Source organism: Variovorax sp. GW821-FHT06D12, assembly GCF_059419205.1.
Genome location: NZ_JBWKRI010000001.1, coordinates 280017 through 392222 on the forward strand (window position 1 = coordinate 280017; position 112206 = coordinate 392222).

Genomic DNA, 112206 nt, shown 5'->3' on the forward strand with positions numbered 1-112206 from the left:
GGCCGCGCAGCGACTGGTTGAAGTACATCAGCAGCGTCTGCGAAGGGCCGTCGGGCTCCTTCATGGCGGCGCTTTCGTCCTGCGCCAGCGCGAAGGCCGTGTTCTCCTTGGCCAGCGGGCCCATGGCGTCGTCGGGCGCCTGGAAGGCGATGCCGCCGAGCAGGATGGTGGCCAGCGACTGCGTGCGCAGCGTGAAGCCGCTGGCGCTGAGCTGCGCGTCGATGCCGCTGGCCTGCCAGAAGCGCGTGTTCATGCCGACGAACTTGTCGTACGGCGCGTTCACGAACACCCGCAGCGTGACGCCGCGGCCGTCGCCGTCGAGCTCGTAGGCCGCGACCTGCCCGACCTTGATGCGCCGGAAGTACACGGGCGAACCCACGTCGAGCGAGCCCACGTCGCGCGCGCGCAGCAAGAACTGCTGGCCCGAGTCGCCGCGTGTGACGATGGGCGGGGCTTCGAGGCCGGTGAACTCGCCCGCGGTTTCCTTCTCGACGCCCGCGTCGGCGCCGATGTAGGCGCCCGACAGCAGCGTGCCCAGGCCCGAGATGCCCGAGGTGTCCAACCGCGGCCGCACCACCCAGAAGCGCGAGTCGGCCGAGGTGAAGCCCTCGGCGTCCTTGTTGAGCTGCACCAGCACGCGCACGTGCGAGCGGTCGCGCGCCAGCCGCAGGCTCTGCACCAGGCCGATCTGCACGTCCTTGTATTTCACGGCGGTCTTGCCGGCTTCGAGGCCCTCGGCCGTCTTGAAGGTGAGCACGATCTCGGGGCCGCGCTCCATGAGGATGCGGGCCACCAGCGTCACGCCGACCAGCGCGGCGACGATGGGAATCAGCCAGATCAGCGAGGGCAGCCATTCGCGGCGGCGCGCCACTTTCGGCTTCGGCAGCGCGGGCGGGGCCGACGCTGCCGGACGGTCTTGCGGTTGCGTGTCTTCTTCACTCATGCGATTTTTTCTTCCCTGCTTTCAATGTGTCGTTCGTCCGTGTCTGCTTGCGGCACCGGGCCGTCCCACGTCAGGCGCGGGTCGAAGCTCAGCGAGGCCAGCATGGTCAGCACCACCACCGCGCCGAAGGCCGCAATGCCCACGCCGGCGGTGATGACCGCGAAGCCCTGGATCTGCACCAGCCCGGTCAGCAGCGACACCACGAACACGTCGAGCATCGACCAGCGGCCGATGATCTCGATGATGTGATACAGCTTGGCCCGCTCGCGCCGGCGCCAGTTGCTGCGCCGCTGCGCCAGCACCACAAGCAAGAGCAGTACCGCCAGCTTGAACAGCGGCACCAGGAAGCTCGCGATGAACACGATGGCCGCCAGCCCCCAGGCGCCCGACACCCAGAAGTAGATGACGCCGCTCAGGATGGTGTCGTACTGCGCGCCGAACAGCGTGCGCGTGATCATCACCGGCAGCAGGTTGGCCGGGATGTACATGATGCAGGCCGCGATCAGGAAGGCCCAGGTGCGGTTCAGGCTCTGCGGCTTGCGCGTGTGCAGGTGCGTGCCGCAGCGGGCACAGGCGTCGCCATCTTCGGCATCGCGCCAGACGGCCGTGCAGTGCGTGCAGACGTGCAGACCGAGCGCGGCGGCCGTCGGCACCGGGTTCTCGTGGTCGTGCTCGTCGTCGGCCTGCGCCTCCCAGGGGCGTGCCGAGGCCAGGCGGGCGGGCAGCCCGCGCATGTTCATGCGCGCACCTCCGGCGCTTCTGCATCAGCTTGTGCGTCTTCTTCATCGGCCTGACGGAAGGTCATTTCCCAGAACGCGCCGGGGTTGAACGACAACACGGCCGTGAGCGTCACGGTGAGCGCCACGAAGGCCCACAGCGCGGGGCCCGGCACCACCGTCGCCATGCTCGACAGCTTGACGATCGCCACCAGCACGCCGAGCAGGAACACCTCGATCATTCCCCAGGGCCGCAGCGACTGCATCATGCGCACCAGCACCGCGAAGCCCCAGGGCCGGTGCGCGCGGGCGAGCGGCACCAGCAGGTAGGCCAGGATGCACAGCTGCAGCAGCGGAAACAGGATGGTCGTGGCCAGCACCAGCAGCGCCACCGGCGACATGCCCTCGGCGCTCAGCACCACCACCGCGCCGGCCAGCGTGGTCTGGCTGCGCAGGCCCTGCAGCTCGATCTCGACGATGGGAAACAGGTTGGCGATGGCGAACATGATCAGGCTCGCGACCGTCAGCGGCAGGATGCGCCGCTGCTGCGCGCCCGGGTGCCGGTCGAGCTCGGTGCCGCAACGCGGGCACTCGGCCACGTCGCGCGGCGCCAGCGGCGTGCGGGCGTAGACCGCGTCGCAGCCCGGGCAGACCACGGTGTCAGGTACTTCCTTCATGAGGCCGTACCCTACCTTATTCAGGCATGCGGACTTGTCGTCTTCAGCCGCAGACTGCTGAAAACCGCCGCCACCGCCGCGCAACCCGCCGCCAGCACCAGCGCCACCACGGGGCCGTGCCCGCCATGCGGGCTCCAGACACTGAACACTGCCGCCAGCACCACGGCCCCGAGCGTCTGCCCGGTGAGCCGCGCCGTGCCCAGCATGCCGCTGGCCGCACCACTTCGGTGCGCGGGTGGCGAGCTCACGATGGTGTGGTTGTTCGGCGACTGGAACAGGCCGAAGCCCAGGCCGCACAGCGCCATGCGCCAGGCGATGTCGGCATTGCCCGGATGCGCCGGCAGCGCCGCGAGCAGCGCCAGTCCCGTGGCCAGCAGGCCCAGGCCGATGCCGCCCAGCAGCCCGTCGGGGTAGCGCCCGATCAGCCGCCCGGCGATGGGCGCCATCACCACGATGGCCAGCGGCCAGGCCGTGATCAGCAGGCCGGCCTCGATGTGGCTGCGGCCGTACACGTCGAGCAGCAGGAACGGCAGCGCGATGTAGGCCAGCATCTGCGCGCAGAACGCCGCCACCGAGGTGCCCATCGACAGCGCGAACACCGGAATGCGCAGCAGGTCGATGGGAAAGAGCGGCACCGCCTGCGTGCGCTGGCGCCGCAGGTAGACGAAGCCCACCGCCAGCCCGGCCGCCAGCGTGGCCCAGGCCGACCACGGCGTGCCCGTGGCCTGCACCCCGCCCTCGCGCACGCCCAGCTGGTCCACGCCGAGGAAGACCAGCGAGAACATCAGCACGTTGAGCGTCACGTCGATGGGCGAGAAGCGCGCGCCCGCGGCCGGCGCCGCGCGGTTGAACGGCAGCGCGCGCATGCCGAGTGCGAAGGTCACGATGCCCAGCGGCACGTTGATGGCAAAGAGCCACGGCCACGACGCCACCGACAAAATCGCCGCCGCCACCGAAGGCCCGGCCACCGACGAGGTGGCGACCACCAGCGAATTGATGGCCATGCCCCGCCCCAGCTGCGCCGAGGGGAACGTGAGCCGCACCAGCGCCGCGTTGACGCTCATGATCCCTGCCGCGCCCAGCCCCTGCAGCGCACGCGACGCGATCAGCGTGGCGAGCGAGTTGGCGAAGGTCGCGGCCAGCGACGACACGGTGAACACCGCCATGCCCACCAGGTACACGCGCCGGTAGCCCACGAGGTCGCCCAGCGAGGCCAGCGGCAGCAGCATCACCAGCGTGGCGATCTGGTAGGCGTTGACCACCCAGATGGCCTGCGCCGGCGTGGCCTGCAGTTCACGCGCGATGCCGGGCAGCGCCAGGTTGACGATGGTGCCGTCGAGCACCGACACCGTGAGCCCGAGGATGATGACCAGCATCGCCCAGCCGCGCGCGGGCGCGGCCAGGCCGTCGAGCTGGGCCTGCGGGCCGTTGCCTGTCATGGCGACCGTCATGTCAGGCCTCCTGCGCCCTGCCCCCGGTCGGCTCCGAGCGCACGCCGCCGAGCGTGAGCCAGGTCAGCACCAGCGCGATGAGCGCGCCGGCGGCCATGCCCGCCACCATCGGCAGCGGCCGGCCGTTGGAGAACAGGCCCACCACCGCCATCGCGAGCGCGCCGGTCAGCATCTGCAGCGTGCCCAGCAGCGCCGAGGCCGTGCCGGCGATGGCGCCGTGCATCTCGAGCGCCAGCACGCCGGTGGTCGGGATCACGAGGCCCATGAAGCCCGAGGCGATGAAGTACAGGACGATCAGCACCCACAGGTTGTCGCCGCCCATCGCGAAGTACACGAACATGGCGACCATCGCCACGCCGCAGCAGGCCACGCCGAACTTGACGAGGTTGACCAGCCCGTAGCGCTCGCCCAGCGAGCCCGTGAACTGCGAGGCCGCGATGAAGGCCGCCGCGTTCACGCCGAAGGCCACGCTGTACATCGCGGGCGACAGGCCGTAGTGGTCGATCATCACGAACGACGAGTTGGCCAGGTAGGTGAAGAAGCCCGCCATGGCGAAGCTGCCGATGAACACCAGCCCGAGGTAGTGCCAGTCGCGCAGCAGCAGCCAGTAGGCCGACAGCGCGCTGCCCAGGCTGCTTTCGACGCGCTCCGAGGCCGGGCGTGTTTCGTCGAGCAGCTTGACCATCATGGCCAGGCCCGCCACCGCGGCGATGGTGACGGCCCAGAACACGCCGCGCCAGCCGGTGAAGGCGATGACCAGGCTGCCCGCGAGCGGCGCGAGGATCGGCGACACGCTGAACACCAGCATCAGCAGCGACATCAGCCGCGCGGCATCGGTGCCCGTGTGCAGGTCGCGCACCACGGCGCGCGGAATCGCCATGCCGGCGGCCGCGCCCAGGCCCTGCACGAAGCGCAGCGCGATCAGGGTCTGGATGTCGGTCGCCAGCGCGCAGCCCACGCTGGCCAGCGCGAACAGCACCAGCCCGGCATACAGCGGCGGCTTGCGCCCCACCATGTCGGAGATCGGACCGTAGAGCAGCTGGCCCGCGCCGAGCGACAGGAAGAAGGCGGTGAGGCTCATCTGCACCGCGCCGATGTCCGCATGCAGGCTCTGCCCGATGGCGGGCAAAGCCGGGAGGTACATGTCGATCGCGAAAGGCCCGATGGCGGAGAGCAGGCCCAGCAACAGGGCCATCTTGAAGAACGGAGAAGAACGCATTGGGTCGATTGTGGCGAAGGCTCGCAATCGGTGCAGGCGTGGGGTCGGCGGCTTTCGCCGCTAGTGCATTCGTTCTACCGGGCGGTACGCCGCGCCCCTTCAGTACAGCGTGGCCTGCTGGCGCGCGGGCAGTTCGCGGTCGTAGGTGACGCCGTCGAAGGCCGCATCGGTCAGCGCCGAAAGGATGCCACCTGGCGTCGGCACGGTGCGCGGCGCGTTCGGCGGCACCGGCGCCCAGAGCTTGGAACGCTGGATGGCGCGGGCGCACTGGAAGAACACGGTCTCGACGGCGACCTCGATCACGCACTGCGGCGCACGCCCTTCCACCGCGAAGCGCGCCAGCAACTCAGGCGCCACGCTGATGCGTGCGCGCCCGTTCACGCGCAGCGTCTCGCCCACGCCCGGAATCAGGAACAGCAAGGCCACGCGCGGGTCGGCCACGATGTTGCGCAGGCTGTCGATGCGGTTGTTGCCGCGCCGCTCGGGGAGCAGCAAGGTCTTGTCGTCCTGCACCGCGACGAAGCCCGGGGCGTCGCCGCGCGGTGAGGCGTCGAGCCCGCCGGGCCCGGTGGTCGCGAGCACCGCGAACGGCGATGCGGCGATCAACGCCTGGTAGCTCGGGTGCAGGTACGGCACCTCTTTCTTGAGCGAGGCCTCGCCCGGCTGGCCGAACAGGGCTTCGAGTTGCGCAACGGTGTCGATGGTGGTCATGGGGCGATGTTCTCCTGGATTGGGGTGGGTGGCGATGCGCGTCGGACACAGGCCAGCGCCGCCACCGCCAGCAACAGCGCGGCACTGCCGTAGATCCACGGCGGCGAAGCAATGGGCAGCAGCACGCCGGCCAGCAAGGGCCCGGCGCCCGCGCCGATGTCGCGCCAGACCGCACGGGCCGCCAGCGCCCGCACGCGCTCCGGTCCGGGCGTGCGACGCGCCACGATGGGCGGCAGGAGCGGCAGCTGCAGCGCGCGCAGCACCACGATCAGCGCCGCGCAGCTCCACAGCCAGCCCAGGCCGAAGCCCACGAGCGCGAGCGACGTCACCAGAGACAGGCTCACGAGCAGGCGCTCGGCGCCGAAATGCTCCGCCATGCGCCCGCCCACCGGTCCGAGGAAGATTTCCGCGAGGTAGCGCAGCGCCATCAGCACACTGGCCACGATCACCGCACCGCCGGGCAGCAGGTCCTTGCCGAGGTACGACAGGCCCACGATGAACAGGCCGTCGAGCGCCAGCCCTTCCATGAAGGACCAGCCGTCCAGCGCGTTCGGCCGCGAGAAGCGCCGTGTCGGCGCTGCGCTGTGGTGCGGCTTCGACGGCAGCCGCCGGGTGACGAACAGCGCGAGCAATGACACCACCGCCAGCACGCCGAAGATCGCGCGCGGACCGACCGTGTACGCCAGCAGCGCACCGAGCGGCAGCGCGAGCACCGGCCCGGTCGCGATGAAGGCGCGCGACCGCCCGCTGCGCCGCGCGGCACCGAGCGGGTCGGCCGTGGCCAGGGCCTGCGTCGACAGGTTGAGTGCCGCGAAGCACAGGCCCCAGGTCAGCCGCAGCGGCAGCAGCGCCCAGAAACCCGAGAGCGTGGCGTAGCCCAGCCCGCAGCAGGCGGCGGCCACCACGGCCAGCGTGCAGCTCGCCCGGTCGCCGTGGCGCGCATAGAAACGCGCCACCCAGCCGTAGCCCGCGATGCGCACCAGCCGGTTGGCCGCCAGCAACAGGCCGACCTCGGCCAGCGAGACGCCGAACTGCGACGCGTACATGGGCAACAGCAGGTACAGCACCACGTCGGCCGGCAGCGACAGGCCGAGCGCCATGGCGGCGTGGCGGGAATCCAGGTCGGTGGAACGGACGGGAACGGCGGGAGAAAGCGGTGGTGCAGCGGACATCGAGCCCGTATCGTGCCCGCTCGCGACGCCCACCGACAAACGACATTCCCGCGCGGCATGCGTGAGAAAATCGCACGCATGCCGCTTCGCGAACCGCCCCTCCATGCCGTGCGTGCCTTCGTGGCGGCGGCCCGCCACCTGAGCTTCACGCGTGCCTCGGTCGAACTGCACGTGACGCACAGCGCGGTGAGCCGACAGATCAAGAGCCTCGAAGCCTGCCTGGGCGTGGCGCTGTTCGAGCGCCGCATCCGGCAGGTCACGCTGACGCCCGAGGGCCAGCAGTTCTTCGCGGAAACCGAACCCGCGCTCGCGCAGATCCACGCGGCGGCCCGCGCGCTGCAGCTGCAGGGCCCGGCGCGCGCGGTGCGCATCAACGTGCGGCCCTCGTTCGCGGTGCGCTGGCTGATTCCCCGGCTGCCGTCGTTCGTGGAACGCCATCCCGATATCGAGCCGCAGGTCGTCACCAGCACCGTCATGCCCGAGCAGGCCACGGACAGCTTCGACATCGCCGTGCGCCGAGGCCTCGAAGGCTGGCCGTCGTCGATCCAGGTGCGGCCTTTCCTCGAAGACGAAGTGCTGGTGGTCGGCGCGCCCGCGCTGTTCAAGGCGCAGCCGCTGCCCGACCTGCGCGCCCTCGCCTCGCATGTGCTGCTGTCGGCCCGCACGCGCAAGGACGACTGGGACGACTGGAAGAAGCAGGTCGGCGCACCGCGCGCGCGGCCGGCCGGGCGGCTGCAGTTCGATCACCTGCACTTCGTGCTGCAGGCCGCGGTCGACGGGTTGGGCATCGCGCTGGCGCCGACCTCGCTGGTGGCGCACGACCTGGCGTCGGGCCGGCTGCAATCGCCGCTGCCTGGGTTGCGGATGACGCTGGAGCGCTACTACTACGGCCTCGCCCCCGACGCGGTGCCCGAAGCGGTGTGCGTGGCCGAGTGGTTCGAGCAGATGAACGCGGGCTGAGGCTTCCACGTCCGTAAACGGCCAGCGGCAGACGGGCGCGGCCCCGAGGATGCGGTCTTTCTTTTCGTGTGCCGCCCCATGCCCTCGCCTCTTCCCCGTTCCTTCTCCCACCTTGCCTGGGCCAATCTGGCGGCGCAGTCCGCCGAACAACTGAGCCTCGCGGCCGTGCCGCTGGTGGCCGTGCTCGCGCTCGGCGCCGGGCCGGGTGAGATCGGCTTCCTGGCGGCGGTGCAGACGCTGCCCTTCCTGCTGGTCTCACTGCCGATGGGCCTGCTCGCGGACCGCATGTCGCGCCGTCGCCTGATGGTGTGGGCCGAGGGTCTGCGTGCGGTGTCGCTGCTGGCCTTGCTCGGCATGGTGCTGTCGTCGACGCTGGGCATCGGCGGGCTGGCTGTGCTCGGGTTCCTTGGCGCGGTCGGCACCGTGGGCTTCAGCGTCGCGGCGCCAGCACTGGTGCCTGCCCTCGTGCCGCGTGACACGCTGGCGCGCGCCAACGGGCGGCTGGAGCTGGCGCGCAGCGCCGCCTTCACGGCCGGGCCTGCGCTCGCTGGCGCGCTGGTCGCGTGGGCCGGCGCGTCGTCGGCCTTCGTGCTGGCGGCGGTGCTGTCGGTGGCGGCCGTGGGCCTGTTGCTGCGTTTGAACGAAGCGCCCCGCCCTGCAGCCCCGTCGCGCCATCCGCTGCGCGACGTGCACGACGGCGCGCGCTTCGTCTGGCAACACGCGTTCCTGCGGCCGATGCTGATGACCGGTGCGGTCTTCAACATCTCGTGGTTTGTGCTGCAGGCGGGCTATGTGCCCTATGCCGTGCGCGTGCTGGGCCTCGGCGCGCAGGCCGTGGGCTTCACGCTCGCGATGTACGGTGCGGGCATGGTGGTCGGTGCGCTGCTGACCTCGCGCGTGACGGCGCGCCTGCCGTTCGGCCGTGCGATCCAGGTCGGGCCGGCGGTGGCGGTGGCTGCCGCCGCGACGATGGCGGCCACCCTCGTCGTGCCGACCGCCTCGCTGGCCGCGCTCTCGTTCTTCCTGTTCGGCGCGGGGCCGATGGTCTGGGTCATCACCTCGACCACGCTGCGCCAGAGCGTGACGGCCTCGGCGATGCTGGGTCGGGTGTCGGCGGTGTTCCTCACGGTGAATGCGGGTGCGCGCCCCGTGGGCGCGGCGCTCGGCGGCCTGGTCGGCGCCTTGTGGGGCGAACCGGCCTGCCTGCTGCTGGCGCTCGCGGGCTTCGTGCTGCAGGCCGCGATCATCTTCGGTTCGCGCATCGCAGGACTGCAACAACTGCCCGTGCCGGCGGCCTGACCGTTCAAGCTCAGAACAGCGAGCGCGTCCCGTTCGGCGTGGCGCCTTCGATGTCGAGCATGCGCAGCTTGGTCAACGCGCCGCCGCCCGCGGAGAAACCACCCGGCTTGTTGCCCGCGGCCAGCACGCGGTGGCAGGGTACGACCGGGGCGAAGGGGTTGTGGCCCATGGCCTGCCCGACCGCGCGCGACAGGCCCTTGTCGCCGAGTTCTTCGGCCACCTCGCCGTAGGTGCGCGTCTGCCCCGGCGGAATGCGCCGCGCGATCGCATAGACGCGTTGGTGGAACTCGGACACGCCGCGCATGTCGAGGTCGATGTCGCACAAGTCGTCGGTCGCGCCTTCGAGCAGCGCCTGCACGCCCGCGATGGCGTGCTGCGCGCGCGGCGACGGCGAGGCTTCCTCCAGATCAGGAAAGCGCCGATGCATGCGCGCACGCGTCGCGGCTTCGCCCCGCTCTTCGGGCAGCTGCACACCGACCAGCCCCTGCGGCCCCCAGGCCAGCGCGCACACGCCGATGGCGGTCGGGAACAAGGCAAAGCCGGATTCGGAAGGGGATGCGGCAGTCATCGGAGCATTGTGATTCAAGGTTGAGGAACGACGCGCGGACATGGGCGCGAAGACCTCTTCCGCAGAAGAGAAAAAGTACCAACCAAACACCCCGAAATACCAGACTTTCACTCGGCGCTTCGAGGAATTTCCGCTCATCCTTTCGAACGCACCGAACGTCGGCGAGCCGTTGTCGGACATGTGCATCGCCCCCTAGTCTCGCGCCCAGAAGTTGTCGGCTGAAATTCCAAAACAACAGGGAGACACATGCACATGAGGCCACGCGATTCTTCGCGGCCGGCGCGGCTGCGCGACCAGCGCGGACTGACGGCCATCGAGCTGATGGTCACGCTGGCGATCCTCGCGATCCTGATCGGCATCGCGGCGCCTTCGATGACGCGCTTCATCGTGCAGTGGCGGCTGTCCAACGCCGTCAACGCCGTGACCGGTTCGTTGCGCACCGCACGCACCGAAGCCATCGCCCGCGCAAGACCCGTCGTCGTCTGCCAATTGCGCGCAGGCACCGCGGTCGAGTGCGAAACCGGCTCGGGCGGCAACGATTTCGCGGCCGGCTGGATCGTCTTCGCCAAGAACGACCGCGACGGCGACTTCGCCTATTCCGTGTCGACAGACGAGGTGCTGTTGCGGCAGGACGCACTGCCCGGCATCGCGAAGATCGCTCTTGGCAAAGCCGGCCGTTTTGTCTTCCTGCCCAATGGTCTGGTGAGCTCGGGGAGCAACAGCATCACCGTCGATGCCCCCGGATTCGAAACGGCCAGCACCACCCCATGGGCACGCAAGACGCTGTGCATCAGCAAGCCCGGGCGCATCCGCTACGCCGCGGATGGCGAAGACTGTTCGGGCAACGACGAATGAAGCGCTCTACACAACGCGGTGCCACCCTCATCGAGGTGCTGGTCGCAATCGTCATCCTGGCCATCGGCCTGTTCGGCATGGCGGGGCTCACGTCGGCGGCCCTCAAGTACAACCAGTTCTCGCGCATGCGCGCCACCGGCCTGAGCCTGGTGAACGACTACGCGGAACGTGCTCGCGCCAACCTCGCGGGCTTTGCCGGCTACACCCACGCCAAGGCCTACAACGCCAGCACGCGCGAGACAGCCTCCACGGACCCCACGCCGCCGCCCGCCGCGTGCGAGGTCGACACCTCCGTTCCCGACAGGCCGGTCAACACCTGTGGCGCGGCCATTGCCGCCTACGACCTCGCGCAGTGGCTCACGAATGTCGGGAACCGGCTGCCCGGCGGCACGGCCTACGTCACGACGGAACTGGTCGACGCGGCCTCCGGCGTGAACGGCCTGCCGGCCACGCGCGTGCTGAACATCTGGCTGATCTGGCGCGCCATCGCGGAGGACGTGGGCTTCGGGCTGCACCAGGCCTGCCCCATCGCCGGCGCCAACATCGCGGCCCCGGCAGAGGTGAACTGCATGTATTTCCGGATCACGCTGTGAGCACCGTCTTCGCTGTTCCCCCGCGCAGGCGCAATCCGGTCCGTGGCTTCACGCTGATCGAACTGATGATCTCGCTGACGATCGGGCTGGTGATCCTGGCAGCCGCCTTGTCCACGTTCTCGACCTCCAGCCGCAGCAGCCAGTTGTCGCAGGCCGAGACGCAGTTGAACGAGGACGGCATCCTCGCGCTCAACCTGATCCAGCAGCAACTCAAGCAGGCCGGCTACTCGCAGCAGCTCATCCCGAGCAACGGCGCCACGGTGATGGGCAACTACGCCGGCCCCGCCGTGCGCGGATGCACTGGTGGATTCACCGACGCCGCAGCCGCCTTCGACAAGCTGTCGTGCACGGGCAAAGGCAGCGACGCCATCGCCATCCGCTACGAAGCCACCACCGACAACACCATGCCCACGGGCACCGACGCCAAGCTGGCGACGAACTGCCTGGGCAACGGCATCAACGCCCTCACGCCGTCGCAGGTGAGCCCGTCGCCCACGCCGCCCCCCGGCGCGCCCCCACCCGCCAACTACGCACTGGCCGACAACCGCTATCTGGTGACAGACGCGAGCACGGCGCCGATGCTGTCGTGCCGCGGGATGGAAAAGCGCGACGCCGTCAACGCCATCGGCCCCTCGCAGCCGCTGCTGGCCAACGTCGAGAGCATGCGCATTCTTTATGGCGTGGCCAGCCGTCCCAGCATCGAGCTGGCGGCCACCTACGACCCGTTGCGGCACCAGATCGTCAAGTACCTCGATGCCGCGGGTGTCGATGCCCTGCCCGGCAGCGGCGTTCTTGCCGATCTCGCCGAAGACCGCTGGAGCCGCGTGCTGAGCGTGCGCGTGTGCCTGCAGATGCGCAGCGACCGGCCGGTGCGCGACGTCCCCGACGGTGGCCTTGCCTACAAGCGATGCGACAACACCGACCGCACCGGCACCGACGGCTACCTGCGCAGGACCTTCACCACCACGGTGCTGCTGCGCAACCGCCTGATCACCCCATGAACACGAAGCCATCCCCTCTTCCGCGCCGCATCGCCGGCCGTGCGCACGAACGCGGCGTCGTGCTGATCGTCACGCTGATCCTGGTCGTGATCCTGTCGCTGGTCGGCACCTTCGCGATCCGCAATGCCACGCAGAGCGAGCGCAGCGTGAACGGCATTCGTTCGACCGAGGTCGCGCGCGAAGCCGCCGAAACCGCGCTGCGCTTTTGCGAACAGGTGGCCATCTTCGATGGCGACGACAAGGACTACACCGAGTACGCCTCCGTCGGCATGCGCGCCCGGATCATCACGACCCCCATCGGCTCGGAGTTCGACGAAACCGCGGCATGGCGCAAGAAGGCCAGCTGGGTGGGCAACAGCGCGATCGTCGTTCCGAAGGCCTACGTCAACAAGAAGCCCACCGGCACCACGGTCGACGTGACGCCCCTGGAGATCGAGCCGCGCTGCCTCATCCAGAAGATCGCCACCACCTCGACGCCCAGTCTGACCGGCTACCTGATCACCGCCCGGGGCTTTGCCAACAACGCCAGGTTCGAGACGTCGACCGGCATCGCCACCCAGGGCGCCGAAGCGTGGCTGCAGTCCGTGCTGACGCGCGACAAATGACTTCATGACCTCCATCGCCATGACACACCTGCCTTCCGCTTCCTCGCGCTCCCGCCGCGGCTTCACGCTGATCGAAGTCATGGTCGTCGTCGCGATCGTCGCCATCCTGGCCGCCATCGCGCTGCCGAACTACCAGGAGCACGTGCGCCGCTCCAAGCGCGCCGAAGCCCAGGGCATCCTGATGGAGGCCGCGCAGTTCATGCAGCGCTACTACTCGGCGAACGATCGCTACACCGCTGCCGCGGGTGATGCCGGCGAAGAGACCGAGCAGAAGAAAGGCGCAGAGAGCCTGCTACCCAGAGCCTTGCAGCAGTCGCCGAAGTCCGGCGCCGCCAACTACACCATCGCCGTCTTCGCCCGGGACACCCCACCCAGCTACATCCTCAAGGCCACCCGCACCGGCAGCATGACCGGCGACCGGTGCGGCACGCTGACCTTGAGCGGCCTGGGTGTGAAGGACATGGATGACGAGGTCGCGGGACTGCTGACGAAGGAGTGCTGGAGATGAATCTCGCACGCCTTATCAGCGCCCCACTTTCAACCGCAGGGAAAACCGCATGACCGCCACGCGCCCGTTTCTTGTTCCGGCACCCGCCAAGGCCGCACGCACGCTGCGAACCTTCGTCAGTCTCGCTGTCGCGTGGAGCGCAGCGCTTCTTCCCGTCGGCGACGCGCTGGCTGCCACGACGCCGAGCCAGACCCCGCTGTACAACGCCGTGCCGGGCGCCAAGCCCAACCTGATGTTCGTGCTGGACAACTCCGGGTCGATGGACGACGAGATGCAGGACGGGTATGCGGTCAACGACCAGTGCAAGGGAGAAGAGAAGGATTGCAGGGGCAAGTACGGGTGGTATTCGATGCGGTCCAGCAACATCAACACCCAGTACTACAACCCGGCGATCACCTATAGCGCCAGAGTCGATGCAACCGGCAAGGAAAAGCCCAACCCGGTTGCTTTCGTGGACAACCAATCGTCCACCGACAGAAGGCCTTTGCACGAAGCAGGGACGACGACAAGCACCAAGAAGTTCACCTACGTTCTGTGCAAGAACAACGACTGTTCCACCGAGGCCAATCGAACAGTTAGCGTCATCGGGGCGCTCGATGTCGGCGATGTCCCCTTGCCACCCGGACACAGGCGGACCGACTGCGGGAGCGCCAACGAATGCCCCGCGGCGCTGGAGCGCAAGAACATCGCGAACTGGTACACGTGGTACCGCAACCGCGCACTCGCTGTCAGCACCGCGCTGGGCCTGGCGATGCAGAGCTACGACAACAAGTTCAGGGTCGGGTACGTTCAATACAACCAAAGCGTGGCGGAAGTAGATCCGAGAAACCCGGCCAAACCCGCCGAGCACATCGTCAGCGGCGTCAACTACTTCAAGGACGAGTCCACCGCTTCGGGGCAGAAATGGAAGTCCAGGTTCTATAGCTGGATCTACGACATCGTCCCCAACGGAGGAACGCCGAGCCACAACGCCCTGAGACTCGCCGCCGACTATTACGCCGGCAAGGAGACCGCGACCTATGCGACCTCCTCGCTGACCAGCCCCTGGAAGAACGATCCCAACGACGCGACAAGTGGCGAATTGAGCTGCAGGCGCGCCTACGCCATCGTGCTGTCCGATGGCGCCTGGAACGCCGGCACCGCGCAAGCCATCGAGACGAGCTCCACGGCCACGACCGCCAGCACCAACTACGACGGCAAGCCGTCCGGCAGTGCCGCGAAGTTCAAATACGACCCCAAGGGCGCTTCCGCCCGCGACAGCCTGGACCTGCCCCAAAGGTTGAGCGCCAGAAACCTCTACATCCCCTACAGCGATGGCGGCACCAGCAGCAACGGTTTCGCCGACCTCACGGCCCGCTACTTCTGGCACACGGATTTCTCCAGCACGCTGTCCAACGATGTGCCACCCGTGGAGGGCCAGCACAACCCCACCTTCTGGCAGAACATGACCACGTACACCATCGGCTGGGGCCTCACGCCCTCGGGCGACTCACCCCTCAAGAAAGGGCTGACGTGGGCGCAGATCGAGAAATACAACAGCGACTGGCTCGCCGGCAATCCGGCCACGCCACCGCAGTGGGCGACCGGAGACCTGAACCGCGACAGTTCGGACGCGGGCGACGCCCGGCGCGTCGACGACTTCATCCGTGCCGGCTTCACCGGCGGCGGCCGTGCCTACAGCGTGTACTCGGGCGAGGACGTGCGCCGCGCGCTCGACAACGCCTTGAGCAGCATGGTCGGCGCCGGCAACGACGCCGGCGTGGCCGTATCGGGCAACAGCAACGAGTTCCAGACACTGCAGGGCCAGTACAAGTACACGACCGAGTACCAGACGGCCGACAACAGCGGCGACATCAAGGCCTTCGCGCTGAATGCCGACGGCGCCAACGCTGTCTTCGACGATGCCGGAAAGCCGAAGCCGGCCTGGTCGGCCAATGCCAGGATGCCGGCCGTGGACAAGCGCACGATCCTGGCCTTGTCGAACTACGACCCCAACGCCCCCGGGAGCGCCCAGCGCACGGCGCTCACCTACGGCACCCGGCTGGGCGACCTGCCGAGCGATCTCCAGGCCCTGCTGAACGCCGACAAGCAGCAGGCCACCGACGAACGCTTTGTCCGCTACCTGCTGGGCGAGGACCCGCAGAAGGATGCCGGCGGCACGGTCTACCGGCTGCGCAGGCAGCCCATCGGCGCCTCGGTCAACTCGCCGCCGGTGTTCGTGGGGGGACGCTTCGACATGGGCTACGGCGCCTTCGGCTCGGTCGACGGCAAGGACACCTACCCCGACTACAAGGCCCTCAAGACCACGCGCCCTCCCACCATCTTCGCGGCCACCAACAACGGCAAGGTCCATGTGCTGAACGCCGGCAGGAACGACGCCGCAGGCAGCGAGCTGGCCGCATTCATGCCCAACGGCGCCATGGCCTCGCAGATCGACCTCGCCGGCGCGAACTTCCGCTTTCGCTACACGCTCGACGGCCCGCTGGTCGAGCAGGACGTGTACGACAGGAACGGCCAGACCCCGGCCGGCGAAAGGAACACCTGGCGCCAGTTGGTGCTGGGCACGGGCGGACGCGCGGGCCCTTTCATGTACGGACTGGAATCGCCGTTGAACAACGCCGACCGGACCCCGGGCAAGGAACACTTCCTCTGGGAAGTGAGCAACAAGCACAAGGACTATCCCCACCTGGGCCATGTGACCAACAACCCCGCCGCGGGCCAGCTGGACGACGGCACCTGGGTCATGCTGACCGGCAACGGCCACTACCCCGAAACGCAGAAGGTCGGGCTGTACGTGGTGGAGGCGCTCACCGGCAAGCTCAAGCAGTTCATTCAACTCCCCACGGGCTATGGCGGCGAGGTCAGCGGCGGCAACCGCGGCCTGGGCGGCGTGGTCGCGGTGCGGGACAGCACCCGCCGCATCGTGGCGGCCTACGCCGGCGACGCCAATGGCAACCTGTGGCGCTTCGACCTGCGAAGCGCGAAGCTCGCGGCCTCCGTTCCCAGGCGGCTGTTCACCACGCCACAGGGCAGAAAGCAGCCCATCTATGCCGCGCCGACCTGGCAGGTCCACCCGGGCGATGGAAGCACGTGCACCTACAGCGCCACCTCGCAGTGCGGCGCCATCGTGGTGATCGGCACGGGCATCCTGCTCGACGAGGACGACCTGGCCATGCCGGCCACGAAGCAGGCCCTCTACGGACTCTGGGACCAGACCCCGATCGGAGGCGACGACAAGGCCGGCGCCGTCGCGCTCAGCACCTCGAACCTCGTGACGCAAACCATCATTCCTGTGGCGAAGACCGGCGCCGGCATCGAGGAGGGAAAGGACTTCTACCAGCTCAGCACGAATGCCGTCGATTGGAAAACCAAGAAGGGATGGCAACTGAACCTCGGCACCATCACCCACCCCGGCGCGATGGCCAACGGCGAGCGCGTGGTCGGCGACCTCGCCAACCTGGGCAGCAGCGTGATCGTCTCGTCCTTCCTGCCGGAGGACAAGAAACAGGGCATCGAATCCTGCACGGCCACGGGCAGCCTGCCCAACATCATCTACGTGCTCGACGCACTCACCGGCAAGAACAAGAACTCCTTCGACGTGGATGGCAACGGCAGCTTCGACGCGTATTCGGTCGTCTCGATTCCCACCGGCGGCTTCACGCGCGGCAACGTGAACTCGCGGAACATGGTCGGCCAGCCCAACGAAGGCCAGCCGGACGGCAAGCCCAGGAGCAGCTGCACCAACGAAACCGGCTTTCTCACCGGCGTGGGCGGCACACAGAAAGCCGGTGACGGCTGTCCGGACTCCCGCACCTGGCGCCGCAGCTGGCGCCAGGTGGTCTCGCCACCCTTCTGAGTGCCGAAAGAGAAAGCCGCAGCCGCCTCAGAGCATCATGTGCCGCGCCAGCAGCACCGCCACATGCACCGCCTCGCGCTGCGCGCCGTCGCCGATCTGGTGCCTGCAGCTCGTGCCGTCCGCCACCACGATCGCATCGGGCTTGGCGCGGATGGCCGGCAGCAGGCTCGCCTCGGCCATCTGCATCGACACCTCGAAGTGGCTGGCCTCGTAGCCGAAGCTGCCGGCCATGCCGCAGCATGAGCTTTCGATGAGCTCAGGCTCAGCGCCCGGAATCAGCTTCAGCACCTCCATGATCGGGCTCACCGCGCCGAAGGCCTTCTGGTGGCAGTGGCCGTGCAGCAGGATCGGCGCGGTGGCCGGCTTCAGTGCGAGTTCGAAGCGGCCGGCCTTGCGTTCGCGGGCGATGAACTCCTCGAACAGCAGCGCCTGCTTCGCAACGGCCTGCGCCTTGTCGCCGAAGCCCATCACCAGTGTTTCGTCGCGCAGCGTGAGCAGGCACGAGGGCTCGAGCCCGACGATGGGAACACCCGCCTGCGCCAGCGGCAGCAGCGCGTCGATCAGCGCTCCGGCGCGCACCTTGGCCTCGTCGACCATGCCGCTGGCCAGGAAGGTCCGGCCGCAGCAGTGGTGCCCGCCGCCCTTCTCCACCGTGTGCAGCGCATAGCCCGCGGCGTGCAGCACGCGCGCCGCCGCGAAGACGTTCTCGCTTTCGAAGGTGCCGTTGAAGGTGTCGACGAACAGCACGGCGACCTTCTCGCCGCGCGCTGCCGCAGCCAGCACCGAGGCCCGATCGGAAAACAGGCCGGCCGCCACCGCGTCCTTCGCACGCCAGAAGGTGTCGGTGCGCCATTCGGGCAGTGAGCGCTTCGCCGAAAAGCCCAGCATCTTCTCGCCCAGCCATGCCGCGCCCGGCACGCGGTTGCGCAGGTTCAGCAGCCAGGGCATGCGGCTGGCGCGGTGTGCGTAGTCGGGCATGTAGGCGACCAGCTTGTCTTTCAGCGTGTGGCCGTGGCGCTTCTTGTAGTGGTCGAGAAACTCGACCTTCATCTTCGCCATGTCCACGCCGGTCGGGCAGTCGCGCTTGCAGCCCTTGCAGCCGACGCACAGGTCCATGGTCTCGTGCATGGCCTCGCTGGTGAAGGCGTCGGCGCCGAGCTGGCCCGACAGCGCCAGGCGCAGCGTGTTGGCGCGGCCGCGCGTCAGGTGCTGCTCGTCGCGCGTCACGCGGTAGCTGGGGCACATGGTGCCGGCGTCGAACTTGCGGCAGTGGCCGTTGTTGTTGCACATCTCCACGGCCTTGGCGAGGCCGCCGGTGCTGTCGCCGCCGGTGCCGGGCGCGGTGGTCACCTCGGTCACGGGGTCGGCGTTGACGTTCCAGCCCGACCAGTCGAGCACGGGCTTCAGTTCGATGCGACGGTACGGCTTGGGCGCCGTCGGCGGCGCGAAGCGGAACAGCGCGCCGTCGTCCATGCGCGGCGGGTCGATGATCTTGCCGGGGTTGAACAGACCGATCGGGTCGAGCTGCTGCTTGATCGCGCGAAAGGCCTCGTTGATCGCCGGCCCGAACTGCCATTCGATCCATTCGCCGCGGCACAGGCCGTCGCCGTGCTCGCCGCTGAACGCGCCCTTGTACTTGCGCACCAGCGCGCTGGCCTCTTCAGCGATGGCGCGCATCTTGGCGGCGCCGTCAGCCCGCATGTCGAGAATGGGCCGCACATGCAGCGTGCCGACCGAGGCATGCGCGTACCAGGTGCCGCGGCTGCCGTACTTCGCGAACACCTCGGTCAGCGCGTCGGTGTATTCGGCCAGGTGCTCGAGCGGCACGGCGCAGTCCTCGATGAAGCTCACGGGTTTGCCGTCGCCCTTGAGGCTCATCATGATGTTGAGGCCGGCCTTGCGCACTTCCCACAGGCTCTTCTGCCGACCGTCGTCGGGCATCTCGACCACGCTGCCGGGCAGGCCGAGGTCGCCCATCAGCTCGACCAGCTGCTTCAGCTGCGGCAGCAGCGCGGCCCTGTCGGCGCCCGAGAACTCGACCAGCAGGATGGCGGCGGGCTTGCCGATCAGCGCCGTTTCCACGGTCGGCTTGAACGCAGGGTTGGCCAGGCTCAGTTCGATCATCGTGCGATCGACCAGCTCCACCGCCGTCGGCCCGAGCTTCACGATGTGCTGCGCTGCGTCCATGGCCGCATGGAAGGTCGGGAAGTTCACGATGCCCAGCACCTTGGCGCGCGGCAACGGCGCCAGCTTGAGCTTCAGGCTGCGCGTGTAGGCCAGCGTGCCTTCGGCGCCGATCAGCAGGTGCGCCAGGTTCACGCTGCCGTCGGCCGTGTACGGCTTCTCGCTCTGGTTGTCGAAGATGTCGAGGTTGTAGCCCGCCACGCGGCGCATCACCTTGGGCCAGTGCTGGGCCATGGCCTCGCCATGCTGGCGCGCCAGCCCGTGCACGAACTGCGCAATGCCCGCCGCGCGCGCGCCCAGTTGGCCCAGCGGACCGAACTCGACCAGCTCGCCACTCGACAGCCACGCGCTCGCACCGAGCACGTTGTGCACCATGTTCCCGTAGGCGATGGAGCGCGAGCCGCAGGAGTTGTTGCCCGCCATGCCGCCCAGCGTGGCCTGCGCGCTGGTCGACACATCGACCGGGTACCACAGCCCATGCGGCTTGAGCTGTGCGTTCAGGTGGTCGAGCACCAGGCCCGGCTCGACCGTGGCGGTGCCCTCTTCCACGTTCACCTCGAGCACCTTGCGAAAGTGCTTGCTGTTGTCGATCACCAGCGCCGCGCCCGTGGTCTGCCCACACTGGCTGGTGCCGCCGCCGCGCGCCAGCACCGGCACCTTCAGGTCGCGGGCGATGTCGATGGCGGTGGCGATGTCGCGCTCGTTCGTGGGAACGAAGGCGCCGACCGGCGTGATCTGGTAGATCGACGCGTCGGTGGCGTAGCGCCCGCGCGAACCGTCGTCGAACAGCACCTCGCCCTGCGTGTCGGTGCGCAGCCGGCGCGCCAGCAGTTCGCAGGTGTCGTTGGGCGGAAGGACGGTTCCGGCTGGCTGCATGTGGCTGGCGGGGTCGATGCGCATGGTGGGATGTCAGCTCGCTTTGTTGGTTGTGCTCTTGGCTTGCGGGTAGATCTGCCCGGCGCGCAGCAGCTCCAGCACGGTGTCGCGCTTGCGCAGCACGTGCGCCGTGAGCACCTTGCGCATGGCCTGCGCGTCGCGCGCGGCCAGCGCCTGCACCATCTGCTCGTGCTCCTCGACCGCGTGCTTCCACTTGGTCTCGTCCTGGTTGGTGCGAAAGCGCAGCGACTGCACGCGGGCGTTGATCGAGCGGTAGGTGTTCGACAGCACCGGGTTCGCCGCCGCGTCATTGATGGCGGTGTGGATGCGCGCGTTCAGGCGGTAGTAGCCCGACAGGTCGCGCCGCGCGAAGCAGGCCATCATTTCGTAGTGCAGCGCGCGCACCTCGGCCAGCTCCTCGTCGGTGATGCGCTTGGCCGCCAGCTCGCCCGACATGCCCTCGAGCATCGCCAGCACCTCGAAGGTGTTGAGCACGTCGGCCTCGGTGAGCTTCACCGCCACCGCGCCGCGGTTGGGCAGCAGGTCGACCAGCCCCTCGGCCGCCAGCAACTTGATGGCCTCGCGCAGCGGCGTGCGCGACACGTTCAGCTGCAGGCACAGCTCGCGTTCATTGAGCTTGGCGCCGGGCGAGATGCGCCCCTCCACCAGCATGGTGCGCAGGCGCGCCACCACCTGGTCATGCAAGGCCAGCCTGGAGATTTCGATGATTTCAGCGGTCATGTGGGGTTCCCTTGTCTGCATTTTGAATGCAAAAAATAGCCGATACAACCTAGGTTGATAGGTATAAACCAGCATACATAAATGCATTTTGAATGCAAAACTGAGCGCACAAGGAGAGCCCATGCTGCAACTCGACATCCACCCCACCGGCCGTCACTTCCTCCAGATTCCCGGCCCCAGCCCGGTGCCCGACCGCATCCTGCGGGCCATGAGCCTGCCCACCATCGACCACCGCGGGCCTGAGTTCGGCACGCTGGGACTGAAGGTGCTCGGCGGCATCAAGGAGATCTTCAAGACGAAGCACCCGGTCGCCATCTATCCCGCGTCGGGCACCGGTGCATGGGAAGCCGCACTCGCCAACACGCTCAGCCCCGGCGACCACGTGCTCATGTACGAGACCGGTCACTTCGCGTCGCTGTGGCAGAAGATGGCCACGCGCCTGGGCCTGTCGACCGAGTTCCTGGCCTACACCGGCACCGACGCCCACCTGCCGAATGCGCCCAGCTGGCGCCGCGGCGTGCAGGCCGAGCTCATCGAGGCGCGCCTGCGCAAGGACACCGAAAAGAAGATCAAGGCCGTGTGCGTGGTGCACAACGAAACCTCCACCGGCGTCACCTCCGACATCGCCTCGGTGCGCAAGGCCATCGACGCGGCGGGCCACCCTGCGCTGCTCATGGTCGACAGCATCTCGGGCCTGGCCAGCGCCGACTACCGCCATGACGAATGGGGTGTCGACGTCTGCGTGAGCGGCTCGCAGAAGGGCCTGATGCTGCCGCCCGGCATCAGCTTCAACGCGCTCTCGCCCCGTGCACTCGAAGTCTCGAAGCACGCCAAGCTGCCCAAGGCCTTCTGGGCCTGGGACGAGATCGTCGAGATGAACAAGGACGGCTACTGGCCCTACACGCCGAACACCAACCTGCTGTATGGCCTGTCGGAATCGCTGGACATGATCCTGGGCGAAGGCCTGGACAACGTGTTCGCGCGCCACCAGCGCTGGGCCGCCGGCGTGCGCGCGGCGGTCAACACCTGGGGCCTGCCGATCCAGTGCGCCGACCCCTCCGTGTACTCGCCCGTGCTCACCGGTGTGATCACGCCCGAGGGCGTCGACGCCGACGCCGTGCGCCGCCTCATCCACCAGCGCTTCGACCTCTCGCTGGGCACCGGCCTGGGCAAGCTCAAGGGCCGCATGTTCCGCATGGGCCACCTGGGCGACAGCAACGACCTCACGCTCGTGGCCATGGTCGCGGGTGTCGAGATGGGCATGAAGCTCAGCGGCATCAAGCTGGCGGGCAGCGGCGTGCAGGCGGCGATGGACTACTTCGCGAGCCACCAGGCTGCACCGGTCGGCCTGCAAAAAGCAGCCTGAACCCGGCGCACGCCAACCCACACGGGCCGCAGCGCATCGCTCGAACGATGCGGCGGCCCACCACCACCCTGCCGGGCCCGCGCAAGCGGCTCCCGGCACGCATCGGATTCCCCAACCGACGGAGACAAAGAAGATGCAAAGACGTTCCCTGATCCAGGCCGCCGCCGGCGCGGCCGCCACGCTGGGCGTGCCCCGGCTGTTCGCACAGGAGTGGCCCACGGGCCCCGTGCGCATCGTGGTGGGCTTTCCACCCGGCGGCGGCACCGACGCGCTGGCACGCGTGGTCGCGCAGAAGCTCACCATCATGTGGGGCCAGCAAGTCATCGTCGAGAACAAGGGCGGCGTCGCCGGCGTGCTCGCGGCCGACTACGTGGCGCAGCAGCCCAGCGACGGCAGCACCCTGCTCATGGCCCACATCAACAGCCACGCGCTCGCGCCCAGCCTGCAGCCCAAGCTGCGCTACAACGTGGAGCGCGACTTCGTGCCGATCGTGCTCGTGGGCGTCACGCCCAACCTGCTCATCGCCAACCCGGGCCAGAAGGCCCTCAGCGTGAAAGACATCGTCGCCGCCTGCAAGGCCGCGCCCGGCACCGTGAGCTTCGGCTCCGCCGGCGCGGGCTCGGCCCAGCACCTGGCGCTGGAGATGTTCAAGCTGCAGGGCGGCGTCGATGCGCTGCACGTGCCGTACAAGGGCAGCGGCCCGCTGCTGGCCGACCTGATGGGCGGGCAGATCCAGTACAGCTTCGAGACCATGACCGCCGCCACCCCGCACGTGAAGAACGGCCGCGTGCTCGCCGTGGCGCAGACGCGCACCAAGCGCGCCAAGGGCCACCCGAACGTGCCGACGATGCAGGAGCAAGGCTTTGCGGGCTTCGAGGCCACCACCTGGTACGGCCTGGCCGGCCCCGGCAAGCTGCCCCCGGCCATCGCGCAGAAAGTGAACCGCGACGTCAACACCGTGCTCGCGATGCCCGATGTGCAGGAACGGCTCGACACCTACGGCGCGGAAGACGGCGGCGGTTCGCAGGACAAGTTCAAGCAGTTCATCAGCACGGAGATCGCCAAGTGGGCGAAGGTGGTGAAGGACGGCAAGGTGCAGGTCGAGACTTGACGGCCGTTGTTCAGGGCGACGCTCACGCCGACGGGGCACCTTGCTCCGCGAATGTCCCCCGGGCTTCGCCCTCCTCCTTGATTTCGCTGCGCAAGGCGCCCCATCGGCGTGAGCGAGTTCAGAGCGGTTGTTGATCGGCCGCACACCAACAGCGCGTCCATGTGCCCAGGACACTGGGTGCTTCCCGCAGCGAAATCAAGGAGGAGGCCGCAGGCCGGGGGACATTCGCGGAGGGAAGTACCCGGTGGCCTGGGCACGCGCCCTGAACAAACGAACCCAAGAGAAACTGAGAAGATCCCCAAAATGACGCCCGACCAAAAAGCCCTCACCGAAGCCCTCATCGCCGCACGCCAGGCCAACCGCACGCTCGACGCCACCCCGTGGACCGACGCCCTGCAAGACGCAACGCAAGCCTATGAAGTGCAAGACGCGGTAGCCGCAGCCCTCGGCTGGTTCGACGGCGTTCCGAAGACATGGAAGTCCGGCGGCGGCTCCCGCAGCGCCACGCTCACCCACGCCCCGCTGCCTCCGTCCGGCGTGCGGCAAAGCCCGGCCAACTTCAGCGACCTCACATTCCACACCCCCGGCATCGAGGCAGAGATTGCATTGAGACTCGGCCAGGACGTCACACCCGCCCAAGCCGCCGCACTCGACCACGACAACTCGGCAGCCCTCATCGACGCCATGGCCGTCTCCGTCGAAATCGTCGACGCCCGCTGGCAAGACCTGGCCGCCACACCCGCCCTGTTGCGCCTGGCCGATTCGCAGGTGCACGGCGCACTCGTGCTCGGCGAGTGGCAACCGTACGCCGCCGTCGACTGGGCCTCGCAGCGCTGCGAAACGAAGATCGGCGATGCAGAAACGGTCGTGCGCGAAGGCACGCATCCGCTGGCCGACCCGGCCTGGCTGCTGCCGATCTGGCTGCGCCACCTCACGCGCCACGGCCAGACCGTGCCCGCCGGCACCGTCGTCACCACCGGCTCGTGGGTCGGCGTGCTGCCCTGCCGCCGCGGCGATCAGGTGACGGCCGAATTCCCCGGCATCGGCGCCGTGCGCTTGAGCGTGTAACGCCCACCGCCCACGCCCGAGCACGCCACCAGGAAGTCGAGCACCGCCCGCACCCGCGCGGGCAGCGTGCCGGCCTTGCCGATGTACACCGCGTGGATCGGCTCGATCTCGCCCGGGTTGAACTCTTCGAGGAGCGGCACCAGCCGGCCGGCATCGATGTCGTGCTGGATGTGATACAGCGACAAGCGCGCCACGCCCGCCCCCGCGATCGCCAGCTGCCGCAACGTTTCGCCGTCGCCCGCGCGCACCGGCCCCGCCACCGGCAACATCACCATGCGGCCATCGACACGCAACGGCCAGTCCGGCGTGTTGCGCCGGTAGCTCCAGCCCAGCCGGTTGTGCGCCTCCAGCTCCTGCGGCGTGCGCGGCGTGCCGTATTTCGCCAGGTAGTCCGGCGCGGCCACGATGGCCTGGCTGGTTTCGCCCAGGCGCCGCGCCACCAGGTCGGACGACGGCAACTGACCCCAGCGGATCGCAATGTCGGCACGCTCGTCCATCAGGTCGACGATGCGGTCGGTCAGCGCAATGTCGAGCGTGATCTGCGGATGCATCTCGAGCAGGCGCGGCACCAGCGGCACCAGCTTGTGGTGCCCGAAAGACACGCTGGCGTTGATGCTCACGCGCCCGCGCGGCGCCGCGCCGGCCGCGGCACAACGCTCGGCCTCGTCCATGTCGGCGAGCACGCGCGTGCTGCGCTCGTAAAAATGCAGACCCTCGGGCGTGAGCTGCAGCTTGCGCGTGGAGCGGTGCACCAGCTGGATGCCCAGGCGCAACTCGAGCCGCGCCACCAGCTTGCTGACGGCCGAGGGCGTCATGTCCAGCAGCCGCGCCGCCGCCGAGAAACCGCCCGCCTCCACCACCTGCACGAAGGCCTCCATCTCGCCGGAGCGGTTGACGTCGATGCGCGGCATGGGCTTCCTTTAATGTGATTTGAATTCACAAGTGCATGTACTGGCGGCATTCTAGTCATCGAGGCCGATCGTCCGCACAGTACAGGCATCATGCCCATCGCTCTTCTTGCCCTCACCGCCGGTGCCTTCGGAATAGGCACCACCGAATTCGTCATCATGGGCCTGCTCCTGCAGGTGTCGACGGATCTGCACGTCTCCATCACGGCCGCCGGCCTGCTGATCTCGGGCTACGCGCTCGGGGTCGCGGTCGGCGCGCCCGTGCTCACCATCGCCACCCGCAAGCTGCCGCGCAAGACCGTGCTGCTCGCGCTGATGGCGATCTTCACGCTCGGCAACCTCGCCTGTGCGCTGGCGCCCAACTACGAAATGCTGATGGCCGCGCGCGTCATCACCTCGCTGGCGCACGGCACCTTCTTCGGCGTCGGCTCGGTGGTCGCCACCGGCCTCGTGGCGCCCGAGCGCCGCGCCTCGGCCATCGCGATCATGTTCACCGGCCTCACCGCCGCCACGCTGCTGGGCGTGCCGGCCGGCGCCTGGCTGGGCCTGCAGCTGGGCTGGCGCTCGACCTTCTGGGCGGTGACGCTGATCGGCGTGCTGGCCTTCGTGGTGCTCGCGGCCTTCGTGCCCCGCATGAAGGGCGAGGCCAAGCCCGCACCGCTGCGCGAAGAGCTGGCCGTGCTCGCCCGCCCGCAGGTGCTGCTGGGCCTGGCGATGACGGTGCTCGGCTTTGCCGGCGTGTTCGTGGTCTACACCTACATCCAGCCGCTGCTGACGCAGGTCACCGGCCTGTCGGAATCGGCCGTGTCGCCGATCCTGCTGGTGTTCGGCGGCGGCCTGGCCGTCGGCAACATCCTGGGCGGCAAGCTGGCCGACCGCGCACCGATGGCTGCCGTGCTCGGCACGCTGGTGGCGCTGGCCGTGGTGCTCGGCGCGATGCAGTTCACCATCGGAACGCCGTTCACCGCCGTGGTCTTCGTCGGCCTGCTCGGCGTGGCCTCGTTCGCCACCGTGGCGCCGATGCAGCTGCGCGTGCTCGAGAAGGCTTCGGGCGCGGGCCAGAACCTCGCCTCGAGCCTGAACATCGCGGCCTTCAACCTCGGCAACGCGCTCGGCGCCTGGGTCGGCGGCGTGACCATCGACCATGGCCCGGGGCTGCGTGCGCTGGGCTGGGTGGCCGCGCTGCTCACGCTCGTGGGCCTGGCGATCGCGGTGTGGAGCCGCGCGCTCGACCGCCGGGCACAGAAGACCGGTCAGTTGCCGGCCGACGGCGCCTCGGCACGGGCCTGATCCTGCACCCCCAGGCGGCGCGCGAAGAACGAAAGGATCTCGTCGCGCGCCGCAATCGTCGGCTGGCCGGCCTCGTCGATCAGGTGCGCCGTCACCACGCTGTGCGGGCTGGCCACCACCTGCGAGAAAAACGACGGCAGGTCGCGCGTGTTGGCCGCGCTGTCGGGCAGCACGCGGGCCACGAAGCGGTCGCCCAGTGCGTCTGCGTAGGCCGCGAAACGCTGGGCCCGGCAGAAGCGATCGCCCTCGAAGCGGTAGGCCATCACGGTCAGGTCCTCGCGCTCCAGGCGCTGGCGCACCTGGGCGATCTCTTCCGGCGAGATCTCGATGCCGCCGGGGTTGTCCAGCGGCAGCGACGGCTGCGACAGCACGGGCGCGAGCACCGCCGGCTCCAGCATCATGGTGAGCGCGAAGTTGCCGGTGAAGCACATGCCGATCGCGCCCACGCCCGGCCCGCCGCACTCCGCATGCGCCAGCCGCGCCAGCGCGCGCAGCCACTGCGTCACCGGGCTCGAGGCGTTGCCCGCGAAGGCGCGGAACTCGGCGCTCACGCAGGCGCGCTGGAACACGGCCTTGCCCTCTTCCGCATCCGGCACCGCACCGTCGCGGCCGAACATCGACGGCATGTAGACCGTGAAGCCGGCGTCGCGCACCCAGCGGGCGAAACGCGCCACGTGCGGGCTGATGCCGGGCATCTCGGTCATCACGATCACGGCCGGGCCGGTGCCGGCCACGTAGACCGCCTTGGTGGCGCCGTCGAGCGTGATCTCGCGGCGGGTGAAGTCGTCGAGCGGGTCGGTCATGGCAAGGCCTCCCGGGCGTGCGGGGGGGCGCCGTGAGGAGCAAGGGCAAGGATGTGGGACACGAAAGCACCTTCGGTGTTGCGACGATGCCCATTGCACCCGAGCACGCACTAGACTGCCAGTGTCCATTCAGACGCCTATCGGGCGTTTTCTGCCATGCACGATTTCACCGTCCTCGTCCTTCCGGGCAGCTTCGCCACCAGCACCGCCGTCACGCTCGACGTGCTGGCGGCCGCCGCCACGCTCGCGCCGCGCCACCGGATGCCCCGCCCCACCTGGCGCGTGGTGTCGCCCGATGGTGGCAGCGTGCCGCTGAGCAACGGCCTGCGGATCGACACCCTCGCCATGCCCCGCCGCGCGCGCGCCGACGGCTCGACATGGATCGTGCCCGGCCTCGGCGTCGACAAGCCGGCCGACCTCGCACTGCGCCTGACCGACGACCACGCCCGCGCCGCCATCGATGCGGTGCGGCGCCATGCCGCACGCGGCGGCGCGGTCGCGGCCTCGTGCTCGGCCGTGTTCCTGCTGCAGGCGGCCGGCCTGCTGGCGCAGCGCCGCGTCACCACCTCGTGGTGGCTGGCGCCCGAGCTGCGCCGGCTCGAACCGGCCTGCCATGTCGATGCCGACCGCATGGTCTGCGCCGACGGGCCGGTGAGCACCGCGGGCGCGGCCTTTGCGCAGTCGGACCTCATGCTGCACCTGCTGCGCACGCGCTTCGGCCCCGCGCTGGCCGAGGCCGTGAGCAAGGTGCTGCTGATCGACGGCCGCCAGGCGCAGGCCCCGTTCGTTGTGCCGTCGATGCTGTCCAACGGCAACGAGCTGGTCGCGCGGCTCACGCGGCGCATCGAGGCCGCGCTGCCCACGCCGCCCAGCGTGGTCGCGCTGGCCGAAGAGTTCGCGATGTCGCAGCGCACGCTGGCCCGGCGCGTGCGTGCCGCCACCGGCCTGGGGGCGCTCGCATTGGTACAGAGCGTGCGGCTGAACCGTGCGCGCCTGCTCATCGAAAGCAGCCGCATGACCATCGAGCAGGTCGCGGCGCAGGTCGGCTACGAGGACGCCACGGCGCTGCGGCGGCTGATGCGCAAGTCGGCCGGCGCGCCGCCGAGCCGGTTCCGCTCGGCGCTGCAGGCGGCGTGACGCGCTTGCCGCAGAATGCGCCGCACCATGAACCGTCCACCTGTCACCCTTCGCCCCGCCACCGCAGCCGACGCGCACACCCTTGCCGCGCTCGCGATCCAGGTCTGGCTCGACACCTACGCCACCGACGGCGTGAACGACGTGCTCGGGCGCTACGTGCTCTCGACCTTCACGCCGGCAGCGTTCGCCGCGTGGTCGGAATCGCCCCATGTCGCGCTGCGCGTGGCGCAGGTCGGCGACCAGCTCGTGGGCTATGCGCTGCTGCAGTTCGGCGCCGCGCAGCCGCTGGTGCCGGGCTGCGACACCGAGCTGCGCACGCTCTACGTGCAGTCACCGTTCCAGCGCAGCGGTGTCGGGTCGATGCTGCTGCGCGAAGCCCGCGACGCCGCTCACGCACGCACGGGCAGCGACGGCCTGTGGCTCGCGGTGTACGCGAAGAACCCGCGCGCCGTCGCGTTCTACGAAAAGCAAGGCTTGGTCGCGATGGGGCTCACGCAGTTCATGCTCGGCGGGAAGCCGCACGACAACCACGTGATGGCGACACCGCGCCGCTGATCAACCCAGCGGCAGCTCGATGCAGGCGGCCAGCGGCACCTCCGTGACGCGCTCGCTGCTCGCCACGACCACCGCCCGCCCCGGCTGCGCAACGCGCCGTTCGATCGCCTGCCACAGGCCGTGGATCGAACGCGCGTCGAGCGCACCCACCGGGTCGTCCAGCAGCACCACGGGCCGCCCCGACGCGAGCGCGGCGGCCAGCCCGACCTTGCGGCGCGAACCGGTCGACAGCATGAACATCTGCTTTTCCAGGTGCGGCACGAGAGAGAAGGCCTCGACGAGCCGTTGCCACTCGGCCGCATCGAACCCCTCATCGCCCTCGCCCAGCAAGGCCGTGCAGGCCTGCACGCTGAGCGGATCGAAGGCTTCAGCCGCCGGCTCGCAGAAGAAGACCTGGCGTCGGTAGGCCTCGGGTTCGGCGTCGAGCGCCACGCCGGCCACGCGCAGCTGCCCGGCCGACGCAGGCTGCTGGCCCGCCAGCACGCGCAGCAAGGTCGACTTGCCGCTGCCGGTGTCGCCGTACAGCAGCGTGACACCTTCGCCGACGGTGGCGGACCAGCCGTTCGCCAGCGCGGGCTGGTCGGGGTAGGCAAAGTGCAGGTTCTGTACCTGGAGGATGGGAGAAGTCGGGGAAGGTTTCATGCGAAAGGGATCGTCGAAAAGTCGCCAGACGCCATTGTGTCGCCGCCCTGTCGTGCGTTGCGTCAACGCGCGGCGGCGTCCAGCGGCGACAGCCCTTTCACCCACTCGAACACCGCCGCCACGTTCGGATCGTCACGCCGCGCCTGCGGGCACACCAGGTAGAACGGCGAGCCCTGCAGCACCGGCCCGAAGGGCTGCACGAGGTTGCCCGCGCGCAGTTCGTCGGCGATGAGCGCCAGGCCCATCAGCGCCACGCCCTGCCCCTGCAGCGCGGCCGAGACGGTGTGGGTCTCGTCGGAGAACACGGGGCCGGCCGACACGTCCAGGCCGGGCACCTGGGCCACCTGCTGCCATGCGGCCCAGGTGCCCGGCTGGGTCTTGCTGTTCGGCACGGCGAAATGCAGCAGCGTGTGCTTCACGAGGTCGGCCGGGCGGCGCAGCTTGAGCGCGGGGCTGCAGGCCGGCGCGAAGACGGTGTCGAACAACTTCTCGGCCACGAGGCCCGGCCACTGGCCCTTGCCGTAGCGGATGGCGACATCGGCGGTGAGGCCATCGAGCGGCACCGCGTCGTGCGAGGCGTGGATGCGCAGGTCGAGCCGGGGGTGTGCCGCGCGCAGCGCTCCCACGCGCGGCAACAGCCAGCGCGCGGCCACGGCGGGCGTGGTCGACAGCGTGATGGCGCTGCGCTCGGGCGGCGCACGCAGGCGCGCCACGGCCTGGGCCATGGCAGCGAACGAATCGCTCAGCACCGCCTGCAGCTCGCGGCCCTGCGGCGTCAGCACGAGCTGGCGCGGCTGGCGCACGAACAGCGCCACGCCCAGCGACTCCTCGAGCTGGCGCACCTGGTGGCTGATGGCCGTGGGCGTGACCGACAGCTCGTTCGCCGCGAGCTTGGCGCTGCAATGGCGCGCGGCGGCCTCGAAGGCGCGCAGCGAGGCCAGCGGAGGCAGGGAATGCAGGAGGGCCATGGCGTGCTGATAGATGAATTGAATTTTCTGCAGCGAGAAAAATTCGTCGTTTGTCCGTGGATGGATGCTTCGATAAATTGGGAACCATGTCAAGCAGACAGCTGAATTCCCTTCATCCAACCGAGGACCACGCCATGACCACCACCACCCTGCTCCACATCGATGCCAGCCCCCGTTCCGGCCGTTCGGGCTCGGTCGTCCACGGCTCGCATTCGCGTCGCCTGAGCCACCACTTCGTCAGCACCTGGCAGGCCGCCCGCCCGCAGGACGAGGTGATCTACCGCGACTTCGGCATCGCGCCGCCGCAGGCGGTCACCGGTGACTGGATCCACAGCGCCTACACGCCCGCCGAAGCGCGCGAGCCCTGGATGCACGAGGTGCTGGCCGAGAGCGACACCTTCATTGCCGAACTGCGCCGCGCCGACGTGATCGTGATGGGCACGCCCATGTACAACTACAGCGCCCCGGCCACCGTGAAGGCGTGGATCGACAACATCGTGCGCGTCGGCGAGACCTTCGACATGGACCCGAGCCTGGACGACCCCTATGTGCCGCTGCTGGCCGAGCGCCCGCGCCGCACGGTGCTGCTCACCGCGCACGGCAGCAGCGGCTTCGGGCCCGGCGGCATGCAGGCGCATCTGAATTTCCTGGTGCCGGGCGTGAAGGCTGCGCTGGGCCTGGTCGGGCTGCGCGAGGTGCACGACATCGCGGTCGAGCACGCGGAAGACCGGGGCGACCTGCTGGAGCGGTCGATGGCCGAGGCGCTGTCGGGCATCGAGCAGTTGGTGCGCGACCTGCAGGCGAAGGTGCAGGCCGGCTGAGCGCGGCCCCTCGCGAAGACGGGCCGCCTCTTCAGGAAAGGATCAAGCCGAGCGCAGCTGCTCGCGCAGCTTCTGCCCGATCTCGGGCCGCTCCAGGAACGGGTCGGCCGGGTTGGTGATCGACACGATGTTCTCCATGCGGCTCTTCACGTTGCCCAGCGCCTTGGGGTGGCTGAACACGTAGAACTGGTTGTCGCTGATGGCCTCGAACACCTTGTGCGCGACCTCGGCAGCGGTGATCTTGCCGCTGCTCACCGCCTTGTTGCTCATCGCCTGGCCGATGAGCTGGCTCTTGGTGAGCTCGGTGTCCTTCGGTGCGTTCGGGCGGTTGCGCTCGCTGCTCGTGATGCCGGTGGGCACGAAGTACGGGCACAGCAGGCTCGCGCCGATCTGGTCGGTGACCAGGTTCAGGTCCTGGTACATGGTTTCGGTCAGGCTCACGACGGCGGCCTTGGCCGCGTTGTAGATGCCCATGTTGGGCGGCGTGAGCAGGCCGGCCATGCTGGCGGTGTTGGTGATGTGGCCGCGGTAGCTCGGGTCCTTGGCGGCGGCCTCGAGCATCATCGGCGTGAACAGGCGCACGCCGTGGATCACGCCCCACAGGTCGACGCCCAGCACCCATTCCCAGTCGGCCACGGTGTTTTCCCACACCAGGCCGCCCGCGCCCACGCCGGCGTTGTTGAACACGAAGTGCGGCGCGCCGAAGCGCTCCTTGACGGCAGCGGCCAGCGCTTCCATCTGGGCCGCGTCGGACACGTCGACCTTGCGCGCCAGCACCTGGACGCCCAGGGCTTCCATTTCTGCCTTGGCCTTGTCGAGTGCGTCCTGCTGCACGTCGACGAGCACGAGGTTCATGCCGCGGGCGGCGCCGATGCGCGCGCATTCGAGGCCGAAGCCCGAGCCTGCGCCGGTGAGTACGGCGGTCTTGCCCTTGAAGTCCTGGATCATTTGCCGGTGTCCTTGTCTCTGACGTTGAAGCGGAAGCCCCTATTGAAATACGGAACGCGCGCCGGCGCAGTCACGAAGGTGCCCGTCGCACGCGGATCTTTCGCTCATCAGGCCTCTGCTTTCTTCAACACATACCCGATGCGCGGAAAGTGCACATGCACCGTGCCCGTGCGATCGCTGCTGCGCTCCAGCGTGTAGTGGGTGCGCGTGGCGGCCACCAGCGTGCCCGCCGTCTCTTCGAGGCCGAAGCTCTCGGCGCGGATGGTGACGGCGCTGCCCAGCGCAATGCCGTGGTCGTCCTGGAAGGTGCTGTCGGTCAGCAGCGTGTGCGGCGTGGCGGCCTTGGCGACGGCGATGGCCTCGTCGCTGGAGAACTTCGACGAGGTGCCGTGGCCGATGGCCGCCATGCGGTCCATCCAGTCGAGCACCGCGGGCGTCAGATCGAGGATGCCCTTCACCGCCTCGATGCGGCGTGTGTACCAGAGCGGGTGGTAGGCCGAGAAGTCGGCGATGCACGGCACTTCGCCCAGCAGGAAGGGCTTGTCGTCGAGCATGTCCGACAGGCGGCGCAGGTACGACTTGTAGGCGCCGGTGGCGTCGGCCGGGCGCAGGCGCGTCATGTTGCCGGCGCTCATCTTGCCGCGGTCTTCGCCGAAGGCCTTGATGGCTTCGGGCGGCGCCTTGGCGAACACCTCGGCAGCGCCTTTGGGCTGCAGGCTCCAGGCCATCGCGGCCCAGAACAGCGAGGTGTCGGCCCACTGCGCGAGGATGCGCGACATGCCCTTCTCGGGCTGCGGGTAGAGCGTGGGCTCGGGCTGCAGGTGCTCCAGCACGTCGGCGATGAGCGCGCTGTCGCAGTACATGTCGGCGCCGATCTGCAGGAACGGCGTCTTACGGTAGCCGCCGGTGAGCACTTCCACGTCGGGCTTGGGCATGATCGGCGGAATGAAGACCGACTTCCACGGCAGCTGCTTGGCGCCGAGGATCGTGCGCACCTTTTCCGAGAACGGCGAGGTGGTGTAGTGGTGAAGGATGAGGTCGGCCATGGCGTCTTTCGTGGAGGTGTTCTTGTGGGTGGTCAGCGCGGCTGCGCGCGCTGGATGATCGAATCGAAATCGGTGCCCGCGCCCAGCGTACCGAAGGCCTGGCCCCAGTCGCCGCCCAGGCGCGAGGCGCAGAAGGCATCGGCCACGGCGGCCGGCGCGGTCTGCACCAGCAAGGCGGCCTGCACGGCCAGCGCCACGTCCTGCGCGAGGCGGCGTGCCTCGGTCTCGGAGGCCATCGCCTCGATGCGTGCGGGCAAGGCGTCGGCCAGGCGGTCGAGGGCGGCCTGCTGGCCGCGCGCGGGGGCCAGCTCGTGCGCCAGCGCGGCCACGGCGTCGCCCTTGCGCAGGCCGCGCAGCAGGTCGAGCGCCATGATGTTGCCGGCGCCCTCCCAGATGGAGTTGAGCGGCATCTCGCGGTAGATGCGCGCGAGGATGCCCTCGCCGCCCTCTTCCACGTAGCCGTTGCCGCCCAGGCACTCCATGGCTTCCTGCGCGAAGTGGCTGCCGCGCTTGCAGATCCAGAACTTGGCGACCGGCGTGAGCAGGCGCGCCATCAGGTTCTCGTGCGCGTCGGATTGCCGGTCGAAGGCCCGCGCGAGGCGGATGGCCAGTGCGGTGGCGGCTTCGCTTTCGAGCGCGAGGTCGGCCAGCACGTTCTTCATGAGCGGCTGTTCGACCAGTGGCTTGCCGAAGGCCTGGCGCTGCGCTGTGTGGTTCAGCGCGATGCCCAACGCCTGGCGCATGAGGCCGCTGGTGCCGAGCGAGCAGTCGAGCCGCGTCATCGTGCCCATCTCGAGGATCTGCGGAATGCCGCGGCCCTCCTCGCCCACCAGCCAGGCGCTGGCGCCGTGGAACTCGACCTCGGAGCTGGCGTTGGCCTTGTTGCCGAGCTTGTCCTTCAGGCGCTGGATGTGGATGGCGTTGCGCGTGCCGTCGGGCAGCACGCGCGGCAGGAAGAAGCACGACAGTCCGGCCGGTGCCTGCGCAAGGATCAGGAAGGCGTCGCACATGGGCGCCGAGAAGAACCACTTGTGGCCGGTGATGGCGTAGCGCTCGCCCCAGGCGTCGCTGCCGTCGCGCACGGCCTGCGTGGTGTTGGCCCGCACATCGGAGCCGCCCTGCTTCTCGGTCATGCCCATGCCCATGGTCACGCCGGGCTTGTCGTGCAGCGGCTTCAGTGCGGGGTCGTACCAGAGGCTGGCGAGCTTCGGGCCCCACTCGGCATGCACGCCCGCGTTGCCGCGCAAGGCGGGCGTGACGGCGTAGGTCATCGAGATCGGGCACAGGATGGACGGCTCCAGCTCGGTGAAGAGCATGAAGCCCGCGGCGCGCAGCACGTGTGGCGAAGCCGACGTGCCGGTCCACGGCGTGCCGTGCAGGCCCGCACCCACCGCGGCGGTCATCAGCGCGTGGTAGCTCGGATGGAACTCCACCTCGTCGATGCGACGGCCGAAGCGGTCGTGCGTGCGGAGTTCGGGCGTGTGGATGTTGGCCAGCCGCGCATGCGTCTGCATGGCGGCCGAACCGAGGGTGGCGCCCAGCTCGTGCAGCTGCGTGGTCTGCAGCGTGGGCGCGTTGAACTTCAGCGCATCGCGCAGGGGGCGGTGGGTGTCGAAGAGGTTGTAGTCGACCAGCGGCGTGGGCTGGTTGAAGACCTCGTGCGTCGTGTCCATGACCGGCCTCCTTGCCGTGCGTTTCAGTGCATCAGATCAGCTTGACGAGTTGCTTGCCGAAATTCTTGCCCTTGAGCAAACCCAGGAAGGCTTCAGGGGCGGATTCGATGCCCTGCGCCACCGACTCGCGCGGTTTGAGCTTGCCCGTGCCCACCAGCGTGCCGAGTTCGGTCAGCGCCTCGGGCCACACTTCCATGTGCTCGCTGACGATGAAGCCCTCGATCTTCAGGCGGTTGATGAGGATCAGCGCCGGGTTCGCCAGCGGCAGCGGCTGGCCGTCGTAGCCCGCGATCATTCCGCACAGCGCCACGCGCGCGAAGGCGTTGGTGCGCAGCAGCACGGCGTCGAAGATGTAGCCGCCGACGTTCTCGAAGTAGCCGTCGATGCCGTTCGGGCAGGCTTCCTTGAGCGCGGCGCTCATGGTCTTCACGTCGGGGTGCTGGCGGTAGTCGATGCAGGCGTCGAAGCCGAGTTCGTCGGTCACGTACTTGCACTTGTCGGGGCCGCCCGCGATGCCGACCACGCGGCAGCCGCGCGCCTTGGCCAGCGCACCGAAGGCGCTGCCCACGGCGCCGCTGGCGGCGGTAATGACCACGGTTTCACCGGCCTTGGGCGCGATGATCTTCACCAGGCCATACCAGGCCGTCACGCCGGGCATGCCCACGGCGCCGAGGTAGTGCGACAGCGGCACGTGCGTGGTGTCGACCTTCTTCAGCGCGCCGGGCTGCGAGGCATCGACCACGCTGTATTCCTGCCAGCCGCCGAAGCCGACGACCTTGTCGCCCACGGCGAACTTGGGGTGCTTGCTCTCGACCACTTCGCCGACCGTGCCGCCCTGGAACACCTGGCCCACGGGTTGCGGCTGCGCGTAGCTCTTCGAGTCGTTCATGCGTCCGCGCATGTACGGATCGAGGCTCATGTAGTGGTGGCGCACCAGCACCTGGTTGTCGGCGAGCGCGGGCGTCTCGACAGTCACCAGCTTGAAGTTGCTGGCCGTGGCTTCGCCCTCGGGGCGGTTGTCGAGGTGGATCTGCTTGTTGGTGGGCATGGAAGTCTCCGGGGGAATGGGTGTCAGTCGGTCGATGGCGGACGCATGGCGTTGGCGCTCGCGGGGCCGGTCGGCAGCCGGCGCTTCACGTACTTGAAGGTGCCGGTGGCATGGGCGCACACGCGCTCCTGCTCGTCGTAGATCTTGGCTTCGGTGAAAGCCAGCGTCGCGGTGCGGTGCAGCAGCGTGCCGCGTGCGTGCAGCGGGCCGACCGACGGTTGCATGAAGCTGGTCTTCATCTCGATGGTGACCACGCCGGTCTCGGGCGCCACGCTGCGCGCAGCGGCCGCCATGGCGATGTCGAGCAGCGTCATGCAGGCGCCGCCGTGCGTCACGTCGAAGGTGTTCAGGTGCTCGGGCTTGGCGGTGTAGATGATCTCGGACTGGCCGTCCTCGAACTTCGTGAGCTCGAAGCCGAGGTGGCGCGCGAACGGAATCTGGCTCGTGTACGAGCGGATGTTGATGTCGCTGGACTTTTCAGGCGAATCGGACATGTCAGGCCGCACCCAGCACCACGCTCACGCCGCCGTCGACCGCCACCCACTGGCCGGTGATGTGCTTGCCGGCATCGCTCGCATACAGCAGCGTCAGGCCCTTCAGGTCCTCGTCGTCGCCCAGGCGGCCCAGGGGCGCCGAGGCGGCCATGTGCTCTTCGCCCAGGGTCTTGATCAGGCCGGCCGCCATCTTCGTCATGAAGAAGCCCGGGCAGATCGCGTTCACGTTGATGTTGTACTTGCCCCATTCGGCGGCCAGCGTCTTGGTGAAGCCGATCACCGCGGTCTTCGAGGTGTTGTAGGCCAGCGTCTGCATGCCGGGCGGGTTGCCGTTCAGGCCCGCGATCGAGGCGATGTTGATGATGCGCCCGCGCTTCTTCGGGATCATGTAGCCGTTGGCAACCTGCTGCGCCAGGATGAAGTAGCCGCGCACGTTGAGGTTCATCACCTTGTCCCAGGCCTCGACGGGGTGGCTCTCGGCCGGCGAACCCCAGCTGGCGCCGGCGTTGTTGATGAGGATGTCGACGCCGCCCATGCGCTGCAGGGTCTCGTCGGCCAGGCGGCGGGTGTCTTCTTCCTTGGAGCAGTCGGCGGCGATCCAGCGCGCGTCGATGCCGGCGGCCTGCAGCTCGGCGGCGGCCTGTTCCAGGTCGTCGGCCTTGCGCGAGCTCAGCATGATCTTCGCGCCGGCTTCGCCCAGCGCATGGGCCATCTGCAGGCCCAGGCCGCGCGAGCCGCCGGTGATGAGCGCCGTCTGACCCGTGAGGTCGAACAGCTGTTGGGTGGTGCGGGGCTTCGTCATGTCGGTGTCTCCGGTGTGGATGATGAAAGAAGAGGGTTGCGTTGGCTGTGAAGGCGGTGGCTTCGGGCCGTCAGGACGCGGTGTCGTCCGCCTCGACGGCGGCGGCCTTGCCGGCGGCCACGGCTTTTTTCAGCCGGCGCCAGTCGGCCTGGTTCACGTCGGCATAGCCTTCGGCGAAATCGGCGAGCGCCGTGTTGAAGCTCCTGGAGCGCCCCAGGTAGCCGTCGATGGCCCAGGCGTCGCCGCCCTTGGCATGCGCGCGGGCCAGGCTGTAGCCGCAGGCCTCGGCGAACTCGAGCAGGTCGACCGGCTTGAAGTCCTCGAGCTTGTAGGAGGCCTTCATGTCGCGCAGCTGCCGCACGTAGAAGCCGCGCCCGCCCGGTCCCTGGGCCCAGCCCAGGAAGACGTCGCTGGCGGCCTGTGCCAGCCGCTGGCCCTGCACCACGCGCTGGCCCGGCGACGCCGTGTCCGGTGCCGCGCCCAGCGGGGCTTCGAGCACCGACTCGCCGGCCTCCTTGCACTGCAGGAACAGCGGGTGCGCGCGGTCGGCCACGAACAGCAGCAGGAAGCAGCGCCGGCCGACCGAGCCGACGCCGGGCGTGAGCACCGCGACATCGTGCAGCTCGTAGCGGTCGAACAGCCGCTGGCGCTCGGGCGGCAGGCTGGCGCGGTACTGCGCCAGGAAGGCCGGCAGCCCGGCGCGGAAGCGCTTGATTTCCCGCGCCGTTGCGCGGGCGTCGTGGTACACGAAAGGCGGCTGGTCGCGGATCATGAGGCGGCCGTCGACCGTCTCGGTCGCGCTGTCGGCGAACACGCGCGAGGTGCTGCGGCGCGCCTTCTTGATGACCGCGAGTTCGGTCGCGTCTTCGGCGCCGAGCTTCAGCAGGGTTTGCGAGGTGAGCCGCGCGTACCAGGCCTCCAGCGTGTCCATGCGCGCGAAGGCCCGCATGCGGTCGCGGTAGGCCTCGGCCAGCTGCTGCACGGCCTCGCGCCCGATGCGCGGCTTGAAACCCCGGTCGCGCGCGGCCACCACGAACGAGGTGGCCAGCCGGCGCACGTCCCAGTCGAAGGGCCCTTGCAGGGTTTCGTCGAAATCGTTGATGTCGAAGACCAGCGCGCGCTCGGGGCTGGCAAAGAAGCCGAAGTTCGCGAGGTGCGCATCGCCGCACAGCTGCGTCGCGATGCCGCTGTGCGGCAGCCTGGCGAGGTCGTTCGCCATCAGGCTGGCGGCGCCGCGGTAGAACGTGAAGGGGCTGACCAGCATGCGGCCGTGGCGCACCGGCACCAGCTCGGGCACGCGGCCGCGGTTGGACGCCTTCAGCCAGCCGAGCGGATCGCGGTCGGTGGCGTCGGGCCGGGGCGCCTGCGCCCACTGGCCGAGCGCACAGCGCTGGCGCTGCGCACGGCCGAACGCCCGCCGCTCGGCCGGTGAGGCCGTGGCGTCGGGCGCGTGGGGTTCAGAGCTCATAGTCCATGCACTGGCGGGCTTCGCGCACGGCGCCGATGAAAGGCTTGAGCGCCACGTGCTGGGGGTGGTCGGCGTAGGCCGCCAGCGCGGCGGCGTCGGTGAATTCCGAGTTCAGGATCAGGTCGTAGGTGGCCTCGAGCCCGGGCTGGGCGATGACCACCTCGAAACGGTGCGTGCCGGGCGAGAGCGTCGCGCAGGCATCGAGCAGCGCCTTGGCCTTGAGCAGGTTGGTCGCCTTGTCGGCGCCCTCGGCGTGCTCCTTGAACTTCCACATCACGATGTGCTTGAGCATGGTCGGTCCTTGCCTTGTTCTTACTTGAGCCGCGAACGCACGTAGATGAGCGCGACGCCCACCGCGGCGACCACGACGCCGGGCACGGCCATCGACCAGCCCAGCGTGGGCTCGGTGCGGCCCGTGGCGATGCCCAGGATCACGAGGAACAGGCCGCCGTAGATCAGGATCCAGATCCACTTCTCGAGCCGCGCATGCGGCTTGGGTGGTTTCGGCGGTTGGGCGGCGGGCGGGGGTGAGTTCGGGGCGGCGTTGGCCATTGTCAGAAAGCGTCCTCGGGCAAAGCGGTACAGGTCGGGTCACGGGTTTCGACCACCTGGAGCCAGGCACCGATTTTCGGCAGCTCGTAGTGGAAGAAATAGTCCGTGGCGCCGATCTTGCCAGCTGTTACCGCCCTCGCCTTCTGTGCGTCGATTTCCAGGGCCCGCAGCGCCACGTCGAGCCAGAGCCAGGCCAGCACGGTGTGGCCGAAGGCCTGCATGTAGGGCACGGCGTTGACCAGCGCGTCGGCCGGGTCGCCGGTGGACCAGGCGGCTTCCGTGGCGCTGCCGATGTGCTGCAGCGCGGCGCCCAGCGCCTTGGCGTGCGGCGCCAGCGCGGGCACCTTGGCCGCGCGGCCAATGGTCTCGGTGACGCGCCCGGCCAGCAGCTGCAGGCCGCGGCCCTTTTCCATCAGCACCTTGCGGCCCAGCAGGTCGGCCGCCTGGATGCCGTGCGTGCCCTCGTGGATCATGTTCAGGCGGTTGTCGCGCCAGTACTGCTCTACCGGGAAATCGCGCGTGTAGCCGTAGCCGCCGTGCACCTGGATCGCCAGCGAATTGGCCTCCAGGCACCACTCGCTGGGCCAGCTCTTGGCGATGGGCGTGAGCACCTCCAGCAGCAGGCGGGCGTCGTCGGCCTGTGCGGCGTCGCCGGTCTTCTGCGTGTCGACCAGGCGGGCGCAGTACAGCTCCAGCGCCAGCGCGCCCTCGCAGTACGCCTTCTGGGCGAGCAGCATGCGGCGCACGTCGGCGTGCTCGATGATTCGCACCTGCGGCGCGGCCGAGTCCTTCACCACGGCGGCGCCGGCGGCTTCGGGCTTCTTCACCAGCCGGCCCTGCGGGCGGCTCTTGGCGTACTCGAGCGAGGCGTAGTAGCCGGCCATGCCGAGCATGGTGGCGGCGGTGCCGACGCCGATGCGGGCCTCGTTCATCATGTGGAACATGCAGTGCAGTCCCTTGCCGGGCGCGCCGACCAGGTAGCCCACCGCGCCGGCCTTGCCGCCGACCGGGTACTTGCCTTCGCCGAAGTTCAGCAGCGTGTTGGTGGTGCCGCGCCAGCCGAGCTTGTGGTTCAGGCCTGCCAGCGCCACGTCGTTGCGTTCGCCGGTGAGCTCGCCCTGCGTGTCCACCATGCGCTTGGGCACGATGAACAGCGAGATGCCGCGCGTGCCCGGAATGAGCTTGCCGTTCTCGTCGGGAATCTTGGCCAGCACGATGTGCACGATGTTCTCGGTCAGCTCGTGGTCGCCGGCCGAGATCCACATCTTGTTGCCCGTGAGCCGATAGCGCGGGCCCAGCGGATCGTTTTGAAAATCGGCACCATCGGGCACGGCGCGCGTGGCCACGTCGCTCAGCGACGAGCCGGCCTGCGGCTCCGACAGGCACATGGTGCCCGCCCAGCGACCCGAAAATTCATTCCTGGCGAACACCTCTTTCTGCTTCTCGGTGCCGTGCACCATGAGCAGGTTGGCGTTGCCGCTGGTGAGCATGTTCGAGCCGATGCTCACCGAGGCCATCGCGAAGAAGCTGTTGGCCGCGGCCTGCACCGTGTAGGGCAGCTGCATGCCGCCGATCTCGTAGTCTTGCGCGGCGCTCAGCATGCCGGACTCGACGAAGGCCTTGTGCGCGTCGTGCGTGGCCTGCGGCAAGATGACTTTCTCGCCATCGAAATGCGGTTCCTGCGTGTCGACGGTGCGGTTGAACGGCGCGTACTTTTCGCGCGCGATGCGCTCGCAGGTGTCGAGCACGGCGTCGAAGGTCTCGCGCGAGTGGTCGGCAAAACGCTCGCTCTGGTTGAGCTTCTCGGCGTCGAGCCAGTCGTAGAGCAGAAAGTCGAGGGTGGGACGCAGGCTCATGGTGATGTCTTCTTCAGGCTACGACTTCGCGGGTGACGAAGTCTTCTTCGGGGAATCGGGCAGCTTGGCGATGGTGCCCTGCGCCAGCGCGCAGAGCTTCTCGGTGCCGTCGTCGGCCACCGCCACCACCTCGCAGGTGCACACGGCCTGCGAGCTGCCGGTGTGCACGGCCCGGGCGCGCGCAATCAGCCGCTGGCCGATGGCGGGCCGCACGTAGTTGATCTTGAATTCGGAGGTCACGACCGGCACGCGCAAGGCGCTGCCGCCCGCAAAGGTGAGCGCGTTGTCGGCCATGTAGCTCACGATGCCGCCATGGGCGAAACCGTGCTGCTGCTTCAGCTGCGCGGTGAGCGGCAGCTGGAGCTCGGCATGGCCCGGCGCGAGCGCATGCAGCTCGGCGCCGATCAGCACGCTGAAGGGCTGCGCGGCCAGCACGCTGCGGCCGTAGGCCAGGACGGCTTCGGGCGAGACCTCCTGGTCATTGCCCAAGCCGGACATGGTTACAGGACCTCGAACACGCCCGCAGCGCCCATGCCGCCGCCGATGCACATCGTGACCACGACCTTCTTGGCGCCGCGGCGCTTGCCTTCGATGAGCGCGTGGCCCGTCAGGCGCTGGCCGCTCACGCCGTAGGGGTGCCCCACGGCGATGGCGCCGCCGTTGACGTTCAGGCGGTCGCCCGGAATGCCCAGCTTGTCGCGGCAGTAGATGACCTGCACGGCGAAGGCTTCGTTCAGCTCCCACAGGTCGATGTCGTTGACCGTGAGGCCCAGGCGCTTGAGCACCTTGGGAATGGCGAAGACCGGGCCGATGCCCATTTCGTCGGGCTCGCAGCCGGCCACGGCGAAGCCGAGGAAACGGCCCAGGGGCTTCAGGCCCTTCTGTTGTGCGTACTTCTCGTCGACCACCACGCAGGCGCCGCCACCGTCGGAGAACTGGCTGGCGTTGCCGGCCGAGATCAGGCCGCCGGGCATGGCCGAGCGGATGCCGCTGATGCCTTCCTTGGTGGTGCCGGGGCGGATGCCTTCGTCGTTCTCGATCGTGACTTCCTTGGTGCGCAGGCCCATCACGGGGTCGGCCACGCCGGCCAGCACGGTGATGGGGGCGATTTCAGCCTTGAAGAGGCCCGCTTCGAGCGCGGCGGTGGCGCGCTGCTGGCTTTGTGCGCCGTACTCGTCCATGGCGTCGCGGCCGATGTTGTAGCGCTTGGCGACCTGCTCGGCGGTCTGCAGCATGTTCCAGTAGATCTCGGGCTTGTGCTTCACGAGCCACGGGTCGGCCAGCATGTGCGTGTTGGCTTCGTTCTGCACGCACGAGATGCTCTCGACGCCGCCGGCCACGTACACGTCGCCCTCGCCCGCGATGATGCGCTGGGCGGCGGTGGCGATGGTCTGCAGGCCCGACGAGCAGAAACGGTTGATGGTCATGCCCGAGGTGGTGACCGGCAGGCCGGCGCGCAGGGCGATCTGGCGCGCGATGTTGGAGCCGGTGGCGCCTTCAGGCGTGGCGCAACCCATGATGACGTCGTCGACCGAGGCCGGGTCGATGCCAGCGCGCTGCACCGCGTGCTGCACGGCATGGCCGCCCAGCGTGGCGCCGTGCGTCATGTTGAAGGCACCCTTCCAGCTCTTCGCGAGCGGCGTGCGGGCGGTGGAAACGATGACGGCGCTGGTCATGGTGAGGTCCTTTGAAGATGGAAGGGAAAAGAGGGAAAAGACGGGGTCGTCATTGCGCCGGCGCGGCCGCGTGGGTGTTGCGCAGGAGCTGGTGGTAGAAGCCGATCATCTCGCCGTAGTTCGAGATGGCCAGGCGTTCGTTGTTGCCATGGAAGCGCGCCAGGTCTTCGCTCTTCACGCGGAACGGCGAGAAGCGGAAGACAGCGTCGCTCACGAGGCTGAAGTGGCGGGAATCGGTGGCGGCGGTCATGAGGCCGGGGGCCACCACGGCATCGGGGAAGCTCTGGCGCACGGCCTGCTGGATCGCGCGGTAGCCGGTGCTGTCGGTGGGCGACACCGGCGAGGGCTCCGAGTTGCCGGGGTACGGCTTGATCTTGATGTCGTCGTCGCCCAGCGCCTTGCGCAGGTGCGCCTCGACGCTGGCCAGCGTGTCGCCGGGCAGCACGCGGAAGTTGACGGCGGCCTCGGCACGGCCGGGCAGCACGTTGTCCTTGTTGCCGGCACGCACGATGGTCAGCGCGGTGGTGGTGCGCAGCATGGCGTTGCTGCTCGGGCTCTTCTCGAGCTGGCCGCGCACCAGTGGCTCGGTGAGCCACAGGTTCGACAGCATGACGCGATTGACGCCGCCCATCTCGGGCGCAAGCGCGCCGAACATCTGCCCCGCCACGCCCTGGATGCCGCCGGGCATCGGCGTTGCTTCGAGCCGCGCAAGCGCGGCGCTCATGCGGCCGATGGCGCTCTTTTGCGGTGGCATCGACGAGTGGCCGGGCGCGGTATCGAGCGAAAGGAAGAAGGTGCCATAGCCCTTCTCCGCCAAGCCGATGAGCGCCGCGGGCTTGCTCAGGCCGGGCAGCACGCCGTCGAGCACGAGCAGGCCTTCGTCGAGCACCCAGTCGAGCTTCACGCCGCGCGACTTGAGCAGTTCGGCGATGGGCTGCGCGCCGCGCAGGCCGCTCACCTCTTCGTCGTCGCCCATCACGAGGTAGACCGTCTGCTTCGGCTGGAAGCCGCTGCCGATGAGCAGCTCGATGGCTTCCATCTGCGCAAACAGGTTGCCCTTGTTGTCGAGCGTGCCGCGGCCCCAGACGAAGCCGTCCTTGATCTCGCCCGCGAAGGGATCGACCGACCAGGCTTTTTCGGTGCCGGGTGCGATGGGCACCATGTCCTGGTGCGCCATGAGCGCGATTGGCTTGGCCTGCGCGTCGGTGCCGGTCCAGGTGTAGAGCAAGGCCTTCTGGCCCACCACTTCCTTCTTGAGGGTGGCGTGGACCTTCGGGTACTGCTGCGCCAGGTAGGCGTGCAGCTTGTCGAACTCGGCCAGGTTGGCGGCCGCGTCCTCCAGGCTCGACACCGTACGGATCGGGATCGCGCCGGCCAGCCGCTTGGCAGCGGCCTGCAGGTCGATCTCGAGCTTCGGTGCGGGCGCCACCGCGAGTTGCTGCGATGGCGTGGTCCAGGTCTTGACCGCCACGGCCGCCACCAGTGCCAGGAGCACCAGCAGCAGCCCGAGGAAGATGCGTTTCAACATGGGCGGTCTTGATCCCGGTTCAGGCTCAGCTGAAGGACTTGCCTTCGGCCACCAGCTTCTGGATCAGCGGTGCGGGCTGCCAGAACTCGGCGTCGTCGCGCGGGTTCTGCGCAAAGCGCTTCATCGTCTCGGCCACGTTGTACAGGCCGACCTGCGAGGCGTAGTGCATCGGGCCACCGCGGTAGATCGGGAAGCCGTAGCCGGTGAGGTACACCATGTCGATGTCGCCCGACTTGGAGGCAATGCCGTCTTCCAGGATGTGCGCGCCTTCGTTGACGAGGGCGAACACCAGGCGCTGCACGATTTCCGTGTCGGAGATCTTGCGCGGCGTGATGCCCAGTTCCTTGCGGTGGTCCTCGATCATCTTGTTGACGAGTTCCGACGGAATGGCGTCGCGCTTGCCGGCCTGGTAGTCGTACCACCCTGCCCCGGTCTTCTGGCCGAAGCGGCCCAGTTCGCACAGCTTGTCGGCCGTGCGGCTGTACTTCATGTCGGCGCGCTCGACAGCGCGGCGCTTGCGGATGGCCCAGCCGATGTCGTTGCCGGCCAGGTCGCCCATGCGGAACGGGCCCATGGCGAAGCCGAACTTCTCGATGGCCTTGTCGACCTGCTGCGGCGTGGCGCCTTCGTCCAGCAGGAAGCCGGCCTGGCGACTGTACTGCTCGATCATGCGGTTGCCGATGAAGCCGTCGCACACGCCCGACACGACGGAGGTCTTCTTGATCTTCTTGCCGATGGCCATCACGGTGGCCAGCACGTCCTTGGACGTGGCCTTGCCGCGCACCACTTCGAGCAGCTTCATCACGTTGGCCGGGCTGAAGAAGTGCATGCCGACCACGTCTTGCGGACGGTCGGTGAACGAGGCGATCTTGTCGACGTCCAGCGTCGAGGTGTTCGAGGCCAGGATGGCGCCCTTCTTGGCGACGCGGTCGAGTTCCTTGAAGACCTTTTCCTTGACGCCGATTTCTTCGAACACGGCTTCGATGATGAGGTCGGCGTCCTTCAGGTCGTCGTAGCTCAGCGTGGTGCTCAGGAGCGCCATGCGCTGCTCGTACTTGTCCTGCTTGAGCTTGCCCTTCTTGACCTGGGCTTCGTAGTTCTTCTTGATGGTGGCAATGCCGCGGTCGAGCGCCTCCTGCTTCATCTCGAGGATCTTGACGGGGATGCCCGCGTTCAGGAAGTTCATCGAGATGCCGCCGCCCATGGTGCCGGCGCCGATCACGCCCACGGCCTTGATCTCGCGCTTGGGCGTGTCTTCGGGCACGTCGGGAATCTTGCTCGCGGCGCGCTCGGCCATGAACAGGTGGCGCAGGGCCAGCGATTCGGGCGTGAACATCAGCGCGGTGAAAAGACGGCGCTCTTCGGCCATGCCGTCGTCGAACTTCATCTTGGTCGCGGCCTGCACGGCGTCGACGCACTTCAGCGGCGCGGGGTAGTTCTTCGACATGCCGCCGACCATGTTCTTGGCGAACTGGAAGTAGGCATCGCCTTGCGGGTGCTTGCACGGCAGGTTGCGCACCAGCGGCAGCTCACCACCCTTGGCAGCGACCGACTTGGCGAACTCGACGGCTTCGTCGAACACCGATTCGGCCGAGGCGGCCAGCTTGTCGAACAGCTTCTGGCCCGGCAGGCTGGCGAGCAGTTCGCTCTTGACCGGCTCGCCGCTGACGATCATGTTCAGGGCGGTTTCCACGCCGATCACGCGCGGCAGGCGCTGCGTGCCACCGGCGCCCGGCAGCAGGCCGAGCTTGACTTCAGGCAGTGCCACGCTGGTGCCCGGTGCGGCCACGCGGTAGTGGCAGCCGAGCGCCAGCTCGAGGCCGCCGCCCATGCACACGGAGTGGATGGCTGCGACGATGGGCTTGGGCGAGGCTTCGAGCGAGAGGATCACGCTCAGCAGGTTGGGCTCTTGCAGCGCCTTGGGCGTGCCGAATTCCTTGATGTCCGCACCGCCCGAGAACGCCTTGCCGGCGCCGGTGATGACGATGGCCTTGACGGCGCTGTCGGCATTGGCCTTGGACAGGCCGTCGGTGATGCCGATGCGTGTCGAGAAGCCGAGACCGTTGACCGGCGGGTTGGTCAGGGTGATCACGGCGACATCGCCGAGCACTTTGTATTCAGCCGTCATGCTGCGTTCCTTGGTGTGTGAAGAAAAAGAAGAAAAAGCACGAGTGTTCTTTTTCGAAGATTCTAGGCGTTTTGCGTGGCCGAACAATGGCACGCAGTCGCTGTCGGGACAAGGGCCTCAAGAGAGAGCCGGACTTTCCAGGAACACCGCGGAACCGGCTTTGCCGGGCCGCAGGTGTTGCCCCCTGCAAGGGGGAAGGCGCGCGCGACACGAAGTGCGCGAAGCCTGGGGGTTTGCTTAAACCTCCAGCCACTCCCTGCGGGTGGTGCCGTCGGCGCGCAGGCTGTCGGGCGTCCCGTCGAACACGATGCTGCCGTGGCCCATGACGAGCGCGCGGTCCGAAATCTGCATCGCGATGGTGAGCTTCTGCTCGATGAGGAGCACCGAGATGCCCTTGTCCTTCAGCGTGCGCAGGTACTGCCCCACCAGCTCGACGATCTTGGGCGCGAGGCCCTCGGTCGGCTCGTCGATGATGATCAGGTCGGGATCGCCCATGAGCGTGCGGCACAGCGTGAGCATCTGCTGCTCGCCGCCCGAGAGCACGCCGGCCTCGGTGTGCTGGCGCTCCTTCAGGCGCGGGAACATGCCGTACATGTCGTCGAAGGACCAGCGGCTGCCCTTGCCCGAGCCCTTCTGCCCCAGGAGCAGGTTCTGGTGCACCGTGAGCTTGGGGAAGATGTCGCGGTTCTCGGGCACGTAGCCGATGCCCATGTGCGCGATCTCGTAGGCCTTGCGGCGCAGGATGTCGCCGCCCTTCCACTGCAGCGTGCCCTCGGCATGCACCAGGCCCATGATGGCCTTGGCGGTGGTCGAACGGCCCGAGCCGTTGCGACCCAGCAGGGCCACGATCTCGCCCGGGCGGACGTCGAAGGAAACGCCATGCAGCACATGGCTCTTGCCGTAGTAGGCGTGGATGTCGTGAAGCTTCAGCATGTCAGTGTCCCGCCCCTTGCGCGTCGGCAACCGACGATCCCAGATACGCCTCCTGCACGCGTGCATTGGCGCGCACGGCAGCCGGCGTGTCGAAGGCGATGACCTCGCCGTAGACCACCACGGCGATCTTGTCGGCCAGCCCGAAGACCACGCCCATGTCGTGCTCCACCGTCAACAGCGTCTTGCCGACGGTGACGTGCTTGATGAGCGAGATGAAGTGCGAGGTCTCGGTCTTGCTCATGCCGGCCGTGGGCTCGTCCAGCAGGATGACTCCGGCGCCGCCGGCAATGGTCACGCCGATCTCGAGCGCGCGCTGCTCGGCATAGGTGAGGTTCACCGCATGCACGTCGCGCTTGCGCTCCAGGCCGATCTGCTTGATGAGCTCTTCGGTGCGCGCGTTGGCGTCGTCCAGGTTCGAGAGAAAGCGCAGGAAGGTGTACTTGTAGCCCAGGCTCCACAGCACGCCGCAGCGCAGGTTCTCGAAGACGCTCAGCTTCGGGAAGATGTTGGTGATCTGGAAGCTGCGCGACAGCCCCAGGCGGTTGATTTCATAGGGCTTCTTGCCGTCGATGCGCTGCCCGTTGAGCAGCACCTCGCCGCTGGTGGGCGTGAGCCGCCCGCTGATCAGGTTGAACAGCGTCGACTTGCCCGCGCCGTTCGGCCCGATCACGGCGATGCGTTCGCCGGCCTTCACCGCCAGGTCCACGCCGCGGATGATTTCGGTCTTGCCGAAATTCTTGCGCAGCGCCTTCAGTTCCAATGCGTATTGCGCGCTCATTTACGCCGCCTCCCGACGTTTGATTTCTGCTTCGATCTCTTCCTGCGCCTGGCCCCAGACCCGCACGAAGCGGCGCCGTGCCACCTCGAGCACGGCCAGGCCGACGGCCAGGATCGCGATGGCGCCCAGCCAGCTGGTCACGCCCGCCGTGTTCAGCATGGTGCCGAAGAACTTCAGGTCCGGGCCCATCGCCGCGTTGAGCTGGATGTGATAGATCATTTCGATCAGCGCGGCAGCGCCGACCACCACCGGCACCAGGGCCACGGCGAGCGCGGCGTACAGGCCCCAGAAGCGGTTGAACTTGCCGAACTTGGCCACGCGCAGGTTCATCATGACCAGGCTGGCGATGCCGCCGGGGGCGAACATCACCATGAACACGAACACCAGGCCGAAGTACAGCTGCCAGGCCTTCGACAGTTCAGACAGCAGGATCGAGGCGAACACCAGCAGCACCGCGCCGATGATCGGGCCGAAGAAGAACACCGCGCCGCCCAGGAAAGTGAACAGCAGGTAGCCGCCCGAGCGGATGGCGTTCAGGCTGTCGGCCGCGTTCACGATCTCGAAGTTGATCGAGGCCAGGCCGCCGCCGATACCGGCGAAGAAGCCCGCGATGATGAACGCGAAGTAGCGCACGCGCTGCGTGTTGTAGCCGATGAACTCCACGCGCTCCGGGTTGTCGCGCACCGCGTTCAGCATGCGGCCCAGCGGCGTGCCGGTGAAGGCATACATCAGGGCGGTGCACACGAAGCAGTACGCGGCGATCAGGTAGTACACCTGGATCTGCGGACCGAAGGTGAAGCCGAAGAAGCTCGGGCCGTACACGCGATCGGTGGTGATACCGCCCTCGCCGCCGAAGAAGCTGGGGAACATCAGCGCCATCGAGGCCACGAGCTCGCCGATGCCCATGGTGATCATGGCGAAGGTGGTGCCCGACTTCTTGGTGGTCACGAAGCCCAGCAGGATGGCGAAGAACATCCCCGCCAGACCGCCGACGAGCGGAATGAGCACCAGCGGAATGGTCGGGCCGCCCTTGGTCGCCATGTTCATCGCGTGGATGGCGATGAACGAGCCCAGGCCGGTATAGACGGCATGGCCGAAGCTCAGCATGCCGCCCTGCCCCAGCAGGATGTTGTAGCTCAGGCAGATGATGATCAGGTAGCCCATCTGCGAGAGCATCGTCAGCGCCAGGCTGCTCTTGAACAGCATCGGCGAGATGATCAGCACCAGGGCGAACAGCGCCCAGACCAGGTAGCGCCCGATGTTCCAGGGCTTGAAGCGGTAGTACCGCGTCGGGGTCGTCGGTGAAGTGGTGGTTGCGGTGGTCATGGTGTCAGTCCTCCCGGGTGCCCAGAAGACCCTTCGGGCGGAAGATGAGGATCAGCACGAGGAACAGGTACGGCAGGATCGGTGCGACCTGCGAGATGGTGAGCTTGAGCAGCTCGTAGCCGAAGGTCTGGTCGGTCACGGCCACGCCCAGGGCCTGCAGCGCAGTGGCCAGCGAGTGGTCCAGCGCCACGGCGAAGGTCTGGATGATGCCGATCAGCAGCGACGCCAGGAAGGCGCCCGCCAGCGAGCCCATGCCGCCGACCACCACCACCACGAAGATGATGGTGCCGACCGAGCCGGCCATGGCCGGTTCGGTGACATAGGTGTTGCCGCCGATCACGCCCGCCAGGCCGGCCAGCGCGGCACCGCCGCCGAACACCAGCATGAACACGCGCGGCACGTTGTGGCCCAGCGCCTCGACCATGTCGGGGTGCTTCAGCGCCGCCTGGATCACCAGGCCAATGCGCGTGCGCGTGAGCAGCAGCCACACGGACACCAGCATGAGCATCGCCACCAGCATGATGAACGAGCGCGACTTGGGGAACTGCGTGCCGTACAGCGAGAACAGCGGGCCCTGCAGCGCCTCGGGCAGGCCGTAGGGCACCGTGGAGCGGCCCCAGACCAGCTGGACCAGCTCGAGGATGAGGTACGAAAGACCGAAGGTCACCAGCAGCTCGGGCACGTGGCCGAACTTGTGGACCCGGCGCAGGCTGTAGCGCTCGAAGGCCGCGCCCAATGCACCCACCAGCAGCGGCGAGAGAAAGAGCGCGGGCCAGAAGCCGACGATGCCTGACAGGGTGTAGGCGAAATAGGCGCCCAGCATGTAGAAGCTGGCGTGTGCAAAGTTGAGCACACCCATCATGCTGAAGATCAGCGTAAGGCCAGAGCTCAGCATGAACAACAGCAGGCCGTAGCTGACGCCGTTGAGCAGTGAGATGACGAAGAATTCGACGTTCATCGGTCTTCCGTGTCGGTTGAAAAAGAAAGAGGCCCGAGTGTTGAAGTCGGGCCTCGACCGGTCAGTGGGCGATCAGCAGGCGATCAGGAGGCGCCGCCGGGTCGCTTCATCTGGCACGAGGTGGGCGTGCTCGAGACGTAGGGCTCGTAGTACTTGACCGGTGCCAGCGTGTAGCCGGTGTTCTCCGGGCTGTACGGGCTCTTCGCGTCGGCCTTCTGCCAGCGCGTGATCCACAGGCCCTGCTGCAGCTGGTGGTCGGACTTGCGCATCTCGACGTCGCCGTTGAAGCTCTTGAACTTCATGCCTTCCATGGCGGCCGCCACCTTGACGGGGTCGGTCGACTTGGTGCGCACGAAGGCTTCGGCGAGCATCGCGTACACGGTGTACGGCGACGTCGTGTACAGGTCTTCGTTGAAGCGCTTCTTGAACTCGTTCATCATCGGCGCGATCGGGCCCGGCGCGTTGTAGTGGCTGTAGCCCACCATGTAGACCTTGCCGTCCGAGGCCGCGCCCATGGCGGTCGGCGTGCCGTTGGTCACGGCGTAGTAGGTGTAGAACTTGACGTTCAGGCCTGCATCGTTGGCCGACTTGATGAGCAGCGCGAGGTCGGAACCCCAGTTGCCGGTGATGACGGTGTCGGCGCCCGATGCCTTGATCTTGGCGATGTAGGGCGCGAAGTCGCGCACCTGGGCCAGCGGGTGCAGGTCGTCGCCGACGATCTGCACGTCGGGGCGCTTGGTCTTGAGGTTGTCCTTGGCGTACTTCGCGACCTGCTGGCCGTGCGAGTAGTTCTGGTTGATCAGGTACACCTTCTTGATGTCGGCCTGGTCCTTCATGAAGGTGGTCAGGGCTTCCATCTTCATGGAGGTGTCGGCGTCCAGGCGGAAGTGCCAGTAGCTGCACTTGCTGTTGGTCAGGTCGGGATCGACGGCCGCGTAGTTGAAGTACACGACTTCCTTGCCGGGGTTGCGGGCGTTGTGCTTCTCGAGCGCGTCCATGATGGCCAGCGCCGGGCCGGAGCCGTTGCCCTGCACCACGTAGCGCGCGCCCTGGTCCATGGCCGAGCGCAGCGCGGCGGTGGTTTCCTGCGGGCTGAGCTTGTTGTCGATGCCGATGACCTCGAACTTCACGCCGGCCACGTTCTTCTTGTTGAATTCTTCGGCCAGGAACTGGAAGGTCTTGAGCTGGTTGGTACCGACGGCCGCCATCAGGCCCGACAGCGGGTCCAGCCACGCGATCTTGACGGTCTCACCCTTCTGGGCAAGGGCACCGGTGGCACTTGCCGCGAGCACGGCGGCGGTAGCGATCTTCAGAGCGAACTTCAATCTATATCTCCTGGTCAAACCGATATCAAAAACGCTGCACAAGCGTACAAGTCTTTGCCACCCCACCCCTCAGGGAATGCCCGTAAGGAAGGGGCTGCAAAGGCACGTATCTATCGCGCAGGCGACAGTGCATTTCCTTCTTTTGCTACCCGGCGGTAGGTATCTTCTACCGATGGGTAGGAAATGCGTTCACAAAGACGCCTAGGGGCGCTTCATCTGGCAGGTCGTGGGCGTGCTCGCCACATACGACTCGTAATACTTCACGGGGACGTTGGTGTAGCCGGTGTTCTCGGCGTCATAGGGGTACTTGGCGCTGGCCTTCTCCCAGCGCGAGATGTACAGGCCCTGCTGCAGCTGGTGGTCGGCCTTGCGCATCTCGACCTCGCCGTTGAAGCTCTTGATCTTCATGCCTTCGAGTGCCGCGGCCACCTTGACGGGGTCGGTCGACTTGGTCTGCACGAACGCGGCATCGAGCAATGCGAAGGTGTGATAGATCGAGGACTGCGTCAGGTCGTCGTTCATCTTCTTCTTGTAGCCGGTCAGCAGCCGCTGGATTTCGCCGCCCATGTTGTAGTGGGCATAGGCCACGGTGTAGACCTTGCCTGCCGAGGTGGCGCCCATGGCCGTGGGCGTGCCGGCGCCCGGTGCGTAGTACGTGAGGAACTTGACGTCCAGCCCCGAGTCGTTCGCCGCCTTGATGAGCAGCGAGAGGTCGGAACCCCAGTTGCCGGTGATGACCGTGTCGGCGCCCGAGGCCTTGATCTTGGCGATGTAGGGCGAGAAATCGCGCACCTGCGCGAGCGGGTGCAGGTCGTCGCCCACGATCTGGATGTCGGGGCGCTTGGTCTTGAGGTTGTCCTTGGCGAACTTGGACACCTGCTGGCCGTGGGAGTAGTTCTGGCCCAGGATGTAGACCTTCTTGATGTCGGCCTGGTCCTTCATCCAGGTGGTCAGCGCTTCCATCTTCATGGAGGTGTCGGCATCGAGGCGGAAGTGCCAGTAGCTGCACTTGCTGTTGGTGAGGTCGGGATCGACCGCCGCGTAGTTCAGGTAGAGCAGTTCCTTGCCGGGATTGCGCGCATTGTTCTTCTCGACGGCGTCGATGATCGCGAGCGCCGGGCCCGAGCCGTTGCCCTGGGTGATGTAGCGCGCGCCCTGGTCCTGCGCCGAACGCAGCGCCGCGGTAGTCTCCTGCGGGCTCAGCTTGTTGTCGATCGCGATGATCTCGAACTTCACGCCCGACGCATTCTTCTTGTTGAACTCGTCAGCCAGGTACTGGGTCGTCTTGAGCTGGTTGGTGCCCACGGCCGCCATCAGACCCGACAGCGGGTCCAGCCAGGCGATCTTGACGGTTTCGCCCTTTTGGGCGAACGACGCTGAAACACTCACCAACATGGCGCAGGCGGCCACTGACTTGATACCGAAGTGCATGAAGAGTCTCCTGGTTGAAAGGCGGGACGCCAGCGTACAAGCGCCCTTTTCTTCGCCGCACAGGGAATGCCCGGAAGGAAAGCCGCCGGGGCGGCCTTCCTATCGCGTGCGCGACAGTGCGGGTGGGCTTTGACCGTGCTTCAGAGGCCCGGCAGCTTGTAGTCCTTGAGCAGTTCGCGAAGCTTGGTCTTGAGGATCTTGCCGGTGGCGCCGATCGGGATGGCCTCGACGAACACCACGTCGTCGGGGATCTGCCACTTGGCGGTCTTGCCCTCGTAGAACTTCAGCAGCTCCTCGCGGGTGACTTCGGCGCCGGGCTTCTTCACGACGGCGATGATCGGGCGCTCGTCCCACTTGGGGTGGAACACGCCGATGCAGGCCGCCATGGCGATGGCCGGGTGCGCGACGGCGATGTTCTCGATGTCGATGGAGCTGATCCACTCGCCGCCGGACTTGATCACGTCCTTGCTGCGGTCGGTGATCTGCAGGTAGCCCTCGGCATCGATGGTGGCCACGTCGCCGGTGGGGAACCAGCCCCGGCCCGCGGCGTCGGCGACCAGCGGGTTGCCGCCCTCGCCCTTGTAGTACTCCTTGACGACCCAGGGGCCCTTGACCAACAGGTCGCCGTAGGCCTTGCCGTCCCAGGGCAGCTCGTCGCCGTTGCCGTCGACGATCTTCATGTCGACGCCGAAGATGGCGCGGCCCTGCTTCATGCGGATCTGCAGTTGCGCGTCGGCGGGCAGCGACAGGTGCTTGTTCTTCAACGTGCACAGCGTGCCCAGCGGGCTCATCTCGGTCATGCCCCAGGCATGCAGCACCTCGACGTTGTAGTTCTCCTGGAACGCCGTGATCATGGCCGGCGGGCAGGCCGAGCCGCCGATGACGGTGCGGTTCAGCTTGCTGAACTTCAGGCCGTTGGTCTGCATGTGGCCCAACATCATCTGCCACACGGTGGGCACGCCGGCCGCGAAGGTCACGCCTTCGGACTCGATGAGCTCGTACACCGACTTGCCGTCCAGCGACGGACCCGGGAACACGAGCTTGCAGCCCACCAGCGCGGCCGAGTACGGAATGCCCCAGGCGTTGACGTGGAACATCGGCACCACCGGCAGCACCGAGTCTTGCGCCGAGATGCGCATGACGTCGGGCAGCGCGGCGGCGTAGGCATGCAGCATGGTCGAGCGGTGGCTGTACAGCGCGGCCTTCGGGTTGCCCGTGGTGCCGCTCGTGTAGCACATGCTCGAGGCCGAGTTCTCGTCGAAGGTGGGCCAATCGTAGGTGGTGGACTGCGTGCCGATCCAGGCCTCGTAGCTCACGAGGTTGGGCACGCCGCTGTCGGCCGGCAGCTTGTCGGCATCACACAGTGCAACCCATTTCCGGATCGTGGGACAACGCGCATGCACCGCCTGCACCAGCGGCAGGAAGCTCAGGTCGAAGCACAGGATCTGGTCTTCGGCATGGTTGGCGATCCACGCGATCTGGTCGGGGTGCAGGCGCGGGTTGATGGTGTGCAGCACGCGGCCGCTGCCGCTCACGCCGTAGTACAGCTCCAGGTGGCGGTAGCCGTTCCAGGCCAGGGTGGCGATGCGGTCGCTGAACAGCAGCTGCTCGCCATCCAGCGCATTGGCCACCTGCCTGGCGCGCGATGCGATGTCGCTCCAGGTGCAACGGTGGATATCGCCCTCGACACGGCGCGAGACGATCTCGCCGTCGCCGTTGTGGCGCTCGACGAACTCGATCAGCGACGAGATCAAAAGCGGTTGGTCTTGCATCAAACCCAGCATCTACGGACTCCTATGTGAAATGACTTCAAAAAGCGTTGCGAACGAGAGATTCACGCAAGCTTCGGCCACTTGCACAATGACACAAACCCGCACTGCATGATTGAACGAAGCGGCTCTTCAAGGGACGTTCAGCGGCGTGATCTTTGCCGCCGTTGGCGTGGCATCCAGCAGCATCTGCGAAGGCCACGTTCCCCAGGTTGCACCGAGTTCGGGCGTGTTCGGATCGCCGTTGCGCATAAAGGCCCCGACGCTGGCCATGACGGCCTTCGACAGCGCCACGCGCCCCTTCTCGTTGGCCTTGCCGCCCATCACGTTGCTGAGCAGCGACCCCTCGAAGTTGCCGAACACGAACGGCAGGTCGAAGGCGTGCGCGGCGCCGTACACGTCGTTCCACGGCGCGGCCTCCTGCGACCAGTCGAGGCGGTAGTGCCAGATGTTCGACTGGCGCGTCTTCATGGTGTTGAGCAGGTTGTCGCGGTTGGCGCCGAACAGGCCCTTCGTGACGATGTCGGTCGCTGCGTTGTAGCCCGTGCCGGGAGTACCTACCGGAAGGTAGGATGCGTCGATGATTTCGTTCACCGTGAGCGTGGGGGCGGCGTCCGGATTGAAGTTGAACATCATCGAGAAGCGCTCGTCGTCCTTGACGATCCAGCCCGCCTTCAGGCCCGGGATGCCCAGCGATCCCAGCAGCGACGCAAAGAGCTTGCCTTCGTCGCGCGTGTTGCCCGCGAGCATGGGCACCTTGACGTACTTGTCGGCCGCGATCGCACCGATCGGGTCCGACGGCAGCACCGTGCCGTCGGGGATGGGCGCAACGGAACCCTGCCCGGCAGCAGTGACCTTGGTCAGCAGCGCCCCACCCTCCTGCGCACGCAGGTACTCGGCGATCTGCGCCGGCGAGCGCGTGCCGATATACACCTTGGCCGCCGCTTCATCGGCCACGGTGCCGTCGGCGACCAGCAGCTTTTCGAGGATCGTCTGGCCCTGCGTCAACGAGGCCGAAGCCGGCTGCAGCGTCGGCAGCGTCCCGGGCGGCAGATTGGTCTTGAGCGAAATGCCACCGCTCATCTCGAAGGCCTTGTGGAACAGGCCCTTGGCCATCGGCGAGGTCATCACCGCCAGCAGGTTGGTCGCGCCGGCCGATTCGCCCGACAGCGTGACGTTGCCCGGGTCGCCGCCGAAGTTGGCGACGTTGCCCTGGATGAAGCGCAGTGCCGCCATGTTGTCCAGCAGCGCGAAGTTGCCCGAGTCGTCGCCCGCCGTGCCGCCCGGCCGCAGCTGCGGCATGTTCAAAAAGCCCAGGATACCCAGCCGGTAGCTGGCGGTGATGACCACCGCGTTGGTGGCCTTGGCCAGCGCCGCGCCGTCGTACAGCGGATCGGCCGTGTAACCCGAAATGTTGCTGCCGCCATGGATGAACAGCAGCACCGGCAGGTTCTTCTCGGTGGTGGCCGGACGCCAGATGTTGACGAACAGGCAGTCTTCGCTGCCGACCGGCTTGCCCAGATTGGTGCCGATGGTGGCGTCGTAGGTGTTGCTGGTGCCAGGGCTGAAGATCCGGCCGATCTGCAGGCAGGCGTTGCCGAAGGCCTTGGCCGGGCGGATGCCGGTCCAGGCTTCGGGCTCGACCGGTGCGCGCCAGCGCAGTGCGCCGACCGGCGGCTGGGCGAACGGAACACCCTTCCAGGACCAGGTGCCATTCCTGGCGCTGTCGTCCGTGCCCTCGACCTTGCCGGCTGTGGTCTGGCGCACCATCGGACCGTCGGCGGCGGGCGCCGGAGCGGGCGCGGGTGCCGGAGCCGGCGGCAACACGGGAAAGGCGGTCGCCCCCGACGAGCCGCCGCCGCAGGCCGCGAGCGCCGCCGCCGCGGCCAGCGTGGCCACGGTGGCGATGGCGCGCGCCATCGCCGTCTGTCCTGCCGCACCCTGGTTTTGTGCTGTTGTCGTTGTCTTCATGTTTTGTCTCCACACCGGGTTAATCGGAATTCCTGGCTCGGCGCGCGGCACCCATACTCCGGGCCGCCGTGCACTGGAAAAATTCTAGGAACCGGCCCTGTTTTCACCGCTATCGCAAGCGAGCCAATCGAATGACTTCAGAAGCCTCCCTGCCGCGCCATTCGCGCCGGCCGTCGCGCCGCCCCGGATGTCCGCAGCCGGAGTCGCGCACCAGTTCGGCCGCGTGGCTGGAAGGCGTGCTGTCGATGTTCCAGGCCGAGGGGCTGCACGTGCCCTCGCTGCTGCGCGACGCCGGTTTCGATCCTGACTCCCTGCACCGCCAGAACGCCCGCTTCCCGGTCGACGAGATCTCGGTGCTGTGGCAGGTGGCCGTGGCGCATGCCGGGCGGCCCACGCTGGGCCTGGACCGCGACCTGGCCGCCACGCACAGCAAGCTGGGCACCGTGGGCCACGCCATGGCCTGCAGCCCCACCCTGGGCGCGGCGCTCACGCGGCTCACGCGCTACATGGCCGTGATCTCCGACGCCACCGCGTTCTCGCTGCAGTCCGACGCGCGCGGCTGCTGGATGGTCATGGAGCACACCGGCGGCAGCCTGCCGATCCCGCGCCAGCGCGTCGAGTACGCCCTGCTGACCGTGCTCATGCAGTGCCAGTGGCTCACGCGGCGCGAGCTGCAGCCGCTGGCCATGGAGTTCGTCTACCCGCCGCCGGCCAACGACCGGCTGCACCGCGAGGCCTTCGGCTGCGAGATCCGCTTCAACGCGCCCGCCAACCGCGTGCTGCTGTCGTCGGCCGACATGACCATGCCGCTGCCCACCCACCACCCGGCGCTGGGCGAGATGCAGGAGCACCTGCTCGACGACCAGCTCAACCTGCTGGGACAGACCACCACCGCCAGCCTGGTGTGCGCCGAGATCGCGCGCCGGCTGCAGCACGGCGAGCCGCGCCGCCAGGACGTGGCCTCGGGCCTGGGGCTGGCCGACCGCACGCTGCAGCGCCGCCTGCAGGAGGAGTCGGTGTCGTTCCAGGCACTGCTCGACCGCACCCGCCGCGAACTCGCCAAGCAGTACCTGGCCGAACAGCGCCACACGCTCGCGGACGTGGCCGACCGGCTGGGCTTCGTGGACGTCAGCAACTTCTTTCGCGCCTGCAAGCGCTGGTTCGGCCTGCCGCCGGCCCAGTACCGCGCCAGCCTCGCGCTCGACGGCGCCGGCGCGCTGCGCGGCGCGCTGCTGAACTGAGCGGCGACGCCCGCCCCACGCGCCCGATGGCCTCAACGGCCTGGGGTTTCGCGCGCTGCCGGACAATCCGGGCATGAGCTTGTTAGCCGAAGACACCCCGGTCGCCGACCTGGGCCTGCGTTGGAAGCCCGGCTTCTCGACGCTGGGCCCCGCCTTTTTCACCGAATTGCGCCCCACGCCGCTGCCCGACCCGTACTGGGTCGGCCACAGCGACGCCGTGGCGCGCGAGCTGGGCTTGCCGCCCGGCTGGCGCGAGTCGGACGCCACGCTGGCCGCGCTCACTGGCAGCCTGCCGGTCGTCGGCACGCGGCCTTTCGCCACGGTCTACAGCGGCCACCAGTTCGGCGTCTGGGCCGGGCAATTGGGCGACGGACGCGCGATCCTGCTCGGCGAGACCGAGGGCGGGCTCGAGGTGCAACTCAAGGGCGCGGGCCGCACGCCCTACTCGCGCGGCGGCGACGGCCGCGCCGTGCTGCGCTCGAGCATTCGCGAGTTCCTGTGCAGCGAGGCCATGCACGGCCTGGGCATTCCGACCACGCGCGCGCTGTGCGTGACCGGCTCCGACGCCCGCGTGCGCCGCGAAGAGCTGGAAAGCGCTGCCGTCGTGACCCGCGTGGCGCCCAGCTTCATCCGCTTCGGCCACTTCGAGCACTTCGCCGCCAACCAGCGCGAAGACGAGCTGCGCGCGCTGGCCGACTACGTCATCGACCGCTACTACCCCGAATGCCGCGCCACCGCGCGCTTCAACGGCAATGCCTACGCCGCCTTCCTCGAGGCCGTGAGCGAGCGCACTGCTGCCCTGCTCGCCCAGTGGCAGGCCGTGGGCTTCTGCCACGGGGTGATGAACACCGACAACATGAGCATCCTCGGGCTCACCATCGACTACGGCCCATTCCAGTTCCTCGACGGCTTCGACCCGCGCCACATCTGCAACCACAGCGACACCCAGGGCCGCTACGCCTTCAACCAGCAACCCAACGTCGCCTACTGGAACCTGTTCTGCCTGGCGCAGGCACTCTTGCCGCTGATCGGCGACCAGGAAATCGCCGTGGCCGCGCTGGAGTCGTACAAGACCGTGTTCCCCAACGCCTTCGAAGACCGCATGCGCGCCAAGCTGGGCCTGGCCACGCCCGCCGAGGGCGACCGCGCGCTCATCGAGGGCGTGCTCAAGCTGATGGCCGCCGAGAAGGTCGACCACACCATCTTCTGGCGCCGCCTGTCGAATCACATGGCGGACGGCAACGTCGAGCCGGTGCGCGACCTGTTCCTCGACCGGGCCGGCTTCGATGCCTGGATGCTCTCTTTTTCGGAGCGCCATGCACAATCGCAGCGCGCCGAAGCGGCAAAATTGATGCTGCAGTCGAACCCCAAGTTCGTGCTGCGGAACCACCTGGGCCAACAGGCCATCGAAGCCAGTCAGCAAAAGGACCATGCGGGTGTGGCAACCTTGCTGACGCTGCTCCAAACCCCATGTGAAGAACACCCCGGTGCCGACGACTACGCCGGCTTCCCGCCCGACTGGGCCTCCACGATCGAAATCAGCTGCTCCTCATGACCACGCCCGTACAGAAAACCGACGCCGAATGGAAAGCCCTGCTCGCTGAGAAGGGTGCCGAACCCGCCGCCTTCGAGGTGACGCGCCACGCCGCCACCGAACGCCCCTTCACCGGCAAGTACGAAGCCCACTGGGACGACGGCACCTACCACTGCATCTGCTGCGGCGCCAAGCTGTTCGAAGCGGCCACCAAGTTCGACGCCGGCTGCGGCTGGCCCAGCTTCTCCGAAGAAGCCGTGCCCGGCGCCATCCGCAACATCGTCGACCGCTCGCACGGCATGGTGCGCACCGAGAACGTGTGCGCCAATTGCGGCGCCCACCTGGGCCACGTGTTCCCCGACGGCCCCACCGAAACCGGCCTGCGCTACTGCATGAACTCGGCGTCGCTCGACTTCCACAAGAAATGAAACTGCTCCTCGACTTCTTTCCGATCCTGCTGTTCTTCGGCGCCTACAAGTTCGCCGACATCTACACCGCCACCGGCGTGCTGATGGCCGCCACCGTGGTGCAGATGGCCGTCATCTACGCCATGGAACGCAAGCTGCAGGCGATGCAGAAGGCCACGCTGGTACTGATCCTGCTGTTCGGCACGCTCACGCTGGTGCTGCACGACGACCGCTTCATCAAGTGGAAGCCCACGGTGCTGTACGGCGCCATGGCCGTCGCGCTGGCGGTGGCGCTGTGGGCGCTGAAGAAGAACTTCCTGAAGATGCTGCTGGGCGCACAGCTCGAGCTGCCCGAGCGCATCTGGGGTCGGCTGAACGTGGCGTGGATCGGCTATTGCCTGTTCATGGCACTGATCAACGGCTACGTGGCGGCCTACTTCACGACCGAGGCCTGGGTCAACTTCAAGCTCTGGGGCTATGTGTTCCCGATCGTCTTCCTGGTGGCGCAGGGTCTGTACATCGCGCCGCACCTCAAGGAAGACAAGCCGACCGCATGACGACCACCACCATCCCCCTGCCCACCGTGGCCGCACTCGAGACGGCGCTGCGCGCATCGCTTTCGCCCACGCAGCTCGAAGTGATCGACGAAAGCGCCGCCCACGCGGGCCATGCGGGTGCCAACGCCGAGGGCTACGGCACGCATTTCCGGGTGCGCATCGCCTCCCCGCTGTTCGACGGAAAGCCCCGCGTGGCGCGGCATCGGCTTGTGTATGATGCCCTCCAAGTTTTTATCGCACAGGGTCTGCACGCCATCGCCATCGAGGTGCTCTGAGTCGTCCAATCGGTTGCTTGCCGCGTTCGCCGCGGCCGCCCACCCTCTCCTTCTTTTCTCCTGATTCCTGCTTTCTTTCCCGCGCCTTTTCCTACACGCGCATTTCCTCTCCAGCCTGATATTCATTTCATGAAAAAACACATCTTGCAGGCCGTTGCGGCCGCAGCGCTGATCGGTGCACTCCCCCTGTCGGCCCTGGCGCAGAACGCAGCCATCGTGAACGGCAAGCCGGTGCCCAAGGCCCGCATGGACGTCCTGGCCCAGCAGCTGGCTGCCGCCGGCCGCCCGGTGACGCCCGAGATGCAAAGCCAGCTGCGCGAGGAAATCGTGGCGCGCGAAGTGTTCATGCAGGAAGCGCAAAAGCAAGGCCTGGACGCCACCGAGGACTACAAGAACCAGCTCGAACTCGCGCGCCAGGCCATCCTGATCCGCGCGCTGTTCGAGAACTACCGCAAGACCAACGCGGTGTCCGACGCCGACGTGAAGGCCGAGTACGACAAGTTCGTGGCAGCCAACGGCGGCAAGGAATTCAAGGCCCGTCACATCCTGGTCGAGACCGAAGACCAGGCCAAGAAGATCATGGCCGACCTGAAGAAGGGCGCCAAGTTCGAAGACATCGCCAAGAAGCAGAGCAAGGACCCGGGATCGGGCGCCAACGGCGGCGACCTCGACTGGGCCAATCCCGCCAGCTTCGTGCCCGAGTTCTCAGAAGCGATGATCAAGCTCAAGAAGGGCGAGACCACCCCTGCCCCGGTCAAGACCCAGTTCGGCTACCACATCATCCGCGTCGACGACATCCGCCAGGCCCAACTGCCGAAGCTGGAAGAAGTGAAGCCGCAGATCACGCAGCAGCTGCAGCAGCAGCGCCTGCAGAAGTACCAGGAAGACCTGCGCGCGAAGGCCAAGGTCGAGTAAGCCTGCGGCCCATCGCCCAGAAAAAAGCCCCGCAATCGCGGGGCTTTTTTCATTGCGGCGTGATGTTGAAGTCTTTCACGAACCGGGCGTAGTCGTTCGACTCCTTGCGCACGAAACTTGTGAAGTCCGCCGTCGAGCCGCCGATGACCTCGAGGCTGAGGTCGGTGAACTGCTTTTGCGTGTCGGCGTTCTTGAGCAGCGCCTGCACCTGCTCGTTGAGCTTGGCGATGATCGGTGCCGGCGTTCCGGCCGGCGCCACCAAGCCGACCCAGCCCATGAAGCGATAGCCCGGCACGCCGGACTCGGCCACCGTCGGCACGTCGGGCAAGGTCGAAACGCGCTTGTCGCCCGTGACCGCCAGCGCCTTCAGCTTGCCGCTCTTGGCGTAGGGCACGGCGGTCGGCGAGGTTTCGAACATCATGTCGATCTGCCCACCGACGAGGTCGGACAGCGCGGGCGCCCCGCCCTTGTAGGCCACGTTGAGCAGATCGGTGCCGGTCATCTGCATGAAGCGGCGCGCGGCCACGTCCTGCGGGCCGCCGACGCCCGAGGTGCCGACGCTGAGCTTGCCGGGGTTGGCCTTGGCATAGGCCACCAGCTCGCCGACGTTCTTGAACGTCCACTTGGGATTCATGATGAGCACGTTGGGCTGGTCGGCCACGCGGATCACGGGCGCCAGGTCCTTGATCGGGTCGTAGGGCAGCTTCGCGAACATGTGCCCGTTGGAGGCCAGGCCGGTGTGCACCATCAGCAAGGTGTAGCCGTCCTTGGGCGCCTTGGCGACGTAGTCCATGCCGATGTTGCCGCTGGCGCCGGGGCGGTTGTCCACCAGCACGGGCTGGCCCAGCGCCGTCGAGAGCTTCTGGCCGACCAGGCGCGCCGTCATGTCGATGCTGCCGCCCGGTGGGAACGGCACGACCATGCGGATCGGCTTGGACGGATAGGCATCCTGCGCATGGGCGGCGGGCACGATGCACGCCAGGCCGGCGGCAAGACAGGCAAGCGAGGCGAGCGGGAAACGGAAGCGCTGGGTCATGAGGTTCTCCGGAGTTTCTTGAGGGTGGGCAGACGGGTCAATCGGCAGTGGCGCGCAGGGTGCGTTCGATGTCGGCGGCCCACGCGAGCAGCGCGGCGTCACGCATCGGCAGGCCAGCAAGGCTCAGGCCCACGGGCGCTTCGCCGGCCGCGTGGCAGGGCAAGGAGATGGCGCAGCCGTCCATGAAGTTGACGATGGAGGGGTTGCGCAGCATCGCGGCGTTGACGGCGACGTACTGCGTCTCGTCGACTTCGAGGGCGTCGATGCGCGGCGCCACCAGCGGCACGGTCGGCATGAGCCAGCCGTCGAATTCGCCCAGGCGCGCGGCCACGCAGCGCTGCCAGTCGGCCCGCTGCGCCTGCAGCGTGAGGTAGGCGCGCGCCGTGAAGTCCTTGCCGCGCAGGATGCGGCTGAGCACGCGCGGGTCGTAGCCGCTGCCGCTGCGCTCGATCAGTTCGGCGTGCCACGCCCATGACTCGGCGGCGCTGAAGCCGCCTGCGGCGTTGATGGCAGCGAGCTCGTCGAACTCGGGCGCCGCCAGTTCGACCAGCTGCGCGCCGGCGGCCGAGAGGCGCTGCAGCGCACGTTGAAAGGTTGCAGCGACGTGCGCGTCCATGCCGTCCTGCACCAAGGTGGTCGGCACCGCGAAGCGCGCCTGGCGCAGGCGCAGCGCACGGGGCGCCTCGGACACGCCGGAGAGCACCGCATCCATGGCCACGCAGCCGGCCACGTCGAGCGCCATCACGCCGACTGCATCGAGGCTGTGCGACAGCGGCACGAGCCCGGTGCCGGGCATGCGGCGCGCCGTCGGCTTGAAGCCGGTGATGCCGCACAGCGCCGCCGGAATGCGCGCCGAGCCGCCCGTGTCGCTGCCGACGCTGGCGACGCACATGCCGTCGGCCACCGCCACGGCCGCGCCCGAGGACGAGCCGCCGGGAATGCGTCGCTCGCCGCGTTGCCACGGATTGGCCGGCGTCCCGTAGTGCGGATTGAGGCCGAGGCCGGAGTACGCGAACTCGGTCATGTTGGTCTTGCCCACCAGCACCGCGCCGGCCGCCAGCAGGCGCCGCACGGCCTCGGCGTCGTGCGCGGCGGGTGGCGCGTCGCGCAGCACGACGGAACCGGCGGTCGTCGTTTCGCCTGCCACGTCGAACAGGTCCTTGACCGAGACCGGCAGGCCTTCGAGCGGCGAGCGCACGACGCCGGCTTCGCGCAGGCTGTCGGAGGCGCGCGCCAGGTGCTGGGCGCGGCCTGCCAGCACGCGCGTGAAGGTGCGCGCGCCTTCGCCGGCAGGGTCGGCGATGCGTTGCAGCGCCGATGCGGTTAGCGCGGCGGAGGTGGTGCGGCCTGCGGCCAGGTCGGCGCGGGCGGCTTCGAGGGAGATCGCGGCGGGCATGTGCGGTCCTCGTGCGTCAGGCGACGATCGGCAGCGAGACCGCGCGGTACTCGTGCGTGATGCGGCGGCCCGTGTGCTCGTCCACCAGCTCCATGCGAAAGCGCGCCGCCGGGCGGATGCCGCCGATGGCGCCGACCGTGCCGCAGGTCATCGCGAAGCCGTCGGCCGGCTCGCCGTCGGCGGCGGCACAGCGCGCCAGCAGATCGGCCGGCGGGCGCAGCGCGGCGAGCGTGCCTTCCTGGTACAGGCGCCATTCACCGCCCTCCTCGATCCACGAACGCAGCACCAGCGTGTCCCAGCGGTCCTGCACGTCGGCCAGCCGCCAGGCGGTGCGCGCCACGGGCTTCACGCAGATCTGCTTGGACAGCGCCACGCTGTGCGCTTCCAGCGCGCGGTCGGTGTGGTCCGAGCCGATCGAGACGAAGAACTCGCCCCCGTGCAGGAACAGCAGTGGCTCGACCTCGCCCGAGGTGTCGGCCCCCACCACCTGCACGACGTTGGCCTGGCTCAGCTGCTGGGTGGCCACCCGGTAGAACAGCGGCACGGTGCTGGGCGCGGGCACGCCCAGCTCGGCGAGTTCCTCGATGTGGTGCTCGATGGCGGCGGTGTCGCGCCCGGTCCAGCCGGCGATCACGAGGTGCCGGGCCTCGAAGCTCAGCGTTTGCGGGGCATTCCCCTCGGGAAGTTCGAAAGACAGTTTCATGGGTGGCAGCTCTATTGAAGTTCCAGTGAAATTTCACAACGATATTACAGTGAGTCCACAGAAACTTCAAAGGGATTTCCCGCAGGTACCATCGGGGAACTCCACCATGACCCTCCCGCCCCGATGAACGCAGCCACGCCCGCCCGCAAAGCCCCCGTCCGGCGGCCCGAAGCAGCCATCTCCCTCAACGAGACGGCCTACCTGCGCCTGAAGGAAGCCCTGGTGACCCTGGCCTACAAGCCCGGGGAATACCTCAACACCGCCCAGGTGATGGAGCGGCTGGGCGTGGGCCGCACGCCGGTGAACCAGGCGCTGCACCGCCTGTCGGCCGAGGGCCTGGTCCGCATCATTCCGCGCAAGGGCGCGATGGCTTCGCCGCTGTCGATCAACGACGCGCTGGAGCTGATCGAGGTCCGGCTGGTGAACGAGGTGCTGTGCATGCGCCTGGCCGCAGCGGCCATCACCGAGGCCGAGCTGGCCGAGCTGCAGGCCATCGCCGAGCAGTTCGAAGCGGCGGCGCAGCGGCGCGATGCGATGTCGGTGATGAACCTGGACCGCCTCTTCCACGAAAAGATCGCGGCGGCGGCGCGCAACGCGATGCTGCAGGACATCCTGAGCGTGCTGCATGCGCGCTCGCAGCGCTTCTGGGCGATCTCACTGGCCGCCGAGGGGCACCTCGCCGAGGTGATCGAGGAACACCGCACCATCGTCGCCACGCTGCAGCGGCACGACGCCGATGCAGCGGCCGAAGCGGCGAAGACGCATGTGCTGTCGTTCAAGGCGTCGATGCTGAACAGCCAGCGTTGATTGACGGCGCTTCAGGCGCATCGACCCCCAATGAAAAATGCCCTCCAGACCCGAGCCTGGAGGGCATTTTTTTGACCTGATTCAGGCCGCTTGCACGGCCTGAGGGCGCCCGATCAACCCACCCACTTGCGCGCGTTGCGCCAGATCTGCATCCACGGGCTCAGTTCGCTCTTGTCGCCCGAGGTCCAACTCATCTGGATGTTGCGGAACACGCGCTCCGGGTGCGGCATCACGGCCGTGAAGCGGCCGTCCGGCGTGGTGACCGAGGTCAGACCGCCGGCGCTGCCGTTCGGGTTGAACGGGTATTGCTCGGTCGGCTGGCCGTGGTTGTCCACGAAGCGCATCGCGCCGATGGCCTTGGCCGCGTCGCCGCGGTGCTTGAAGTTGGCATAGCCCTCGCCGTGCGCCACCGCGATCGGCAGGCGGCTGCCGGCCATGCCCGCGAAGAAGATGCTGGGCGACTCGAGCACCTCGACCATCGACAGGCGCGCCTCGAAACGCTCGCTCTGGTTGGTGGTGAAGCGCGGCCAGGCTTCGGCGCCCGGGATGATGTCGGCCAGTTCGGCAAACATCTGGCAGCCGTTGCACACGCCCAGGCCGAAGGTGTCGGCGCGACCGAAGAAGGTCTTGAACTGCTCGGCCAGCTTCGGGTTGAAGGTGATGCTGCGCGCCCAGCCGATGCCCGCGCCCAGCGTGTCGCCGTAGCTGAAGCCGCCGCAGGCGACCACGCCCTTGAACGCGGCCAGGTCCGCCCTGCCCGTCTGCAGGTCGGTCATGTGGACGTCGAAGGCTTCGAAGCCGGCTTCGGTGAAGGCATAGGCCATCTCGACGTGCGAGTTGACGCCCTGCTCGCGCAGGATCGCGACCTTGGGGCGCGACTGCAGGATGGCCGGTGCCACCGGGGCGTTCGGCAGGAACACATGCATGCCCGGGTCGTTCGGCACGCCGGCCGCGGCGTGCTCGGCATCGGCGCAGGCCGGGTTGTCGCGCTCGCGGGCGATCTTCCAGCTGACCGAATCCCACACCTGGTGCAGGTCGTGCAGCGAGGCGCTGAACACCGACTTGGCATCGCGCCAGACTTCGAGCTTGCCCTTGCCGGCGTCCATGGCCGAGCTGGCCGGGCGCGTCTTGCCGACGAAGTGGCTGTGCGTGCTCAGGCCGTGGGCGCGCAGCACCTGCATCACGTCGTTGCGCTCGGCGGTGCGCACCTGCAGCACCATGCCCAATTCTTCGTTGAACAGCGCCTTGAGCGTGAGCTCTTCGCGGCGCGCGCTGACCTGCTGCGCCCAGTTCTTGGCGTCGCCGGTTTCCATGCGGCTGTCGGAAATGCCGTCGCCTTCGGTGACGAGCATGTCGACGTTCAGCGCCACGCCGACGTGGCCCGCAAAGGCCATTTCGCAGGCGGTGGCGAACAGGCCGCCGTCGCTGCGGTCGTGCATCGCGAGGATCTTGCCGTCGGCGCGCAGCGCGTTCACGGCGTTGACCAGCGCGACCAGCTGCGCCGGGTCGTCGAGGTCGGGCACGGTGTCGCCGCTCTGGTCGAGCGTCTGCGACAGGATGCTGCCGGCCATGCGGTGCTGGCCACGGCCGAGGTCAATGAGCACGAGCGTGGTGTCGTCTTCGGTGGCGTCGAGCTGCGGCGTGAGCGTGCCGCGCACGTCGGCCAGCGAGGCGAAGGCGGTGACGATCAGGCTGACCGGCGACGTGACCTTCTTGGCGTCGCCGTTGTCCTTCCACTGCGTGCGCATCGACAGCGAATCCTTGCCGACCGGAATCGACACGCCCAGGGCCGGGCACAGCTCCAGGCCCACGGCCTTGACGGTTTCGTACAGCGCAGCGTCTTCGCCGGGTTCGCCACAGGCGGCCATCCAGTTGGCCGACAGCTTGACGCGCGAGAGCTCGATCGGCGCGGCCAGCAGGTTGGTGATGGCCTCGGCGACAGCCATGCGGCCCGAAGCCGGCGCATCGAGTGCGGCCAGCGGCGTGCGCTCGCCCATGCTCATCGCTTCGCCGGCGAAGCCCTTGTAGTCGGCCAGCGTCACGGCGCAATCGGCCACCGGCACCTGCCACGGGCCGACCATCTGGTCGCGATGCGTCAGGCCACCCACGCTGCGGTCGCCGATGGTGATGAGGAAGCGCTTGGAGGCCACGGTCGGGTGCGCGAGCACGTCGATGGCGGCCTTCTGCAGGTCGACGCCCGTGAGGTCGAGCGGCTTGAAGCTGCGGGCGACGGTCTTCACGTCGCGGTGCATCTTGGGCGGCTTGCCCAGCAGCACGTCCATGGGCATGTCGACCGGCTGCACCGCCGCGCCTTCGTCGACCACCAGCAGCTGGCGCTCTTCGGTCGCCACGCCGACCACCGAGAACGGGCAGCGCTCGCGCTCGCAGAAGGCCTTGAACTGCTCAAGCGACTCCGGCGCGATGGCCAGCACGTAGCGCTCCTGGCTTTCGTTGCACCAGATTTCCTTGGGCGCCATGCCCGACTCTTCGAGCGGCACGGCGCGCAGGTCGAAGCGCGCGCCGCGGCCGGCGTCGTTGGTCAGCTCGGGGAAGGCATTGCTCAGGCCGCCGGCGCCCACGTCGTGGATCGCCAGGATCGGGTTGGCCGCGCCCTGCTGCCAGCAGTGGTTGATGACCTCCTGCGCACGGCGTTCGATTTCGGGGTTGCCGCGCTGCACCGAGTCGAAGTCGAGCTCGGCCGCGTTGGCGCCGGTCGCCATCGAGCTGGCGGCGCTGCCGCCCATGCCGATGCGCATGCCGGGGCCGCCGAGCTGGATCAGCAGCGAGCCGGCCGGGAACAGGATCTTCTTGGTCTGGGTGGCGTCGATGCTGCCCAGGCCGCCCGCGATCATGATGGGCTTGTGGTAGCCGCGCTGCACGGTGTCGAGGTCGCTCGTCACCGCCTGCTCGTATTCGCGGAAGTAGCCCAGCAGGTTGGGACGTCCGAATTCGTTGCTGAATGCGGCGCCGCCCAGCGGGCCCTCGGTCATGATCTGCAGCGGGCTGGCGATGTGCTCGGGCTTGCCGTAGTGGCCCTCTTCCGGCCAGAGCTTCGACACGGTGAAGCCGGTCAGGCCCGCCTTGGGCTTGGAGCCGCGGCCGGTGGCGCCTTCGTCGCGGATCTCGCCGCCCGCGCCGGTCGAGGCGCCCGGGAACGGGGAAATGGCCGTCGGGTGGTTGTGCGTCTCGACCTTCATCAGCACATGGCTCAGGGCGCTATCTTTTTGATAGCTCTGCGAGCCTTCGACGGGAATGAAGCGCTCGATGGTCGCGCCTTCCATCACCGAAGCGTTGTCCGCATAGGCGATCACCGTGTGCTGCGGGTTCTGCTTCTCGGTGTGGCGGATCATCGAGAACAGGCTCTGGGGCTGGGCCACGCCGTCGATGGTGAAGTTGGCGTTGAAGATCTTGTGGCGGCAGTGCTCGCTGTTGGCCTGCGCGAACATCATCAGTTCGACGTCGCTGGGGTTGCGGCCCAGGCGGGTGAAGGCTTCGACGAGGTAGTCGATTTCGTCCTCCGCCAGCGCCAGGCCGAAGCCGGTATTGGCCGCCACCAGGGCGTCGCGCCCGCCCGTTTGCACGTCGACCTGCGCCATCGGCTGGGCCGGCAGCTCGCTGAACAGGCTGGCCGCCTGCTCGACGGTGGCCAGCACCGATTCGGTCATGCGGTCATGCAGCGGGCCGGCCACGGCGGCCAGAGCGTCGCCCTCGAGCACGGGGGCCTTGCCGATCAGCGGCGCCTTGAGCTTCAGGTGGTACTGGGTGACGCGCTCCACGCGGCGCAGCGCCAGGCCGCAGTTGTGGGCGATGTCGGTGGCCTTGGAGGCCCAGGGCGACACGGTGCCCAGGCGGGGCGTGACGACCACCGAGGCACTCGCCTTGGCTGCCGGGGCCTCGAAGGGCTCGCCGTAGGTCAGCAGCGCGGCAAAGCGCTCGCGGTCGGCGTCGCCCAGCGACGCATCGGTGACCACCAGGTGCACGAAACGGGCCGAAATGCCCTCGATGCGCGGCTCGATGGCCTGCAGCTTCGGCAGCAATTGCCGTGCACGGAAGTCGCTGAGTGCGCTGCCGCCCTCGAACATGGTTACGACAGGAAGGGCTTGAGGTGCGGGCTGCGTCACGGTCGATGGGGCCTCGGGGGGCGCGTTGGAAATCAAGGAATCGAGGCGGATGGCCGCTGACTGGGGTCATCCGCGTTAACCCGGAATTTTAGCTTGCCGAATGGGATAATTCGGGGCATGAGCATTACCTACAAAGACGCCGCAGGCATCGAAGCCATGCGGGTCGCCTGCCGCCTCGGGTCCGAGGTGCTGGACTACCTCACGCCCTTCATCAAGCCCGGCATCACGACCAACGACGTGGATCGGCTGGCCGCCGAGTACATGGTCAAGCAGGGCACCACCTCGGCCACGGTGGGCTACATGGGCGCCAGCAGCGTGCCGTTCCCGAAGTCGCTGTGCACCTCGGTGAACCACGTGGTGTGCCACGGCATTCCCAATGACAAGCCCCTGAAGAAGGGCGACATCATGAACGTCGACGTCACCGTCATCAAGGACGGCTGGTTCGGCGACAACAGCCGCATGTTCGTGATCGGCGACGCCTCCATTGCCGCCAAGCGCCTGTGCAACGTCACCTTCGAGGCCATGTGGCACGGCATCCTGCAGGTGCGCCCCGGCGCCCACCTGGGCGATGTGGGGCATGCGATCCAGAAGTTCGCCGAGGGCCAGGGCTTCTCGATCGTGCGCGAGTTCTGCGGCCACGGCGTGGGCCAGCGCTTCCACGAAGAACCCCAGGTGCTGCACTACGGCCGCCCGGGCACCATGGAAGAGCTCAAGCCCGGCATGATCTTCACCATCGAGCCGATGATCAACGCCGGCAAGCGCGACGTGAAGGAAGACTTCAAGGGCGGCCAATACGACGGCTGGACCATCGTCACGCGCGACCATTCGCTGTCGGCCCAGTGGGAGCACACGGTGCTCGTCACCGAGACCGGCTACGAGGTGCTGACGCTCTCCGAAGGCAGCCCCCCGCTGCCGGCCTTCGTCACCTCCACCAAAACCTGACGCGCCCCAGCGCGCCCCCGCCGTGATCGAAGCAGCCAAGATCGACGTGGCGACGCTGCGCGAAGCCTATCGCGCGAAAAAGCTCGCCCTTTTCGACACCCTGCGCTTCGCACGCGCGCCCACCCGCAGCGTCCACACGGTGCTGCGCCAGCTCTCGGCGCTGGCCGACCAGACGCTCACTGCGCTGTGGAACGAAGCCGGCTTCGGCGACGCCTTCGCGCTGGCCGCGGTGGGCGGCTACGGGCGCGGCGAGCTGTTTCCGTACTCCGACGTCGACGTGCTGCTGCTGCTGCCGCCCGAGGGCCAGGACAGCGGCGTCGAGCCGGCCCGCATCGAGGCCTTCATCGGCCAGTGCTGGGACGCCGGCCTCGAGATCGGCTCCAGCGTGCGCACGCTCGAGGAGTGCCTGGACGAGGCCGCCAAGGACATCACAGTCCAGACCTCGCTGCTCGAATCGCGCCTGATCACGGGCGACAAGAAGCTCTTTGCGGCCTTTCGCCGCCGCTTCACCCAGGCCATCGACCCGCAGGCCTTCTTCGTGGCCAAGTCGCAGGAAATGCGGCACCGCCACCAGAAGTTCGACAACACGCCCTACGCGCTCGAGCCCAACTGCAAGGAATCGCCCGGCGGCCTGCGCGACCTGCAGACCATCCTCTGGATGAGCAAGGCCGCCGGCTTCGGCAGCCGCTGGGACGACCTGGCCAAGAACGGCCTGGCCACGCCCTTCGAGGCACAGCAGATCAAGCGCAACGAAGCCCTGCTCTCGCTCATCCGCGCCCGCCTGCACGTGATCGCCAACCGGCGCGAAGACCGGCTGGTGTTCGACCTGCAGACCGCCGTGGCCGCGAGCTTCGGCTACGAGAGCGAGTCGCAGCGCAAGTCGAGCGAAGCGCTGATGCGCCGCTACTACTGGGCGGCCAAGGCGGTGTCGCAGCTCAACCAGATCCTGCTGCTCAATATTTCGGAGCGGCTGCAGCCCATCGACGAGCAGCCCACGACCATCAACGAGCGCTTCTACGAGCGCGCCGGCCTGATCGAGATCGCCAGCGACGACCTGTACGAGCGCGAGCCGCACGCGGTGCTCGAGACCTTCCTGCTGTACCAGAAGACCATCGGCGTGAAGGGCCTGTCGGCGCGCACGCTGCGTGCGCTGTACAACGCGCGCCATGTCATGGACAGCAAGTTCCGCAACGACCCGGTCAACCACGTGACCTTCATGCGGATCCTGCAGCAGCCCTACGGCATCACGCATGCCTTCCGGCTCATGAACCAGACCTCGGTGCTGGGACGCTACCTGCGCGTGTTCCGCAGCATCGTGGGGCAGATGCAGCACGACCTGTTCCACGTGTACACGGTCGACCAGCACATCCTGATGGTGCTGCGCAACGTGCGCCGCTTCTTCATCGCCGAGCATGCGCACGAGTACCCGGGCTGCTCGCAGCTCGCGGCCGGCTGGGACAAGCCCTGGATTCTTTACGTCGCCGCCCTCTTCCACGACATCGCCAAGGGCCGCGGCGGCGACCACTCCACGCTCGGCGCGCGCGACGTGCAGCGCTTCTGCAAACAGCACGGCATCGCCCGCGAAGACGCCAAGCTCATCGAGTTCCTCGTGGCCGAGCACCTGGTGATGAGCCAGGTCGCACAAAAGCAGGACCTGGGCGATCCCGAGGTCATCGGCGCGTTTGCCAAGCGCGTGGGCAACGAGCGTTACCTCACGGCGCTGTACCTGCTGACGGTGGCCGACATCCGCGGCACCTCGCCGCGCGTGTGGAATGCCTGGAAGGGCAAGCTGCTCGAGGACCTGTACCGCTTCACGCTGCGCGCCCTGGGCGGGCGCATGCCCGACCCGGACGCCGAGGTCGAGGCCCGCAAGCGCGAGGCGCTGGTGCTGCTCGCCCTGCACGCCCAGCGCTTCGAGGCGCACAAGGCGCTGTGGGACACGCTCGACGTCGGCTACTTCATGCGCCACGACGCCACCGAGATCGCCTGGCACGCCAAGCAGCTGTCGCGCTTCGTGCCGCCGAAGAACGTGCCCATCGACCCGAAGGCGCTGCCCATCGTGCGCGCGCACCTGTCGCCGGTGGGCGAAGGGCTGCAGGTGGTGGTCTACACGCCCGACCAGTCCGACCTGTTCGCGCGCATCTGCGGCTATTTCGACCAGGCCTCGTTCAGCATCCTCGACGCCAAGGTCCACACCACGAGCAATGGCTACGCGCTCGACACCTTCCAGGTGGTGACGACCTTCCAGCCCGACCACTACCGCGACCTGATCAGCATGGTCGAGACCGGCCTGGCGCAAACGCTCACCGAAGCCGGCGCCCTGCCCGCCCCCAGCATGGGGCGCGTGTCACGCCGGGTACGCAGTTTTCCGATCAAGCCACGCATCAGCCTCGTGCCCGACGACAAGGCGCAGCGCTGGCTGCTCAGCATCTCGGCCAGCGACCGTGCGGGCCTGTTGTATTCGGTGGCGCGCGTGCTCGCGCGGCATCACCTGAACCTGCAGCTGGCGAAGGTGACGACCCTGGGCGAACGGGTGGAAGACACCTTCCTGATCAGCGGGCCGGAACTGCAAGGCCAGAAGACGCAGCTGGCCATCGAGACCGACCTGATGGAGGCGCTGGCCTCCCAGTGAGGCCGCTGAATGGGCGTGTGCGGCTCAGCCGCAGTACGCGCCGAGGATGCGACCCGTGGGATCGACCTGCGCGTTGAGCCGCGTCGCGTCCTGGGCCGGGTCGGCCGGTGCCGTGGCCGGCACGGTGCGGGCGGTTTTCGCGCCGGCGCGCTGGCGCATTTCTTCGAGCAACGGACGCGTCGCCTGCATGCCGAGCGCAAAGCGCACTTCCGGGGCCTGGCAACTTTCGGGCGGCGGCGCAAAGCTCGGCGGCGCCGGCACTTCGGAGGTGAGCGGCCGGTCCTTGGGCGGGGCCTCGCAGCCCGCGAGCACCGCAGCCAGGGCCGCAGCCGTCAGAAGAAACCCGTGCCGGCCAAACGTCATGCGCATCTTGTCTTGCTCCTTGAAACCAGCCTGAAGCTTAGCCGCCCGCGGTGGCCCGCTCATGACCCCTTGCGCTGCAGCGGCGACAACAGCCCCAGGCGGATGCCCGTGATCACGGCCTCGGTGCGATTGTGCACACCCAGTGCCTGGAACAAGGTGCCGATGTACTCCTTCACCGTGTGCTCGGACAGGCCGAGCTCGCGCGCGATCGACTTGGTCGGCAGCCCGCGCGCCAGGCCGTGCAGCGTGTCGGTCTGGCGCGGGCTGAGCGTCGGCCTGGCGGTGCTCTTCGGCCCCAGGTGCAGGATTTCCTGCGGCAGGTAGACCTCCCCCGCCAGCACGGTCTCGAAGGCCCGCTTCAGGAAATCGGCCGGCATGCTCTTGGGCACGAAGCTCATGGCGCCCGCCTCCAGGCAACCGCGGATGATGTCGACATCGGTCGAGGCCGACACCACCACGGCCGCGATGTCGGGCGCGGCCGCCTTCAGGCGCACCAGCGCATCCAGGCCGTACTCGCCCCGCAGTTCGAGATCGAGCAGGCAGATCGCCAGGTCGGGATGGCGCAGCGCCAGGGCGCAGGCCTCGTCGACCGTGGCGGCTTCGAAGATTTCGGCGCTGCGCTCCATGCTCTCCAGCAGCATGCGCAGGCCCGCGCGAAACAACGCGTGGTCGTCCAGCGTCATCACTTTCATGGCACACCCCCTTCGGCCTTTCTGGCCGATATGCACCCTCATTCTGACGCTGGCGCACACGGGTGCAGCCGCCGCGCGTCGGAACTAGATCACCCTCCATGCAAAAAACTACCAGCCCCTGCGAAGGAGGGGTTGGGTGCCTGGCGCGTTTCGAGGAAATTCAGAGCCGACCGCTGTTGTCGCCAAAGGGGGCCGACCATGAACGCCAGCTTTCAAGACCGCCTGATCTCGCTCGTCGCCGAATCGCAGCCTCAATGGAAATCCGAGCTCGCCCGACAGTGCGGCGTCAGCGCCCCCACCGTGATCCGCTGGCTCACCGACCGCCACAGCTGCGCAGGCACCCTGCACCTGCACGCGATCGCCGCGTACTTCGAGGTGCCGGCCCGGTGGCTGGCCACGGGCGACGGCCCGGAGCGGGTCCGCACGCGGCGCTCACATTGAAAGGGTTGTAAGCGGCCCTCTGTGAACGGGCGCGCAGGCGGCAGGCCGGTCCCGCCCATGGCGTATGCTGAAAGGCCGCGCACGGCACCGCCGGCGCGCTCCCTTTCATCACCCGCTTTCGACATGAGCACCTCTTCCCATCCCCTCGCGGGCCAGCCGGCCCCGTCTGATCTGCTGGTGGACGTGCCGCGCCTCGTCTCGGCCTACTACACCGGTCGCCCCGATCCGGCCGTGCCCAGCCAGCGCGTGGCCTTCGGCACCTCGGGACATCGCGGCTCTTCGTTCGACGACGCCTTCAACGAATGGCATGTGCTGGCGATCAGCCAGGCCATCTGCGACTACCGCAAGCAGCAAGGCATCGACGGCCCGCTGTTCCTGGGCATCGACACGCACGCGCTGTCCACGCCCGCCTTCGCCAGCGCGGTCGAGGTGCTGGCGGCCAACGGCGTCGAGCTGATGCTGTCGAAGGACGACGAGTACACGCCCACGCCGGCCGTGTCCCACGCCATCCTGGTCTACAACCGCGGACGCACCAGCGGCCTGGCCGACGGCATCGTGATCACGCCCTCGCACAACCCGCCCGAAAGCGGCGGCTTCAAGTACAACCCGCCGAACGGTGGCCCCGCGGGCACCGACATCACCTCCGCCGTCGAAGCCGCCGCCAACAAGATGCTGGCGAACAAGCTCGAAGGCGTGAAGCGCATGCCGCTGGCGCAGGCGCTGAAGGCGTCCACCACGCACCGCCACGACTACCTGAACACCTACGTCGAAGACCTGGCCCAGGTGCTCGACATGGACGCGATCCGCGGCGGCACCATCGATCTGGGCGTCGATCCGCTGGGCGGTGCCGGCGTGCACTACTGGCCCGCCATTGCCGCGCGCTACAAGCTCCAGCGCCTGAACGTGCTGAGCCAGGCGGTCGACCCGACCTTCCGCTTCATGTCGCTCGACTGGGACGGCCGCATCCGCATGGACCCGTCGTCGCCCGATGCGATGCACGGGCTGGTCGCGCTGAAAGACCGCTTCGGCATCGCCTTCGCCTGCGACACCGACCACGACCGCCATGGCGTGGTCACGCGCAGCGCGGGCCTGATGCAGCCGAACAACTACCTCGCGGTGATGGTCGACTACCTCTTCACGCACCGCCCGCACTGGCCCGCGCAGGCAGCCGTTGGCAAGACGGTGGTCAGCAGCCGCATGATCGATCGCGTGGCGGCGCAGCTGGGCCGCCCGCTGTACGAAGTGCCGGTGGGCTTCAAGTGGTTCGTCGACGGTCTGGTCGACGGCTCGCTGGGCTTCGGCGGCGAGGAAAGCGCGGGCGCCACCTTCCTGCGCCACGACGGCAGCGCCTGGACCACCGACAAGGACGGCATCGTGCCCGCCCTGCTCTCGGCCGAGATCGCCGCGCGCACGGGTCGCGACCCCGGCGAGCGCTTCACCGAGCTGACGCAGGCGCTGGGGCGCCCCGTGTCCGACCGCGTCGACGCGCCCGCCACGCCCGAGCAGAAGAAACGCCTGTCGGCCCTGTCGCCGCAGCAGATCACCTCGACCACGCTGGCGGGCGAGAAGATCGAGAACGTGCTGAGCCACGCCCCGGGCAACGGTGCGGCCATCGGCGGCGTGAAGGTCGTCACCGAGAACGGCTGGTTCGCCGCGCGGCCGTCGGGCACGGAGAACATCTACAAGATCTACGGCGAGAGCTTCCTCGGCGACGACCACCTTGCGCGCATCCTCGGCGAGGCGCAGCAGGTGGTCGACAAGGCGCTGTCGGCGAGCTGACGCAAGGCGCACGCGCATGGACACGCTGGTGCTACGGCTGCAACCGGGCGACGACCTGCGCGCGGCGCTCGACGCCGTGCTGAAGCAAGCCGGCATCGGCGACGCGGCCTTCGTGGTCTCGGGCATCGGCAGCCTGCGCGGCGCGAGCATCCGTTTCGCGGATGCAGAGACGGCGACGCGGATCGAAGGCGACCTTGAAATCCTCACGCTCGCCGGCACGCTGTCGCCCGACGGCTCGCACCTGCATCTCAGCGTGTCGGACGGCGACGGCCGGGTGTCGGGCGGCCATGCCGCGCCGGGCTGCGTGGTGCGCACCACCGCCGAGATCCTCGTCGCGGTGCTGCCCGAGTGGCGCTTCTCGCGCGAGCCCGATGCGCAGACCGGCTACGCCGAGCTGGTGCCCAGGCGCCGCTCCAGCCAGACGCTGTAGCGCGACAGCCCGAAGCACAGCAGCCAGTAGACAGCTGCCACGAACAGGTAGCCCTCGAGGTAGAACGGCCGCCAGACCGGGTCGCCACCCAGCGCCAGCCCGAGCGCGCCGGTCAGCTCGAACAGGCCGACCACGGTGACCAGCGAGGTGTCCTTCAAGGTGCCGACCACGCTGTTGGTCAACGCCGGCACCACGAGGCGCAGCGCCTGCGGCAGCACGATGTCGCGCTGCACCGGCCAGCGGCCGAAGCCCAGCGCCATCGCCACCTCGGTCTGCCCGCGCGGCACGGCCTGCAGGCCGCCGCGGATGATCTCCGCAAGATAAGCAGCGACGAACAGCGTGAGGCCCATGAGCACGCGCACCAGCACGTCGGGCTGCCAGCCCGCGGGCCACAGCAGCGGCAGCAGGAACGAGGCCATGAACAGCACCGAGATCAGCGGCACGCCGCGCACCAGCTCGATGTAGCTCGCGCTCAGCGTGCGCACCACGGGCCATTCGGAACGCCGCCCCATCGCGAGCAGCAGCGCCAGCGGAAAGGCCAGCGCCAGCCCGACCACCGCCAGCCCGATGGTGAGCGGCAGGCCGCCCCAACGGCTGGTCGGCACCACGCTCAGCCCCGCCACGCCGCCGTGCATCAGCCCGACGAACAGCAGCAGTGCCACGCCCCACAACGGCGCCAGCCACCAGCGCCAGCTGCGCGGCCAGGCGCTGAGCACCGTCACCGCGGACAGCACGACGACGGCAACGGCTGGGCGCCATTGCTCTTCGTACGGGAAACGCCCGAACAGCATCGGCCGCCACTTCTCGGCCACCACGCCCCAGCAGGCGCCGTGCTGCACCGCGCGGCAGGCGTCGGCGTCGGCGCGGAACACGGCGTGCACCACGCCCCACTCGAACGCGTGGAAGCCGGCCCAAGCCAGCAGGCCCAGCAGCAGCACCGTGGCCAGTGCGCGCAGCGGCGAACCCCACAACTCGCTGCGCCATGCGATGGGGCCTTGCGCGACGTTTCTCATCGCCAGCCTCGCAGCGCAACGCGCGCGTTGTAGCGGTTCATGCCGAAGGAGATCACGAGCGAGAGCAGCAGGTACACCGCCATGATGATCGCGATGCACTCGAAGGCGCGCCCGTTCGAGCCGATGGTGGTGTTGGCCACCGACACCAGCTCCGGATAGCCCACGGCCACGGCGAGCGACGAGTTCTTGGTGAGGCTCAGCAGCTGGTTGGTGAGCGAGGGCACGATCACGCGCAGCGCCTGCGGCAGGATCACGATGCGCAGCTGCTGCACCGACGACAGGCCCAGCGCCTGCCCCGCCAGCACCTGCCCCTGCGACACCGAGAGGATGCCCGCGCGCACGATCTCGGCGACGAAGGCCGCCGAGTACAGCGACAGCCCGGCGACGATGGTCACGTACTCCGGGCTCAGCGCGGCGCCGCCGCTCACGCCGAAGTCACCGCGCTCGGGCCATTCGAAATGCGTGGGCCACCCGCCGCCCTCGCCCGCCACGGGCCAGGGCACGCTGAGGCCGCCCTTGCTGAGCCACACGCCCGGCAGCAGGTGCACGGGCTCGGTCGGATCGGGCAGCAGGTTGGCCATCGCGAACGCCAGCATCAGCAGCTGCACCAGCAGCGGCACGTTGCGCAGCAGTTCCACGTACGCGGTGCAGATGCCGCGCAGCAGCACGTGCGGCGCGAGCCGGCCGATGCCGATCAACGTGCCGAGCACCACCGCGAAGACGGCCGCCGGCACAGCCGCGCGCACGGTGTTGATCAGGCCCGCGAGGAACGCGCGCCACGACGGCTGGCTGGCGTCGAAGTCGAGCCAGCCCTCGCTGATCGAGAAGCCCGCAGGCTCGGTAAGAAAGTCGAAGCCCGAACGCACGCCGCGTGCGCGCAGCACCTCGAGCGCATGGTTCACCACCCAGAAGGCACCGGCCACGACGGCCAGCACCAGGAGGGCCTGAACGAGCCAGGCCAGCCAGGCGCCGCGGCGCGAGGCCTGGCGGCTCATCGAACCGGTGGTGCGTAGATCAGGCCGCCCTTGCTCCACAGATTGTTGGAGCCGCGCGGCAGCTTGAGCACCGACTTCGGACCGACGTTGCGCTCGAACATCTCGCCGTAGTTGCCCACGGCCTTGATGGCGCGGTACGACCAGTCCTTGTCGAGACCCAGCAGTTTGCCGAGGTCTTCGCCGGCGCCGAGCAGTCGCTGCTGCGCCGGGTCCTTGCTGCCGGCCTTGAGCTGGTCGGCATTGGCCTGTGTGACACCGAATTCTTCGGCCTCGATGAGCGCGTTGGGCACCCACTTGGCGATGGCAAACCACTCGTCGTCGCCGCGGCGCACCAGCGGCGCCAGAGGCTCCTTGGAGATCAGCTCGGGCAGGATCAGGTAGTCGTCGGGGTTCGGCGCTTCCTTGTTGCGCAGGCCGGCCAGCGCCGAGGCGTCGGTGGTGAAGGCCTGGCAGCGGCCCGAGAAGAAGGCCTTGAACGAGGCTTCGAAGCTCTCGAACACGACGGTCTTGACCGGGATGTTCTGCGCGCGGAAGTAGTCCGACACGTTCTTCTCGTTGGTGGTGCCCGACTGCGTGCAGATGGTGGCGTTCTTGAGCTGCTTGGCGCTCGTCACCTTGAGCTTCTTGGGCACCAGGAAGCCCTGGCCGTCGTAGTAGGTGATGGTGGTGAAGTTGAAGCCCAGCGAGGCGTCGCGCGTGAGCGTCCAGGTGGTGTTGCGCGCGAGGATGTCGATCTCGCCGGCCTGCAGCGCCGAGAAGCGCTGCTGCGAATTCAGCGGCACGAAGTCGACCTTCTTGGGATCGCCCAGCACGGCCGCGGCGATGGCGCGGCAGGTGTCAACGTCCAGGCCCGACCAGTTGCCCTGCGTATCGGGGGCCGAGAAACCGGCCACGCCGTTGGTCACGCCGCACTTGACGCTGCCGCGCTGCTTGACCGCGTCGAGCGTCTTGCCGGCGAAGGCCGGGGCCGCGGCGGCCAGCGCGAGAACGGAAGCGGCGGCGAGCAGTGCCGGGCGGAGTCGGGCGCTTGTCTTCTTCATCATCATTGGTGTGTGCTCCTCAACAGTAGGCAAAAGGCAGTGTACGGGGCGATGCAGGCCGACGACAAAGAACCCTGCGTTGGATACATATGTCGATCCGCTCGCGGGCGATCAGTTGGCGGCGCGGCCAGTTTCACTACCATACGGCCCTTTCATCACTCCCGAACAGGAATCACACCATGGTCAAGTCCGACGACACCGGCAAGCTCATCCTGCGCGTTGCGCTGGGCATCCTCATCCTGCTGCATGGCATTGCGAAGGTCGGCAAGGGCGTCGACGGCATCGGCGGCATGCTCGCGTCCCACGGCGTGCCTGCGGTGCTGGCCTACCTTGTCTACGTGGGCGAGATCCTGGCCCCGGTGCTGCTCATCGTCGGCCTGTTCACGCGGCCCGCGGCGTTGGTCGTGGCCATCAACATGGTGGTGGCAATCTGGCTGGCCCACCGCAAGGACCTGGGCGCGCTGAACGGGCAAGGCGGCTGGGCGCTGGAACTGCAGGGCATGTTCCTGTTCGCGGCGATCTCGCTCGCGCTCACGGGTGGCGGCCGCTTCGGGCTCAACAACAAGTAGGCGAAGAGGCGACTGGCGACTCAGTCGTCGTCGGCCGCATCGAGTCCCGGGAACAGGACCTCGGTGTAGCCGAAGCGCGAGAAATCGCGCACCCGCATCGGGTACAGCTTGCCGAACAGGTGATCGACCTCGTGCTGCACCACGCGCGCATGGAAGCCGTCGGCGGTGCGGTCGATCGGGTCGCCGTACAGGTCGAAGCCCGTGTAGCGGATGTGGGCGAAGCGCGGCACCACGCCGCGCAGGCCGGGCACCGACAGGCAGCCTTCCCAGCCCTCTTCCTCTTCATCGCCCAGCGGCGTGATGACGGGGTTGAGCAGCACGGTGCGCGGCACCGGCGGCGCGTCGGGGTAGCGTGGATTGACGGTGTCGGTGCCGAAGATCACCAGTTGCAGGTCGACGCCGATCTGCGGCGCCGCAAGGCCGGCGCCATTGACCGCCTGCATGGTCTCGAACATGTCGCGCACCAGCAGGTGCAGTTCGTCGGTGTCGAAAGCGGCGACCGGCTGCGCGGTGCGCAGCAGCCGGGGGTCGCCCATCTTGAGGATTTCGCGGAAGGCCATGGCGGGATTATCGCGACAGCCTCACGCGAACCTCACATCAGCGCCACGATCAGGGAGGCGTGGTGCCTTGCGAGTCGGGCGAGGTCCATAGCCGCGCGCGACCTTGCGGCATCTGCTGCGGATGCGAGGGCGTGATGCCGGGCACGCCACCCCCGCCGGGTCGCACCGGTGGCACCACGGCAACTGGCGGACGGCCACCGCCCCAACCCGGGCGGGTCGTCGGGTACGAGGGTCGCACGCCGGGGTACGGGTAAGCCGGCCGACGGCCGTCGTAGTAAGGACGGCGGTCGTAGTACGGGCGACGGTTGTCGTAGTAGCCGCCACCCTGGATGTAGACCGGCGCCGGCACCACCACGGGACCCGGGTCGGAGTAGTACGGTTCGGAATAGCCGCCGGAGTAGTACGGATCGCCAGGAACGGCCACGCAGCCGCTCAGCAGCGCGATGCCGCCGAGTGCGAGGCTGGTAGCGAGAACACGAATTTTTTGCATGAGGGACTCCTTGTCGGCCTTCTGTGATCGTTCAACGCCCGCTTGTAGACCCTGTTGACTGCGCTGGTGTGAAGTCGCGTAACGGCCGGTAAGGGCCTGGATCCCGGGCGCCGGGCGACTCAGGCGTCGGGCGCCGGCGGAACACCGCTGGCGAGGACCTCCAGCATACGCGCCTCGTCGATCACCGTGACGCCGAGGTCGCGCGCCTTGTCCAGCTTGCTGCCGGCCTCTTCCCCGGCCACGAGGTAGTGGGTCTTCTTGCTGACGGAGCCGGCCACCTTGGCGCCGGCTGCCTCCAATTTATCCTTCGCTTCGTCGCGGCCCAGCGTAGGAAGGGTGCCGGTGATCACGAAGGTCAGTCCCGCCAAAGGCTTGGGGGCACGGGCCTCGGGCTCGAACTCTTCCCAGGTCAGGCCACAGGCGCGCAGCTGCTCGACCACCTCGCGGTTGTGCGGCTGGTCGAAGAAGGTGCGCAGGCTCTGCGCCACCACCGGGCCGACGTCGTTGACCTCGAGCAGCTGCTCCTCGGTCGCGTCCATGATGGCGTCGAGCTTGCCGAAATGCTTGGCGAGGTCTTTCGCCGTGCTCTCGCCGACGTGGCGGATGCCCAGGCCGAACAAAAAGCGCGGCAACGTGGTCTTCTTCGAGGCTTCGAGCGCATCGACGAGGTTCTGGGCCGACTTCTCCGCCATGCGGTCCAGGCCCGCCAGCGTGACGAAACCGAGCTTGTAGAGGTCGGGCAAGGTGCGGATCAGGTTGGCATCGACCAGCTGTTCGACCAGCTTGTCGCCCAGCCCGTCGACGTCGACCGCGCGCCGCGCAGCGAAATGCAGGATGGCCTCCTTGCGCTGCGCCGCGCAGAACAGGCCGCCGGTGCAGCGGTAGTCGACCTCGCCCTCCTCCCGCACCGCCTCGGAATCGCAGACGGGGCACTTGTGCGGCATGGTGAAGACCGCGCCGCGCTGGTCGTCGGGCTTGGCCAGGCTGTCGGGCGCAACGCCGACCACTTCGGGAATCACGTCACCGGCGCGCCGCACGATCACGGTATCTCCCACGCGCACGTCCTTGCGGCGGGCTTCGTCTTCGTTGTGCAGCGTGGCGTTGGTCACGGTCACGCCGCCCACGAACACCGGTGCCAGCTTGGCCACCGGCGTGAGCTTGCCGGTGCGTCCCACCTGGATCTCGATGCCGACCACCTCGGTCAGCTGCTCCTGCGCTGGGTACTTGTGGGCCACGGCCCAGCGCGGTTCGCGCGAAACAAAGCCCAGCTGGCGCTGCAGCTCCAGGCTGTCGACCTTGTAGACCACGCCGTCGATGTCGTACGGCAGCGCATCGCGCTGGCGGCCGATGGTTTCGTGGAACGCTATCAGTTCAATAGCACCGGTGGCCCGCGCGGTCTGCGTGGCCACCGGAAAGCCCCAGGCGTGGAACTGCTGCAGCCAGTCGAACTGGGTCGCGATCTCGGGACCGCCATCGCTCGCGGGCGAGACCTCGCCCAGGCCATACGCAAAGAAGCTCAGCGGGCGCTCTGCCGCAATCGCCGGGTCGTGCTGGCGCACCGCGCCGGCCGCTGCGTTGCGCGGGTTGACGAACACCTTCTCGTTCTTCTGCCCGGCGGCGATCTTCTGGCGCTGGCGCTCGTTGAGGGCATCGAAATCGGCGCGCTTCATATAGACCTCGCCGCGCACCTCGACCACGGGTGGCGCCGCACCCTTGAGCTTGAGCGGAATCTCGCGCACGGTGCGGATGTTCTGCGTGACGTCCTCGCCCACCTCGCCGTCGCCGCGCGTGGCAGCCTGCACCAGCACGCCGTGCTCGTAGCGCAGGCTCATGGCCAGCCCGTCGAACTTGAGTTCGCAGACGTAGCTGATCTGCGGCGCGTCTTCGGCCAGGCCCAACTCGCGGCGCACGCGTGCGTCGAAGGCGCTGGCGCCGGCGGGCGTGATGTCGGTCTCGGTGCGGATCGACAGCATCGGCACCCGGTGGCGCACCTTGGCCAGGCTGTCGAGCACCGTGCCGCCCACGCGCTGCGTCGGCGAATCGGGCGTGCGCAGTTCGGGGAACTCGGTCTCCAGCACCTGCAGGCGCTGGAACATCTTGTCGTACTCGGCGTCGGGCAACTCGGGGGCGTCGAGCACGTAGTACAGATGGGCGTGGCGATGCAACTGCTCGCTCAGTGCGGCGGCTTCGCGTGCCGCTTCGTCGCGCGTTGTCATGGGGTGTCCCTCGGGAAAAAGACGGATCAGCTGAAGAGGCGTCGCGCCAGTGGCGAGCCCGCGGCGAGGTCGCGTGCGTCGAGCGTGTCGTACAGCTGCTCGAGGTCGGTGCCGATCACGTCCATGGTCTCGTCGCGCAGCAACTGGCCGTCGCTGTCGGTCACCACGCCGTCCATCTCGCGGGCGAGCGTGGCGGCGGCTTCGCGCATGCGACGGAACGGCTCTTCGCCGCGATCGACCTGCGGCACGTCCAGGCTCAGGCTGAGCTCGCGGATGGCCGATTGCGCCGGATCGTCGGCCAGCGCGGCCTGGGTGTCGAACGAGAGCCCGAGGATCGGCGGCAGGCCGGCCTCGCTGGTCGGCAGCACCATGCGGCCCGGAATGATCCCGGCCACGAAGCCCAGCCGCGCGGCGTTCTGCTGCACGTAGCCCGGGCTCCAGGCCGCGTGCAGCGCGCGCAGCACGAAGCCCAGTTGCGCGTCGTGCGCGCTGGCGAACTGATCGAGCTCGCGGGCGCGTGCCACTTCGTCGAGCATCTCGGGAAACTCGGGCGCGCCGTTCACGGCATCGGCAAAGGCCTGCGCCTTGACCACGAACTCGGAGTACTCGATCTCGTTGAGCGCCCCGGTGCGGTTGGCCAGCTGCACGCCGACCTGGAACGCGCGGTAGCGCTGTCCGGGCGCCGGCGGCTCCCATTGGCTGGTGAGGTCGTTCAGGCCTTCGATGGCCACCGGCTTGCTGCCGGCGCGGCGCGTCGACGGCATGGACGCGAGCGCGGCATCGCCCGAGGCCAGGCCTTCGAGCGAGATGGGCGCGATGACGTCGATCAGCGGATCGAGCCCGCCGCGGCGCTCGCCGGTGGGCACGGGCACGCCGCTGGGCGCGGGCAGGTCGGGGTCGAACAGCGGCTCGTGGCGGTCGCTGCCGGCCACCTGGCTCGGGTCGGCATGGAGCATCGGCTCCACGCCGCCGTCGCTGCCGCCTGCCAGCGCGCGTTCGGCTTCTGCCAACGCGACATCGACCGCGTCGGGCTGGCGCGGCGCGTTGCGGCGCGACATCAGGGTGTTGTAGGCCACGACGGCCGCGAGAACGAGGCCGCCGAGGATCGCCAGGGCGAGGGTGAGATTGCTCATGCGCGCGCCTGCCTTATGCCGCTTCGACCATCGAGACCGCCGACTCCATGTCGACCGCAACGATGCGCGACACGCCCTGCTCCTGCATGGTCACGCCGATCAGCTGTTCGGCCATTTCCATGGCGATCTTGTTGTGGCTGATGAAAAGGAACTGGGTTTCACGGCTCATGGCGGAGACGAGTTTGGCATAGCGTTCGGTGTTGGCGTCGTCCAGCGGCGCGTCCACTTCGTCCAGCAGGCAGAAAGGCGCCGGGTTCAGCTGGAAGATGGCGAACACGAGCGCAATGGCCGTGAGCGCCTTCTCGCCGCCCGAGAGCAGGTGGATGGTCTGGTTCTTCTTGCCGGGCGGCTGGGCCATGACCTGCACGCCGGAATCGAGGATCTCGTCGCCCGTCATCATCAGCTTGGCGTTGCCGCCGCCGAACAACTCCGGGAACATGCGGCTGAAGTGCTCGTTGACGATCTTGAAGGTGCCGCCGAGCAGGTCACGCGTTTCGGCGTCGATCTTGCGGATGGCGTCTTCGAGCGTGCCGATGGCTTCGTTCAGGTCGGCCGACTGGGCGTCGAGGAAGATCTTGCGCTCGCTCGCAATGGCGAGTTCGTCGAGCGCGGCGAGGTTGACGGCGCCGAGCGCGACCACCTCGCGGTTCAGGCGGTCGATTTCGCTTTGCAGGCCGGTCAGGCGCACCTTCTCGGTCTCGATCGATTGCGCGACCGCCTCGAGGTCGGCACCGGCGTCGTCCAGCAGCTGCTGGTACTGCTCGACGCCCAGGCGCGCGGCCTGTTCCTTGAGCTGGAACTCGGTGATGCGCTGGCGCAGCGGATCGAGTTCACGCTCCAGCTGCAGCCGGCGCTCGTCGCTGGCGCGCAGTTTGAGCGTGAGGTCGTCGTACTGGCTGCGGGCCGCGCCCAAGGCGGTCTCGCGCTCCAGCTTGAGCGACAGCGCGTCCTGCAGGCCGGCTTGCGCGGCGGCATCCGACAGGCGGCTCAGCTCGGCGCGGGCGCGCTCGTCTTCGTCGGTCAGCGCGACGGTCTGCTGCGAGGCGGTTTCGATGCTGCGGTTCAGCTCGCCGCGGCGCGCTTCGAGCGTGCGCTGCGAGAAGGTGGCTTCCTGCGCCTGCCGCTCGAGGCTGCGGTGTTGTTCGCGGCTGGCCGTGAGCGCGCGGCCGGCTTCGATCACGCGCTCGTCGAGCTGCGCATGGCGCTCCTGGCTGTCGGCCAGCTGCATGTCGAGTTCTTCGAAGCGGCCTTCAGCGGCGATGCGCTTTTCCTGCAATTCTTCGAGCTGGGCATCGACCTCGCCGAGGTCGGCGGCCAGCTGCTGGCTGCGCGCGCGGGTCTGTTCGGCGAGCTGCGTCATGCGCAGCGTTTCGACCTGCAGCTCATGGGCGCGCGACTGCGTTTCGGCGGCTTCGCGGCGGGCCGTGACGAGGCGCTGCGCGGCGTCGCCGTAGGCCGCTTCGGCGCGGACCAGCGCGGTGCGCGCCTCTTCGTTGATGAGCGTCTGGGCCTTGAGCTGGCGCTCGAGGTTTTCCATTTCCTGCTGGCGGGCCAGGAGGCCGGCCTGCTCGGAATCGGGCGCGTAGAAGTTCACGCTGTGCGACGACACGGCATGGCCGCTGCGCACGTAGATCACCTCGCCGGGCTGCAGCGTGGCGCGCTGGGCCAGCGCCTCTTCGAAAGTCTCGGCCGTGAAGCAACCGTGCAGCCAGTCGTTCAGCAACGCCTGCTGGCCGGCGTCGTTCAGGCGCAGCAGGCTCGACAGCTTGGGCAGCGCGCCCGCGCCCTGCGGCACGCCGGCGGCGGGCGGGCTGTAGAAGGCCAGCTTGGCGGGCGGTGCGTCATTGCCGAAGGCACGCACCATGTCGAGCCGGCTGACTTCGAGCGCGCCCAGGCGCTCGCGCAGTGCGGACTCGAGCGCGTTCTCCCAGCCCTGTTCGATGTGGATGCGGCTCCACAGGCCCTGCAGGCCGTCGAGGCCGTGCTTGGCGAGCCAGGGGGCGAGCTTGCCGTCGGTCTTGACCTTCTCCTGCAGCGCACGCAGCGCTTCGAGGCGGGCCGAGAACTCGGCATGACGGGCGCCCTCGGTGTTGACGGCCTGCTGCTTGGCGCGGCGGTCTTCGTCGAGTTGCGGCACGGCCTCCTGCAGTTCCTGCAGGCGGGCGTCGGATTCGCTGGCGATTTCCTGCGCCGCGGCCAGCTGCTCCTGCATCTCGGTCAGCCGGTCTTCGTCGGGCGCGGCCAGTGCGTTCTGATCGGCGCGCAGGCGTTCGCTGCGCAGCGTGAGCTGGCGGCTCTGGTCTTCGATGTTGCGCTGGTCGGCGGCCAGCACCTGGATCTGCTGCTGCACCTGCGACACCGTGGCGCGCTGCGTGTTGGCTTCGTTCTGCGCACGCTGCACGGCCTCTTCGAGGTCAGGCAGGCGTGCGTCGTGCTCCTCGAGCTGTGCGGCCAGCAGGATGGCCTGCTCTTCGGCATCGACGCCGGCACCGGCCAGCGTCTCGATCTCGGCCTCGGCCTCTTCGCGGCGACGGCCCCACTGGCCCATTTGCTCACGCAGCTGCACCAGGCGTTGTTCGACGCGCTGGCGGCCTTCGACCACGAAGCGGATCTCGCCTTCAAGCCGACCGACTTCAGCGCTGGCCTCGTAGAGTTTGCCCTGCGCCTGGTTCACCAGGTCGCCGGCGCCGTAATGGGCCTGGCGCACGGTTTCGAGTTCGGACTCGATGCGGCGCAGGTCGGCGGTACGCGATTCGAGGTCGTTGATGGCCTTTTCCGAATCGGCCTTGATCTTGGCCTGGTCGGCATCGCTTTCTCCGCGCTTGAGGAACCACAGCTGATGTTGCTTCTTCGTGGCGTCGCCCTGAAGCGCGTTATAGCGCGCCGCCACTTCGGCCTGCTTCTCGAGCTTCTCGAGGTTGGCGTTGAGTTCGCGCAGGATGTCTTCGACGCGCGTGAGGTTCTCGCGCGTATCGCCCAGACGGTTCTCGGTTTCGCGGCGGCGCTCCTTGTACTTGGAGACACCCGCAGCTTCCTCGAGGAACAGGCGCAGTTCCTCGGGCTTGGATTCGATGATCCGGCTGATCGTGCCCTGGCCGATGATGGCGTAGGCGCGCGGGCCGAGGCCTGTGCCCAGGAACACGTCCTGCACGTCGCGGCGACGCACCGGCTGGTTGTTGATGTAGTAGCTGCTGGTGCCATCGCGCGTCAGCACGCGGCGCACGGCGATTTCGGTGAACTGGTTCCACTGGCCGCCGGCGCGGTGGTCGGCGTTGTCGAACACCAGTTCGACGCTCGAGCGGCTGGCCTGCTTGCGGGTGGTCGTGCCGTTGAAGATCACGTCCTGCATCGACTCGCCGCGCAGTTCCGACGCACGCGACTCGCCGAGCACCCAGCGCACGGCATCCATGATGTTCGACTTGCCGCAGCCGTTCGGACCCACCACCCCGACCAGTTGGCCCGGCAGCAGGAAGTTGGTGGGTTCGGCGAACGACTTGAAGCCCGAGAGCTTGATGGAGTTAAGACGCACGACTTGTCGCCCTGCCTTGGCGTAGCGCCAAGGTATTGATTTGTAAGGAAAATTGCACGGGCCCGCAGCTTGAAGCGGGCCGCCGCCCCAGCCGTGGATGATAACGTCAGGGCATGAGCGATTCCCTGGCTTCTCCCCTCGCGGCGCGACGCACCTGCCTGTTGGCGGGCACCGCGGCCGCCCTGCTCGCGCCGCTGGCGCTGACGGGCTGTTCCTCCTTCCGTTCCACCGAGCGCGCCGAGCCCTACGGCAACCAGGAATGGCTGCAATCGGCCACCAACCGCATCGCCAACCTGTCGCTGCGCGACAACCTGCAATCGGTGCGCCGCGTGCAGACCACTCTGTACCGGCGCAACCCGCGCGAATGGCGCAAGTCGGCCGCCAGCATGGAAGAAGCCACGCAGCGCACCTGGGACGCGGTCCTGCAGGGCACGCCACTGCCCGAATTGCGCGGCGCCACCGGCATCGACGCCATCCGCCTGGCCTTCGAGACCGGCCCGCAGGCCTACCAGGGCGACCGCGTGGCGGCGCTGGTCGTCGGGTGGGCCTCGATGCTCAAGCAGGCCAACGGCAACACCTGGGACCAGACCATGATCGACGGGGTCGACGCCGAGAACAGCTACCGCACGGCGCGCAACTTCGAGATTTCGCTCTGGCTCATTTCCTCCAAGACCGGCCCCGACGGCCAGCCACTGCTGCTGGCCACCGAGATCAGCGAGCGCGGGCGCAACCTCGTGGCCGACCGCGAGCTGTCGAAGGTGGTGGCACGGCTCGACCTGCTGGCCGCGCAGGCCGACGAGAAGTACCGCCGGGCGGCCCTCGATTTCGGGCAGAACTGGGTGATGGGCGTGGTCATGCCGCTCTTCACACTGATACCCAAGTAGGCTCTTCGCATCGGAAATATGTTTCCGAAATAGGCATTTGCGGTAATATCTTTCCGTGGACAAGCAGGAACTCATCACCGCCCTTACGGCGCGTCGCGGGGCCACCGGCCTCACGAACGCCGAGATCGCCCTGCGTTCGGGGCTCACCGAGCGCTCGGTGCGCAATGCCCTGAGCCTGAAGGGCAATCCGCAACTGTCCTCGCTGCTCGCGCTGGTCGATGCGCTGGGGCTCGAACTGCAGCTCGCGCCCAAGGGCTTCGGCGAAGGCACGGCCGTCGATCCCGGCTACCGGCCGGTCGCCACGCGCGTCGGTCGTGCGCTGGCCGAAGCGCCTGCCGCGCCGCCCTACGTGCGGGGCCGCCGCTCACCGCCATGAACGTCAAGATCCTCGAGATTTCGCTCGGCGCGCACCGCCTCGGCAAGCTGTTCCAGTACGCCGATCTGTGCCGTTTCGTGGCGGAGCCCGAGCTGATCGCCAACCCGCTGCCCGGCGTGCTTTCGCTGTCGATGGTCGCGAGCGACCCGGCCGCCCAGGCCGCGTTGTGGAGCGACGTGAAGAACCCGCTGTTCAACGCCCAGGGCGGCCAGTTGCCCGGCTTCTTCCAGAACCTGCTGCCCGAAGGCGTGCTGCGCAGCCACATCGCGCAGCTGCGCGGTTGCCGCGAGAACGATCACTTCGAATTGCTGGCGGCCTGCGGCGGCGACCTGCCCGGCGCCGTGGCCGCGCGCCCGGTGTCGGTGGACCGCGGCACGCTGCAGCGGCTCATCACGCAGGACCAGGACGCGCTCGAGATGTCGGTGGTCGAGCTGCCGATGCCGCAGGGCATCTCGGTCTCGGGCGTGCAGCCCAAGCTCGGCCTGCGCCGCCAGGGCGGGCGCTACGTGGCGCGCGTGCGCGCCGGCGCCAGCACGCGCGTGATCGCCAAGCTGCCGGTGGCCGGCCGGCCGCACATGCCGCAACTCGAGATGCTTTCGCTGCAGATGGCCGGCGTGGCGGGCGTCGAGGTGTGCCACGCCGAACTCGCACCGCTGTCGGCCATTGCGGCGGAGCACAGCTATGCGCTGCCGGACGAGCCCGAGTTCCTGGCTGTCACGCGTTTCGACCGCGATGGCGCGCGCCGCATCCATTTCGAAGACTTCGCGCAGGTGCTGGCGGTCGACCCGATGCACAAGTACAGCGGAAGCTACCTCGACATGGCGCTCGCGATGCGCGCCTTTCCGTCTCTCGGCGAAGACGCTGTGCTCGAACTGGTGCGCCGGCTCGTGGTCAACGACCTGCTGGGCAACCCCGATGCCCACCTGAAGAACTTCGGCGTGCTGTACCCCGATGGCATCGCGCCGCGCTTGGCCCCTGCCTACGATATCGTGGCCTACGCGGCATTGCAGGGTGTCGAAGGCCATGCGCTGCCGCTGCTGCCGGCCCCGGTTAGCGCCACCGCTGCGCGTCGCACCGCGATGTTCACGCCGGCCAACGTGCGCGCCTTCTGCTTCTCGGCCGGCGTGCACGAGCCGCGCATGCGACGCGTGGTGGCCGACACGGCCCGCCTCGCGCGCGACCAGTGGCCCGCGATGATCGACGCCTCGGCACTGCCGGCTCCGTGGAAGAAACGGCTGCAGCATCGCCTGCAGGCACATCCCTTGCTGCAGGGCATGAGCAAGCGGGGCCGCTAGCCACAGCGGTGCGACAGGCGACCCCTAGAATGAATCCGCCCTCCTCCACCCCTCAACCCATTCGAGGCAGCAACCACTCATGAGCTCCATCAACTTCATCGGCGGCGAAAAAGGCGGTGTCGGCAAATCGGTCACGGCACGCGTGCTGGCCCAGTACTTCATCGATCGCAGCCGGCCCTTCACCGGCTTCGACACCGACCGTTCGCACAGCTCCTTCACGCGCTTCTACGAGGGCTTTGCCTCGCCCGTGGTGGTCGACAGCTTCGAAGGCCTGGACACGGTGGTGAACGGCTTCGAGACCAACCCGAAGCAGAGCGTGATCGTCGACCTCGCGGCGCAGACGCTGGCGCCGCTGTCGCGCTGGATCAAGGAATCCGACCTGTTCGACGTGTTCGAGGAGATCGACGTCACGGTCAACTTCTGGCACGTGCTGGACGACGGCAAGGACTCCACCGACCTGCTCGGCACGCTCATCGACACCTTCGGCAACCGGCCCAATTACATCGTGGTGCAGAACTACGGGCGCGGCAGCGACTTCGGGATGCTGCTGGCGTCGCAGTCGCTGTCGAAGGCCAATGCGAATGGCGCACGCGTGATTGCCTTGCCGCGTTTGCATGAGGCCAGCATGCGCAAGATCGATGCGCAGAACACGAGCTTCTGGAAGGCGGTGAACGACCGCGAAGGGCCGCATGCGCTTGGGTTGCTGGAACGGCAGCGCGTGAAGTCTTGGCTGGCTACGGCTTACGCTGCGTTCGATACGCTGCCTCTCTAGGCCTTTTGGGAGCGCCCGACAGGCGGCACGGCGTGGTCGGCCCCACTGTGCCGGCCGCTTCGCGGCTGCCCTGCGGTGCTCGCGTTTCGCGGGGTCTCGCAGAACTCGCTTCGCTCAAACAGCTGCGAGCCCTGATCCGCGAAACGCTGCGCTCCTCGGCGGCACAGAGGGGCCGCCCACACCGCACCGCCTGTCGGGCTCCGGGGTGAAGTGGATGCTCTGCCCTTCGCGAGGAAGAACGAAGCAGCCGGGCCTCAGATCATCCCGCCGTTGATCGAGATCACCTGACCCGTGATGTACGCGGCTTCATCGCTTGCCAGGAATGCCGCCAGCGCCGCCACTTCCTGCGGCGTTCCGGCGCGCTTCACGGGCACCATCTGGTTGATGAGCGCGGGATCGAACACCGCATCGGCCATCGGCGAGGCGATGATCCCCGGCGCGATCGCGTTCACGGTCACGCCGCGCGACGCCACTTCGAGCGACAGCGCCTTGGTCGCGCTGTTCAGCGCACCCTTGGCCGCGGCGTAGTTCACTTGCCCCTTGTTCCCCGCGATGGCGGCGACGGACGAGATGTTCAGCACACGCCCCCAGCGGGTGCGCATCATCGGCAGCAGCAGCGGCTGGGTCACGCGGAAGAAGCCGTTGAGCGACACGTCGATCACCTTGTGCCATTGCTCCGCGCGCATGCCGGGCAGCACAGCATCGTCGTGCACGCCCGCGTTGTTGACGAGGATCTGCACCGCGCCGCCTTCGAGGATGCGTGCGCAGCCGGCCGCGCAGGCCTCGTCGCTGCGCAGGTCGAACACATGGCATTCCGCCTTGCCGCCGGCGGCGGTGATCGACGCGGCCAGTTGCTCGATGGCCTCGGGCCGCGAGTTCGCATGCAGCAGCACGGTGGCGCCGTCGCGCGCAAAACGCTCCGCCATGGCCGCGCCGAGCGCGCCGCTGGCGCCGGTGATCAGTGTGCGTTTTCCTTCGAAACTCATGACGGTGTGCTTCCCATGTCCGCCAGCGGCGTGTTCAAGACCACCACGGCCCGGCCCTCGGCCAGCAGGCGGCCGTCGTCGGCCGCCACCGTGAATTCATACAAGACCTGCCGGTCGTCGCCGGACAGGCGCTTCGCCCGCACCTGCAACGCCCCGGCGATGTCGTCCAGCCGCGCCGCCGCCAACTTCACGTTGCGCGCGCTGGCCAGGAAGCCGGCCGACGGCGTGCTGCCCTCGGCGGCCAGCAGGCCGCCGTGCAGCGCCATGGCCTGCGCCGCGTACTCGATGGCGTTCGGCGCGAGCAGGCCGCTCTCGGTGCGCAGCGGGTTGCCCGCCTGGCTGTGCGTCGTGGTACTGCAGTGGATCGATTCGGCGTCCCAGCCTTCGAGGCGCTCCAGCAGGCACATGCTGCCGCTGTGCGGAATGCGCGCGGCAATGCCCGCGCGGTCGAGCGTCTGCGGTGCCGTCAAGCGACAGTCTCCAGGTCGGCCACCAGCAGCACGTTGGCGAACGGTGTGCCTTCGCTCATCGGCATGCTTTGCACGCGGAAACCCAGGCGCTGCAGCACGGCGATCCACTCGGTCAGCGGGCGGCCCCAGGTCGGCGAGACCTTGTGGCCGCGGATGCGCGTCACGGTGCGATCGACCCACTGGCTGATCGCGAAACCGCGCGTGCTCGACGCGTCGCCCACGCGCAGCAGCAGGCGCGCCTTCGGGTTGCCGCCACGGCGCAGCGCGTCGCGCACGCGGGTCAAAACACCCTCTTGCGCGGCGAGGTCCACGTAGTGCAGCACGTCGAGGATCACGACCAGGTCGCAGTCGGGCAAGGCGGCCGAGCACATGTCGGCGCACACCAGCCGCGGCGTCGGCTTCAGGTGGCCGACCGATGCCTCGGCGCGCGCCACGTCTTTCGGCATCAGCTCGATGCCCGTGTAGTCCGCGACGGCCGGCGTGGCGGCCCATGAGGCCGGCCAGCGTCCCTGTTGCTGCATCGTGCTCATCGACGCCAGCAGGCTCACGAAAAGGCCCTGCCCGCAGCCGATGTCGACCACGCGCCGGTGCTGCGCGTCGATCAGGCCGCGTTCGAGCAGGCCGCGGAACACCGGGTCGCGCCCGAGCTTGCCGCGCGCGAACTGCCAGGCGAAGGTGCCGCCCTTCTTGTAGGGGACGGTCGCGGCTTCGTGCAGCTCGCGCCAGGCTTGGTCGGTGGTCATCGTCGATGGCATCACGGCGCTCATGCGGTCTTCAATCCTTCAGGCAGGGTCACGGCGCGCAATCCATCGGTGCGCAGGCGTTGGAGCAACAAGGGCAGGACTTCCAGCAAGACGGCTTGCCCCGCCGCGGTGCGCGCGGCATTGCCGTCGTGCAGCAGCAGGATGTCGCGTGCCTGCAGGTGGCGGGCGAGGCGCGCCATCACCTTGGCGGCGTCGCCTTCGCGGGTGTCGAAACCGCGCCGCGTCCAGCTCACGAGCGAGAGGCCGAGGCGGTGCAGCACGGGTTCGAGGAAAGGGTTGCGCAGGCCGGCGGGCGCCCGGAAACAGGTCGGGCGCTGACCGGTCACGTCGGTCAGGATGTCCTGCGCGCGCGCGATCTCCGCTGCGAAGCCGCGCGGGCCGAGGAAGGAGAAGTTGTGACGGTGCTGCGCCGTGTGGTTCTGGATGCTGTGGCCGCGCGCGACGATCTCGCGCGCCAGCGCCGGGTGCGCCAGCACGCGCTCGGCGATGCAGAAGAAGGTGGCGCGCTGGCCGTGCGCATCCAGCAGGTCGAGCACGCGGGGCGTGACCTCGGGCTCGGGCCCGTCGTCGATGGTGATCGCCACCTCGCGACGCGCAGCGGCCGCCTCGGGCAGGCGCGTGACGTTCGGGCCGAGCAGGTTGCTGCGCGGCGTGAGGCCTGCACCAGTGATCAGCGCATGGTTCAGCACCACCGCGCCGAGCGCCCAGGGCCAGGCGCCCGGCACCAGCACGCCCGCGCCCAATGCGGCCACATGCACGGCCGCGCTGGCGCGCATGGCCGGCGGCCAGGGCCAGGATTCGGAGGCGGCTGAACCAGTGGAAGGGGCGGAAGGCGACGACATGGTGGGTCCGGATTTTCCCATCAGCGCGGTCGCTGCGGGCTCGGGCTCTTCCCGGGCGCCACGTTGCGCGCGAACGCGGCCGACAGCAGCAGCGCCAGCAAGGCGCCCGGCGCGACCACGCGGCCGATGGACGACAGCGCCGGAATGTCCGAGATCGCGATCAGCCCGAACGACACCACCGTCGTGAGGTTGGCCAGCATCAGCGAAGCCAGCGTGTCTTCGTCGGCGCGCCCAGTCGTTCGCAGCTGGTCGAAGAAGAGCGCGTAGTTCGATCCCACGGCGACGATCAGCAGCAGCCCCACGAGGTGCAGGATGCCGAGCGCCGCCTGCGCCAGCGCCATGCCGCCCAGCGTGAGCACCACCGCGAACAGCAGCGGCTGGCACACGGCCAGCAGCCGGCGCCACGAGCGCAGGTACACGCCCAGCAACACCACCACCGCCAGCGCGCCCAGCAGCACCTGCACGAAGGCCTCGTGCAGGTAGCGCTGGTAGAGGCCGCCGAGTTCGCGCCCGACGTCCACCACCTGCACCTCGGGCAGCCCGGCCAGCGCCTCCTCGAGGCGCGCCTGTTCGAAGCCGGGGCCGGGATGCAGCACGACCAGCGTGGACCAGCCACCGCCCGGTCGCTCGTACATCAGCGTGTTGACCACGGAGCCCAGCGGCCCGCCCATGAGGTCGGCGCGCTGCACGGGCGCCTGCTTGCGCGCGGCCTCCACGTCGGCCACGAAGGGGCCGAGGCGCGATGCCGGCAGCGGCAGGCCCTTGGTCGCCTCGGCCAGGTTGGCGCGCAGCGTGTCGGCGTCGGGCAGGCTGGCCTGGCGCGCCGTTTGCGCGGCCACGCTGGGCAGCACGCGGGTCACGGCTTCGTAGCCGCTGAGCTCGCCCTTGTCGACCAATGCATCGAGGCGCGCGGCCGCGGCCTCGGTGTGGCGCAGTGCGGCCTGTTCGTCGTCGCCGAAGGCCACCACGAGCACGCCGCCGTCGCTGGCGCCGATGTCCTTGCGCAGCATCTCGTCGAGCTGCTGGGCCGAGCGCGGAACGGGGCTCATGGCGCTCAGGTCGGCGCGCCACAGGTGGCCGCCCTGCCACAGCACCAGCGCCAGCGCAGCCACGCCGAGCGCCGCCAGCGGCCAGCGCAGGCGCGGCAGGCCGCGCACCAGCAGGCCGGCCAGGCGCGCCATGTGCCGACGCATGCCCATGCCGGTCGCGCCATCGGGTGCCAGCACGGGCAGCACGTAGCGCGTGGCCAATGCGGCCGACACCAGTCCGGCGATCGAGAACACGCCCAATTGCGCCAGCCCCGGGAAGCCCGAGAACACCAGCGCCGCAAAGCCGCACACGGAGGTCAGCAGGCCCAGCCGCACCGTGGGCCAATGCACCTCGCGCCAGCGCTGCCAGCCGGTGCCGGCCACGGCGGCGCCGCGTGCCTGAATCAGGTAGTAGATGGCGTAGTCGACCGTCTCGCCGATCAACGTGCTGCCGAAGCCCAGCGTGAGCCCGTGCACCGAGCCGAACACGAGGCTGACCGACGCCGTGCCGACCACCACGCCCGTGGCCACCGGCAGGAAGGCGATGACCAGCGCGCGCGGCGAGGCAAAAGCCAGCAGCAGCAGCACGCTCATCACGATGCCGCCCACCACCGCGAGGTGAATGGCTTCGGTCTTGATCTTTTCGCGGCTCATCACCGAGAACACGGGGGGGCCGCTCAGCAGCAGCTTCGGCGCGGCCTCGCCCATGCCGCGCGCGGCGGCTTCGTAGGCTGCCTGCACGCGGGCAATGGCGACGGCCTGCGCATCGAGGTCGCCGCCGGCCGCGCGCGTGGTGGCGATCATGAGCGCACGCGGCGCCTCGCGCGACACCCAGACACCGGCCTCGCTGCGCGGCGCGCTGGCCGGCACCAGCTCCATCGCGATGCGCTGGGTCTCGCCCGTCGGATCGCTGTCGAGCAAGGGCTTGATCGCGTTGCCGGCCGGCGTGCCGAGCATCGACAGCGTGTCGACGATGGCCTCGCGCAACCCTTCGGCCGTGAACTGCCCCGGCATCACGCCGGACGACAGCTGGTAGCGGTGCTGGAACACCCAGGTGCCGGCCTCGCTCCAGTCGCTCACGTCGCCGTTCTGCACCAGGTCGAAGAGCTTGCTGTCGCGCATCGCCTTGCCGACGGCACGCGAGACCTCAGCGCGCTGCGCGACGCTGCCGCCCTCGAAACCCAGCATCAGCGTGCGCGAGGCGACGCCGCTTTGCAGCTGCTCGATCAGCACGCGCTGGCGCAGGTCCGGGCTCTTGGGAAGAAAGGCCGACAGGTCGGCGCCGATCTGGGTGCGCGCGATGACGACCGCGCCGAGGGCCACGACCAGCAACCACGCCAGCAGGACGACGATGCGACGCGACCACCCCGGCGGGCCGCCCGCCTGCGCCAGGCTCACGGCGTCGCGCGCCCGGGGGCGCCGGCCGGCACCGCCGACGGCGGCGCGTTGGGCGAGATGTGCATGACCGAGCGGTCACCGCCCACGAACTCCATCTCCAGCCCCAGCACCTCGCTGTTGCGGCCGGTGATGCGCATGCTGCGCACCTGCGCGGCCAGCCGGCTGTCGTTGGGCGTGAGGTCGAGCGTCCACTTGCCGGCGGCGCCGGTCACGGTGCTCTTGAAGTAGCGCTGCAGCGTGGCGCCATCGCCGCTCAGCGTGCCGCGCATGGCTTCGACCAGGCCCAGCAGCTCGGGCATGCTGTCCAGCGCCAGCGTGCGGTTGCGGTTGCCGCGCGACAGGGTCAGCGTGTTGCCGTCGACGGACATGGTCTCGATGCGCGGCGACAGCGTGCGGCGCACCAGCTTGTCGGGCGCCTCGAAGCTCAGCGTGCCGCTCGCGTCGAGCGGGCCTTCGAGGCCGTGCACGAAGCGCTGCTCGGTGAAGCGCGCCTCGCCGCTCTTCTGCCGGGCCAGCAGGCCCATCAGTTCGGGCAGGTCGAACGCCGCCCAGGCCGGCGCGGCACAAAAAGCCACCGCCAGCACCACCACCCTGCAAAGCCGATCAAGCCGCATCTTCGAGCCAGAAATCATGAAAGTTGAACCAGTTGTACGGGTAGGCGCGGCACAGCGCCTCGAGGCGGGCCACATAGGCTTCGACCGCACTTCGGATGCGGCGTTCACGCTCCGCGGCATCGGCGAACGGCGTGCCGAAGTCGGCCAGCGGGTCGAACCGGACATCGTAGCGGGCACCGCCGCCGTACATGCCGGCCATGAAGAACACCTTGCGGCGCAGCAGCGCCGCCAGCCGGAACGGGCCGTCGTTGAAGACGGCCGGCTGGCCCAGGAAAGGCAGCACGATGTTGTTGCCGCGCTGGTTCGCCGGCTGCTCCTCGCTGCCCGGCAGCGTGCGGTCGGCCAGCATGCCGCCGAGGCCGCCGCCGTCGAGCCAGTCGCGCAGCGCGAGCATCGAATGCGGCCGGCCCAGCGCAATCACGTGGGGCCGCATCTCGGGCAGCGCGATGGCGTTCAGGATCGCGGTGATGCGCTGCGCGTTGTCCGGGTACATCAGCATCGCCAGCCGCATGCGGTTCTGGTGCTTTTGCTGCTTGCAGGCGCCGAGCACCTCGAAGCTGCCGATGTGGGCGCCGAGCAGGAAAGCGCCCCGCCCTTCGGCCGCCTCGGCCTCGATCGGGGCGTTGCCTTCGATCTTCAGCTTGAACAGGTCCATGCGTCCGCGCAGGAAGTACACGCGGTCGAGCACGGTGGAGGAAAACGCGTGCAGCAGCCGGTAGCCGTCGACCCAGCCCGCGCGCGGGCCGATGGCCCGGAACAGGTAGCGCTTGATGTAGCGGCGCGGCGCCGGCGCGAACAGCAGGAAGTACAGGCTGATCGGCGGCAGCAGCAGCCGCGTGACGTGCCGTCCGCACACCAGCGCCATCAGGCAGATGAAGCGCAGCGCCAGCATGTTGCTGCGCTCGGGCGCGCGCGCCCAGTCGCCCTGCTGGGCCGCCGGGCGGGCGGTCTGGCGCGCCGCTTCGTCCACGGCGCGCGTTTCGGCGTCGGTGTGCCTCATCCCGCCGACTCTGGCACAGCCGTCCAGCGGCCGGTGACAGCCGCCACGCCGTCACAGCGCACGTCGAAACGCACGCCGCGGCCGGTGCCGGCCTCGGGATGCAGCTCGATGGACAGCGTGCTGCCGGGTCGCACGGGCGCCAGGAACTTGGCGGCCGCGAGCGTCGGGCTCGCGCCGAGCCGTGCCGACAGCGCCGGCACGCGCCGCACGACTTCCATGACCTCGGCCAGCAGCAATGCGCCGGGCACCAGCGGCTGGCCGGGGAAATGGCCGGCAAAGACCGGATGATCGACCGGCACCGTGTGCGCCATCTGCACCGGCGTCTGGTCGTCGGCCAGCTGGGCCAGCGCGAATTCGCGCAGCGCCCGCACCGTGAGCTTGCCCGTGCCTTCGCGCGGGAAGGCCTTGACCTGTACCACGCGGCGCGGCACGAACACCGGCTCCAGCCGTTGCCGCAGTGCAGCAATGATGTCCGCCGCCGACAGCGTGGGCGCGACCACGAACGCCACCGGCCGCACCACGCCGTCGGCCACCTCGTCGGGCAGCCAGAAGGCGCCGTCCTCGACACCCGCGATGCTGTTCAGGTGGTAGTTCAGGTGCGCGAGCGAACTGCGCCGGCCGGCGACGTGGATCAGGTCGTTGGCGCGGCCGAACAAGCGAAAGCGCCGTGCGTCCAGCAGTTCGAGCACGTCGGCCATGGGCGTCGGCTCGGGAATGAAATCGCCGCTGAAGATGAAGCGCTCGGGGCCATCGCCCTCCCCCGGTTCCGCATGCACGCGGATTTCGCCGAAGGTTTCCCAGATTTCGCTCTCGGTCGTGCGGCGCGTCGCCACCTGGCCCGATTCGGTGCTGCCGTAGATTTCAAGCAGCACGCCGCCCAGCGCCTGCTCGGCCTGCGCGGCCAGCTGCGGCGACAGCGGCGCGGTGGCCGACAGGATCAGGTCGACCGGTGGCAGTTCGATGCCCGACAGCAGCAGCGTCTTCAGGTGGAACGGCGTGGTCACCAGCGCGCGCGGACGCGGCACCGAGGCCAACGCCTTCGCCACGTCGGCCGGAAAGAACGGCCGCCCAGTTTCAAAAGCGGCGCCACCGAGCATCGCGAGCAGCACCGACGACTCCAGGCCGTAGCTGTGCTGCACCGGCACGGTCGCCACCAGCGTGAGCCCTTCGAGCGTGGGCCGCTGCAGCACGCGGCACAGCCGCTCGACGGCCACTTCGACATCGCCAACCAGCGTGCGCCAGGCTTTCGCATGCGGCTGCGGCACGCCGGTGGAGCCCGACGTGAGCAGGCTGGCCGCATGCCGGCCGCCGTCGATGGCGGGCACCGGCGCATCGCCGGCCGGGCCGGGCACGGCCTCGACCTGCAGGCGTCGCATGCCGGGCGTCTCGAGCTTGGCATCGTCGGTCAGCGCGAACAGGTGGGCGCCACCGGTTTCGGTCAGGCGCGCCAGCGTGTCCGGCCGCGCATCGGGCGGCAGCAGGCTGGCGTGGCCGCGCACCAGCGCAGCGCCCAGGCTCACGGCGAAGGCGTAGCGGTCGAGGCACAGATTGACGGCAGGACCTTCGGCAGGCAGTGCGGGCGCCAGGCGCGCGACGTCGGCCAGGAACTGCCGCGTGCTGACCGGCTGGCCGGCGCGCCAAGCCAAGGGCGCGTCGGGGTTGCGGTCCGCGAGCAGCGGCAGGAAGGAAGAAGAAGCGGTGTCGGGGGTCACGCGGGCTGTGCCTGTTTCATTGGCCGCCAGCGCCGTTGTCCACCGTCGAGGTGCCGTAGAACGCGCGCACCGCATCGACCAGGCGCGTGCGTTCGAATTCGGGATGCAGGCGGTAGCGCACGAGGTGCTCGCCCACGAAAAGCAGCGCCACGCTCAGCGGCGACAGCACGTTGGCCAGCAGCGACCATGCCGAGAACGGCAGCGTCAGGTAGACCACGATCGACGAGACGACCACCACGGCGAAGTACACCGTCCACACCTGCGTCAGGTGCGTCGTGTACGACAGCATGTGCCCCTTCAGCGGGTGCACGCGCTGCGCGAACTGGGTGATCAGCGGCAGGCCCTTGCCGCGCAGCGTCGAGCCGAACCAGCCGCACAAGGCACCGTTGATGCCGATGTGCTGCAGCACGTACAGGCGGTTCGTGTCGCCCGCCTCACCGAGGAAGACGAGCGAGAAGCCGCCGATGCCCAGCGCCGCCGCAATGGCCAGGCCCCAGCGGCCGAACCAGCTGGCGGCGCAGCCCATGGCGGCGATCCACAACGGGCCGAGCAACACCACCACAGCCCAGGGCTCGGTGGCGTGGAACAGCGTCATCCAGTGGGAGAGGCCGGCATACGTGACCCCTACCAGCAGCAGGAGGACGAGTCGCCATCGGGACATGGATCAGGTGGCGCTGCGGTGCTCGGCGACGTGGGTCGCGAGCGTACGCAGCGACTGGAAGATCTGCTGGTTGCGCTCGTCGTCCGAGCGCAGCTGGAAACCGTAGCGGCGCGAGACTTCGAGCGCGACTTCGAGGATGTCGATGGAGTCGAGGCCCAGACCTTCGCCGTACAGCGGGTCGGTGGGAACGATCTCTTCAGGTGCGACCTCGAGATTGAGCGCGTTCACGAGCAACACGGCCAGCTCTTTTTCGATCGGCGACTGTTCGGATGCATCGCCAGTGGCGGGAATGGGGGGCTGAGCAGTCGATGACAAAAAAACCTCCTGAACTTTTTTCCTGAACGACCGTGCGGGGTCGTGAATTATAGGAGTGGCGGTTGATTAGACTGCGCGCTTCGATACGACCCGGAGCGCCCCATGGCCGACCCCCTTCTGATCGCACGCCACGACACCATCGAGTGCACCCTCCTGCCCGGCCTGGCCAACCGCCATGGCCTGATCACCGGCGCCACCGGCACCGGCAAGACCGTCTCGCTCCAGACCATCGCCGAACAACTGTCGAACATCGGCGTGCCGGTGTTCATGGCCGACGTCAAGGGCGACCTGACCGGTATCAGCCAGAAAGGCAGCGTCGGCGAAAAAATGGCCGCCACGCTCAAGGAACGCGGCATCGACGTGCCCGAACCCGCCGCCTGCCCCGTCACGCTGTGGGACGTGTTCGGCGAACAGGGCCACCCGGTGCGCGCCACCGTGTCCGACATGGGCCCGCTGCTGCTGGGCCGCATGCTCGACGTGAACGAAACCCAGGCCGGCGTGCTGAACCTGGTGTTCAAGATCGCCGACGACAGCGGCATGCTGCTGCTCGACCTGAAAGACCTGCGCGCCATGCTGCAGTACGTGGGCGAGAACGCGAGCCAGTTCACCACCGAGTACGGCAACATCAGCGCCGCCAGCGTGGGGGCGATCCAGCGCGGCCTGCTGCAGATCGAGACCCAGGGCGGCGACAAGTTCTTCGGCGAGCCGATGCTCAACATCACCGACTTCATGCAGACGGTGGGCGGCAAGGGGGTGGTGAACATCCTGGCGGCCGACAAGCTCATGAACTCGCCGCGCCTGTACGCCACCTTCCTGCTGTGGATGCTGTCGGAGCTGTTCGAGCAGCTGCCCGAAATCGGCGACCCCGAGAAGCCGAAGCTGGCCTTCTTCTTCGACGAGGCCCACCTGCTGTTCAACGAGGCGCCCAAGGCGCTGGTCGAACGCATCGAACTCGTGGTGCGGCTGGTGCGCTCCAAGGGCGTCGGCGTGTATTTCGTCACGCAAAACCCGCTGGACATTCCCGATTCGGTGCTGGCCCAGCTCGGCAACCGCGTGCAGCACGCGCTGCGTGCCTTCACGCCGCGCGACCAGAAGGCCGTGAAGGCCGCCGCCAGCACCATGCGCCAGAAGCCCGGCCTGGACATCGAGACCGCCATCACCGAACTCGCCGTGGGCGAGGCGCTGGTGAGCTTCCTGGACGCCAAGGGGCGCCCGAGCATCACCGAGCGCGTGTACGTGCTGCCGCCGGGCAGCCAGCTCGGGCCGATCACGCCCGAGCAGCGCAAGGCGCTGATCGCGGGCTCGCTGGTGGCGGGCGTGTACGAGAAGACGGTCGACCGCGAATCGGCCTACGAAAAGCTCAAGGGCCGCGCCGAGAGCGCGCCCGATGCACCGGCCGCCGGCGCCAAGGGCGGGGCCGCAGCGGAAGAATCGTCCGGCATGGGCGGCATGCTCAACGACATGCTCTTCGGCAGCACCGGCCCGCGCGGCGGCAAGCGCGACGGCCTCGTGCAGACCATGGCCAAGTCGGCGGTACGCACCATGGGCACGTCGGTGGGCAAGGAGATCCTGCGCGGCGTGCTGGGCGGGATTTTCGGCAGCAAGAAGCGCTGAAGCAGCGCCGTTACCAGCGCAGCAGGCGCGGCCCCAGTACCGCGCCCAGCAGCACCGGCACCGCGATCCCGCTCACGTACCAGACCGCGAGGAACGGCGCGGTCAGCTCCATGCAGTGCAGCGCGTATACCGACGCGCCCACGCCGCCGGCCAGTGCGCCGGCCGCGGCCCCGGCCAGCGCGGGCCGCGTCGGCGCCAGCCCGCGCAGCGCCACGAAGGTGGCCGCGAACACCGGCAGCGCCATGAAGCCGATGCTCAGGGCGCAGATGCGCCACGACTGGCCCATCAGCAAGGGCATTCGCTCCTCGATCGGCACCGAGAACCAGACGAACGCCGCCAGCCCCCAGATCCCCAGCACCGGCAGCACCCCGCCCCACCACGCGTGGCGCATCCGCACGCCGGGCCGGGCCAGCCGCTGCACCGTCACGAAGGCCGCCGCCGCGATGCACAGCGGAAACAGCACCTTGACCCAGAACATCGGCCAGAACATCGCCTGCACCAGGTCGGGCCGCAGCCCGTACTCACCGAACAGGATCACGAAGGACACCGGCAGCGCGGCCAGCACCGCCAGCCCGATGCGCCCGCTGGCGCTGCGCCGCGGCAGCGCCACCTCGCCGGCGGCCAGCAGGTTCACGAGGTCGTCGGTCTTCATGGCGCGGCGCCTCCCCCGAATTTCGCGGCCAGGGCCTTCAGGCCCCGGTGGATGCCGACCTTCACCGCCGACTCCGACATGCCCGTGAGGCTGGCCGTCTCGGCCACCGAGAGGCCTTCGATCTTCACGTGCACGATGGGCAGGCGCTGGCGTTCGGGCAGGGTCTGCAGCAATCCGCCGAGGTCGCGCTTCGCGTCGCTGGCCTCGGTGGCCGACGCGGCGAACACGGCCAGGTCGTCGTCCAGCGGGTCATGCAGGTCTTCGCGGACCGATTTGGCGCGCAGCAGGTCGATCATCTTGTAGCGCGCAATGGCATGCACCCAGGCCGTCAGCGGCTGGTCGCTCTGGTAGGTGTGGCGCTGGTTGTGCATGGCGAGCAGGCATTCCTGGACGAGGTCTTCCACTTCATCGGGCCAGCCGAACAGGCGCTTGCCCAGAAAAGCACGCAGGTGCGCGCTCAGTTTCTGCAGGAACTCGCGGTACGCGCCGGCGTCGCCATCGAGGCCGCGAAGGAACAGGCGGCGCAAGGCCGCTTCCGCGTCGCTCGGTGTCGTCCTGCTACCTACGGTGTTTCGTGCCATCGGGCCGGCCGGTTACAGCCTGGTGAAAAAAGATTGCAAGGGATTGTGCCGCGCCCCCGGGGCGAGGCTTGCGCTAAGCTGCCCCGATGCTGGCCGGACTCGTCTCGCACCCCTGGGCCTACCCGGCGCTGGAGGCGGCGCACATCGTGGGCATCGCGCTGCTGTTCGGCGGCCTGCTGGTGTTCGAGCTGCGCGCCCTCGGCCTGGCCCGCGAGCTGCCGGCGCCGCTGCTGGCGCGCCTCACGTTGCGCCCCGCCCTGCTGGGCTTCGGCCTGTGCGCGCTGACCGGCCTGACCATGTTCGCCAGCCAACCCGGCGAACTGCTGAGCAACACGGCCTTTCGCGTCAAGCTGCTGCTGATCCTGCTGGCCGGCCTCAACGCCGCCTGGTTCCACCTGCGCGGCGACCTCGGCGGGCAGAGCGGATTCGCCAGGTTTCAATGCCTCCTGTCTTTGGGGTTTTGGCTCGCTGTCATCATCTGCGGGCGCTGGATTGCCTATGTCTGACCAAGGAGAACGCGATGCTGCATCGACGCATGTTCGTGACCGGTTCGATCGCACTGGCCCTGCCCGCCTGGGCCCACCACGGCTGGAGCAGTTTTGACCAGGAGCGCCCGCTCTATCTGGAAGGCCGCGCCACCAAGGTGAGCTGGCGCAATCCGCACGGCGAGCTGGAGATCGAGCTGCCCGAGAACCTCGCGCTGCCGCCCGACCTGAAGCAGCGGCCCCTGCCCAAGCAAAGCGCCACGGTCGACGGCGCGGCGCTGCTGGCCAAGGCGCAGCTGCCGACACGGCGCGACCGCAAGTGGCAGATCGAGCTGGCCCCGCTCACGCGGCTGCAGGCCTGGGGCGTCGAGGAGATCAAGCCCGGCACGCCGGTGGCCGTGCTGGGCTTCACCTTCACCGGCGAGAAAGGCGACGCGGTGCTGCGCGCCGAGTACCTGTTCGTGCACGGCAAGACCTACGGCCTGCGCTCCTCGCCTGCATGAATGCCAGTGCGGCCAGGCCGCGCGGGCCCTCGCTTGCCAGCCGCACAAGTGCTCGGTACATTGCATTTTTTGAGGGCCTCAAATGTCTGCAGACAGTACCGCGCTCCCTTCCGCCTTGCCGACCGCGACCGGTGCCAGCCCGGCGCAGAGCCCTCCGCTCCACCCCTCGTCCTCGACCGGCCACATCCGCCTGACCTCGCATGCCGGCGGCTTCGGCGCCCTGCCCATCCATTGGGGCGCGGCCACCGCCACCGAGCGTGGCCCCGTGGTCGGCACCACCACCAAGCGCGCGCACCGCAACGTCATCGGCACGCACAGCGGCTCGTACAGCGTGTACCGCGCGCTGGCCGTGGCGGCCGGGGCCCTGAAGCGCGAACACAAGGCCGACCTCACCAACACCGCGCCCACCGACGTCATCGGCCCCTATCCGCAGTGGAGCGAGCCGGGGCGCATCGTCTCGCTCGACCCCTGGGGCGCGCTCGTGGCCGACGTGTTTTCCACCGAACTCGCGGCCGGCTACGACATCCGCCCGACCATCGCGATCACCAAGGCCCACGTGATCCTGCCCGAGGTGATCGAGGCGCTGCAAAGCGGCCGCCTCAAGGCTGACGGCCATTTCCTCACCACGGGCGGTGCGGCGATGGTGACCAAGGCGGCCATCGAACCCGTGTGGTACCTGCCCGAGGTGGCACGCCGCTTCGGCTGCTCGGAAACCGACCTGCGCCGCACGCTCTTCGAAGAGACTGGCGGCATGTACCCCGAGCTGGTCACGCGCTCCGATCTCGAGGTGTTCCTGCCGCCCATCGGCGGGCAGACGCTCTACATCTTCGGCAACCCGCGCGACCTGGCCAACCCCGACGTGGAACTCACCGCCCGCATCCACGACGAGTGCAACGGCTCCGACGTGTTCGGCTCCGACATCTGCACCTGTCGCCCCTACCTCACGCACGCGATTGAAGAGTGCATCCAGGGCGCGCAACGCGGCGGCGTGGGGCTCATCGCCTACTCGCGCAAGGAAGGCCGCGCGCTCGGCGAAGTGACCAAGTTCCTGGTCTACAACGCCCGCAAGCGCCAGGTGGGCGGCGACACGGCCGACCAGTATTTCGCGCGCACCGAGTGCGTGGCCGGCGTGCAGGACATGCGCTTCCAGGAGCTGATGCCCGACGTCTTCCACTGGCTGGGCATCAAGAAGATCCACCGCCTCGTGTCGATGAGCAACATGAAGTTCGACGCCATCACCGGCTCGGGCATCGAGATCGGCGAGCGCGTGAACATTCCCGACGAACTGATCCCGGCCGACGCCCGCGTCGAGATGGACGCCAAGATGGCGGCCGGCTACTTCACGCCCGGCCCGGTGCCGGACGCAGAGGAACTGAAAAAGGCCAAGGGCCGGGGATTGAGCGAATGAGCCGAAGCACCGACATCGACCTGCCCGCCGACGGTTCCGGCAGCCTGCGCCCCGGCGGCGCGGGCAATGTCGACCCGTCGATCGAGTTCGCGCCCGACACCGCCCACCCGGCCGGCGCCGCCACCTTGCTGCGCACCACCACCGCCATCCGCCAGCGCGCGGGCGCCCTGCTGGCGCGCGCGCGCCGCGGCGAATCGCAGTGGTTCCGCATCGGCAGCGACGACGCGCTCGAAGATGCAGCGCGCACCGTGGCCGAGGTCACGCGCGAGCGCTACCCCTGGGACACCATCCCGTACCACAGCCGCTGGCGCCACTTCGAGGCCGGCGGCGTCGATCGACGCCTGCAGCTCGACGCGCTGCTCGGCAAGGGCCTCGACGCCCGCCAGCGCGCCCGCGCCCACATCGACCTGACGCTGGTGAGCGTGCTGCTCGACGCCGGCGCCGGCCCGACCTGGCACTACACCGAACCGGCCACCGGCCTGCGCTTCACCCGTTCCGAAGGCCTGGGCGTGGCGTGCTTCCATGCGTTCACCAGCGGGCTCTTTTCGTCCGACCCGAACCACCCGCTGCAGGCCGACGCGGCCGGCCTGCGCGGCCTCGTGACCGAGCGCCTGGGCGACGCCTTCCAGGTGAGCGAGGTCAATCCGCTGGTCGGCCTGTCCGGGCGCGCGGTGCTGCTGCGCCGCCTCGGCGAGGCCATGAGCGAGCAGCCCGAAACCTTCGGCGACGACGGCCGGCCCGCCGGCCTTTTCGACGCGCTCGTGGCCCCGCTGGGCGCGGCCTCGCCGCCCACGGCCGAGATCACGGCGCACCAGATTTTGTCGCTGCTGCTCGACACGCTGTCGCACATCTGGCCCTCGGCCAACGCCATCGACAGTCTGGCGGCAGACGGCAGCGACAACGCGGGCGGCATCGGCTCGGGCGACCCGGCCTTCGCGCTGGGCGACTGCTGGCGCCACAGCGCCGTCGCCGGCCCCGGGCTCACCAACGGCTGGATGCCGTTCCACAAGCTGTCGCAGTGGCTCACGTACTCGCTGCTCGAGCCCTTCGAATGGGCCGGCGTGAAGGTACGGCATCTCGACGCGCTCACCGCCCTGCCCGAATACCGCAACGGCGGCCTGCTGATCGACAGCGGCGTGATCGTGCCGCGCGAGCCGGCCTTTCTCACCCGCTGCTGGAAGGCCGGCGACGAGTTCATCGTCGAATGGCGCGCCCTCACCGTGGCGCTGCTCGACGAAATCGCCCCGCGCGTGCGCAAGGTGCTCGACCGCACCGAGGAAGAGCTGCCCCTGGCCTGCGTGCTCGAAGGCGGCACCTGGGCCGCGGGCCGGGTGCTGGCACAGCGCTTGCGAAACGGTGCGCCACCGCTGCAGATCGAGAGCGACGGCACCGTCTTCTAGTCTTTTAGACTCTCCTGTTTTCCGCAACGGCACACCAAAAGAAGACTCCAATGAGCAACGTCCACCTCGTCGACCACCCCCTCGTCCAGCACAAGCTCACACTGATGCGCCGCAAGGACGCCTCCACCAACAGCTTTCGCCGGCTCTTGAACGAAATCAGCATGCTGATGGCCTACGAGGTCACGCGCGACATGCCGATGCAGGACATCGAGGTCGAGACCCCGCTGGAGACCATGCAGGCCAAGGTCATCGACGGCAAGAAGGTGGTGCTGGTGTCGATCCTGCGCGCCGGCACCGGCATCCTGGACGGCATGCTCACGGTGGTGCCGGGGGCGCGCGTCGGCCACATCGGCCTGTACCGCGACCCCAAGACGCTCACGGCCGTCGAGTACTACTTCAAGATGCCCGGCGAGATGGAGAACCGCGACGTGATCGTGGTCGACCCCATGCTGGCCACCGGCAACTCGGCCGTGGCCGCGGTCGAGCGGCTGAAGGAACTCAACCCCAAGTCGATCAAGTTCGTCTGCCTGCTGACCTGCCCCGAAGGCGTGAAGACGATGCAGACCGCGCACCCCGACGTGCCGATCTACACCGCCGCCATCGACCGCGAGCTGGACAGCCACGGCTACATCCTGCCGGGCCTCGGCGACGCCGGCGACCGCATCTTCGGCACGAAGTAGGCTCGCCCCCAGGCTTCGCGCACTTCGTGTCGCTTCGCCAACCCCCTACCGGGGGCAACACCTGAGGCCCGGCGGAGCCGGTTCCTCGGTGTTTGCTGGAAGGGAGCCCGCCGCGAGGGCGGGCTCTTTTGGTGGGCATGGGGATTGCAGGGTGGTTCTTTTATTTCAATCGAGGAGAAGACCGTGACAGCACGCCGTCAATTGATCGTTCGTTCCATCGCCGTCGCCGCAGCGCTTGCGGCGGGCGCCCCGGGCCTTGCGCTCGCGCAGGCCAAGCTCAAGGTGGCTGCCGTGTACACGGTGCCGTTCGAGCAGCAATGGGTGGGTCGCATCCACAAGGCGCTGAAGGCGGCCGAGGCGCGTGGGGAGATCGAATACAAGGCCACCGAGAACGTGAGCAATGCCGACTACGAGCGCGTGATGCGCGAGTACGCCACGGGCGGCAACCAGCTGATCCTGGGTGAGGTGTTCGGCGTGGAAGCGGCGGCGCGCAAGGTCGCGAAGGACTTCCCCAAGGTGGCGTTCCTCATGGGCTCGTCGCTGAAGCCGCAGGCGCCCAACTTCTCGGTGTTCGACAACTACATCCAGGAGCCGGCCTACCTCAGCGGCATGGTCGCGGGCGGCATGACCAAGAGCAACCGCATCGGCATGGTCGGCGGCTTCCCGATCCCCGAAGTGAACCGGCTCATGAACGCGTTCATGGCGGGCGCGAAGGAAACGAACCCGAAGGTGGAGTTCAGCGTGAGCTTCATCAACAGCTGGTTCGACCCGCCGAAGGCCAAGGAAGCGGCCTTCGCGATGATCGACAAGGGCGCCGACATCATGTACGCCGAGCGCTTCGGCGTGTCGGACGCAGCCAAGGAAAAGGGCAAGCTCGCCATCGGCAACGTGATCGACACGCAGGCCCAGTACCCCAACACGGTGGTGGCCTCGGCGCTGTGGAACTTCGAGCCCTCGGCCGACCGCGCCATCAAGCTGGTGAAGGAAGGCAAGTTCGCCGCCGAAGACTACGGCGTGTACTCGCACATGAAGCACAAGGGCTCCGAGCTCGCGCCGCTGGGCACCTTCGAGAAGAAGGTGCCGGCCGACATCGTGGCCAAGGTGAAGGCCAAGCAGGCCGACATCCTGGCCGGCAAGTTCACCGTGAAGGTGGACGACGCCCAGCCGAAGTCCACCGCCAAGTAACAAGCAGACAGACAAGCGAGCACACCCGAACCCATGAAGCGTGCGCGATGGCAGACCGCAATCCATGGCATGGCCATCGCGGCGTTGGCCGCCGGGCTCGCCGCCTGTCAACCTGAGCCGGCGGCCACGGCCACCGCTCCTGCGGCCGAGGTGCCCGCATCGGCCGCCTCGGCACCCGCTGCCGTTGCACCGCCGGTGGTCGCGGCACCGGTCGGTATTCCGGCCGCGCTGCAGGCGCGCGCCGACGCCCTGCTCGCCGCGCACCGCCAGATGATCGTGCTGATGACCGGCGAGCGTGCGCTCGAGGCGGCCGAGAAGCGTGCCGTCAGCGCCGTCGGGCAGCAGCTCTTTCACGAGATGCAGGAGCGCCAGCAGGCGCTGATCGCCCAGGCCGCGGACATGACGGACCCCGCCGCCGTGGCGGGCCTGAACGCGCTGCTCGACCGCATCGAGAGCGAGCCGAGCTGGTTCGACGCCGACCGGCTGGCGTTCAAGGAGTTTCTTTCGGAGCTGAGCACGCGCTACAGCCAGGCGCAGTCGCTGTCCGGGCTCAAGCTCGGCCGCCGCGCCAGCGAAGACCTGGCCGTGCTCGCCGAGATCGAGCAGGCCTACGACCGCGAGCTGAAAGACGTGTTCGGCCGCTTCGCGCAGCGCGGCATCGAGCCCAAGCGCGAGAAGTGGGCCGACTACGTGGCCAAGTTGCAGGGCCTGTACTCGCGCGAGCAGATCCTGAAAGACTTCGGCGCCATCGTTCCCTACACGCAGCCCCCGGGCGGCGCCAAGGAAAAAGAGAGCGCGGACGCACGCGAAATCTTCGGCACCTCGTTGCCCGCCAAGACCGTCGTGCTCACCTTCGACGACGGCCCGCACGCCAAGCACACCGACGAGATCCTGGAGATATTGAAGCGCTACGACGCGCCCGCCATCTTCTTCCAGCTCGGGCGCAACCTGGGCAAGCTCGACGCGCAAGGCAAGGCCCAGCTCAATGCCAACGGCGCGACCGCCAAGCGCGTGCTGGCCGCCGGCCACGTGCTCGCCAACCACAGCTTCAGCCACGGCATGATGGCCAAGATGACCGACGACGCGGTGCGCGTCGAAGCCAGCGAGACCGAAGCGCTGCTCGACGCCACCGGCCGGCCGCAGTCCACCCTCTTTCGCTTTCCCTACGGTGCGCGCAACGAGGCCAAGCTGAGCACGGTCGAGGCGCTCAAGCTGCGCTCCATGATGTGGACCGTCGACTCCATGGACTGGGCCGACCCGGTGCCCAAGTCGATCGCCGACCGCGTGCTGGCCGAGGTCGACAAGGCCAAGCGCGGCGTCATCCTGTTCCACGACATCCAGGGCCGCACCGTGCAGGCCCTGCCCACGGTGCTCGACCAGTTGGTGGCCGACGGCTACCGCTTCGCCACCTGGCGCGACGGCAAGTTCGTCGTCAGCGCCTCGAAAAAGAC

The 112206-nt window shown here is 68.4% G+C and carries 102 protein-coding genes (2 of these 102 running past the window's edge); 40 read left to right on the top strand and 62 right to left on the bottom strand.

Annotated features, from left to right (window positions below; genetic code table 11):
* The 7 genes from AC07SQ_RS01295 to AC07SQ_RS01325 all read right to left on the bottom strand — a co-directional run.
* Positions 1-943 carry the 5' portion of a PqiB family protein gene (locus AC07SQ_RS01295; protein ID WP_062480236.1) on the bottom strand. Its footprint begins 719 nt before the window's first position, so only the first 943 of its 1662 coding nucleotides appear in the window; its start codon is at positions 941-943; the stop codon falls past the left edge of the window.
* Positions 940-1677: a paraquat-inducible protein A gene (locus tag AC07SQ_RS01300; RefSeq protein WP_062480247.1), complete on the bottom strand. Its 738-nt coding sequence runs from the start codon at positions 1675-1677 to the stop codon at positions 940-942. Before AC07SQ_RS01300 ends, AC07SQ_RS01295 begins: the two co-directional genes overlap by 4 nt.
* Positions 1678-1679: 2 nt before the next feature.
* Entirely contained in the window at positions 1680-2336 is a 657-nt protein-coding gene (locus AC07SQ_RS01305; RefSeq protein ID WP_495271284.1) for a paraquat-inducible protein A, read from the bottom strand.
* Between the two features lie 20 nt (positions 2337-2356).
* Positions 2357-3787: an MFS transporter gene (locus AC07SQ_RS01310; protein ID WP_495271283.1), complete on the bottom strand. Its 1431-nt coding sequence runs from the start codon at positions 3785-3787 to the stop codon at positions 2357-2359.
* Position 3788: 1 nt separating this feature from the next.
* Positions 3789-5006, bottom strand: coding sequence for a multidrug effflux MFS transporter (locus tag AC07SQ_RS01315; protein ID WP_167395025.1), 1218 nt, complete (start codon positions 5004-5006; stop codon positions 3789-3791).
* 99 nt (positions 5007-5105) lie between these two features.
* Positions 5106-5717 carry a pyridoxamine 5'-phosphate oxidase family protein gene (locus tag AC07SQ_RS01320; RefSeq protein WP_495271282.1) on the bottom strand — a complete coding sequence of 204 codons (612 nt, stop codon included), beginning with the start codon at positions 5715-5717 and terminating at the stop codon, positions 5106-5108.
* Positions 5714-6889 (bottom strand): MFS transporter, encoded by a 1176-nt coding sequence (locus AC07SQ_RS01325; RefSeq protein ID WP_495271281.1) that lies wholly within the window; start codon positions 6887-6889, stop codon positions 5714-5716. Before AC07SQ_RS01325 ends, AC07SQ_RS01320 begins: the two co-directional genes overlap by 4 nt.
* Positions 6890-6967: 78 nt before the next feature.
* Between AC07SQ_RS01325 and AC07SQ_RS01330 the strand changes: the two genes are divergently transcribed.
* The gene (locus AC07SQ_RS01330; protein WP_495271280.1) at positions 6968-7849 is read left to right on the top strand and encodes a LysR substrate-binding domain-containing protein; all 882 of its coding nucleotides are present in this window, start codon (positions 6968-6970) and stop codon (positions 7847-7849) included.
* A gap of 78 nt (positions 7850-7927) precedes the next feature.
* Positions 7928-9148 (top strand): MFS transporter, encoded by a 1221-nt coding sequence (locus tag AC07SQ_RS01335; RefSeq protein WP_495271279.1) that lies wholly within the window; start codon positions 7928-7930, stop codon positions 9146-9148.
* Positions 9149-9158: 10 nt separating this feature from the next.
* On the opposite strand, the gene AC07SQ_RS01340 is transcribed toward AC07SQ_RS01335, so the two are convergent.
* Complete coding sequence (locus AC07SQ_RS01340; RefSeq protein WP_495271278.1) at positions 9159-9716, bottom strand: methylated-DNA--[protein]-cysteine S-methyltransferase; 558 nt, start codon at positions 9714-9716, stop codon at positions 9159-9161.
* A 252-nt stretch (positions 9717-9968) separates the two neighbouring features.
* On the opposite strand from AC07SQ_RS01340, the gene AC07SQ_RS01345 reads away from it, so the two are divergent.
* The 6 genes from AC07SQ_RS01345 to AC07SQ_RS01370 are packed head-to-tail and all read left to right on the top strand — an operon-like array spanning position 9969 to position 17134.
* A complete protein-coding gene (locus AC07SQ_RS01345; protein WP_495276241.1) occupies positions 9969-10571 on the top strand; it encodes a GspH/FimT family pseudopilin in 603 nt (200 codons plus the stop codon).
* Positions 10568-11164, top strand: a complete 597-nt coding sequence (gene pilV, locus AC07SQ_RS01350; RefSeq protein ID WP_495271276.1) for a type IV pilus modification protein PilV — start codon at positions 10568-10570, stop codon at positions 11162-11164. Before AC07SQ_RS01345 ends, pilV begins: the two co-directional genes overlap by 4 nt.
* Entirely contained in the window at positions 11161-12165 is a 1005-nt protein-coding gene (locus tag AC07SQ_RS01355; protein WP_495271275.1) for a PilW family protein, read from the top strand. The genes pilV and AC07SQ_RS01355 overlap by 4 nt, the downstream gene beginning before the upstream one ends.
* Complete coding sequence (locus AC07SQ_RS01360) at positions 12162-12770, top strand: pilus assembly PilX family protein (RefSeq protein ID WP_495271274.1); 609 nt, start codon at positions 12162-12164, stop codon at positions 12768-12770. Before AC07SQ_RS01355 ends, AC07SQ_RS01360 begins: the two co-directional genes overlap by 4 nt.
* A gap of 4 nt (positions 12771-12774) precedes the next feature.
* Complete coding sequence (locus tag AC07SQ_RS01365; RefSeq protein WP_495271273.1) at positions 12775-13278, top strand: type IV pilin protein; 504 nt, start codon at positions 12775-12777, stop codon at positions 13276-13278.
* Positions 13279-13327: 49 nt separating this feature from the next.
* Positions 13328-17134: a pilus assembly protein gene (locus tag AC07SQ_RS01370; RefSeq protein WP_495271272.1), complete on the top strand. Its 3807-nt coding sequence runs from the start codon at positions 13328-13330 to the stop codon at positions 17132-17134.
* 27 nt (positions 17135-17161) lie between these two features.
* Here the strand turns inward: AC07SQ_RS01370 and AC07SQ_RS01375 are convergent, their stop codons facing one another.
* Together AC07SQ_RS01375 and AC07SQ_RS01380 are read right to left on the bottom strand one after the other, a co-directional pair.
* A complete protein-coding gene (locus tag AC07SQ_RS01375; RefSeq protein WP_495271271.1) occupies positions 17162-20218 on the bottom strand; it encodes an FAD-binding and (Fe-S)-binding domain-containing protein in 3057 nt (1018 codons plus the stop codon).
* A gap of 9 nt (positions 20219-20227) precedes the next feature.
* Complete coding sequence (locus AC07SQ_RS01380; protein ID WP_495271270.1) at positions 20228-20935, bottom strand: GntR family transcriptional regulator; 708 nt, start codon at positions 20933-20935, stop codon at positions 20228-20230.
* 121 nt (positions 20936-21056) lie between these two features.
* Between AC07SQ_RS01380 and AC07SQ_RS01385 the strand changes: the two genes are divergently transcribed.
* The 3 genes from AC07SQ_RS01385 (at position 21057) to AC07SQ_RS01395 (ending at position 24480) form a co-directional block, all read left to right on the top strand.
* Positions 21057-22301: a pyridoxal-phosphate-dependent aminotransferase family protein gene (locus AC07SQ_RS01385; protein ID WP_062471396.1), complete on the top strand. Its 1245-nt coding sequence runs from the start codon at positions 21057-21059 to the stop codon at positions 22299-22301.
* A 133-nt stretch (positions 22302-22434) separates the two neighbouring features.
* A complete protein-coding gene (locus tag AC07SQ_RS01390; RefSeq protein ID WP_495271269.1) occupies positions 22435-23412 on the top strand; it encodes a Bug family tripartite tricarboxylate transporter substrate binding protein in 978 nt (325 codons plus the stop codon).
* A 303-nt stretch (positions 23413-23715) separates the two neighbouring features.
* Positions 23716-24480, top strand: coding sequence for a fumarylacetoacetate hydrolase family protein (locus AC07SQ_RS01395; protein WP_495271268.1), 765 nt, complete (start codon positions 23716-23718; stop codon positions 24478-24480).
* Here AC07SQ_RS01395 and AC07SQ_RS01400 read toward each other — a convergent pair.
* Positions 24429-25391, bottom strand: a complete 963-nt coding sequence (locus tag AC07SQ_RS01400; protein ID WP_095948546.1) for a LysR family transcriptional regulator — start codon at positions 25389-25391, stop codon at positions 24429-24431. The genes AC07SQ_RS01395 and AC07SQ_RS01400 overlap by 52 nt on opposite strands.
* Before the next feature lie 90 nt (positions 25392-25481).
* Here AC07SQ_RS01400 and AC07SQ_RS01405 point away from each other — a divergent pair, with 90 nt between their 5' ends.
* A complete protein-coding gene (locus AC07SQ_RS01405) occupies positions 25482-26678 on the top strand; it encodes an MFS transporter (RefSeq protein WP_495271266.1) in 1197 nt (398 codons plus the stop codon).
* Here the strand turns inward: AC07SQ_RS01405 and AC07SQ_RS01410 are convergent.
* The gene (locus AC07SQ_RS01410) at positions 26642-27481 is read right to left on the bottom strand and encodes a dienelactone hydrolase family protein (protein WP_495271265.1); all 840 of its coding nucleotides are present in this window, start codon (positions 27479-27481) and stop codon (positions 26642-26644) included. The two genes, AC07SQ_RS01405 and AC07SQ_RS01410, sit on opposite strands and share 37 nt — an antisense overlap.
* A gap of 156 nt (positions 27482-27637) precedes the next feature.
* Here AC07SQ_RS01410 and AC07SQ_RS01415 point away from each other — a divergent pair, with 156 nt between their 5' ends.
* Together AC07SQ_RS01415 and AC07SQ_RS01420 are read left to right on the top strand one after the other, a co-directional pair.
* Positions 27638-28618 (top strand): GlxA family transcriptional regulator, encoded by a 981-nt coding sequence (locus tag AC07SQ_RS01415; protein ID WP_495271264.1) that lies wholly within the window; start codon positions 27638-27640, stop codon positions 28616-28618.
* Positions 28619-28645: 27 nt separating this feature from the next.
* Entirely contained in the window at positions 28646-29173 is a 528-nt protein-coding gene (locus AC07SQ_RS01420; RefSeq protein ID WP_495271263.1) for a GNAT family N-acetyltransferase, read from the top strand.
* On the opposite strand, the gene AC07SQ_RS01425 is transcribed toward AC07SQ_RS01420, so the two are convergent.
* Positions 29174-29815 carry an ABC transporter ATP-binding protein gene (locus AC07SQ_RS01425; RefSeq protein WP_495271262.1) on the bottom strand — a complete coding sequence of 214 codons (642 nt, stop codon included), beginning with the start codon at positions 29813-29815 and terminating at the stop codon, positions 29174-29176.
* Positions 29816-29877: 62 nt separating this feature from the next.
* Positions 29878-30783 (bottom strand): transcriptional regulator GcvA, encoded by a 906-nt coding sequence (gene gcvA / locus AC07SQ_RS01430; protein WP_495271261.1) that lies wholly within the window; start codon positions 30781-30783, stop codon positions 29878-29880.
* A gap of 134 nt (positions 30784-30917) precedes the next feature.
* Between gcvA and AC07SQ_RS01435 the strand changes: the two genes are divergently transcribed.
* On the top strand, positions 30918-31604 hold the full coding sequence (locus tag AC07SQ_RS01435; protein WP_495271260.1) for an FMN-dependent NADH-azoreductase: 687 nt from the start codon (positions 30918-30920) through the stop codon (positions 31602-31604).
* 42 nt (positions 31605-31646) lie between these two features.
* On the opposite strand, the gene AC07SQ_RS01440 is transcribed toward AC07SQ_RS01435, so the two are convergent.
* The 22 genes from AC07SQ_RS01440 to AC07SQ_RS01545 all read right to left on the bottom strand — a co-directional run bounded on the left by AC07SQ_RS01440 (position 31647) and on the right by AC07SQ_RS01545 (position 57314).
* Positions 31647-32552: an SDR family oxidoreductase gene (locus tag AC07SQ_RS01440; RefSeq protein WP_062471360.1), complete on the bottom strand. Its 906-nt coding sequence runs from the start codon at positions 32550-32552 to the stop codon at positions 31647-31649.
* Positions 32553-32659: 107 nt separating this feature from the next.
* Positions 32660-33598, bottom strand: a complete 939-nt coding sequence (locus AC07SQ_RS01445; RefSeq protein WP_495271259.1) for a glutathione S-transferase family protein — start codon at positions 33596-33598, stop codon at positions 32660-32662.
* Between the two features lie 32 nt (positions 33599-33630).
* Positions 33631-35271, bottom strand: a complete 1641-nt coding sequence (locus AC07SQ_RS01450) for an isovaleryl-CoA dehydrogenase (protein WP_495271258.1) — start codon at positions 35269-35271, stop codon at positions 33631-33633.
* A gap of 31 nt (positions 35272-35302) precedes the next feature.
* On the bottom strand, positions 35303-36319 hold the full coding sequence (locus AC07SQ_RS01455; RefSeq protein WP_495271257.1) for an NADP-dependent oxidoreductase: 1017 nt from the start codon (positions 36317-36319) through the stop codon (positions 35303-35305).
* A gap of 23 nt (positions 36320-36342) precedes the next feature.
* The gene (locus AC07SQ_RS01460) at positions 36343-36813 is read right to left on the bottom strand and encodes a PaaI family thioesterase (protein WP_082817985.1); all 471 of its coding nucleotides are present in this window, start codon (positions 36811-36813) and stop codon (positions 36343-36345) included.
* A 1-nt stretch (position 36814) separates the two neighbouring features.
* The gene (locus tag AC07SQ_RS01465) at positions 36815-37615 is read right to left on the bottom strand and encodes an SDR family oxidoreductase (RefSeq protein WP_095745325.1); all 801 of its coding nucleotides are present in this window, start codon (positions 37613-37615) and stop codon (positions 36815-36817) included.
* A 70-nt stretch (positions 37616-37685) separates the two neighbouring features.
* Complete coding sequence (locus AC07SQ_RS01470) at positions 37686-39083, bottom strand: DUF2252 domain-containing protein (protein ID WP_495271256.1); 1398 nt, start codon at positions 39081-39083, stop codon at positions 37686-37688.
* On the bottom strand, positions 39073-39375 hold the full coding sequence (locus tag AC07SQ_RS01475; RefSeq protein WP_062471343.1) for a Dabb family protein: 303 nt from the start codon (positions 39373-39375) through the stop codon (positions 39073-39075). Before AC07SQ_RS01475 ends, AC07SQ_RS01470 begins: the two co-directional genes overlap by 11 nt.
* A gap of 20 nt (positions 39376-39395) precedes the next feature.
* On the bottom strand, positions 39396-39635 hold the full coding sequence (locus AC07SQ_RS01480; RefSeq protein WP_495271255.1) for a hypothetical protein: 240 nt from the start codon (positions 39633-39635) through the stop codon (positions 39396-39398).
* Between the two features lie 2 nt (positions 39636-39637).
* Positions 39638-41491 carry an acyl-CoA dehydrogenase gene (locus AC07SQ_RS01485; protein ID WP_495271254.1) on the bottom strand — a complete coding sequence of 618 codons (1854 nt, stop codon included), beginning with the start codon at positions 41489-41491 and terminating at the stop codon, positions 39638-39640.
* A gap of 18 nt (positions 41492-41509) precedes the next feature.
* Positions 41510-41989 carry a PaaI family thioesterase gene (locus AC07SQ_RS01490; RefSeq protein ID WP_095745328.1) on the bottom strand — a complete coding sequence of 160 codons (480 nt, stop codon included), beginning with the start codon at positions 41987-41989 and terminating at the stop codon, positions 41510-41512.
* 2 nt (positions 41990-41991) lie between these two features.
* A complete protein-coding gene (locus AC07SQ_RS01495; protein ID WP_070060672.1) occupies positions 41992-43167 on the bottom strand; it encodes an acetyl-CoA C-acyltransferase in 1176 nt (391 codons plus the stop codon).
* Between the two features lie 49 nt (positions 43168-43216).
* Positions 43217-44695 carry a M20 family peptidase gene (locus tag AC07SQ_RS01500; protein ID WP_095948562.1) on the bottom strand — a complete coding sequence of 493 codons (1479 nt, stop codon included), beginning with the start codon at positions 44693-44695 and terminating at the stop codon, positions 43217-43219.
* 25 nt (positions 44696-44720) lie between these two features.
* Positions 44721-46823, bottom strand: coding sequence for a 3-hydroxyacyl-CoA dehydrogenase NAD-binding domain-containing protein (locus AC07SQ_RS01505; RefSeq protein ID WP_095745330.1), 2103 nt, complete (start codon positions 46821-46823; stop codon positions 44721-44723).
* Positions 46824-47060: 237 nt separating this feature from the next.
* Positions 47061-47756, bottom strand: a complete 696-nt coding sequence (locus tag AC07SQ_RS01510; protein ID WP_062471318.1) for an ABC transporter ATP-binding protein — start codon at positions 47754-47756, stop codon at positions 47061-47063.
* Position 47757: 1 nt separating this feature from the next.
* On the bottom strand, positions 47758-48534 hold the full coding sequence (locus tag AC07SQ_RS01515) for an ABC transporter ATP-binding protein (RefSeq protein WP_062471315.1): 777 nt from the start codon (positions 48532-48534) through the stop codon (positions 47758-47760).
* Complete coding sequence (locus AC07SQ_RS01520; RefSeq protein WP_495271253.1) at positions 48535-49860, bottom strand: branched-chain amino acid ABC transporter permease; 1326 nt, start codon at positions 49858-49860, stop codon at positions 48535-48537.
* Positions 49861-49864: 4 nt separating this feature from the next.
* Positions 49865-50818: a branched-chain amino acid ABC transporter permease gene (locus tag AC07SQ_RS01525; RefSeq protein ID WP_062471309.1), complete on the bottom strand. Its 954-nt coding sequence runs from the start codon at positions 50816-50818 to the stop codon at positions 49865-49867.
* A gap of 83 nt (positions 50819-50901) precedes the next feature.
* Positions 50902-52143: a branched-chain amino acid ABC transporter substrate-binding protein gene (locus AC07SQ_RS01530; protein WP_062471306.1), complete on the bottom strand. Its 1242-nt coding sequence runs from the start codon at positions 52141-52143 to the stop codon at positions 50902-50904.
* Positions 52144-52344: 201 nt separating this feature from the next.
* Positions 52345-53574: a branched-chain amino acid ABC transporter substrate-binding protein gene (locus AC07SQ_RS01535; RefSeq protein ID WP_062471303.1), complete on the bottom strand. Its 1230-nt coding sequence runs from the start codon at positions 53572-53574 to the stop codon at positions 52345-52347.
* 140 nt (positions 53575-53714) lie between these two features.
* Positions 53715-55358 (bottom strand): 3-(methylthio)propionyl-CoA ligase, encoded by a 1644-nt coding sequence (locus tag AC07SQ_RS01540; protein ID WP_070060678.1) that lies wholly within the window; start codon positions 55356-55358, stop codon positions 53715-53717.
* A 117-nt stretch (positions 55359-55475) separates the two neighbouring features.
* Positions 55476-57314 (bottom strand): carboxylesterase/lipase family protein, encoded by a 1839-nt coding sequence (locus AC07SQ_RS01545; protein WP_495271252.1) that lies wholly within the window; start codon positions 57312-57314, stop codon positions 55476-55478.
* Between the two features lie 149 nt (positions 57315-57463).
* Here AC07SQ_RS01545 and AC07SQ_RS01550 point away from each other — a divergent pair, with 149 nt between their 5' ends.
* The 6 genes from AC07SQ_RS01550 (at position 57464) to AC07SQ_RS01575 (ending at position 62243) form a co-directional block, all read left to right on the top strand.
* Entirely contained in the window at positions 57464-58555 is a 1092-nt protein-coding gene (locus tag AC07SQ_RS01550; RefSeq protein WP_495271611.1) for an AraC family transcriptional regulator, read from the top strand.
* Positions 58556-58628: 73 nt separating this feature from the next.
* On the top strand, positions 58629-60110 hold the full coding sequence (locus tag AC07SQ_RS01555) for a protein adenylyltransferase SelO (RefSeq protein WP_495271251.1): 1482 nt from the start codon (positions 58629-58631) through the stop codon (positions 60108-60110).
* Positions 60107-60517 (top strand): peptide-methionine (R)-S-oxide reductase MsrB, encoded by a 411-nt coding sequence (msrB, locus tag AC07SQ_RS01560; RefSeq protein ID WP_056580797.1) that lies wholly within the window; start codon positions 60107-60109, stop codon positions 60515-60517. Before AC07SQ_RS01555 ends, msrB begins: the two co-directional genes overlap by 4 nt.
* Positions 60514-61053 (top strand): septation protein A, encoded by a 540-nt coding sequence (locus AC07SQ_RS01565; RefSeq protein WP_062471286.1) that lies wholly within the window; start codon positions 60514-60516, stop codon positions 61051-61053. Before msrB ends, AC07SQ_RS01565 begins: the two co-directional genes overlap by 4 nt.
* Positions 61050-61328: a BolA family protein gene (locus tag AC07SQ_RS01570; RefSeq protein WP_495271250.1), complete on the top strand. Its 279-nt coding sequence runs from the start codon at positions 61050-61052 to the stop codon at positions 61326-61328. The genes AC07SQ_RS01565 and AC07SQ_RS01570 overlap by 4 nt, the downstream gene beginning before the upstream one ends.
* Positions 61329-61457: 129 nt before the next feature.
* Positions 61458-62243 carry a peptidylprolyl isomerase gene (locus tag AC07SQ_RS01575; RefSeq protein ID WP_062471282.1) on the top strand — a complete coding sequence of 262 codons (786 nt, stop codon included), beginning with the start codon at positions 61458-61460 and terminating at the stop codon, positions 62241-62243.
* Between the two features lie 49 nt (positions 62244-62292).
* Here AC07SQ_RS01575 and AC07SQ_RS01580 read toward each other — a convergent pair whose 3' ends face one another.
* The 3 genes from AC07SQ_RS01580 to AC07SQ_RS01590 are packed head-to-tail and all read right to left on the bottom strand — an operon-like array spanning position 62293 to position 65378.
* Positions 62293-63279 carry a Bug family tripartite tricarboxylate transporter substrate binding protein gene (locus tag AC07SQ_RS01580; protein ID WP_492696305.1) on the bottom strand — a complete coding sequence of 329 codons (987 nt, stop codon included), beginning with the start codon at positions 63277-63279 and terminating at the stop codon, positions 62293-62295.
* 37 nt (positions 63280-63316) lie between these two features.
* Positions 63317-64675, bottom strand: coding sequence for an amidase (locus AC07SQ_RS01585; RefSeq protein ID WP_495271249.1), 1359 nt, complete (start codon positions 64673-64675; stop codon positions 63317-63319).
* Positions 64676-64691: 16 nt separating this feature from the next.
* Entirely contained in the window at positions 64692-65378 is a 687-nt protein-coding gene (locus AC07SQ_RS01590; protein WP_495271248.1) for a DUF2848 domain-containing protein, read from the bottom strand.
* Positions 65379-65501: 123 nt separating this feature from the next.
* On the opposite strand from AC07SQ_RS01590, the gene AC07SQ_RS01595 reads away from it, so the two are divergent.
* Positions 65502-66185 (top strand): GntR family transcriptional regulator, encoded by a 684-nt coding sequence (locus tag AC07SQ_RS01595; RefSeq protein WP_095745340.1) that lies wholly within the window; start codon positions 65502-65504, stop codon positions 66183-66185.
* 113 nt (positions 66186-66298) lie between these two features.
* On the opposite strand, the gene purL is transcribed toward AC07SQ_RS01595, so the two are convergent.
* Entirely contained in the window at positions 66299-70267 is a 3969-nt protein-coding gene (gene purL, locus AC07SQ_RS01600) for a phosphoribosylformylglycinamidine synthase (RefSeq protein WP_495271247.1), read from the bottom strand.
* A gap of 156 nt (positions 70268-70423) precedes the next feature.
* Between purL and map the strand changes: the two genes are divergently transcribed.
* A complete protein-coding gene (gene map, locus AC07SQ_RS01605; protein ID WP_062471267.1) occupies positions 70424-71248 on the top strand; it encodes a type I methionyl aminopeptidase in 825 nt (274 codons plus the stop codon).
* 22 nt (positions 71249-71270) lie between these two features.
* On the top strand, positions 71271-73880 hold the full coding sequence (locus AC07SQ_RS01610; protein WP_159276945.1) for a [protein-PII] uridylyltransferase: 2610 nt from the start codon (positions 71271-71273) through the stop codon (positions 73878-73880).
* 24 nt (positions 73881-73904) lie between these two features.
* On the opposite strand, the gene AC07SQ_RS01615 is transcribed toward AC07SQ_RS01610, so the two are convergent.
* Positions 73905-74249: a hypothetical protein gene (locus AC07SQ_RS01615; protein WP_056580768.1), complete on the bottom strand. Its 345-nt coding sequence runs from the start codon at positions 74247-74249 to the stop codon at positions 73905-73907.
* A 53-nt stretch (positions 74250-74302) separates the two neighbouring features.
* On the bottom strand, positions 74303-74935 hold the full coding sequence (locus AC07SQ_RS01620; protein ID WP_307638146.1) for a LuxR C-terminal-related transcriptional regulator: 633 nt from the start codon (positions 74933-74935) through the stop codon (positions 74303-74305).
* 198 nt (positions 74936-75133) lie between these two features.
* Between AC07SQ_RS01620 and AC07SQ_RS01625 the strand changes: the two genes are divergently transcribed.
* The 3 genes from AC07SQ_RS01625 (at position 75134) to AC07SQ_RS01635 (ending at position 77585) form a co-directional block, all read left to right on the top strand.
* Positions 75134-75376 (top strand): helix-turn-helix domain-containing protein, encoded by a 243-nt coding sequence (locus tag AC07SQ_RS01625; RefSeq protein ID WP_495271246.1) that lies wholly within the window; start codon positions 75134-75136, stop codon positions 75374-75376.
* A gap of 123 nt (positions 75377-75499) precedes the next feature.
* The gene (gene pgm / locus AC07SQ_RS01630; RefSeq protein WP_495271245.1) at positions 75500-77155 is read left to right on the top strand and encodes a phosphoglucomutase (alpha-D-glucose-1,6-bisphosphate-dependent); all 1656 of its coding nucleotides are present in this window, start codon (positions 75500-75502) and stop codon (positions 77153-77155) included.
* Between the two features lie 16 nt (positions 77156-77171).
* On the top strand, positions 77172-77585 hold the full coding sequence (locus AC07SQ_RS01635) for a PPC domain-containing DNA-binding protein (RefSeq protein WP_495271244.1): 414 nt from the start codon (positions 77172-77174) through the stop codon (positions 77583-77585).
* Here the strand turns inward: AC07SQ_RS01635 and AC07SQ_RS01640 are convergent.
* From AC07SQ_RS01640 to AC07SQ_RS01650, 3 genes are read right to left on the bottom strand one after another with little or no spacing between them, the layout of a single operon-like run.
* Positions 77540-78598 carry an amino acid ABC transporter permease gene (locus AC07SQ_RS01640; RefSeq protein WP_495271243.1) on the bottom strand — a complete coding sequence of 353 codons (1059 nt, stop codon included), beginning with the start codon at positions 78596-78598 and terminating at the stop codon, positions 77540-77542. The two genes, AC07SQ_RS01635 and AC07SQ_RS01640, sit on opposite strands and share 46 nt — an antisense overlap.
* Positions 78595-79593, bottom strand: a complete 999-nt coding sequence (locus AC07SQ_RS01645; protein ID WP_495271242.1) for an amino acid ABC transporter permease — start codon at positions 79591-79593, stop codon at positions 78595-78597. Before AC07SQ_RS01645 ends, AC07SQ_RS01640 begins: the two co-directional genes overlap by 4 nt.
* Complete coding sequence (locus AC07SQ_RS01650) at positions 79590-80633, bottom strand: amino acid ABC transporter substrate-binding protein (protein ID WP_495271241.1); 1044 nt, start codon at positions 80631-80633, stop codon at positions 79590-79592. Before AC07SQ_RS01650 ends, AC07SQ_RS01645 begins: the two co-directional genes overlap by 4 nt.
* Before the next feature lie 179 nt (positions 80634-80812).
* Here AC07SQ_RS01650 and AC07SQ_RS01655 point away from each other — a divergent pair, with 179 nt between their 5' ends.
* On the top strand, positions 80813-81202 hold the full coding sequence (locus AC07SQ_RS01655) for a DoxX family protein (RefSeq protein WP_062471245.1): 390 nt from the start codon (positions 80813-80815) through the stop codon (positions 81200-81202).
* Between the two features lie 20 nt (positions 81203-81222).
* Here AC07SQ_RS01655 and def read toward each other — a convergent pair whose 3' ends face one another.
* The 5 genes from def to smc form a co-directional block, all read right to left on the bottom strand.
* Positions 81223-81762: a peptide deformylase gene (gene def / locus AC07SQ_RS01660; protein WP_070060694.1), complete on the bottom strand. Its 540-nt coding sequence runs from the start codon at positions 81760-81762 to the stop codon at positions 81223-81225.
* 49 nt (positions 81763-81811) lie between these two features.
* Positions 81812-82252: a hypothetical protein gene (locus tag AC07SQ_RS01665; protein ID WP_307590163.1), complete on the bottom strand. Its 441-nt coding sequence runs from the start codon at positions 82250-82252 to the stop codon at positions 81812-81814.
* Positions 82253-82371: 119 nt separating this feature from the next.
* Complete coding sequence (ligA, locus tag AC07SQ_RS01670) at positions 82372-84468, bottom strand: NAD-dependent DNA ligase LigA (RefSeq protein WP_495271240.1); 2097 nt, start codon at positions 84466-84468, stop codon at positions 82372-82374.
* A 26-nt stretch (positions 84469-84494) separates the two neighbouring features.
* Positions 84495-85601, bottom strand: coding sequence for a cell division protein ZipA C-terminal FtsZ-binding domain-containing protein (locus AC07SQ_RS01675; RefSeq protein WP_062471237.1), 1107 nt, complete (start codon positions 85599-85601; stop codon positions 84495-84497).
* A gap of 13 nt (positions 85602-85614) precedes the next feature.
* The gene (gene smc / locus AC07SQ_RS01680; protein ID WP_495271239.1) at positions 85615-89130 is read right to left on the bottom strand and encodes a chromosome segregation protein SMC; all 3516 of its coding nucleotides are present in this window, start codon (positions 89128-89130) and stop codon (positions 85615-85617) included.
* Between the two features lie 113 nt (positions 89131-89243).
* Between smc and AC07SQ_RS01685 the strand changes: the two genes are divergently transcribed.
* The 4 genes from AC07SQ_RS01685 (at position 89244) to AC07SQ_RS01700 (ending at position 92457) form a co-directional block, all read left to right on the top strand.
* Positions 89244-90014, top strand: a complete 771-nt coding sequence (locus AC07SQ_RS01685; protein WP_369628924.1) for a hypothetical protein — start codon at positions 89244-89246, stop codon at positions 90012-90014.
* A gap of 55 nt (positions 90015-90069) precedes the next feature.
* Entirely contained in the window at positions 90070-90390 is a 321-nt protein-coding gene (locus AC07SQ_RS01690; protein ID WP_070060699.1) for a helix-turn-helix domain-containing protein, read from the top strand.
* Complete coding sequence (locus AC07SQ_RS01695; protein ID WP_495271238.1) at positions 90387-91685, top strand: type II toxin-antitoxin system HipA family toxin; 1299 nt, start codon at positions 90387-90389, stop codon at positions 91683-91685. Before AC07SQ_RS01690 ends, AC07SQ_RS01695 begins: the two co-directional genes overlap by 4 nt.
* A 79-nt stretch (positions 91686-91764) precedes the next feature.
* Positions 91765-92457: a P-loop NTPase family protein gene (locus AC07SQ_RS01700; RefSeq protein WP_062471226.1), complete on the top strand. Its 693-nt coding sequence runs from the start codon at positions 91765-91767 to the stop codon at positions 92455-92457.
* Positions 92458-92711: 254 nt separating this feature from the next.
* On the opposite strand, the gene fabG is transcribed toward AC07SQ_RS01700, so the two are convergent.
* The 10 genes from fabG to AC07SQ_RS01750 are packed head-to-tail and all read right to left on the bottom strand — an operon-like array spanning position 92712 to position 102247.
* Positions 92712-93443 (bottom strand): 3-oxoacyl-ACP reductase FabG, encoded by a 732-nt coding sequence (gene fabG, locus AC07SQ_RS01705; protein WP_159271769.1) that lies wholly within the window; start codon positions 93441-93443, stop codon positions 92712-92714.
* Positions 93440-93913, bottom strand: coding sequence for a hotdog family protein (locus AC07SQ_RS01710; RefSeq protein WP_495270847.1), 474 nt, complete (start codon positions 93911-93913; stop codon positions 93440-93442). The genes fabG and AC07SQ_RS01710 overlap by 4 nt, the downstream gene beginning before the upstream one ends.
* Complete coding sequence (locus AC07SQ_RS01715; RefSeq protein WP_495270848.1) at positions 93910-94680, bottom strand: class I SAM-dependent methyltransferase; 771 nt, start codon at positions 94678-94680, stop codon at positions 93910-93912. Before AC07SQ_RS01715 ends, AC07SQ_RS01710 begins: the two co-directional genes overlap by 4 nt.
* Positions 94677-95540 (bottom strand): polysaccharide deacetylase family protein, encoded by an 864-nt coding sequence (locus AC07SQ_RS01720; protein ID WP_495312998.1) that lies wholly within the window; start codon positions 95538-95540, stop codon positions 94677-94679. The genes AC07SQ_RS01715 and AC07SQ_RS01720 overlap by 4 nt, the downstream gene beginning before the upstream one ends.
* Entirely contained in the window at positions 95540-97945 is a 2406-nt protein-coding gene (locus AC07SQ_RS01725) for an MMPL family transporter (protein ID WP_495270850.1), read from the bottom strand. Before AC07SQ_RS01725 ends, AC07SQ_RS01720 begins: the two co-directional genes overlap by 1 nt.
* On the bottom strand, positions 97942-98577 hold the full coding sequence (locus tag AC07SQ_RS01730; RefSeq protein ID WP_495265722.1) for a LolA-related protein: 636 nt from the start codon (positions 98575-98577) through the stop codon (positions 97942-97944). Before AC07SQ_RS01730 ends, AC07SQ_RS01725 begins: the two co-directional genes overlap by 4 nt.
* The gene (locus AC07SQ_RS01735) at positions 98549-99559 is read right to left on the bottom strand and encodes a lysophospholipid acyltransferase family protein (protein WP_495270851.1); all 1011 of its coding nucleotides are present in this window, start codon (positions 99557-99559) and stop codon (positions 98549-98551) included. Before AC07SQ_RS01735 ends, AC07SQ_RS01730 begins: the two co-directional genes overlap by 29 nt.
* Positions 99556-101271, bottom strand: coding sequence for an ApeI family dehydratase (locus tag AC07SQ_RS01740; RefSeq protein WP_495270852.1), 1716 nt, complete (start codon positions 101269-101271; stop codon positions 99556-99558). Before AC07SQ_RS01740 ends, AC07SQ_RS01735 begins: the two co-directional genes overlap by 4 nt.
* Positions 101272-101287: 16 nt before the next feature.
* Positions 101288-101932: a COG4648 family protein gene (locus tag AC07SQ_RS01745; protein ID WP_062482691.1), complete on the bottom strand. Its 645-nt coding sequence runs from the start codon at positions 101930-101932 to the stop codon at positions 101288-101290.
* Between the two features lie 3 nt (positions 101933-101935).
* Positions 101936-102247, bottom strand: a complete 312-nt coding sequence (locus AC07SQ_RS01750; RefSeq protein ID WP_062482694.1) for a phosphopantetheine-binding protein — start codon at positions 102245-102247, stop codon at positions 101936-101938.
* A gap of 102 nt (positions 102248-102349) precedes the next feature.
* On the opposite strand from AC07SQ_RS01750, the gene AC07SQ_RS01755 reads away from it, so the two are divergent.
* A complete protein-coding gene (locus AC07SQ_RS01755; protein WP_139701612.1) occupies positions 102350-103861 on the top strand; it encodes a helicase HerA-like C-terminal domain-containing protein in 1512 nt (503 codons plus the stop codon).
* A 10-nt stretch (positions 103862-103871) separates the two neighbouring features.
* Here AC07SQ_RS01755 and AC07SQ_RS01760 read toward each other — a convergent pair whose 3' ends face one another.
* Positions 103872-104513, bottom strand: coding sequence for an NrsF family protein (locus tag AC07SQ_RS01760; protein WP_495270853.1), 642 nt, complete (start codon positions 104511-104513; stop codon positions 103872-103874).
* Entirely contained in the window at positions 104510-105094 is a 585-nt protein-coding gene (locus tag AC07SQ_RS01765) for a sigma-70 family RNA polymerase sigma factor (protein WP_062477750.1), read from the bottom strand. Before AC07SQ_RS01765 ends, AC07SQ_RS01760 begins: the two co-directional genes overlap by 4 nt.
* Before the next feature lie 86 nt (positions 105095-105180).
* Here AC07SQ_RS01765 and AC07SQ_RS01770 point away from each other — a divergent pair, with 86 nt between their 5' ends.
* From AC07SQ_RS01770 to AC07SQ_RS01800, 7 genes are all read left to right on the top strand, one after another.
* A complete protein-coding gene (locus AC07SQ_RS01770; RefSeq protein ID WP_159276923.1) occupies positions 105181-105600 on the top strand; it encodes a hypothetical protein in 420 nt (139 codons plus the stop codon).
* Positions 105601-105614: 14 nt separating this feature from the next.
* Positions 105615-106082 (top strand): DUF6152 family protein, encoded by a 468-nt coding sequence (locus AC07SQ_RS01775; protein WP_070060744.1) that lies wholly within the window; start codon positions 105615-105617, stop codon positions 106080-106082.
* 82 nt (positions 106083-106164) lie between these two features.
* The gene (locus AC07SQ_RS01780) at positions 106165-107490 is read left to right on the top strand and encodes a GTP cyclohydrolase II (RefSeq protein ID WP_062477758.1); all 1326 of its coding nucleotides are present in this window, start codon (positions 106165-106167) and stop codon (positions 107488-107490) included.
* Positions 107487-108890: a URC4/urg3 family protein gene (locus AC07SQ_RS01785; protein WP_495270854.1), complete on the top strand. Its 1404-nt coding sequence runs from the start codon at positions 107487-107489 to the stop codon at positions 108888-108890. The genes AC07SQ_RS01780 and AC07SQ_RS01785 overlap by 4 nt, the downstream gene beginning before the upstream one ends.
* Positions 108891-108940: 50 nt before the next feature.
* The gene (gene upp, locus AC07SQ_RS01790) at positions 108941-109570 is read left to right on the top strand and encodes a uracil phosphoribosyltransferase (protein WP_062477764.1); all 630 of its coding nucleotides are present in this window, start codon (positions 108941-108943) and stop codon (positions 109568-109570) included.
* Positions 109571-109753: 183 nt separating this feature from the next.
* Positions 109754-110755, top strand: a complete 1002-nt coding sequence (locus AC07SQ_RS01795) for a BMP family protein (RefSeq protein WP_495270855.1) — start codon at positions 109754-109756, stop codon at positions 110753-110755.
* 33 nt (positions 110756-110788) lie between these two features.
* Positions 110789-112206 carry the 5' portion of a polysaccharide deacetylase family protein gene (locus tag AC07SQ_RS01800; RefSeq protein WP_495270856.1) on the top strand. 1411 nt of this gene lie beyond the right edge of the window, so the window shows 1418 of its 2829 coding nt (coding positions 1-1418); it begins with the start codon at positions 110789-110791; its stop codon lies beyond the right edge, outside the window.

Excerpts from the sequence above, each read along its gene's own strand:
- AC07SQ_RS01300 (WP_062480247.1), bottom strand. The coding sequence starts at position 1,677 with ATGCGCGGGCTGCCCGCCCGCCTGGCCTCGGCACGCCCCTGGGAGGCG.
- AC07SQ_RS01305 (WP_495271284.1), bottom strand. The coding sequence starts at position 2,336 with ATGAAGGAAGTACCTGACACCGTGGTCTGCCCGGGCTGCGACGCGGTC.
- AC07SQ_RS01310 (WP_495271283.1), bottom strand. The coding sequence starts at position 3,787 with ATGACGGTCGCCATGACAGGCAACGGCCCGCAGGCCCAGCTCGACGGC.
- AC07SQ_RS01315 (WP_167395025.1), bottom strand. The coding sequence starts at position 5,006 with ATGCGTTCTTCTCCGTTCTTCAAGATGGCCCTGTTGCTGGGCCTGCTC.
- AC07SQ_RS01320 (WP_495271282.1), bottom strand. The coding sequence starts at position 5,717 with ATGACCACCATCGACACCGTTGCGCAACTCGAAGCCCTGTTCGGCCAG.
- AC07SQ_RS01325 (WP_495271281.1), bottom strand. The coding sequence starts at position 6,889 with ATGTCCGCTGCACCACCGCTTTCTCCCGCCGTTCCCGTCCGTTCCACC.
- AC07SQ_RS01330 (WP_495271280.1), top strand. The coding sequence starts at position 6,968 with ATGCCGCTTCGCGAACCGCCCCTCCATGCCGTGCGTGCCTTCGTGGCG.
- AC07SQ_RS01335 (WP_495271279.1), top strand. The coding sequence starts at position 7,928 with ATGCCCTCGCCTCTTCCCCGTTCCTTCTCCCACCTTGCCTGGGCCAAT.
- AC07SQ_RS01340 (WP_495271278.1), bottom strand. The coding sequence starts at position 9,716 with ATGACTGCCGCATCCCCTTCCGAATCCGGCTTTGCCTTGTTCCCGACC.
- AC07SQ_RS01345 (WP_495276241.1), top strand. The coding sequence starts at position 9,969 with ATGAGGCCACGCGATTCTTCGCGGCCGGCGCGGCTGCGCGACCAGCGC.
- pilV (WP_495271276.1), top strand. The coding sequence starts at position 10,568 with ATGAAGCGCTCTACACAACGCGGTGCCACCCTCATCGAGGTGCTGGTC.
- AC07SQ_RS01360 (WP_495271274.1), top strand. The coding sequence starts at position 12,162 with ATGAACACGAAGCCATCCCCTCTTCCGCGCCGCATCGCCGGCCGTGCG.
- AC07SQ_RS01365 (WP_495271273.1), top strand. The coding sequence starts at position 12,775 with ATGACCTCCATCGCCATGACACACCTGCCTTCCGCTTCCTCGCGCTCC.
- AC07SQ_RS01370 (WP_495271272.1), top strand. The coding sequence starts at position 13,328 with ATGACCGCCACGCGCCCGTTTCTTGTTCCGGCACCCGCCAAGGCCGCA.
- AC07SQ_RS01375 (WP_495271271.1), bottom strand. The coding sequence starts at position 20,218 with ATGCGCATCGACCCCGCCAGCCACATGCAGCCAGCCGGAACCGTCCTT.
- AC07SQ_RS01380 (WP_495271270.1), bottom strand. The coding sequence starts at position 20,935 with ATGACCGCTGAAATCATCGAAATCTCCAGGCTGGCCTTGCATGACCAG.
- AC07SQ_RS01385 (WP_062471396.1), top strand. The coding sequence starts at position 21,057 with ATGCTGCAACTCGACATCCACCCCACCGGCCGTCACTTCCTCCAGATT.
- AC07SQ_RS01390 (WP_495271269.1), top strand. The coding sequence starts at position 22,435 with ATGCAAAGACGTTCCCTGATCCAGGCCGCCGCCGGCGCGGCCGCCACG.
- AC07SQ_RS01395 (WP_495271268.1), top strand. The coding sequence starts at position 23,716 with ATGACGCCCGACCAAAAAGCCCTCACCGAAGCCCTCATCGCCGCACGC.
- AC07SQ_RS01400 (WP_095948546.1), bottom strand. The coding sequence starts at position 25,391 with ATGCCGCGCATCGACGTCAACCGCTCCGGCGAGATGGAGGCCTTCGTG.
- AC07SQ_RS01405 (WP_495271266.1), top strand. The coding sequence starts at position 25,482 with ATGCCCATCGCTCTTCTTGCCCTCACCGCCGGTGCCTTCGGAATAGGC.
- AC07SQ_RS01410 (WP_495271265.1), bottom strand. The coding sequence starts at position 27,481 with ATGACCGACCCGCTCGACGACTTCACCCGCCGCGAGATCACGCTCGAC.
- AC07SQ_RS01415 (WP_495271264.1), top strand. The coding sequence starts at position 27,638 with ATGCACGATTTCACCGTCCTCGTCCTTCCGGGCAGCTTCGCCACCAGC.
- AC07SQ_RS01420 (WP_495271263.1), top strand. The coding sequence starts at position 28,646 with ATGAACCGTCCACCTGTCACCCTTCGCCCCGCCACCGCAGCCGACGCG.
- AC07SQ_RS01425 (WP_495271262.1), bottom strand. The coding sequence starts at position 29,815 with ATGAAACCTTCCCCGACTTCTCCCATCCTCCAGGTACAGAACCTGCAC.
- gcvA (WP_495271261.1), bottom strand. The coding sequence starts at position 30,783 with ATGGCCCTCCTGCATTCCCTGCCTCCGCTGGCCTCGCTGCGCGCCTTC.
- AC07SQ_RS01435 (WP_495271260.1), top strand. The coding sequence starts at position 30,918 with ATGACCACCACCACCCTGCTCCACATCGATGCCAGCCCCCGTTCCGGC.
- AC07SQ_RS01440 (WP_062471360.1), bottom strand. The coding sequence starts at position 32,552 with ATGATCCAGGACTTCAAGGGCAAGACCGCCGTACTCACCGGCGCAGGC.
- AC07SQ_RS01445 (WP_495271259.1), bottom strand. The coding sequence starts at position 33,598 with ATGGCCGACCTCATCCTTCACCACTACACCACCTCGCCGTTCTCGGAA.
- AC07SQ_RS01450 (WP_495271258.1), bottom strand. The coding sequence starts at position 35,271 with ATGGACACGACGCACGAGGTCTTCAACCAGCCCACGCCGCTGGTCGAC.
- AC07SQ_RS01455 (WP_495271257.1), bottom strand. The coding sequence starts at position 36,319 with ATGCCCACCAACAAGCAGATCCACCTCGACAACCGCCCCGAGGGCGAA.
- AC07SQ_RS01460 (WP_082817985.1), bottom strand. The coding sequence starts at position 36,813 with ATGTCCGATTCGCCTGAAAAGTCCAGCGACATCAACATCCGCTCGTAC.
- AC07SQ_RS01465 (WP_095745325.1), bottom strand. The coding sequence starts at position 37,615 with ATGACGAAGCCCCGCACCACCCAACAGCTGTTCGACCTCACGGGTCAG.
- AC07SQ_RS01470 (WP_495271256.1), bottom strand. The coding sequence starts at position 39,083 with ATGAGCTCTGAACCCCACGCGCCCGACGCCACGGCCTCACCGGCCGAG.
- AC07SQ_RS01475 (WP_062471343.1), bottom strand. The coding sequence starts at position 39,375 with ATGCTCAAGCACATCGTGATGTGGAAGTTCAAGGAGCACGCCGAGGGC.
- AC07SQ_RS01480 (WP_495271255.1), bottom strand. The coding sequence starts at position 39,635 with ATGGCCAACGCCGCCCCGAACTCACCCCCGCCCGCCGCCCAACCGCCG.
- AC07SQ_RS01485 (WP_495271254.1), bottom strand. The coding sequence starts at position 41,491 with ATGAGCCTGCGTCCCACCCTCGACTTTCTGCTCTACGACTGGCTCGAC.
- AC07SQ_RS01490 (WP_095745328.1), bottom strand. The coding sequence starts at position 41,989 with ATGTCCGGCTTGGGCAATGACCAGGAGGTCTCGCCCGAAGCCGTCCTG.
- AC07SQ_RS01495 (WP_070060672.1), bottom strand. The coding sequence starts at position 43,167 with ATGACCAGCGCCGTCATCGTTTCCACCGCCCGCACGCCGCTCGCGAAG.
- AC07SQ_RS01500 (WP_095948562.1), bottom strand. The coding sequence starts at position 44,695 with ATGTTGAAACGCATCTTCCTCGGGCTGCTGCTGGTGCTCCTGGCACTG.
- AC07SQ_RS01505 (WP_095745330.1), bottom strand. The coding sequence starts at position 46,823 with ATGACGGCTGAATACAAAGTGCTCGGCGATGTCGCCGTGATCACCCTG.
- AC07SQ_RS01510 (WP_062471318.1), bottom strand. The coding sequence starts at position 47,756 with ATGCTGAAGCTTCACGACATCCACGCCTACTACGGCAAGAGCCATGTG.
- AC07SQ_RS01515 (WP_062471315.1), bottom strand. The coding sequence starts at position 48,534 with ATGAGCGCGCAATACGCATTGGAACTGAAGGCGCTGCGCAAGAATTTC.
- AC07SQ_RS01520 (WP_495271253.1), bottom strand. The coding sequence starts at position 49,860 with ATGACCACCGCAACCACCACTTCACCGACGACCCCGACGCGGTACTAC.
- AC07SQ_RS01525 (WP_062471309.1), bottom strand. The coding sequence starts at position 50,818 with ATGAACGTCGAATTCTTCGTCATCTCACTGCTCAACGGCGTCAGCTAC.
- AC07SQ_RS01535 (WP_062471303.1), bottom strand. The coding sequence starts at position 53,574 with ATGCACTTCGGTATCAAGTCAGTGGCCGCCTGCGCCATGTTGGTGAGT.
- AC07SQ_RS01540 (WP_070060678.1), bottom strand. The coding sequence starts at position 55,358 with ATGCTGGGTTTGATGCAAGACCAACCGCTTTTGATCTCGTCGCTGATC.
- AC07SQ_RS01545 (WP_495271252.1), bottom strand. The coding sequence starts at position 57,314 with ATGAAGACAACGACAACAGCACAAAACCAGGGTGCGGCAGGACAGACG.
- AC07SQ_RS01555 (WP_495271251.1), top strand. The coding sequence starts at position 58,629 with ATGAGCTTGTTAGCCGAAGACACCCCGGTCGCCGACCTGGGCCTGCGT.
- msrB (WP_056580797.1), top strand. The coding sequence starts at position 60,107 with ATGACCACGCCCGTACAGAAAACCGACGCCGAATGGAAAGCCCTGCTC.
- AC07SQ_RS01565 (WP_062471286.1), top strand. The coding sequence starts at position 60,514 with ATGAAACTGCTCCTCGACTTCTTTCCGATCCTGCTGTTCTTCGGCGCC.
- AC07SQ_RS01570 (WP_495271250.1), top strand. The coding sequence starts at position 61,050 with ATGACGACCACCACCATCCCCCTGCCCACCGTGGCCGCACTCGAGACG.
- AC07SQ_RS01575 (WP_062471282.1), top strand. The coding sequence starts at position 61,458 with ATGAAAAAACACATCTTGCAGGCCGTTGCGGCCGCAGCGCTGATCGGT.
- AC07SQ_RS01580 (WP_492696305.1), bottom strand. The coding sequence starts at position 63,279 with ATGACCCAGCGCTTCCGTTTCCCGCTCGCCTCGCTTGCCTGTCTTGCC.
- AC07SQ_RS01585 (WP_495271249.1), bottom strand. The coding sequence starts at position 64,675 with ATGCCCGCCGCGATCTCCCTCGAAGCCGCCCGCGCCGACCTGGCCGCA.
- AC07SQ_RS01590 (WP_495271248.1), bottom strand. The coding sequence starts at position 65,378 with ATGAAACTGTCTTTCGAACTTCCCGAGGGGAATGCCCCGCAAACGCTG.
- AC07SQ_RS01595 (WP_095745340.1), top strand. The coding sequence starts at position 65,502 with ATGAACGCAGCCACGCCCGCCCGCAAAGCCCCCGTCCGGCGGCCCGAA.
- purL (WP_495271247.1), bottom strand. The coding sequence starts at position 70,267 with ATGTTCGAGGGCGGCAGCGCACTCAGCGACTTCCGTGCACGGCAATTG.
- map (WP_062471267.1), top strand. The coding sequence starts at position 70,424 with ATGAGCATTACCTACAAAGACGCCGCAGGCATCGAAGCCATGCGGGTC.
- AC07SQ_RS01615 (WP_056580768.1), bottom strand. The coding sequence starts at position 74,249 with ATGCGCATGACGTTTGGCCGGCACGGGTTTCTTCTGACGGCTGCGGCC.
- AC07SQ_RS01620 (WP_307638146.1), bottom strand. The coding sequence starts at position 74,935 with ATGAAAGTGATGACGCTGGACGACCACGCGTTGTTTCGCGCGGGCCTG.
- AC07SQ_RS01625 (WP_495271246.1), top strand. The coding sequence starts at position 75,134 with ATGAACGCCAGCTTTCAAGACCGCCTGATCTCGCTCGTCGCCGAATCG.
- pgm (WP_495271245.1), top strand. The coding sequence starts at position 75,500 with ATGAGCACCTCTTCCCATCCCCTCGCGGGCCAGCCGGCCCCGTCTGAT.
- AC07SQ_RS01635 (WP_495271244.1), top strand. The coding sequence starts at position 77,172 with ATGGACACGCTGGTGCTACGGCTGCAACCGGGCGACGACCTGCGCGCG.
- AC07SQ_RS01640 (WP_495271243.1), bottom strand. The coding sequence starts at position 78,598 with ATGAGAAACGTCGCGCAAGGCCCCATCGCATGGCGCAGCGAGTTGTGG.
- AC07SQ_RS01645 (WP_495271242.1), bottom strand. The coding sequence starts at position 79,593 with ATGAGCCGCCAGGCCTCGCGCCGCGGCGCCTGGCTGGCCTGGCTCGTT.
- AC07SQ_RS01650 (WP_495271241.1), bottom strand. The coding sequence starts at position 80,633 with ATGAAGAAGACAAGCGCCCGACTCCGCCCGGCACTGCTCGCCGCCGCT.
- AC07SQ_RS01655 (WP_062471245.1), top strand. The coding sequence starts at position 80,813 with ATGGTCAAGTCCGACGACACCGGCAAGCTCATCCTGCGCGTTGCGCTG.
- def (WP_070060694.1), bottom strand. The coding sequence starts at position 81,762 with ATGGCCTTCCGCGAAATCCTCAAGATGGGCGACCCCCGGCTGCTGCGC.
- AC07SQ_RS01665 (WP_307590163.1), bottom strand. The coding sequence starts at position 82,252 with ATGCAAAAAATTCGTGTTCTCGCTACCAGCCTCGCACTCGGCGGCATC.
- ligA (WP_495271240.1), bottom strand. The coding sequence starts at position 84,468 with ATGACAACGCGCGACGAAGCGGCACGCGAAGCCGCCGCACTGAGCGAG.
- AC07SQ_RS01675 (WP_062471237.1), bottom strand. The coding sequence starts at position 85,601 with ATGAGCAATCTCACCCTCGCCCTGGCGATCCTCGGCGGCCTCGTTCTC.
- AC07SQ_RS01685 (WP_369628924.1), top strand. The coding sequence starts at position 89,244 with ATGAGCGATTCCCTGGCTTCTCCCCTCGCGGCGCGACGCACCTGCCTG.
- AC07SQ_RS01695 (WP_495271238.1), top strand. The coding sequence starts at position 90,387 with ATGAACGTCAAGATCCTCGAGATTTCGCTCGGCGCGCACCGCCTCGGC.
- AC07SQ_RS01700 (WP_062471226.1), top strand. The coding sequence starts at position 91,765 with ATGAGCTCCATCAACTTCATCGGCGGCGAAAAAGGCGGTGTCGGCAAA.
- fabG (WP_159271769.1), bottom strand. The coding sequence starts at position 93,443 with ATGAGTTTCGAAGGAAAACGCACACTGATCACCGGCGCCAGCGGCGCG.
- AC07SQ_RS01715 (WP_495270848.1), bottom strand. The coding sequence starts at position 94,680 with ATGAGCGCCGTGATGCCATCGACGATGACCACCGACCAAGCCTGGCGC.
- AC07SQ_RS01720 (WP_495312998.1), bottom strand. The coding sequence starts at position 95,540 with ATGGGAAAATCCGGACCCACCATGTCGTCGCCTTCCGCCCCTTCCACT.
- AC07SQ_RS01730 (WP_495265722.1), bottom strand. The coding sequence starts at position 98,577 with ATGATTTCTGGCTCGAAGATGCGGCTTGATCGGCTTTGCAGGGTGGTG.
- AC07SQ_RS01735 (WP_495270851.1), bottom strand. The coding sequence starts at position 99,559 with ATGAGGCACACCGACGCCGAAACGCGCGCCGTGGACGAAGCGGCGCGC.
- AC07SQ_RS01745 (WP_062482691.1), bottom strand. The coding sequence starts at position 101,932 with ATGTCCCGATGGCGACTCGTCCTCCTGCTGCTGGTAGGGGTCACGTAT.
- AC07SQ_RS01755 (WP_139701612.1), top strand. The coding sequence starts at position 102,350 with ATGGCCGACCCCCTTCTGATCGCACGCCACGACACCATCGAGTGCACC.
- AC07SQ_RS01760 (WP_495270853.1), bottom strand. The coding sequence starts at position 104,513 with ATGAAGACCGACGACCTCGTGAACCTGCTGGCCGCCGGCGAGGTGGCG.
- AC07SQ_RS01765 (WP_062477750.1), bottom strand. The coding sequence starts at position 105,094 with ATGGCACGAAACACCGTAGGTAGCAGGACGACACCGAGCGACGCGGAA.
- AC07SQ_RS01770 (WP_159276923.1), top strand. The coding sequence starts at position 105,181 with ATGCTGGCCGGACTCGTCTCGCACCCCTGGGCCTACCCGGCGCTGGAG.
- AC07SQ_RS01775 (WP_070060744.1), top strand. The coding sequence starts at position 105,615 with ATGCTGCATCGACGCATGTTCGTGACCGGTTCGATCGCACTGGCCCTG.
- AC07SQ_RS01780 (WP_062477758.1), top strand. The coding sequence starts at position 106,165 with ATGTCTGCAGACAGTACCGCGCTCCCTTCCGCCTTGCCGACCGCGACC.
- AC07SQ_RS01785 (WP_495270854.1), top strand. The coding sequence starts at position 107,487 with ATGAGCCGAAGCACCGACATCGACCTGCCCGCCGACGGTTCCGGCAGC.
- upp (WP_062477764.1), top strand. The coding sequence starts at position 108,941 with ATGAGCAACGTCCACCTCGTCGACCACCCCCTCGTCCAGCACAAGCTC.